Here is a 114,774-nt window from a genome sequence, read left to right on the forward strand (position 1 = left end):
AAAACAAAGGCTCGATCGCGATCGGCTATGATGCCGACATCGCGCTGTGGGATCCGAACAAGACGGCGAAGATCAGCCAAGCCGGCCTGCATCACGGCTCCGACTACACGCCCTATGAAGACATCGAGATCACCGGCTGGCCGGTCGCGACCCTGCAGCGCGGGAAATTCGTGGTGCGCGACGGTCAGCTGGTTGGCGCCAAAGGCGAGGGCCGCTACCTCACGCGCGGCAAGCCGGGTGGTGTGGCATAGGTCAGCCCCCTCCCCGCGAGGGGGAGGGGGCTGACCGTCTTCGCGGCGCGACCTCGAATCCCATCTGGCGCTCCGCAACATCCCGCTCTGCCGCGGTGCATCAACCTCCGGCGGTATCGCGGCGCCATCCGAATCCGGTTCTGGGTGCGTCGAATGGCTGTTACAACTTCGGGGTATATTCTTTCAAGGAAAGGATTGCTTCGATGCCCGCCCTTGCATTTTCAAACAATGACATTGCCGTCGTCGCCTGGACTTTCGATCGCCGGCTCGATGGCTGCCTCGGCTTTGCCGTCTATCAGATCGATGTCGACTCCAACACGGAGACCGCGCTGCCGGCGCTCGCCCGCTTTGCGGGACAGACCGCCGATAAGCTCACCACCGAACAGGCTCCGATTCAGAAATTCTGGTGGAAGGATCTCTATGCGAAACGCGGCGGCACCTACCAATACCGGATCGTGCCGATGGGCGGTACGCCCGGGCAGACGTTGAGCACGCTGGCCGGCGTCGCGCCGCTGCTCAGCAACAAGGTGACGCTCACGCCCAGCCGGCCGCCGTTCCACGCCTATTTCAATCGCGGCCTCACGGCGACCCAGGCGCTCAGTCACGAGCTGAAGGATCACCCCAGCATCAACGCGCTGGCTCCGCATATTCTCGATCCCAACGATCCGATCCGCATCCATTTGATGGGACAGCTGCAGGAGGGCCTCACCTCGCTGCTGAAGCGGGCGGATGATGAAGGTGGCCAGATCCATGCTGCGCTCTATGAGCTCAACGACCCGAACGGGTTGGAGAAGCAGCTGCAGGCCAATCCCAAGAGCCGGATCGTGATCCTGGGCAACGAGCAGGGGCAGGACACCGAGGATGCCGACGCTGACAACCGCGCGGCCCTGAAGCAGGCCGGCGTCGCGGTGATCGACCGCATCCTCGGCAAGGGCGACATCCCGCACAACAAGTTCATGGTGCTGACGCAGAGCGGCGAGCCGACCGCGGTGCTGTCGGGTTCGACCAACTGGACCTCGACCGGCCTATGCACGCAGACCAACAACGCCCTGATCGTGGACTCCGGAGCGCTGGCGCAGCGCTATCTCGACTATTGGAACGCGCTGAAGGCCGATGTCGACGCGGCCGCCGGAAACCAGAGGGCGCTGCAGTCGAAGACGCTGCGCGACTTCGCCCACGCCAACAACGATCAATCGATCGACAGTCCGATCGCGCTCGACAACGGCGTCACCATCGAGCCGATGTTCTCGCCCAACACTCCCGGCAAGCTCGGCAAGAACCCGAAGACGCCGAACGACATGGGACGGGTGTTCGAGCTGATGAACGGAGCCAAGCACGCCGTGCTCTTCCTGGCCTTCGATCCCGGCAACAACTCGATCCTGGATGCCGCCGGCAGGCTGCTCAAGGAGAAGCCCGACCTGTTCGTGCGGGGAGCGCTGACCAGCCCGCAGCGGGCGACGAATTTCTCCGCGGCGCTGCATTCGGGCGGTCACACCGAGCGGCCGGCTGATGGAGGCGATCAGGCGCCGGCCGTCAAGGTGGTCGGCGAGCGCGGCACTCCGAAGCAGCAGGGGGCCAAGGGCGACATCGATTTTCGCGCGGTGCCCGCCGAAGCCGTCAGTCCAACGGACGCGTTCGGCAAATGGGAAGGTGAGCTCGCCAAATACGGCTTTGCCATCATTCACAACAAGATCGTGGTGATCGATCCCTTCAGCGACGATTGCGTTGTCGTGACCGGCTCGCACAATCTCGGCTTCCGCGCCTCCTACAACAACGACGAGAACATGCTGATCATCCGCGGCCATCGCGGCCTCGCGGAGGCTTACGCCTGCCACGTGCTCGATCTCTACGATCACTACGCCTGGCGCTGGCTGCTGAAGCAGCACCCCGAGATCTTCGGCAAGCCGCTGCAGGGTGACGACAGCTGGCAGGACCGCTACATCATGGGGGCCGAGGAGAAGTCGCCGGAACTGCGATTCTGGCTGTCGGCAGCCGAGCGCGTCGCCGGCACGAGCGACAGCGGCGGCGCTGCGGCACCGACGCTGTCAGGGCCTGCGCCGAAAAAGCCGGCGAAGACGTCAGCACCGAAGGGCTCCGCCAAGCCGTCGCAGCCGGCCAAGACGACACCTGCGAAGCCGACGGCCAAAGCCGGCCCCGCCAAGGCGAAAACGTCCAGGAAGCCGGCAAAGAAAGCCTCGAAGAAAGCCGCCGCCGCAGCCAAGGCCTCCGCCGGCCGAAAGAAGACGACGAAGAAGAAGGTCGCCAAGAAGGCCTCAAAGACTGCAAAGGCGAGCAAGGCCGGAGCCAAGAAGGCGAAAGCGAAGACCGCAAAGCAGTCCGCCAAGCGGCACGCGAAGAAGGCTGCCGCGAAACGATCGAAGAGCAAGAGAACTGCGCGGAAATCTCGTTGAGAAAGCCGCTGACGATCATGACAGCTGCTCTGCAGCCGCCTGATTGGCGGGCCAGATCGGATCTGGCCGCCGGCAGGCCACCGCAGCGAAGCGGCTGCTATTTGTGACGCGTCATGGCCGGGCTTGACCCGGCCATCCACGTGTTTCTTCCGAAGGCACTGCGCGTCATAAGGCTTGGCCGCTGCTCGCTAGCGGATCCGGTATGATCCCGATCGCTGTGGCGCCCCTAGGAGACCACGAACTTGTCGCGGGCAGACCTGACGCACGGTTTGCTGCCAACGCAAAGCCGGCCACTCTTTTCCAATTAGTGAACACGCGGCGCGGCTCTTGCGAGGATCTTCTCTAATACTGCTTGTCGAACATACGTCCCGACAAGAATCTCGACCTCATCGCCCTCTTCGGCGCCTAGCAGCGCTTCTGCGACAGGTTTCTTGAAATAGATGATTCCGTTGTTCGGATCCGATCGGTCCGCGCTGATGGTGAATTGTACGACATTCTTGTCGTGTGTTAGATAGCGCAGGCGCACTGTGTCGCCGACAGCAACGGCGCTAGGCCTTACGATCGGCTTCGGCTCTTGCTCCTTCCGAGATTTTACGATGGGCGGCAATGGCTCAGTCGAGCCATTCTTCGAAAGATCAGCCGTCGGCTTGGAGAATTCTGCCTCCCGCGCGCGAAGCTCAATAAACCGCGCTTCAATTACTCCGCGTAGAATTTCGGCCTGCTTTTTGGGATTCTGAAACCAGTCTGTGGACCAAATGCGATGGAATTTCCAACCGAGCCCCTCCAATACCTGCTGACGCAGCCGGTCGCGATCGCGCGCGGATTTTGAAGAATGGAATGTAGCTCCGTCGCATTCTACACCAAGGATAAAACCATGGGCCCACTGCGGATGACGAACGCCGATGTCGATTGAGTAGCCCTTGACGCCAACCTGGGGCACAGGCGTACACCCCATGGCGCGAATTTGATCCATCACAAAGATCTCGAAATCTGAATCTGGCTCCTTCTTGGTCGCTTCACCCGACTCAAGAACGCCCGTTGCTGCATATTCCAACCATCGCTTAAGCATGTAGGCACCCTCGTTTCCCGTCGGCTCGGCCGAGATGTCAGCCGCCGACATCGACGAGAAGGTGACGATCTGTTGCTTCGCGCGTGTAAAGAGTACGTTTAAACGCCGCTTGCCAGCAGTGCCGTTGATTGGTCCAAAACGCTGCATAACTCGAGCGCCCAGTTCCTCTGGACCGTAGACCGTTCCGATAAAGATGACGTCGCGCTCATCGCCCTGAACGTTTTCAAGATTCTTGATGAAAAATTCTTCCAATCCATCATTATGCGTCGACCAATAATCCACGTACTGGGTCGCCGTTGGACTGCTACCAAGCGCGATCTCCATTTCCTCGAAGATCAAATCTCGCTGCTTTTGGTTGAGCGTCACAATGCCCAGAGACCGGTTCGGGTTCTTGGCCATAAACTCGATTGCGGCCTGGACCATTTCTCGCGCCTCGACCGGGTTTATGCCCGCCTTATACAGGCCTGGAACCGCTCGAAATTCGACGCCCATACCAGCGACGCCTTCCGACGCTGACGGGAAAACCACGAGATCGTCACTATAGACAAGACGATTCGAAAATTTTATCAGCCCCGAATGTTTGGAGCGATAATGCCAACGTAAACGTCGTGCCGGTCGGAAAGTCGCGTTCGCTAGCTCCAGAATAGATTCGTCCAGAACCGTATCGTCCTCGCTGTCGTCTCCATCGACATCGACCATTTTTCGAAAAAAGTTGCTCGGTGGAAGCTGATTAGTATCGCCGACAATCATCGCTTGCTTGCTGCGAGACAGGGCACCGATAGCTTCTTCCGGCGGCATTTGAGAGGCTTCGTCGATAACGCAAAGATCAAACCCCACCCCTTGCTTCGGAAGATATTGCGCGACCGCTAAGGGGGACATCATCCAACACGGCTTAAGTTCAAGCAGAGCTGCGCTAGCTCTCCGCGTCAGCTCACGAACTGATAGAAATTTTTGCTTCTTGTCGACCTCGTTCGTAATTAAAGCGAGATCCGTCCACTGCGACTTTCGTCCAACGCCATTGCCGCGCGGTGGCCGGGCCTCGGCTTTTAGTTTTCGCCGCAAGTCTTTTCGCGTTTCCGCTATGATCTCGCGATCGAGTTCAGCCAAACGGTTGCGCATGAAGTCGAGGCGGGCTCCAGGGAACCGGGCCAAGATAGGTCCGCACCGGTCAGACGCGTAGACGCGGCGCGCGAGCCACCGAAACGCCAAAGCTTCGAGCGCGGCGGCCAAACCGGCGTATCCGCCGGTAGCGGTGACATACTCATCGATTATCGCATGTAGATCCGATCGGCATTCTCTCCTCGCGCCGCCAAAGGCTACATGCATTGCTAGACCTTCCGGATCTTCGGCTCCGGCGCGTAGGGCTGCTGCCCTGCTGTCCAAAGGGCCGGTTACCATCGCGGACGTCTCGACAAGCTGTGTTCGCGTTCCGAAATCCGATCCAATTTCAGCGCACATCTCTTGCGCTTCTTTGACGCGCTGGACGCATTGCGCTCCGTGTGCAGCAAGGCCAGATCCGATCGAAACGGCCAACGCCCGCCCGTTCGGCAGTTCAACTATTGTGGAACACAAGTCGAGAACGGCTTTTAGTGGTGCGGTCGTCGTCTTCGCGCCGGCATAAAGGCCGTTGAGCGCTGCGGCGATTTGGGAGCGATTATTGAGCCTTTGTTCTTGAGCGAGGTAGTTTTCAATTTTCGTACGAAGTGCGGCGACCTCGTCAGATGAGGGCCTTTCATCGGGGGTGAACAGACGCGCACGTTCTCTTAGAAGGAGAAGATCATTTTCTTGCGCAATGGCGTCTGTCTCCCACTGAACGACGGCGTCACGCAAACCGCTGAGTGTCAATTTGTCTGAATGCGCCTCCAAAATTGGAACCTCAAACAGCATCTCAACTGAGCCATTTAGCAAGAAGGAGCGGACAGCATTTTGTTCGACACGTGGGAGCCGCTCCCGGACGAGGTCGCAAAATGCTGCCATGCCTTCCATAAAGTCGAAGTCGGTATCGATCCCCTTAAATCGGACCCCGTATAGGACGGGCGCCTGGGAGCTTTTTCGAAAGTCTCTTTCTCTCGCTTTCCAATCAACAAGTTCCTCAAGGTCGCTGATTGCGGTCGCTCGCTTCCATTTACTCCGGCTAAAGCCAATATAGGCAGTTTTCGCTTTGCGGTACGTGGCCGAAAAAAAAGCGAAACCGGCCAGCAGTCTTGATCGCTACGAGCCAGCGGGCAGTTTCATCCACCTCTGGTGTCACATTAAGCGAGAATCTCTGCGATAGACCTTTTCTCGCTTCCTGCAGCCGTCGCCCTTCTATGTTTAGCATTCTCAGGGAGGCGAGAGCATTCGTATCGGAAGCAAGATCTGGTCGGCGAGCATGGAGATGATCCGGGTCCGTACTATCGATAATCGACCGAAGTATCCCAATATCGCTAAACCGCCATTGATCGCTGCCGGGTACAAGCGCCGCGAACCCTTCCATTTGGCTGATTAGCCTTTTGCCAATTGAAATGGCCTCACGCTTCTTCGCAATACTTTGCGCAAGCTCATCTGTGTCTAAGTTATTGACACCGTGCTTGCGGCAGAGTTCGTCGACTTCCATCAGGGCAGCGACAGTTTTCTCATCCGGTCTAGAGCGCAATTTTGAAAGAATATGCGCTTCGAGCGCCTGAAACGATTCACACTCCTCGACGAAGCTCGCGAGATGATCGCAATCAGCTTTGCTCGCAAGGCGCGGAATCAAGCTTAGCTGTGAGCGATCCGACAGCCGCGATGCTGCCTCGAGAAGCTTCGTCATTGAAGCTAACGTAGAAGCATCTTCGCGGCCCGTAATCCCAAATTTATCGGCTTGGCGGAGGCGATCCCGCAACACCTCTAGAGCCGTAGCAAGACCCTTTGCAAGCTCTAGGATAGCGTCCTGGTCGAAAGGCGTCAGATGCGAGGCTCGTATCCCTTGCCAATGCGCGCTGACTTTTGCGAGGCGGCCCGCAGCCTCCTCCAGGATCGTCGCGCTCGACTTGGTGTCTTCGATTGTTGTCTTCGTGACGGCGAAAGTCGTCGGAGCGTCTGCGAGTTGAACTGATTTTGGCAGATTATTCAAACGATCGGACGTTGCGACGCTCTTTCCAAGAATGTCATGAATCGTGAAACCCGTTCCGTCGAAAGGGAGCCTAAGCAGTTCGACATATTCGGCGATCTGTGCTCGCGCTTCCTTAAAGCGCCGAATGTGATCCTTGAGATCTGCGACGGGTCGGCCAGCATCCATCTCTAAGCGCTCGCGTAAGGAGCTGATTACGCGTTCTCGCATGGAGTGCTGCGCTTGCAGCGGCAGCAGGAATTCACCCAGGCCAATAGCATCTAGGCGAGCGCGCACGACTTCGAGCGCAGCTGTCTTTTCAGCGATGAACAGCACTTTCTTGCCTGCCGCAAGGGCAGCAGCGATGGTGTTAACGATCGTCTGCGACTTGCCTGACCCAGGTGGACCTTCGACCGCAAGATTCACGCCGTTCGCGATGTCAACGAGTGTGCTAAACTGGGATGCGTCGGCATCCATGACAAGGTGCGGCACAAGCCGCTCAACATGCTCCTTATCGACGTCGTATTCGTCAGCAAAGGGTGATGCAACGGGAGTGCCGCTGCCCGCCAGGAGCGGCCGGATGATATCGTTGGCCGAAAAATCCGTGTCGCTTGTGTTGAGGTCGTGATACATGGCCATTCGGGCGGACGGAAATACACCAAATGCGACCTGACGACGGACGCGCCATGTTACGCCCTTCGGCGAAAGTTTGGCAATTTCGGCCAAATACTCTTCGATTGAGCCGGTCGTGAACGCAGGCAGCTCAATGCTGAATTCCTGTCTTAGTTTTTCTAGAAGTACCGCGTTCGTTTCTGGCTCTTCACCGAGACCGCTGACCCAGAACTCGGCTCCGTCTCTCGTCTTCTTCTTCTCGATTTTAACCTGGAGTAAAATCAAGGGCGCGAAGGAAGTTTCAGAACTGGTTCTGTCCGACCACTCAAGGAAACCAAACGCTCCATGTAAGACGTTGAGCCCGGTCTCCTGAAGCCACGTGTTACATTTCGAGTTTAGGGCAGAAAGCTTGCGCTCCAAATCGTCCGGTAGAAGCAACGTCTGGATAGCATCGTCCGTGTGCCGACCATCGTCGGGAGACTCTCCCGCTTGAGGCAGGTCGTAAGACGGAAAGATGCCATTGTTCCTGGCGTGCTGGACGAGGTTGAGGTCCTGTTTCGTAGGGCGCGCACTCATCCCAAGCTGCGCTCTTAACCTGTCCTTCAGCGCGCGATCTGCTTTGCGGAGGATGTCATTGTAGCCATCGGCGTCCTTGTCGAGCTTTTCAAGTTGCGCCAAATAGTCTGGATCGCTGCGTCGCGCCGCGGCTAACGCGCGCTTGAATATGTTGGACCGTTCATCGGCCGGGTCTTCGTCAAGTGCCGGCAGCGGCTCCATCTGCATCCGCTGGCCGTTGCAAAGATTGAAGAACAGCACATCAGGCAGTTCGTCCACGACGCGTACATGCGCATTTGATCGAGGGTTGAGCTTCGTGGCGATGAGCGGATTGCGTCGACTAAGGTCGAGCAATTTTGGCCGCATCGTCTCGATCCGCCTATGGACGAGCTCTTTGAGTTCCTCGGCTGCCTGCGTTGCCATTTAAACCTTGATATCTCGGCTAAAGCGCTTTGTTTCAATACTTTAAACCATGTTGCTACCAAAGCGCGAGTGGACACAAAGGGAATTCCACTGCTTACATGGTCGTAGATCTACTCCCACCCAGGAGGGGGCTGACCTCTCAGAAAATTCGCTTTCTTTATGCGCGCGGCTGCTGCGACGGTGGAAGGGCCCTTTAGTACTCCAACCCTGAGATCAGGGGACCCGAGGGACAAGGCCACGACGGACGGATTGCTTGATTTGCGATCTGCTGAGCGACGGCGCCTTGATCGGTGCAAAATTACCGTTATGAAGCGGCCAATTTTGCTAACACTTTCAATGCGACCCACCCTGTCCAGTCCCTTGCGCAAGAATATTGTTATTTCGCTTTTTCAGAATTTATGTTTCTCTTCTCTCGTCTCGCCCCAACGAGGGGATGCTTCGCGGTCGTCACGGACGTCGGGTGCGGGATGCGGTGGGCCTGTCGGGTCGCAGCATGGCGGCATGATCCGGAAAAGCGCGTAGCGGTTTTCCGAACAAGATCATGCCCAAGTCGAGTTCATGCGGACGAACGATCCGGTGCGCACGGTCAAGCCGCGTGGTCCTGGCGCCCCGGTGCTGGCGTCAAGTCCGCGATGATGCGTTTGGCGCATCGTGGATGACAGGGGCAAGAGAGCCGGTCCCTGGGGAGAGCGCGGAGTAAGCCGTCAAACCATCGCGCGGGGAAGGCCGGGTGTTCTCGGCCAGACCTGTGGTGACTGCCGCCTGCTTTTTTTCTGCAGGCGGGCCACGGGCGCGGCCAGCGCCCGGCCTTCCCCATAGGCGTTAAGTTTATGCTTGAGTGTTGGAATCCGCCGTGATTCGAACAGGGGATGGCAGACGAATCGCTCCTGAACGAGGACTGGACGAGAGTGGTTGCGCAGCTGGGCGGGGCTGCGCAGCTCGAGAAAACTGCGCGCCAGACGAAGGCCTTCGCGCGTCGGCGGCAGATTCCAGATGCGGTGACGTTACTTCGGCTGATGCTGGCCTATTGTTTGGGTGAAAGAGGGCTGAGATCGACAGCCGCATGGGCGGCTTCTGTTGGCCTTGCCGACCTCACCAGCGTGGCGTTGTTCTATCGGCTGCGTCAATGTGGTGATTGGTTTGCGGTGCTGGTGGAGGGCTTGCTCGCTGCGGCAGCTCCGAAGGCGAGCCAAGGCCGCCTGATCCGCATCATCGATGCGACGACAGTGCCTCAGGCGGGACCGGCTGCGCGCAAGAACAGTGAGCTTTGGCGCGTTCATAGCGCATTTGATCTGCCCTATGAGCGCTTTGGTCACTTCGAGCTGACAGATCAGCAAGAGGGCGAAACGTTTGACCGGATACCAGTGGTCAAGAACGAGATCCGCATTGCTGACCGCGCTTATCTGCAACCTGACCGCATTGCGGCCGTCCGCGAAGCCGGGGCCGACGTTTTGATCCGAGCGGGCTGGAAGAACGCACGTTGGCTTGACGCCAAAGGCCTTCCGTTCGATCTGATGGCCCAATTGCGTGCCGCGAAGGCGCGCGGACTGGTCGATCGGGAGATTTGGATCAAGCGCAAGGGCGGCGCGCCTCTGGCTATGCGTCTGGTCGCAATCAAGAAGCCCACCGGTGCGGCTGCTGCTTCTCGGCGTAAAGCCCGGCAAGACGCAAAAGATGAAAACCGCATCATCTCCAAAGAAACTTTGGAGGCTGCGGATTGGGTCATTCTGATCACGTCGCTCGCGCGGGACGAGTTCTCCACCAAAGATGTGCTTGCGCTCTATCGATTGCGATGGCGGATCGAGCTTGGGTTCAAGCGACTGAAGAGTCTGATTGGCCTCAAGACGCCGCCAGGAACCGATCCGCGCTCTGCCAAGCCCTACCTGCTGGCCCACCTCCTGATCATCCTGTTGCTCGAGCCGCTTGCCAGCGACTTCGAGGACTCTCCCCACTGGACGCAGGCCGCTTAACGACGCCTGGCGCTTGGCGGGTCCTGCAGCAGCTCGTTGCATCCTTGCTGCAAGCAATCATTCCACAACCAACCATCCGTTGCTTGCGCCGCAGAAAACGCGCGTTGGGGCGCCACCTTCGCGAGCCTCCTCGAAAACGCAAGTATCAATCGATGCTCGCGCTACCTTAACGCCTATGCGGCCTTCCCTGCGCCCTCAATTATGAGAGGGCGGTGAGATTGCCGAATAGCTCGAGCGAGATGCGCCGCGAGATCGCGAAGGTATGGGTCGATGAGCTGATGAGTAGCGTGGCTGACAGTGTGGCGATGTCTATTGCGGTCGTTTCTGGAAGTCGGCTTTGGCTTTTGTTGGGGGGAGGGGAGCGCACTGTCCGAGTGGCAAAACACGGGTCCAGCATCTTCATCCCCACAAACAAAAACCCCGCCATTCGCGGCGGGGTTGAGGTTCGGGATCCGCGCGAGAAGTGCTCGCAGCCAGCCCCGGGAATTGCAGTGAGATCAGGCCGGGATACGCTCGTCCATGTCGTGCGGCTCGCGCAGCACATAGCCGCGGCCCCAGACGGTCTCGATGAAGTTGCGGCCTTCGGAGGCGTTGGCGAGTTTCTTGCGCAGCTTGCAGATGAAGACGTCGATGATCTTCAGTTCCGGCTCGTCCATGCCGCCATAGAGATGGTTCAGGAACATTTCCTTGGTCAGCGTCGTGCCCTTGCGCAGCGAGAGCAGCTCCAGCATCTGATATTCCTTGCCGGTCAGATGCACGCGCTGGCCGCCGACTTCCACCGTCTTGGTGTCGAGATTGACGACGAGGTCGCCGGTCTGGATGACCGATTGGGCGTGACCCTTGGAGCGGCGCACGATCGCATGAATGCGGGCGATCAGCTCGTCCTTGTGGAACGGCTTGGTCATGTAGTCGTCGGCGCCGAAGCCGAGACCCTTGACCTTGTCCTCGATGCCGGCAAGACCGGACAGGATCAGGATCGGCGTCTTGATCTTGGAGACCCGCAGCTGCTTGAGCACGTCGTAACCGGACATGTCGGGCAGATTGAGGTCGAGCAGAATAATGTCGTAATCGTAAAGCTTGCCGAGATCGACGCCTTCTTCGCCAAGGTCAGTCGTGTAGACGTTGAAGCTCTCGGACTTGAGCATCAATTCGATAGACTGCGCGACGGCGCTGTCATCCTCAATCAGCAAAACGCGCATGCCAGTTCCCCATAGTCGCCGCTCCGGGCGTCAGGTCGGCCGCACTTGCGGCACTCAAAACGCCTTTGAACAACTGATTCGGATCCTGACGAGAGATGGTTAACAAAATCTGATTCACCTCCGCAAGCTCCATCCGTGCAATTTTTGTCGAATCGCCCTAAGATATTGCGACGAAGCAGGTTTTCTTAGCCGTCCTCGTTCAAGCTCCATGTTAAGAGACGGGCCTAACCGACTCCTGCGACCCGCTGTTTTTTCGACCAGCAGGTCGGGCCCTCTCAGTCACCCAAGACAGTGACGCAATGATTAATGATGCGGGTAAACACGAAGTTAAGCGGGGCGGACGAAACTGCCCATACTTAAGGTTTCCGCAATGAAGGCGCTGGCCGAGCAAATCAACGACATCGACGGCGTCAATATCTATGGGCGCGTGGTCGGCGTCAAAGGATTGATGGTCGAGATCGCCGGTCCCATTCATGCGATGTCGGTCGGCGCGCGGATCGTGATCGAGACCGGCCAAAATTTCATCCCGGCCGAAGTGATCGGTTTCTCCGGCAAGAACGCGGTGGTGATGCCGTTCGCGGGCCTCGAAGGTGTGCGGCGCGGCTGCCGCGCGGTTATCGCCAATGCGGCCAACCAGGTGCGGCCGTCGCCCGCCTGGCTCGGACGCGTCATCAACGCGATGGGGGAGCCGATCGACGGCAAGGGACCGCTGCCGCTCGGCGCCTCGCCGGTGCCTTATCGCAACACGCCGCCGCCGGCGCATTCGCGCAAGCGCGTCGGCGCTCCGCTCGATCTCGGCGTGCGCGCGCTCAATACGTTTCTGACCTGCTGCCGCGGCCAGCGCCTCGGCATCTTCGCAGGTTCCGGCGTCGGCAAGTCGGTGCTGCTGTCGATGCTGGCGCGCAACGTCGATGCCGACATCTCGATCATCGGCCTGATCGGCGAGCGCGGCCGCGAGGTGCAGGAATTCCTGCAGGACGATCTCGGCGAAGAGGGCCTGGCGCGGTCGGTAGTCGTGGTCGCGACCTCGGACGAGCCGGCGTTGATGCGGCGGCAGGCGGCCTATCTGACGCTCGCGACCGCCGAATATTTTCGCGACGAGGGCAAGGACGTCCTGTGCCTGATGGATTCGGTGACGCGTTTTGCGATGGCGCAGCGCGAGATCGGGCTCTCCGCCGGCGAGCCGCCGACCGCCAAGGGCTACACGCCGACCGTGTTCACCGAATTGCCGAAGCTTCTGGAGCGGGCCGGGCCGGGGACGGGCGACGGCTCCATCACCGGCATCTTCACCGTGCTGGTCGACGGCGACGACCATAATGAGCCGGTGGCGGACGCCGTGCGCGGCATTCTCGACGGCCATGTGGTGATGCAGCGCTCGATCGCCGAACGCGGACGCTATCCGGCGATCAACATCCTCAAATCGGTGTCGCGCACGATGCCGAAATCGGCCGATCCGGTCTTTCTTCCCACCATCATGCGGGCGCGCCAGGTCATGGCAACTTATGCCGACATGGAGGAGTTGATCCGGCTCGGCGCCTATCGGGCCGGTTCCAGCCCCGAAGTCGATGAAGCCATTCGTTTGCATGAGCCGCTGGAGGCCTTCCTGCGCCAGCGCAAGGACGAAGTCTGCAGTCTTGGCGCGGGTTACCGCCAGCTGGAACAAATCCTCGGGCGCTTGGAAACGGAAAGCTAACTTTGTCGGGTAATCATGTTCGCCACTTGATGAGCCAAGTCGGCCGGCCCGCGACGGGCGGCCGGCGCAGTCCCGCGTCCGATCCGGGACTTCTGGGGAGTATGAGTCGATGAAGTCGCGCGACACGCTGATCCGCCTGAAGAAATTTCAGGTCGACGAGAAACGCCGCAGAGTGATGCAGATCGAGGGCATGATCGCTGACTTCCAGCGCATGTCGGCCGAGCTCGATCGCGAGATCATGAGCGAGCAGGAGCGGGCGGGGATCAACGACCCCTCGCATTTTGCCTACCCGACCTACGCCAAGGCTGCGATCCAGCGGCGCGAGAACCTGACCCGGTCGGCCGACGAGTTGCGCGGCCAGCTGGAGGAGGCCAAAGCCGCGCTGTCGGAGGCCTTCGAGGAATTGAAGAAGGTGGAGTTGCTCGACGAGCGCGATCAGGCCCGCGAACGGGCCGAGGAAAGCGCCCGCGAGCAGGCCGATCTCGACAGCATCGGATTGATGCGCGCCCGTCTCGGCGTGATCGCCTGACCGGTCCTGCCTGATTAGCCGCAGGCTGGAGCCCGGGCGCCGCGCCCGGGCTTTTTTATCGCCGTGATGGCGTTTACAGTCCGGGAAAGGTTGGAGGAGCCGATGGAGCAGTGCGATTTCGGGGAAAGCTGAATGCTGACGCCGGCAGAGCTGGTCTGGCTGATTGCCGCGGTCGCCAGGAGGGACGAGGCGGCCTTTGAGCGCCTGTACACGGCGACCAGGGCGAAACTCTATGGCGTCGTGCTCCGTATCTTGCGCAGGCAGGATCTCGCAGAGGAGGTCGTTCAGGAGACTTTCGTCAAAATCTGGCATAGCGCTGCGCAATTCAACCCCGCGATTTCTTCGCCGATCACCTGGATGGCTGCGATCGCGCGCAACCGGGCCATCGATCTCGTCCGCAAACGCGGCGAGCTGTCGCTCGAAGAGGAGCCGGATGCGATGGAGGTGGCGGCGGAAACGCCGGATCCGTTGGCGCGGCGCGAAATGTCGGAGGAGCTCAAGCGGCTGTTGGAGTGCATCGGCCAGCTCGAACCCGACCGTCAGAGGCTCGTGCTGCTCGCCTATTACAACGGTTGGAGTCGCGAGCAGTTGGCGGCAAAGTTCAGGGCGCCGGTAAATACGGTGAAGACCTGGCTCCGTCGGAGCATGATGGATATCCGCGCGTGCCTCGGACTTTGATCTCAGCGAGGCGGCGTGGGCCGATGATCTGGACGTGCGATGGCCTATAGCGAAGATGATATCGCGCTCGCCGCGGAATACGCGCTTGGCACGCTTGATCGTGACGAGCGGGCGCAGGTCGAGACCCTGATCGCCGCCGACGAGGGCTATGCGGCGCTGGTGGCGGCCTGGGAATTTCGCTTGAGCGTTCTCAACCAGATGGTCGGCCTAGTCGAGCCGCGTCCGGTGGTATGGGATCGCATCAAGGGCGCGATCGCCGCATCGCAGGCGCAGGCAGAGCCAGCGGTTGTCCCGCCGCAAATGCCCCCGCAGGACGTTTCTTCGCAGGATCAGGCATTGCAGGATGCGACGGTGACTTCGGCTTCGCCGGTTCAACACAAACCGCCGTCCGCTTTGCCGGAATCTGCGACTGCGATGGGCGAGGCCCTTGCCGATCAAGCGCCCGGCGCTGATGACACCATCGCCGAGCCGACCGCGCAGGCAGTTAACGACAACGCCGATGTGGTCCGGCTGGCCTCCAAGGTCAGGCAGTGGCGCGTGGTTGCCAATGCGATGACCGCGGTGGCGGCCGTGCTGCTCGCGATGATAGCGGTCCAGGTCTATCGGCCGGATCTGCTGCCAGATGGTTTGCGGCCGAAGCGGCGGATGCCGCTCTCGGCGCAATATGTCGCGCTGTTGCAAAAGGACGGATCGTCGCCGGCCTTTATTCTGACGGTCGATGCCGGCAGCAAGAACTTCACCGTGCGCCGGGTCGGCGCCGCGCCCGAGCCCGGCAAGAGCTACGAGCTGTGGCTGGTCTCCGACAAGCTGCAGCGGCCGCGTTCGCTCGGCGTGATCGGCGGCAACGATTTTACGACCAGGCCGGCGCTTAGCGCCTATGATCCCGATACGGTCAACCGCGCCACCTATGCCGTAACCCTCGAGCCGGAAGGCGGGTCGCCGACCGGGGTGGCCACCGGTCCGATCGTGTTTTCCGGCAAGCTGATCGAGACCGTGCCGCCGCCGGCGCGCTGATTGCCGCCGCAAAAAGAAAACGCCCGTGGGGAGCGGGCGTTTTCGGTAGTGGACTTGGGGTTGGGTCTACTACATATCCACGCGGCCACTGGGGGGCTGTAGCACCGCGTGAATTCCTAAAACTCCTTAGCGAACCAGCAGCGCCTCCGAGCTCGTCACGACCACCGGCTTGCCGGCCTTGATGACGCGCGCGGTCTGCGCGTAGTTGTCCGAACTGCTGCGGGCGGAGATGCCGAAACCGGCCACCACGATGCCAGCCACGAGCGCCACCACCACGATCTTCAGGTGGGTCGTCCGATCTGCGCTGTAGATCGAGTGGTTCATCGAGGTCTCCTGCCGCCTTCCGTTCGCTCTGCCTCTGCCGTTCGCCTGCGTGTGATTCGTCGTTTATTCGTCGTCTGCAGCGCGATCGCGGTTCATCGTCTCGCGCTCCAGAAACGTAGGAAATCGCAAATCCGTTCCCAAGTCACCATCACAATGGCGTGATAACTCGTGATCTGCCGCGATTGTGGCGATCTGTATCGTAAAATTGTTTAGTAAAAACAATTATATAAATAGAATTTGACCGTCTCTGACCAAAAATCGCCTTGGTGAAGGAAAATTAAGAATTCGATTGCCTGTGGCGAAAAGACACTCCCGGAAAATGCTACCAAAAACAGCAACGGCCGGCAATTTGCGCCGACCGTTGATAGTATCGCATGATTTTTCTCAACTACAACGCTAAATACTGCCCACCGTCTTCAGCCGCGCTCGCGGGTGAATCTCGGCCTGCGACAACACCGTGGTCTGGGCGCGGAAGCGTTCCACCAGCGAGCGGACGAAGGGCCGGATCGCCGCCGACGTGACCAGCACCGGCGCCTCGCCTTCGCGCGCGGCGCGCTCGAAGGCATCGCGCGTCGCGGTCATGAACTCCGAGAGCTTCGAGGGCTGCATCGCGAGGCTCCGTTCCTCGCCCTGGCCGATCAGCGATTCCGCGAACGCCTGCTCCCATCGCGCCGACAGCGCGATCAGCGGCAGATAGCCCATCGGGGAGGTGTTCTGCGCGCAGATCTGGCGGGCGAGGCGCGCGCGCACATGCTCGACGATGGTTGCGGGATTGCGGGAGAAGGCCAGCGCATCGGCGATGCCTTCGAGAATGGTCGAGAGATCGCGGATCGAGATGCGCTCGGCCAAAAGCAGCTGCAGCACGCGCTGGATGCCGGAGATCGTGATCTGGCTCGGCACGATGTCCTTGATCAGCTCGCCCTGTTCCTTCGGCAGCTCCTTCAAGAGCTTCTGCACCTCGCCGTAGGAGAGCAGGTCGCTCATGTTGGCCTTGAGCAGCTCGGTCAGGTGGGTCGAGAGCACGGTCGCCGCATCGACCACGGTGTAGCCCTTCAGCGAAGCCTCTTCCTTCAGGTTGGCGTCGACCCAGGTGGCGGGCAGGCCGAAGGTCGGCTCGGTGGTGTGGATGCCGGGCACCGCGACCTGGCTGCCGCCGGGATCCATGACCATGAACTGGCTCGGCCAGATCTTGCCGGTGCCGGCGTCCACTTCCTTGATCTTGATGATGTAGGTGTTGGCCTCGAGCTGGACGTTGTCGAGGATGCGCACCGACGGCATCACGAAGCCCATCTCGATCGCCAGCGAGCGCCGCAGCGCCTTGATCTGGTCGGTGAGGCGGTCGGTGCCGTCGGGGCCGTTGACCAGCGGCAGCAGCGCATAGCCAAGCTCGATCTTGAGATCGTCGATCTTCAGCGCGGCGGAGATCGGCTCCTCCGCGGCGGCGGCTGCTGCGGCAGCGGCCGCAGCGGGGGTCGCGGCAGCGGCGGCAGCTTCCGCGGCGGCGACGACGTGCTTCTGCTTGCGCGCCTTCCAGGCGAGCGCGGCCGCGCCCGAGCCGAGCGCGAGGAAGGGCAGCGTGGGGATGCCCGGCAGCGCCGCCAGCACCAGCATGACCGCGGCCGACATGCCGAGCGCCTGCGGATAGCCGGAGAACTGCTTGATCAGCGCCTTGTCGGCGGCGCCGCTGAGGCCGGCCTTCGAGACCAAAAGGCCCGCGGCGGTGGAGACGATCAGCGCCGGCACCTGCGTGACCAGGCCGTCGCCGACGGTCAGGGTGGTGTAGGTGCGGGCGGCTTCGCTGAAGGAGAGGCCCTGTTGCGCGACGCCGATGATGATGCCGCCGAGCACGTTGATGAAGACGACGAGCAGGCCCGCGATCGCATCGCCGCGAACGAATTTGGAGGCGCCGTCCATGGCGCCGAAGAAGCCGCTTTCGTCCTCCAGCGCCTTGCGCCGTTCCTTGGCGACCTTCTCGTCGATCAAGCCGGCGGAGAGGTCGGCGTCGATCGCCATCTGCTTGCCGGGCATCGAATCCAGGTGGAAGCGTGCGGCGACTTCGGCGATGCGGCCCGAACCCTTGGTGATGACGACGAAGTTCACCGTGACCAGGATCGCGAACACGATGAGGCCGATGACGAAATTGCCGCCCATCACGAACGAGCCGAAGGCCTCGATGACGTGGCCGGCGGCGTCGGTGCCTTCATGGCCGTGGGACAGGATCAGCCGGGTCGACGCCAGGTTCAGCGACAGCCGCAGCATGGTCGAGATCAGGAGCACGGCCGGGAAGGAGGAGAATTCCAGCGGCGCCTGGATGAACAGCGCGGTCATCAGGATCAGCATCGACAGCGTGATCGAGATCGCCAGGAACAGGTCGAGCACGATCGAGGGCAGCGGCAGGATCAGCACCACCAGGATGGTGAGGATGCCGAGCGCGAGCGCGATGTCGCCGCGCTTTAAGACATCGACGATGTCGCCGAGCTTGAATCCGCCGGCGGGCAGCCCGGCTCCCTGTCCTGCCGTGACGTCGACCATGGCTTTCGCCTTTCCCCGCGGGCCGCGTTTCTTGGCCCCAACCGATTGCGCGGCGGCCAAAGGGCCGCCGGTTCGAGATTGAGCGACCGCACTGGCGTCCACGGAAAGGGCCTCCCCCGTCATCCGTACCCGACTGCGACGCACTCACTTCAACCCGGCAATTTTTGCCCGGTGTATGGTTAGCATTCGGTTAATGGCGGGTTGGGAAGCGGTCGCTTGCCTGAAAGGGGAGGGCTGGGCAGGGTCCATTGCTGGTAGCGCCGGCATACCGGCGCCGCAGGCCCCGCGAAGCTTGCCCGTTCGGGGCCGCGGCAATTCCTTGGCCGGTGCTGGGAGAGGATTGGGGCCTCATGGTTCGAGACGGCGCATCCGCGCCTCCTCACCATGAGGGTCAAGGATCTCGCCAATCTCGCCGCGAGGATATCGCCACCAGCCCGGTCCTCATCCTGAGGAGCCCACCGGAGGCGGGCGTCTCGAAGGATGGGCCGCGGGAGGGCTGACCAAGCAAAGCTTTGGTCGGAGCCGCTGCTTGCTCCATGAAAACGAGAGCAGGAACTGAACTCGGCCGTTTGCTCATCGCGCATACGTCAACCCTCTCGCCGCGCCTCTGCGCCCGAGTTGTGCGTCAGATCCGCCCTCGAAATTGGTGGAGGGCGCGGGGAAGGCCGGGTGCCGTCCGCACCCATGGCCCGCCTGCAGAAAAAAATGCAGGCGGCAGTCACCACAGGTACGAGCCGGATCATCCCGGCCTTCCCTGCGCGAATGGTTTGACGGCTTATACGTGGTCTCCCTGGTGCGCCGGGCTTTCTGGCCACCATGTCGCGCATGATGCTATCGCATCAGCGCAAGGACACCAGCGTCGGGGTGTCAGGACCACACGATTTCGCCGTGCGCATCGGGCCGTTCGTCGGCGTAGATCAACCACGCTGCGCCCCAATGCGCCCATCGCCTCCCGCTTCCCACGTGCCGTGACGATCGCGATACGCCCCTCCGATGGAGGCGGGATGGATGTAGGAAATCACGATTTCTGAAAAATAGAAATAAAAATATTTTTGCGCGACGGACTGGACAGGACAAATCAGCTTGAAGAGACAGACGAAATTGGCGTTTCGGCGCGAGTGATTTTCGCCTGCCCGACCCGCGCGTCGGCCCTCTCCTTCACCAAATCGCGCAGCCGATTTGCCCGCTGGGCGCGCCTCTTACGCGCCATGCGCAGCATCCTCTCCGCCGTCATGGCCACGCTCGTCGCGGCCATCCACGTCTTCAGCCCGGCTTACCCTGTATGACAGTGCCTTATGCTACAAGAATGATGAGCGCAGGAAGGCACCACATGCGACCCAGCAAGCCCATCATCCTCACGCCGAGCTCGGGGCACGCCGCGCTCGACAACTATCTCCATGCCAAGGTGCGGGCCTCCGTCAAGGACTCGCGCCCCAGCGTTCCGGCGGCAGACGTGTTCAAAGGCCTGCGGGCCCGTCACGCGAGGCCGACGAAAGCCGTCAAACAGCCAGCCAAGTAACGAGCCAAGTAGCCCGCGTGAGCGCCAGCGATACCCGCGGTGAAATTCCCGGATGTCGCGTCGCTCATCCAGGCTACGCAGCTGAGAGGAAATGGATTCGTGAGAATGCTGAACACATACGAGTTGTTTGACTTCCTGGCGCTACTTTGCGCCCTGATGCTTGCTGGACTGATGTTGGCCCTGTCGACCGTCATGCGGAAGATGTGGCGCGAACAGGCGGACGCCGACGCAGCCGCCAGTTTCAAGCATTTCCTAAGATTCGCAGCGTCCAACCGGATCCTGTCGACGATGTCGATCACGCCGGTTATGGCCGCGCTTGTCATGGCTTTCGTGATGAAACCCGCAGACGCACAGGTCGGATACGCTTATGCTGGCGGCAGCATTTTTCTCGTTGGCTTTTTCTTCTGGACAGCATTCTTCAACCTGCCGATCTACAAGGCTGTGGATGGCTGGACTCTAGACGAAACGCCGTCGGATACCCGCAAGCAGATTAGCCGATTCCACCGCTCGAACGCGGTGCGCCTTGTCGCATCTCTGGTGGCCGCCGTGCTTTTCTTTCTCGCCGCGTGAAACGCGGTTGGCGAATGGGCCGAGGACCGGAACACCACGGATCGCGAGCCAGCGTAGCCCGCATGAGCGTCAGCGATACGCGGGGTGAACTTCCCGGATATCGCTTCGCTCATCCGGGCTCCCCTCACTCTTGATTACGCCACCTCATCCGCACATTCTAAGAGATGCGGTTGAGCCTCACGACTGCGCCGGACCCGCAGTTCACAGTGTGACGACGTTTGGCTCACTAAGTCGTCCCGGCGAACCGCGCTTCGTCGGGAGCTGCGGTGATCATGCATTCGCGTGAATGGGGACCGTGAGCCCATCAGGATAGGGTCGGGGGCTCGGCGATGGTGTGGAGGCCTCCCACCGCCTCATGGGGATGTTGAGTCCAATCGAGCCGCATCACGGTAGTTCCGCGAAGAAATACAGGGTCTCAGCTAGAGGAGGATAAATGCATTTCAGGGAGGGATTTAGAGAGTGGAGGCACAGGTATTTAGCCATCGCCACAAGAACAAGTGGCATCGAACGGGTGGTTGGTTATTTCCTGCATGCCTTAACGCTGCTTTCTCCGACGCAATGGCGGCACATAGGTTTCGGGCGCGAAAGAGACAGGTCGGTTGATACTTGGACCGAGTGGTATGTAATCTTAGGGTTGGCGATCTCGATAGTGTTTTTCCGCTTTCCTTCGCAAGCCGCAGCTTGGCTGAGCACCTACTTCTCGGCGGTGACCCTCATCGCTGTTTTAAATATAGTATTTCTGCAGCGGGTTTTCGAAACGATTGTATCGCCGCAGCGGTCGCTGTTGCTGTTCATGTGCAATGTGGCTCAAATCGTGTTGATGTTCGCAACGTGGTATTCCGTGCTCGGCGTGGAAGATCCTTTGCTGAAGTCAGTACTGACGTTCGCGACCATCAGCTATTCCGCGGACACGCCGAGAATCGCGATCGCACAAATTGCCACCGATTTTATACTGCTAGCAGTTTATCTCAGTCACTTAGTGGGCCGGGTTGGAGGACGGTAGGGCAAGAACGTCTCGAAAACAGGGCGCGCGGCCGCAACCTGACGGTGGTTGAACGACAGCCAGCGTAGCGGGTGAAATCCCAGATATCGCTTCGCTAATCGGGGCTTCGCTCGCTAACAGGAGGAGCGTCGTCTTCCAGACCTGTCTATTGCCGTTGGCGACGCTGACCTAAAACCCGTGCAACCTTCTTGTTGAGTCCGGCTTCCAGAGCTTTAGAAATCCCTACTGCGGAGCTGACTGCGATGATGCCAAAGGGAATGGTTAGGACCATGAGTTGAGGCATCGATCCCGCAAGCTCCATACCCGCATAGGTGCCAATTGCGATGCTGGGCGATTTAGACACAAGAGCTTTGAAAATTTCCCAATGCGGCGGAGATTCTTCGACAACGATTTCAGCATTTAGCAGGAGACGAACCTGTTCAGGATTTCGGATCGGCTCAAGGAGGTACTTGGAATAAGTGTAGCGCAAGCTACTCTCGACACCTCTCAAGGAGAGATCCAAGAACTTTTCTACTGTTCTTAAATCGTGCTTAGGCACCATCTGCGGGTCGGGCAACAGCATGGACGACAGGAAGTCATCCAGAACCCGTCCCCCAAAAAAAGCTACGCCTATGCCGGGATTGTCACGGGCAGAGCGCCTTGCGCCGCCGCCTATATGGCTTACGTTGTCGAAGAAAATCTCGGTCCGAATGACCCGCATCCCCGCTCTCCAGTATTGCCTCGCGGTCAACCCCATCTGCTAGCTAAGAGGTGGCTTGCAGAAGCGCTATTAACAATTGACCATAGCATTGGTATTTCGCTGCAGCGGCCCGCGATACGCGGGGTGAACTGCTCAATTAGATTCTCGGACGTTCCGCAAAAATAAACTTGGATTTCCTTAGCGAATCATCTGCGTCTTTGCCCCAAAATTCTACAATATCAAAATTCCGTCGCGCGCGCTCGCCGGTGTACTGACTTAGATCCAGCATGTATGCGTCGTATAAGCGGTTTGCTCTGTCTCGGACGGTCACTCTCGATCGCACGTGGTGAAGAAATTTGAGATCCACGAGGTCTGGAATGCTTTCGACGTCTTCGCCACTATAGTCTTTATCGACCAGGAAGCAATTTGCCTTCGCGTCAGTGAGGCAAAACTCGCTTACTTTTTCAAACAGTTCGAGAAGCTTGCGCTGCTCCTCTTCACCCGCGTCCCTTGAGAAATCTTCTCTCTTAAACTTGTCAAACTCGCCAGCGGCTTTGTTTACATCTTCCGCGCCGATTCGTTCGCCGCGAAAATCGTCTGCTCGTGCTAGACGTTCCTTGGCAACATCGATCGCGCGGCGAAAAATAGTCAGAAAATCTCTGGCGACACCGCCGCTGGCGAGGACGAGCCGGTCTCGAGCTCCGTCTGTAAGGACGTCGTCGAGCTTGAGGCCACTCTCTCGAGCAAATTGTTCTAGGATGCGCAAAAGGAAGCGCTTGGTTAGGTCGTACTTTTCTAGCGTGACGTCGAGATCGATCTCTTCGGCGTCATCTCCGAGCTTCATGCCTGTAGGAGGATCGCCATAGGCGTACCATCGCGACCGGTGGCGGATAGTGCCCACCTTGACCCAAAAGTTGAGACCTTTGGCGATTCGGTGAATATAGTCCAGGACATTGGCCTGATCGTTCTTTCTAATGTGATATAGGTCGTCGAGTAGAACGAAGACTGGTCCTTCGGCGAGATCTATCATCTTCTGGAATAATGACTTGTAGCGCATTATGTTTCGATGAAGGATCTCGACCTTTCTAGATGTGTACTCTTGCTGAGTGCGCAAAGAACGTCCTTCTTTGTCGGATAATTTCGCGCTAGATTCAGTACCGGAAACGGGAGTTTTCAAACTTGCGGTAAGGGCGGTTTGAAGCTCAGTCGACGTCTCGCTTGCATTTGTTGTTTGTATCTTTGTTTCGTCTGCGGCGAATAGAGTCTGATTCAGCTCATGAACCATAGAACCTAATTCAGCCGAGATTCCGGCCGTCTTAGCGCGAGAAAGGCTCTTCTTCGTGGGCACAGAGCCGAACAATCTACGCCAGAACGTGGTGCGGTTGGCCGGATGGATCGCTGCGGTATCCATCCAAAGCTTAAACTCTCCGAGGATTTTTATTAGTACGCTTAGCAAAACATCGGGATAGCTGTGGCCTTTGAACTCTTCGAGATCAACGTACGCAATAGGGCTCCGGCTAAGGGTCAGGTCTGCCGTCACTTTGGCCAAAAGGCTCGACTTTCCTGATCCTCGTCTCCCAAAAATGATGTGGTGACGTTTGTTTTTCGCTCTGGCGAGGGTTCCTGGAGCTGGCTCAATAAAGTATTTGACCCCTTCCTTGGTTGATCGAGTCGATTCCTCGACAATTCTCGCGAGTTTCTCAACCTTGGAATCTTCCAGAATGCTCATCGGCGCCTGCCAAAAAAATAGCGAAATTGGAAAATGGATCGTTCAACTCTCGCACGAGCTGTGGGGCTTTGTCTATTCTCCACAGCTGGCTTTTGCGAGTTGCGAATCGTGGGCATAGTCCCGCTGTCTTTGGCTGCCGCTTGGTGCAGCTCAATGCTAGTCCACCTATAAGGCTAGGCATCCAATAAGTCGGGCTTCAACGACTTTCAGGCTTCGGTTTTCAACGCTTTGGCGATCTTCTCGATGTTGTCGATCGAGACATTTCGTTCGCACCGCTCGACCGAGCTGACATAGGTCCGGTTGATCCCGGCCTCATGCGACAGGGCTTCCTGGCTCATGCTTTGGGCCGCGCGCGACATTCGCATGTTGCGGGCCAGGATCTCCCGCGCCTCGGCGTCTATGGGTGATGGACAAGTCCACTCATCTGTCCCTCCGAGCTAACCCGCACCTCTTCGCGGGGCGGCGATCAGGCGTTCCGGGGTTGTGCGCAGCGCGCTCGCCAAGCGGGCGAGGACGACGATGGTCATGTTCCTCTTCCCCCGCTCGACCTGCGATATGTAGGTCCGATCGAGGCCAGCCTCGAAAGCAAGCTCTTCCTGAGACAAGTTCAGGGCCTTCCGCGCCTTTCGCACGTTCGCGGCGACAGTGCTTACAATCGTCGATTCGTCCACCATGGGAAGCAAATCGACCGATCTGTAGACTTTCGGTCTACGGACTATGAATCCCATCTCCCATTGCGTAGATGTTGACGATAGTCTACATTTTGTCCGGACGACGGACGTCGATTGCAGATTGGAAGCCGCCGCCCAGAATCCGGAGATCAGTCAATGCAACGCCGCAATGACCCCGAAGCTCCCGCGTCCGGCGCGGATGGGGAGGAGACGCAGCCCGGCGAGGAGCGCTCCGCCGAGCAGCGCGTGATGGCGGTCACGGCGATCGACTATCGCGGCCGGGTCCTGACGGTGGTCAGCCGGTCCGATGTTGCGCACCCCGACGCGCAGGCGACGGGCCCGGCGTCCTTCACGACGATCATCCTCTCGGGACCGCTCGGGCAGCTGACTTGGACGGCCGAGACATGGCGGGAGTCCCTGCAGAACCACGAGACCGCCGTCAGCAAGCTCATCCGCTCGATGACGTCGGAGTGCGGCGTCTGAGCGGTGCGGCCGTCGGGCGGCAGAATATCAGCGGGGGCTATCTGAGATGTCTCGTGCGTCCGTCATCGTCCTGCTGCTCACGCTGGGCGCGGCCATCGCGATGGTCTTGCTCGTCAGATCTCCTCGACAAGGCAGGGGGCATTGCATGCCGGGTTCGGCTGCCGCGATCTTCACCGATTGCAACGCGAAGCCTGCCGCCGATCTGGATATCGACAAGTTGCGGTGACGGCGCTGCGACTGCACCGCAGTTCCCCGCCCTACGGTTTCGGGTTGCGGTGAAAGTGCATTCAATTGTCGCGACCGTGAGCCGGTCGGGAGGGGCCGAGGGTTTTGCGATATTTTGTTGCCCACTGCCTGATCGGAATATTAAGTGCAATGTCAGCGTAATTCCTTGCGAGGGGAACGCTCTTGAAGGCGAACATGAGTTCGGTCGACATAGCTCCGCGGTCCCTGCGCACGGAGCGCCTTGTTCTTCGTCCGACATGCAGTTCCGATACTGGCCGGGCCTTCGATATTCAATCGGACTGGGAGGTCGCGCGCATGCTGCGCACGATGTCATTTCCCCCAAGCAGGGATGAAGTCGGCCGGTGGTTCGCCGATCACGTGCATCATTGGGAGGCCGGCGAGGCATACCGATTTGCGGTCGAGCTTGAAGGGCAAATGATCGGGATGGCCTATTTGGACGCGATTGCAGATGGCGAAGCGAATTTGGGCTACTGGCTCGATCGTGCGCATTGGGGGCAAGGGTATGCCTTCGAGGCGGCTCAGGCTCTCATCCGTTTTGCCTTCAACGACACTCATCTTCTTAAGCTCAGAGCGGGACACGCCTACGACAATCCAGCGTCTGGACGAGTTCTCGCCAAGCTCGGCTTCAAGCCCCTCGACATAGTCCAGCGAGATTCTCTCTCGCGAGGCGAGACGATCACGCAGCACCGTTATGTGCTGGAGGCAAATATAGAGTTGCGGTGACAGCGCATTTAATCAACGGGACCGTGAGCCCGTCAGGATCGGCCGAGGGCTAGGCGTGCCTGCGGTCCTCCACCGCCTCATCGGGATATCAAATGCAGTGGCGCCGTTACGAGGCCGAACTGGCTGCTCGGTCATACCTGAGCGAGAACACCATCCGCGATTTTGAAAAAGGCTGGCGGGTCCCGTCGATCAGCAATCTGGCCGTCATTCGCCGGGTGCTGGGAGGCCGCGGGGGTCGACTTCATAGCCCTCGCTTGATTTTCTCGCCGCGAGCTCCCTCCAGAGCGTTGCCAATCAGCCGGATTGGGAGCACGCTGGTTGCAAAGCGCATAGATGCAGGCAGGGAGAGAAAACATGAAGGAGCAGGGTCTCGATGGTCGTCACCGGGACAAGGATGGCGAGATCAGCAGAAAGCACGGCAACACCCTGATCGGCACATTACGCAAGATCTACGGAAAGCCGTTCGCGGCCGGCTATCCCGATACGTCAAAACTCAGCGAGGTCCTGGCTCAGTTGAATGAGACATCGCTGAGCCAGTTGCGCCGCGATCACGGCACGGGGCATCTCGAGCACAAGATCACCCAAGCTTCGAAATGATCGCCGCGGTCCGCAGCCGGAATTTCGGTGGAAATTGAAATTCGTTGACAGTGCATTCAATTAAACGAGACCGTAGAGTCTGCCAGGAGGGCCGAAGGCTCGACGACGCTTGGCTGCTTCCATCACTTCGGGGTATTAAGTGCAGTGTCAGCGTAACTCCCAGGTCAAACGGCCAACAGCGAGCTCGATGGCTTACTCGCCCGCATCCTTTCGCCGTGACGAAATGCGCCTGGCTCGTCGTTAAGGGTCGAGATCGTACAAACTACTTTTTTTGATAACTATCGGCTTATTCTCTTCGAAGAGAGCAGTAAACTGGCCGACGTTACTTTCAAGCTTGATGGTGTAGGCAAGCTGTTGCCAAGTTTTGACGAAGCTGTCAGGGGTCGCGAGATTGAGTTGAATACAAATCAGGATTCGGTCGCCTTCTTTGAAGTCAGACCTCGGTATACTTATTATGCCGTCTTTTTCAGCGGTAATCCAGGTGAACAGTGCCTCAACGCCGGAAGGTATTGCGATAGCTGCCTCGACGACTTTTATTTCGCCTGGATTTAAGACAAACGGCTTCGTGTCAAATGGGATAGAAAAGACGAGTGCATCTTTTCGACTGCAATCTTGTATCTTAGGCGATCTCGAATCTAAGCGTTGGGCTGAGGCACTCAGGCCGGATATCCCAGCGGGTCGGTTGCCAGAGTTTATGAATGTCAGCAGCGGATTTCCGAACACTTTGAACTTATTGGTGGACAAATCTAGACCGACCAACGGGTGTCGATCGATCATCATCCGTACATCGTCTCGCGGGATTAATACATTGATGGAGGTGACTGCGGAAATGATCAACGAACCCAGGGAAATGCCAATGGCTACCCAATCTCGTCGTGGCCTTACGGGTTCCCCCACCAAACCTTCAACCGTCTCGCTCATTCCGCTTCCTGTGGCTTGTTTTAGTAGCGGGGGTTTCTCGTGCCGACGGCGCGCGACCCGCCGCTCTTTCCATATTGGTGAGGCAAGGCGGATGACGCTTCGCTAAATCCGCCTTACGGCGCTCACGCGATCTGTTGGAGGCATAAAGACGTGGATGGCCGGGACGAGCCCGGCCATGACGATGACGGCCGTTCGCGGCAATCCTCACCCGCCATATTGCTGGGTCAGGTACTTCAGATAATTGAAGAGGTGGTGCTGCCAGAAATAATCCAGCTTCTGGCAACCTTTCGTGCCGTCGCTCGGGTTGCCGCCGGGGGTGGCGAACAGCGGCACCAGCGCGCCGACGTCGGCATAATCCAGCGAGAGCTGGAGCTGGTCGAGGATCTGCTGGATCACGCCCGCGACGGTCGCGCCGGTGATCGGTGCGGCGGAGGGCGCGCCGAGATCGGAGGCCTTCAGGTGGATCGGCTCGGACGGCAGCCGTGCGGAGAGTGTGGCGACCCGCTGCTGGAGCCGCCGCTTGTGATCTTCGTAGACGCGACCGACGGTCCCCTCGACGTCGACGGTCAAGCCGCCGAGCGCGAGCAGCGCCTCGGGATCGGGACTGCCCTTGAAGGCGCGCAGCGGATTTGGCGTATTGAGGTCCGACAGCCACTCCAGCGTAAACGGCACCTGCGGCACCCAATCCTGCGTCGAGGTCACGGCCCAAGCGTATCCCTCGACTGCGGCGAGCCGGGCGTAGTCATAGGCGTAATGGTCGTTGCCGGCCTTGGCGGGGGCGAACGTGTAGGTCTTGTAGACCGGCCCCTTGAAATCCACCGTCGAGTGCCGGACCAGCGAAGTCAGCAGCGTCGCGATCGAGGCGCCCTGGCTGTGCCCGGTGATGTAGACGCTCTTGGCCGACTTCGCGAGCAGCAGCAGGGTCAGGAACAGCGGGCTGTCGGTGGTGAACAGCATCAGCAGAAGGCTCAGGGCGAAGCCCGAATGCACGCCGGCCTTGACCGCGCTGTCGCCCTCGTCGCGGGCCAGATAGAACGGCAGCGTGTAGCCATCGACCTTGATGTCGAAGCGCGCGTTGATCAGGGGAAACAGCAGATCGGCCAGCACGCTGGCTGTCGTGTCGACGGTGCCGCGCACCGCGATCGCGTACTGACTCTCGTCGTTCTTGTTCTGCCAGACCTGCCAGTAATTATCGAGCAGCGTGGCGCTCGTCGGGGTGAGATCGCGACGAATAGTCCAATTTGTGCTTGGGGGCGGGACGGGGCCCACGCCGCAGGTTGCCGCCGCTTCGCTCAGCGACGGCGTGCCGGCATAGGCCTGCTGCGCAATCTCGAGCAGAAGCTGCGCTTCCGCGAATTGGAATCCGGGCTTGAGCGTCATCCTGTCCCTCCCCTGCAACGGCTGATGTTCAACCGCTCGTCTTCGGATATCGGCGGCCGATACGTCTCATTCTTTGCAGCAATCACAAGATGTGTCTACGAATAAATACAATATTGAGATGTCTTTCAGAGTCTCATCGGAAGTTCGCGTGCCGCTTCTCCGTCATTCCGGCGCTCATAAACTTTTCTTGAAGTGTGAGATCGCCCACACTCGCATCGCGCGCGCAGTGCTTCGCTTTCGGAGCTCGCATCATATTCCGGTGCTTTCGTTAGCGAACGTCAGAATCCAAGAGCACCGGCCGCTCATTGAACTCGCTGCGGCTTTGAATTCGAAGTTCGGATGCAGAGGGCGCGGACAAGCTGATCGGACATTTCAAGTCCGCCGCGCCAGCGATTCAAATATATGTCAATCGATAGTGGAGCCTATCCGATGGACCAGGCGTCATTTTCGTTGCGGGGCATTCATCCGCCTCGCATCATCTCCCAAGCCACGCCGCAACGCACCGGCATTCTCAAGACCCTTGTGGCGGTGTTGCACCTGTCCCGGCGGCTGCAGGCCGAACACGTCCTGCGACAGCACGCCGACCTGTTCGAGAAGCATGGCGAGCTGCTCGACCTGACGAAACTGCGGGATTTCTGACGACGCCGGGCGGCGTGCGCGACGCCCGTTCAGTTTTTCATCCCGAACGACGACGCTCTTGTCGTGACCGCGATCGGCCTTGGCACCCAGGGCGTTCTGATGCTGTTATGACTAACCCCGGTCGCAGCCGGCGGAGCGCGCCGCCTGCGCTGCGCTCTCATAGGCCTGCCGGAACTCCTGCGAGGCCGGCGCGAAGTGCTGCTTGGACTCGGCCTCCTGCGTCGCCGTGTTCAGCTCGAAGCAGCGCAGGGCATGCGCCCACGGGCTGTCGTCGTTGCTGATGATGACGAAGTCCTGCGGGAAGCTCTCGATATAGCTGACGTTGAATACGTCGCCCTGCTGCGGATAATAGACGCCGTTGGCCGGCGGGTAGACGTTGAAATCCGCATCCGTGAACCGCGCCTCGATGGTGCGCGCGTCCGTGATCCTGATCAGCACGTTGTGGCTGCGGACGCGCTGGTCGTTGTAGAAATCGTTGGTGTCGTAGGAACCGGTGACGGTCGCCTGGCCCTGCGCGCCGAAGCGATGGACGAGGTTGGCGGAGATCTCGGTGCCATAGACGAGGTTGCCGACGCCGAGCACGACCCCGAGCGGGATCGGGAGCATGGCGCGTAACCGCCCCTTTCCGTCGGCGCCTCGCCGGAACGGCGGCAGCGCCTGCGCGGCCAGCGCCAGCAGCACGCAGGCCGGCAGCACCAGAAAGCGCCACTGCACCAGCTTGTAGAGAATGTGGAGGAGCGTGTCGGTCAGCATGGCGAGGCTCGAGCGAAAGAAAGCCTATTTATGCCCGATCGACGACGGCGATTTGACGGCGGCGGCAAGGAGCTCACGATGTCAAGCGCAGGACATGATTCCTCGCCGTCACAAACGACGGACACCCAACGTCCTCGCGGGCCGTTCGGGAGTGGAAGGCGAGGGCGCCCTGAGGCAGACGCGGAACGTGAGACCTGCAACGCCGACGCTGATCCGCCGCGCGCACCGTCGATGCAACCGGAAGGTGTGCGGCCCGGCGGGGCCTCGGCTTTCTCTTGCTTTTTGCCGGGCCGATCGCAACTCCCGCCATTGACATATGCGCGCCATACGCCACGGTTAGGAACCAAGCGAGATGATGGCGAGGAGCAACATGGCCGAGACGGATATTGAAGTTCTCATGAACGCGCGCACGGTGCTGGTCGAGATGCGCCAGAACTGGATCAAGACCATTGCGGCGGGTTACAAGCTGGGTGAGACCGAAGCCGCGATCAAGGGCCTGATCGAAATCCAGCAAGCCATCGATGTGGTCGACGACGCAGCCCAGGAACAAGAGCTCGAGGAAGAACTCGAGGAGCTCAGCGAGGACTGACCGGACGCCCCGCCGGTCCCGGTCTCGGATGTGACGGCGCTGGAGCCTCGTCGGCCGTCGCGCGCATCATGCGCCCGTGGCACAGTATTCGCGCCAGAACTGCCGGTAGCCGGCCTCGACGTGCTGCGTGTAGACGGCGACATTGCCGGCCGCGGAACGCGCGATGCGCGCGGGAAGCTCCGCCCGTAGCTGGGCAAGATGCGCCGGCTGCGATGCGAAGTGCTTTGCGATACTGATGTAGCCGTCGTCATCGCCGGCCACCCAATCGTCGAGGCCGATCGCCGTCAGGATGCCTCCGGCCGCGCGCGAGGCCGCACCGCGGCCGAGCTTGGCCACGACCGGCACCCCCATGTAGAGCGATTCCCAGGTCGAGATGCCGCCGTTCTGCGGGAACGGATCGAGCGAGATGTCGATGGTCTGAAGAGCCCGCAGATGGTCGCTTCGCGGGCTCGAACCGAAGCAGGCGATCCGGTCCTGCGCGATGCCCTGCGCCACGAAACGGTCCACCAGCGCATCGCGCAGGAATGTTTCATCAAGGGCGACATGCTTGATGACGATCTTGGCGCCTTCGACCTCGCGCAGCAGTCTCGCCCACACCGCCAGCGCCTCGTCCGAGATCTTGTCGATCCGGTTGAAGACGCCGAATGTGAGATGACCGTTTGATAGCATCGGCAGCGCGGACGGCGTGGCATCGGTGATCGGGTCGATCGTGATCACCGATGGCAGATCATAGACGGTTTCCGCGAACAGATGCCGGACATCTTGTGGGATCGTCATGGGGTCGGCGAAGAAATAGTCCATGGTCGCAACGCCGGTGCCGGTGCCGCTGCCCCAGGCCGTAACCTGGATCGGCGCCGGCTTGCGCGCAAACACCGCCATGCGATTGCCGGTGGTGTGGCCGGAAAGGTCGACCAGGATGTCGACGCCGTCGGCCTGGATGCGGTCTGCCAGTTCGTCATCCGACAGGTTGTTCGCATTCACCCAGACATCGGCCAGCGACTCGAAGGCAAGGGTGAACTGATCGCGTACATTCGACGACGAGTAGCAGTTGATCTGGACCTTCGTCTTGTCGTGGCATCGCAGCACCGGCAGGAACGCAAACCCCGCCGAATGCCTCCTGAAGTCGGCCGACACATAGCCGACGATGATGCGCCGGTCCGGGTCGAGCGCGCGCGCGCCCAGCTTGCGCCGCGGGAATTTGCTGCCGACCGTATCCCACCAATAACGGCGCGTCGCCTGCTGGGCTGCGAAATCCGCCTGGCTGAGAAAATCCTGATAGAAGATCTTCTTCGTGATCGCTTCGTCGTAATCCGGCCGGATCGCGATGGCGCGGTCGAAATGCGCGATCGCACCGGCCGTGTCGCCCAGCCGTCCGAGACAGGCGCCGAGCAAAGTGAGGCCGACTTCGGAACTATTGTCCTGCTCGAGCACGCGCCTGCAGGCGACGATCGCCTGCGCCACGTTGCCTCTGAGCATGCTGATCTGGGCCTTGCCCTGCCATCCCAGTTTGAGCGTGGGCTCGCGCGCGACCGCGGCATCGAAATCGGCTTCGGCCTGGTCGATTCGACCCGCCAGTATATGCAGCCGGCCGCGATGGGCGCGCACCTCCGCCATGTCGGGCCTGATCTCGATCGCGGTATTGAAGGCCGCTTCCGCCAGCTCGAAATGCCTGAGCTCGAGATGCGCCAGCCCCTTGTTGACCCAGCCTTCGAAATGGCGCGGCGCCAGCGCCAGCGCCCGCTCGGCGCTGACGGCGGCAGCATCCCAGCGCCTGACCATCAGCTCCGCGACGCCGCGGTTGCACCAGGCGTCGGCGTCGTCGGGCTTGAGCTCGATCGCGCGGGTGAAGGCGGCGATTGCCGGCTCCGCCAGTTCCAGGCGCAGCAGGGCGATCGCCAGATTGCGCTGCGCGGTCTGGGAATTTGGCCGCAGCTTCACGGCCTTTTCCAGCAGGGCGCGGGCCTCGTCATAGCGTTTGAGGTTGATCAGCGCAAAACCGAGATTGGAATTGGCATCCGCTGAACCTGGATCGAGTGCGACGACGCGCTCGAGGATCTGCCTGCCTTCCTCGAACTGTCCGCATTCGATGACCGATACGCCGAGCAGATGCATGGCATCGAAGTAGGTGGGCAAATCCTGCAGCAGCTGCCGGCACAGCGACTGCGCCTCGGCATGGCGCCCGGCGCGATAGGCCGTCATCGCTGTCGGCAGCAACGTCTCCGCCTGCTTCTTCAGTTTCTTCTGCAGCCTGGCGTTCTGGAAGGCGCGGGATCCGACATTGCTGGCCAAGGCTCGTTCTCCAGGAATTTCTTTATGATTTTGCGCAGCCGCCAGGCTGGCGGTCACGCTCCGCCGTGTCTGATCGCGCGACACTGCCCACCTTCACCCGGCAAAATTTACCCAGTACATGGTTAGCGGCTGGTTAACGGTGAGGTTCCGTGGATGTGCGAGGCCGCCGCCGGGGTCGTGCGGGGATGCTCACGCAGCTTCTGCATATGCACCCTGCGCGACTGCGGCTTGACCGCAGATTGCCGGACGACACAGTTGCGCATCGTGCCTGCTCAAATGAATCGCCATGAGGAAACGTCCGGCTTCGCCCCTGACTCGCGTCAGGCCTGGGTGCGGCTCGGCCTTGCGCTGCTGATCGGCTCGATCGGCGGGGTCGGCATGTGGTCGGTCGTGGTGGTGCTTCCGGTGGTCCAGGCCGAATTCGGCGCGAGCCGGGCCGCGGTGTCGCTGGCCTATACGCTGACGATGTTCGGCTTCGGGTTCGGCGGTGTCATCGTCGGCCGCATCACCGACCGGTTCGGCATCGTCGCGGCGATGGGCCTCAGCATCGCCTTGACCGGCGCGGCCTACGTGCTGGCGGGCGTGTCGACGACGCTGTGGCAGTTCCAGGCAGTCTATTTCCTGATCGGAATGGGCACCTCGGCGACCTTCGCGCCACTGATGGCGGAAGCCTCGCACTGGTTCGACCGCTATCGCGGCCTCGCCGTAACGGTCGTCGCGGCCGGCAGCTATGTCGCCGGGACGATATGGCCGCCGCTCGTGACGTTCGGCATCCAGCGCGCGGGATGGCGCACCACGCATATCGCGATCGGACTGTTCTGCGCGGGTGCGATGACGCTGCTGCTGTTGGTGCTGCGCGCGCGGATGGGCGGCACCGGCGCGCAAAGCCATGTCCAGGCGCCGCCGCCGCGGCTCGACCTCGGCATTTCCGCCAACACGCTCACGGTTCTGCTCTGCATCGCCGGCGTTGCCTGCTGCGTGGCGATGGCGATGCCGCAGGTCCATATCGTCGCCTATTGCGGCGATCTCGGCTATGGCGTCGCCCGCGGCGCCGAGATGCTGTCGCTGATGATGGGCTTTGGCATCGTCAGCCGTATCGGCTCCGGCTTCCTCGCCGACCGCATCGGCGGCGTGCGCACGCTGCTGATCGGCTCGCTGGCCCAGGGTTTTGCGCTCATGTTCTACCTGTTCTTCGACAGCTTGAACTCGCTCTATTTGATCTCGGCGATGTTCGGCCTGTTCCAAGGTGGCATCGTGCCTGCTTACGCGATCATCATCCGCGACACCATGCCGGCGCGCGAGGCGGCCACGCGGGTCGGCATCGTGGTCTTCGCCACCGTGGCCGGCATGTCGTTCGGCGGCTGGGTCTCTGGCGTGATCTTCGATGCTACCGGCTCCTATGCCGCAGCCTTCGCCAATGGTGTTGCCTGGAATGCCGTCAACGTCTCGATCGTGCTGAGCCTGTTGATCCTGGCACGGCGGCACCGGGCGGTCGCCGCCTGACGGTCCCGACCGCAGTTGCCGCGGCAGCTCTCAGAGACTGTTCACCAGCCGGCGCGCCGCCTTCAACCCGTTCTCGTCGCGCTTATAGAAGGTCCAGCCCTTGGCACGCTTGGCCTTGACCAGGCCGGCCGCGGTCAGGACGCGCATGTGCTCGCTCAAGGTCGGCGCGGAGACGCCGAGCTTGTCGGCGATGAAGATGCCGCAGACGCCGTCCTCGACCAGGTCGCCATCCGCCTGTCGCGGGAAATGCCGGCGCGGCTCCCGCAGCCAGTCGAGGATCTGCAGTCGCCTGTCGTTGGCCAGCGCGCGAAAAATCAACTCCGGCTTCATTTCGTGACTTTGCCAATTAGCTAATCCATGTCAAGGGTGGCGTCGGAAGAACAGTGAGGTGAAGCATGTCCGATGCGCCGAGATCGGTGAACCGCGACGGGATCGCGGCGACCTATGGGCTGATCCGACCTCATGTCCGCCATACGCCGCTGGTCACGGTCGATGCCGCCGAGTTCGGCCTGCCGCCGATGCGATTGCGGCTGAAGCTCGAATTCATGCAGCATGCGGGCTCGTTCAAGGTGCGCGGTGCGTTCGCCAATCTTCTGACCCGCGAGGTTCCGGACGCCGGTGTGGTGGCTGCGTCCGGCGGCAACCATGGCGTCGCGGTCGCGTTGGCGGCGAGCCGGCTGGGCAGGAGGGCGGCGATCTTCGTGCCGACCATCGCGTCGCCATCGAAGATCGAACTGATCAAGCGCTATGGCGCCGAGATCCATGTCGGCGGCGAGCGTTACGCCGATGCGTTGGCCGCGAGCGAAGCGATGGTGACCAGTACCGGAGCGATCCCGATCCGCGCCTTCGATCAGGCCGAGACCATGCTGGGGCAGGGCTCGGTCGGGCTCGAAATCGAGCGCGACGCTGACGATATCGACACGCTGCTGGTCGCTGTGGGCGGCGGCGGGCTGATCGGCGGCATCGCCGCCTGGTACGAGGGCCGGATCAAGGTCGTGGCGGTCGAGCCGGCTGGCGCGCCGACCTTGCGCGATGCGCTCGCGGCCGGTCGGCCCGTCGATGCGCCCGCCGGCGGCATCGCCGCCGACAGCCTCGCGCCCCGGCGGATCGGCGAGCTGATGTTTCCGATCGCCCGTGACTTCGTCGCGCCCGACGTCGTGCTGGTTGATGACGACGCCATCCGCGCCGCGCAACGCGCGTTGTGGGCGAACCTGCGCGTCGTGACCGAGCCGGGCGGCGCGGCCGCCTTCGCGGCCTTGCTATCGGGTGCCTATCGCCCGGCGCCGTCCGAGCGCGTCGCGGTTCTGCTCTGCGGCGCCAACACCACGGCGGTGAATTTCGAGAGCTGATTGGCGCGGTAACCGAGAAGCAATCCAGGACCTCACGCAGGTCTCCGGATTGCTTCCTCGCCAACTCCTCGCAGTGACGGCATTTGCCCGAACGACGCTAATCTTCCGCGACCGCATCGCCCCAGGCATGGAAGATCTCGGTGGCGCCGCTGTTGGTGGCGCCGTCGCGCAGCACGATGCTCGGGCAGGCGAACTTCATCGGTAGCGTCTGCACCGGCGCCTGCTCGACGTCGAACTTCGCCGCGAGCGCCAACTGCACCCCGGCCGGCAGCCGCGTATCCGCACCGACGATGTCGCCCTCGCTGGCATCGATCCGTGGCTGGTGGATGGCCTGATCCAGATCCATGCCGAAATCCATCACGAAGGACAGCAACTGCGTCACAGCCGGGAGGATGCGGCGGCCACCGGAGGCGCCGAGCGCAAGACGACGGCCGTCGGCGGCTTGCGCCACCACGGGCGTGTAGTTGGTGAGGCAGCGCTTCCCGGGCGCAAGCGAATTGGTCGTGCCCGGCGTCGGGTCGAACCACATGATGCCGTTGTTCATCATGATGCCGCTCTGCGGAGTCTGGAATTTCGAGCCGAAGCTCGACAGCAGCGTCTGCGTCACCGCGGCCATATTGCCGTCGCGATCGACCACCGAATAATGCGTCGTACAGGCAGGCGCGAGATATTCGGCGCCGAGCGCGCGGCGTCCTTCGGCATCGCCCATGCCGTTGAGCCGTTCGCGATAGGCCGATTGCAGGGCCTCGACATAAGCGAGATAGGCGGCGGCGTTCGGGGTGCCGCCCGACTGCAGGTTCGCTTGCAGCAGGCGCAGCGTATGCGCCAGCGTGGGACCGGCGGTCAGCTCCGGTGTCGCGAACACGGTGCCGCCGCGGTAGGGAATTTTCAGCGGCTCGCGCACATGCGCCTTGAAGGCCGCGAGGTCTTCGACCGACAAGGCCCCGCCGGCGGCCTGGATGTCGCGGCTGACGGAGCGGGCGAGATCGCCCTCGTAGAAGTCGCGCGCGCCCGCACTGGCGAGATGCGCGAGCGTGGCCTTGAGCTGCTCCTGGGGTAGCCGCACCACCGATTTGATGCCCCATTGCGGGTTCGGCGGCAGGCCGTCTTTCAAGTATGCCGCGGCGCTGGCGCTGTAGCGGCGCAGATCGGCGGCCGCGCTCGAGATCATGACGGTGGTCCACCAGTCCACCAGCAGTCCTTCGCCGGCGAGCGCCACGCTCGGCGTGAGCAGGTCTTTCCAGGGCAGCTTGGCGTAACGCTTGCGTGCTTCCTCCATGCCGGCGACCACGCCGGGCACGGCGATGGAGCCAGGGCCGTGCAGATTGCGGTCGTCCTTGACCCGCGCCCAGGGGAAGATGTCGGCGGCAACGCCGCCATCTTTGCTGAGCGGATAATCCTCGATGCGCAGGCTGTCCGGCGTGCGCATGCCGTAGTCGATCACCTCGACCCGGTTTTCCTTGGCGCGATAGAGCACCATGGCGCCGCCGCCGCCAATGCCGCTCATCCAGGGTTCCAGCACGCCGAGCGCAAAGCCGGTGGCCACCAGCGCATCGACGCAGTCGCCACCGGCGGCCAGCACCTCCGCGCCGATCTCGGCCGCGCGGCGCGATTGTGCGGCGACGATGCCGCCTTTCGAGCTGACTGCTGGCTTTCTGATCTCTTGGCGGTGGGAGAAGTGGTTCGGCATGGCGGCTCCTTGCGACGTCGATGGCGCTGGTCGGCGCCGGAACACGGGCGAATTGACACCGCGCGACGGCGCGAGGCAATCCGCGAAAGCGGCTGGCCGCTGCGACGTCAGCGAATGGTCAGGTCCCCGCGCCGGTGAGGATGTATTTACCTTTAGCCACTATGGTCGTTTGCAGACCAGATCGATCTCGATCAGCGCATCATAAGCGAGCCCGGTCACGCCGACACAGGTGCGGGCAGGCAGCCGGTCTACGGGGAAGAATGAACGATAGGTTTCATTCATTGCCGCGTAATCCTGCTTGAAGCGCGTCAGGTAAATCCTAGCCATCACAATATGTTCGAGGCCAAGGTTGAGACCTTGGAGTATGTACTTCAAGTTCTGCATCACCGCCTTCGTCTGATCGATGATGCCGTCCGGCAGCACGCCCGGTGCTTCTGGTGAGTCCGGCATCTGGCCGGTGACGAACACGAAGCCGTCGGTCTCCACGGCGTGGCTGAATGGCGCGACGGGCCTGGTCGCGCCGGGGATCATGTGGAATTGCATGGTTTGGTCCTTTCCGTGATTGATTCTGTGGGGTGAGCGAAGCGACGCGAGGCGGCGCGTGCCCACCCTCCCAGTGTCGTCGCTCAGCGGTGGGCACGCTTGCTTTGCCCACCCTGCGAGTTGAGTGGAAATCAGCTTCCGTCCCCGAACAGCCGTTTGCTCAGGATCGCGTGCACGCCCCAATTGCCGTCGACCACCTGCGTCACGCCGAAGTCGACGGCGGCTGACATCAAGGCGATCGCCTCGTCCTCGCTGAGACCTTTGCTCTGCATCAGGAACCGGCGCATCTTGCGGAACGCGTCCTTCATTGCGAGGTCGAGCGAGGAGGTCGCGTAGACCTCGCTCTGCCCCTGCGCGCCGAACTCGGCGAGATAGTTCGGGTGACTGAAACCCGTCAGCACCCAATCGGTGGCGGTCTCGATCAACGGATAGCTGAGATCGGCAAACGGCTTGCCGGCGAGCTGGCCCTTCTTGTGCAAAATCACCTGAAAAGTGCCGGTCATCGAGCACTCGATCGCGGTGCCGGAGAGTTCGCCGTCGCCCTGGGTCGCATGGGGATCGCCGACCGAGAGCAACGCGCCGGGGACTGCGACCGGCAGATAGACGGCCGCGCCCTTGCCGAGCCGCCAATTGTCGAGATTGCCGCCGAAATAGGAGGGCGGAATCGAATCGACGAAGTCGACCTCGCGCGGGGCGACGGCGATGACGCCGAAATGTGGCCGCAGCGGAATCCGGATGCCGTCGAGCACGCCGTGGCGGCGCTTGACGCTACCGGGCGCAATGGGGATGCCGGGATAGTCGTAGGTCGCGTGCACGACGCCGAACGGATCGGTCTGTGGCTCCCAACGATAGGAATAGAGGGCGCGTGCATGCGGCTCGGAATCGTCGGCGAAGATCTCGTAGATCGTCACCGCCTCGCGCGGCGTCGGCCCGCCCAAGAACTCATTGTAATGATAGCCCCACCAGGCGGCGACGCTGGAGCCGAACACGCGCCCCGCATAGGCCGGACTGCGGCTCGGTCGCGGCACGATGTCGACGACCCGCACCTCCAGCACGTCGCCCGGCTGTGCGTCCTTGATCGCGACGGGGCCGGTGCAGATATGCACGCCAAAGCCCTCGCCGGCGCCACGGCCGAATACGCTGGCGTCCATCGGGCCGGCGCCGCGGCGATCGACATTCTTCTTCTCTCTCGTCCAGCCGAACACGCTCTCCGCGTCGGCATCGCCCACGATCATCCGCTCGGGATCATCGGAGGCGTGCTGGGTCAGCGTCTCGATCGTGATGGTGTCGCCCGAGGCGATCTCGAGAAGCGGCGGCAAGGAACGGCTGAAATAGCCCCAATGCACGCGGTCGGCGGCGACCGAGAGATGATGGGCATGCGCCTCTTGCCTGTCACGATCGTTGGCCGGCGCCGGCAAGTTCGTTTCGACCCTGGCGCCAAGCGAAGTTTGCGGGGCGCGCGCCTGCGCCAGCGCCGCGAGCGGCCAGCCGCGCTGTCCGCGCGGTGCCGCCGCCGATCCTTGCTCTGCCTTCTGCTGTCGGAATTCACGCGGTGACAGGCCGAAGCGCTGGCGGAAGCTGCGGCTGAAATGCGCGGAATCGGCAAAGCCGTAGCGATAGGCGATCTCGGAGATCGAATGGCTGGCTTCGGCGGGATTGGAGAGATCGGCAAGCGCGCGCTGCAGCCGCCGTTCGCGGACATAATGGCTGAAATTGTCGCCGGCGCCTTCGAACAGCTTCTGCAGGTAACGCTCGGAAATGCCTTCCGCCTGCGCAACGCGTGCCGGCGTCAACTCGGCATCGTCCAGCCGCCGCTCGATGGTCTGGCAGATCCGATGCAAGGTCGCGGCCTGCGCCGCGCTGCTGCAGCCATCATTGATGGGGGCCGCCTGCTGATGGGCCAATGTGAGCAGCAGGTCGATCAGGGATTGCGCGACGGTGCTCCATTCGGCATCGCTCAAGCCTTCGAGCGATCGTGCCGCCGCCTCCAGCGTGCGGCAGAACACATCCGCCAAGCCGTTCGGCTGGATCACTTGGGGTCTGGCGAGCTTGAGCTTGCCGCCGATACGGCCATGCAGGGCTTCTGACGTCACTGACAGGGCAAGCGCGCGCAGGTCGCGCTGAAACGCGATGCTCCATTCGCTCGCACGCGGCAGCAGCACGAGATGCCCGGCGGGTACGATGCGGTGGCCGTCCTTGCTCTTGAGAACGGCCCCATCCTCGATCGGAAGAAGTGCGATCGGCAGATCCTCGTGCGGCTGCGCGAGTGGTGCGACGGCCTGCGGTCCCGCCGCAAGCCGCGTCAGCGCGAGGCCGGGGGCATTGCGAAGCGATGCGGTCGCGTGGCCGTCATAGAAGGAGGCGTTCGACGCGGGCTGCAGCCCGATCGCGTTCAGGACGTCGCGCCACGCTTCAGGACGATCGTCCTGTGCATAGGATTCGCTGGTGAAAGGGCGAAAACTCATGGGACTGCTCGACACCCCCGGGGTCAAGCAACCACCGTGCCAGATGAGCTTCACCATTGGGCACTGGAGCGGCGGCCTATCGACGCGTGTGACGTTCAATCGTCTCTCAATGACTCATTGTGTCCAGTGCGATCGCCGCGGGCGCTCTGTTCCCCCCCCAAGGGGGGAGGGAGCGCACCGCATTCTTTGGCGGCGGATCCGATCCTACTCACACCGGAAGACGTTCTTCCGGATGGTGCCGTGAACGCCCCAATTGGCATCGACCACCTGGGTGACGCCAAAATCGGCACCGACCGACATCAGCGAAATCGCCTCGTCCTCGCTCAGATGATGCACCGTCATCAGGAACCGGCGCAGCTTGCGGAAGGCATCACGCATCGCGCGGTCGAGGCTGGAGTGATTGGCAATGTCGGTTTGCGCGTTGACGCCGAGCTCGGCGAGATAGTTCGGATAGGTAAAGCCGTACACCGACCAGGCCTGATCGGTTTCAAGCAGAGGATGGGTGAGGCCTTCGAGCGCCGTGCCGCCGAGCTCGTTGTTCTTGTGAAGGATGAACTCGAAGTCGCCGGTCAATGATGTCTCGATGGCGGTGCCGCCGAGCTCGCTGTCGCCCTGCGCGGCATGCGGATCGCCGACCGAGAAGAAGGCGCCGGGCACGGCCACCGGGTAATAGATCCGCGCGCCCTTGCCGATGCGCCAGTCGTCGATATTGCCGCCGGTATAGCCGGGCGGAATCGAGGAGACGAAATCGGCTTCCGTCGGCGCAAGCCCCATCGTGCCGAAATGCAGCCGCGCCGGCACCTTGATGCCGGGCAGGATGTTCTCGCGTTTGGCGATCGTGGCGTGATCGACACGCACCCCGGGATAATCGATGGTCGCGTGCACGATGCCGTCGGGGTCGGTCTGCGGCGTCCACACATAGTTATACACCGCCTTGGCATGAGGCTCGCCCGCGGTGTCGAGCTCGAAGATGGTGATCACCTCGCGCGGCTTCGGCTCCTCGATCAGGTCGTGATAGTGGAAGCCCCAGTTCGCCGCGACATTGGAGCCGAAGCATTTTCCGGCGTGGCAGCCGCATTGGCTCGGCCGCGGCCGGATGTCGAGGATGCGCACTTCCAGCACATCGCCGGGCTCGGCGCCTTCGATCGCCACGGGGCCGGTGAGCAGGTGGACGCCGAGGCCTTCGCCGGAGCCACGGACGAACGGACCTTCGGTGGGCCCCGCGCCGCGGCGCGCGACCGCCTTGTGCTCGCGCGTCCAGGCGAACACGCTCTCGGCGCCGGGATCGTCCTTGATCATGCGCTCGTAGTCGTCATTGGCATGATGCGTCAGAGTCTCGATGGTGGCGCGATCGCCGGAGCGCAGCGTCAGGGCCGGGGCAACCACTTTGCTGAAATAGCCCCAATGAACGGTTTTGGACGAAACCGGCAGCAGATGATGTCTCATGCAAGGGCCTCTTTGCGCACAGATCTGGGAAGAGTTCGGATTGGATCTGGTCCTGGCCTCATGGTTCGAGACGGCTCTGCGCGCCTCCTCACCATGAGGGTCTGACGTGTTGCTGCGTAAAAGGTCCTCATCCTGAGGAGCCCGCCGCAGGTGGGCGTCTCCAAGGATGGCCACGCAAAGGATGCCGCTGCGGCGTTTACTGCCAGAGCCGTTCGCCTTGCTGTATGGGATATCATCGCACGGACTCCTTCTGCCGCTCCGCATCCATCACAGAGAGGAAGCGCGCGGTCAGCGGGTGGCGCGGGTTGGACAACACCTCGTGCGCCGGGCCTTCCTCCAGGATCACCCCGCCGGTGAGGAAGGCCACGCGGTCAGCGACCTCGTCAGCAAAGCGAATCTGATGCGTGGAGATGATCATGGTCAGCCCGTCGTCGATCGCGAGCCGGCGGATCACCTCCAGCACCTCGTTGACGAGCTCGGGGTCGAGCGCCGAGGTCGGCTCGTCCAACAACAGCACGCTGGGATTGGGCGCGAGCGCACGGGCGATCGCGACGCGCTGCTGCTGGCCGCCGGACAGATGCCGAGGCAATGCGTTGGCGCGATGGCTGAGGCCGACGCGGTCGAGAAGCTCCGTCGCCCGACGATCGGCTTCGAAACGTCCCATGCCGTGAACCCAGCGCAAGGGACCGGCGATGTTCTCCTTCGCCGTGAGATGGGCGAACAGGTTGAATTGCTGGAACACCATGCCGACGCCGACATTGGCGCGCTCGTTGGCGATCGCGCGCGGTGACAGAGCCCGGCCGTCTTCACCGTGACCGAGGCGCTTGCCGCCGACGCGCACCAAGCCGGAATCCCAGTTCTCCAGATGATTGATGCAGCGGAGCAGGGTGCTCTTGCCCGAGCCGCTGGGGCCGAGCAGCGCGACCACTTCGCCGATGCGCACGGTGAGATCGAGGCCGTCGAGGACGGCGTGGCCGTCATAGCTCTTGCGCAGATCCTTGACCTCGACCGCGATGTTGTTGCGGGCGATGGTGGCGGCGCGCCTGGCGCGGTCCTCGCTGGTGAGCGCGAGCGGCGGCGTCTCCTTCAGCTCGGCCGGTTCGGGCGCCGCGGTGTCGGTCGCGGGGCCGGTTGTCTCGGCCAACGCCAGCTTGGTCGCGAGATCGATGCGGCGCCACGGCAGATAGTCCGCGAGCCGGCGCTGCTTCGTGCTGCGATCGAGATCGAGCAGCCATTCCAATCCGAGCTGGACCACGCTGACCGCGCCGGTCAGCACGAGATAGAGCAGGCCGGAGGCGAAGAAGATCGAAAAGAAATCGAAGGTGGAGGAGGCGAGCTGGGTCGAGCGCAGCGTCAGCTCCTGCACCGCGATCACCGAGGCGAGCGAGGAGTTCTTCAGCGCACTCACCGCTTCGTTGCCGAAGGCGGGGATCATGGTGCGGATCGCCTGCGGGGCGATGATCCGCCGCATCAGGACTGCCGGCGTCATGCCCAGCGCCTGTCCCGCAAGCAGCTGGCCGCGATCGACGCCAAGCACGCCGGCACGCAGCATTTCGGCGATGAAAGGGGCTTCGTTGCAGGCGAGCGCAAGTCCGGCGGCCAGTACCGCCGGCAGCTTGATGCCGATATGCGGGAGCGCGTCGTAGGCGAACACCATCTGCAGGATCAGCGGCGTGCCGCGGAAGATCACGGTGTATCCGCGCGCCAGTGCGGCGAGCGGCCAGAAGCGGCTGAGCTGCATGGCCGCGATGATCACGCCGAGCATCAAGCCGCCGATCAGCCCGAGCGCCGTGACCTGCAGGGTCAGCTCGATGCCCTGGAGCAGGTATGGCAGGCTGAGATAGTGCAGGAACAGGGACATCGGTGAAGAAGGCCTGACGAGTTGCGGCTAGGTTGGTTCGGCGAGCCGTCATTGCGAGCGAAGCGAAGCAATCCAGAACCGAAAAAGGCTGGATTGCTTCGTCGCTTCGCTCCTCGCAATGACGAATTCCCTGTTTCTATGGCCGAGGTTCTTCCCCCTCTCCCAAGGGGAGAAGGGGAATCGGCGGGGGACGCTCATGGGAGCAAATCGTACGAACGCTCAATCCGCCTGGAGGATATCCGGCTCCTTGAAGTTGGCGGGATCGAGCTCCCACTTCTTCAACAGCTCCTGGTGAATGCCGGCCTTCTGCACCTCGATCAGCGCGGCGAGCACAGCATCACGGAATTTCGGCTTGTCCTTTGGCACGGCGATGCCGACCGAATAGGGGATCGTCACCGCGATCGCCTTCTCGAGCTTGTCGGGATAGGCCTTCACGGCCTGGTCCACCGTGTTGACGTCGTTGATGTAGGTATCGGCGCGTCCGGCCAGGATCGCCTGGATACAGTTGGCGTTGTTGTCGTAGAGCTGCAGCGTCGGTTCCGGCTTGCCGGCTGCCTTGCACTTCGGTCCCATGTCCTGCACCAGCGGCACCTCGACGAAGCCGGTATTTTCCGCGGCGGCCGCGCCGCACAAGGTCATGTCGATGCCGTGAATGCCCTTCGGATTGCCCTTGGCGACCAGCACGCCGTCGAACACTTTCGAATAGGTGATGAAGTCGGCGGCCTTGGCCCGCTCCTTGGTGGCGTAGATATCGGAGATCACGATGTCGGCCTGGCCGCTCGCGAGCGTGGTCAAGAGCGCTGCGAAGGTCACCGGCTTGTAGGTCAGCTTGAAGCCGAGGCAGTCGCCGATGGCTTCACCGAGATCGATGTCGAAGCCGACATATTTGCCGGGATCCTTGGGATCGATCGATTCATAACCCGGCGTGTGCGGGTTGATCGCGTTGACCAGCGTCTTGCCTTTCCAGTCCGGAAATTTGTCCTGCAGCGCCGCGCAGCCCGCGGGCGTCGCGGCCTGCACGCCGACAGGCGCCAACAGTCCCGCCGCGATCACGGCGCCGAACGCGGCAAGACACGCGCGCCGCGCCTTGGTGAATAGCCAATTCTGCATGTTGCCAGCTCCTTCGAACGGTGATGGTTGCGTGGTCCGGCGGTGCTGTGATGCCGCCGCCGCGGTCCAAGCTCGAAGGCAAGCTTAGGTGTGCGTGCGCACGGAAAACTTGTCCGTAGGCGCACAATAAGTTGCATCGCTGTAGGTCAGAGATTGAGCAGAGCTTGCCCAAAAACTATCCGCGTCAGTCCGACCCGGACATTGGTCAGCGCTCGTGTCTGAGGTGAAGCGTCGCGGACTTACGCCTACTGATCATTGCCGCGTGCCCGCTGAGGCTATGCAAGTGTGCATCGCGAGACCTTGCGCCGTGGGCTTGGCTGGCGCGTTGCGGCCGACTACTGTGCCGCCATTCGACGTCGAGTGTGTGGGGCGATCTCGTTGGTTAGGTATCTGCAATGATGTTCCGTTTGACGGAACAGCTGTCGTTTGGCCGAGTCCTGATGCGGACTCTGATCGTCCTCGCCTATCTCATCATCTTCGCGCCCGTCGTGATGATCGTGGTCACGAGCTTCTTTGCGCAGGAGCTGATCAGTTTCCCGCCGCCGGCGCTCTCCCTGAAATGGTACGCCAACGCATGGGACAAGCCCGAATTCCTGCGCGGCCTGCTCACGAGTTTCCAGGTCGCCCTCTTGGCGGCGGCGATCGGCGTGCCGATCGGCACGGCTGCCGCGCTCGCCATCGTGCGCGGCGAGTTCCCGGGACGCCAGGCCTTGAGCTCCTTCCTCCTGGCGCCGCTCGCCGTGCCCGGCGTGGTCGCCGGCTCCGGCCTCTATATGCTCTACGTGCTGGCCGAGGATTTTTTTGACCGCGATATCAAGGCGACCACCGAAGGGCTGGTGGTGGCGCACTCGCTGCTCGCAATCCCCTGGACCGTGCGTCTTGTGGTAGCGAGCCTGCAAGGGCTCGACCGCAGAGCTGAAGAGGCGGCCGCCAATCTCGGCGCTGGTCCGTTCACCGTGTTTCGCCGCATCACCTTGCCGATGATGCGGCCGGGCATCGTCGCCGCGGCGATGTTTTCCTTCATCCAGAGCTTCGAGAATCTCGACCTCTCGATGCTGCTCGTCGGCCCCGGTCGGATCACGCTTCCCGTCGCGATGCTGAACTATCTCGAATTCCGGATCGATCCCACCCTGGCTGCGGTGGCGACCGTCCAGATCACTCTGGTTGGCCTGCTGATGCTGGTGACCGACCGCTTCGTCAAACTCTCCCGGGTCGTTTGATGTCGCGGCTGTCTCTTGAAAAATTGAGCAAGCGCTTCGGCACCTCGGTCGCGGTCGACGAACTCGATCTCACGATCCAGCAGGGCGAACTGGTTGCGCTGCTCGGCCCCTCCGGCTGCGGCAAGACCACCACCTTGCGGATGGTCGCGGGCTTCCTGCCGCCAACCGGTGGCCGCGTGCTGTTCGACGCCGAGGATGTCACGAGGTTGCCGGCCCACAAGCGCGGCACCGGCATGGTGTTCCAGTCCTACGCGCTGTTTCCGCACATGACGACGGCCGACAATGTCGGCTTCGGACTCGAAATGCGCGGGCTGAATGCAGCGGAGCGCAAGGCGAGGATCGACGAGGCGCTCAGGCTCGTGCGGCTGTCGCATCTTGCCGATCGCTTGCCGCGTCAGCTCTCCGGCGGCCAGCAGCAACGCGTGGCGTTGGCGCGGGCGCTGGTGATCAACCCGCGCATCTTCCTGCTCGACGAGCCTCTGTCCAATCTCGATGCCAAATTGCGCAGCGAGGTGCGGCTGGAGATCCGCGCGCTGCAGCAGCGCCTGGGCCTGACCACCTTGATGGTCACGCATGATCGCGAGGAGGCGCTGACCATGGCCGATCGCCTCGTCGTCATGGAGGGCGGCCGGGTGCGCCAGATCGGCACGCCGCAACAGCTGTACGACACGCCGAGCGACGCCTTCGTCGCGGACTTCGTCGGGCGCTGCAACATCCTGCTCGGCCGCCGCGAAGACGCCTCTCACTTCCGCACCGAGGGCGGCCTGCTGCTGCCGGTCGACTCGGCTGCGGATGAATGCAAGGATGCGACTGCCTTTGCGCTGCGGCCGGAGCGCATCGTGCTGCAGGTGGATGCGACCGCAGGGCTGCAGGGGCGATTGCAGGCCGTCACCTATATGGGCCCGCAGACCGAATATGTGATCGCAGTAGGCGATGAGACCCTGGTGGTGGTCCGCCAGACACCGAGTGCCGGTGAGCCGCTCGCTGCGCTCAGGCCCGACGACTTCGTGTCCCTGCAATGGGACCACAAGGCTCCGCGCCTTGTCCCGCAAACATCAGCATGAGTGAGAGGTCATCATGATTTCGCGACGCCATTTTCTCTCTGCAACCGCCGGCGCTGCGGCGTTGGCCTCCGCTTTCCCTGCGCGCGCCGAAGGTGGCCAGGTCGTGGTCGGCACCTGGGGCGGCGACTATGGGCAGCTGCTGAGCGATATCATCGACAAGCCGATCCTGGTGCCGAAGGGCTACGAGATCGTACAGGACATTGCCAACAATGATCCGCGCAAGACCAAGCTGCTCGCCGAGCGACAGAGCCGGCGTGGCTCGATGGATGTTGCGTGTCTCTCCGACGGCGACATGTACATCGTTGCGCAATCGGGCACGTTCGATCCGGTCGACGCCAAACAGGTGACGCGGCTCGACAAGGTGTTTCCGGAGCTGAAGAGCGAGATCGCGATCCCGCACATCTATTCCGCGCAGGTCATCCTCTACAACACCAACCTGGTGAAGACACCGCCGCAATCCTTCGCCGACCTGTGGGATCCGAAATGGCGCGGCCGGGTCGGCCTCGCCGACATCCTTTATCCCAACAACACGCTGGCTGCAGCGCTGGCCGGCGGCGGCGGCCCGTCCAATCTCGACCCGGCCGAGAAGAAGCTGATGGAATGGCGCTCGCTCGACGTGAAGATCTATCCGTCGAACGAGGCGTTGGCGGCGGCGCTGAAGTCGGAGGAGGTGTGGCTGACCACGATGTGGCTTGCCCGCGGCTTCCAGTGGAAGAAGGCCGGCATTCCCTTGAACCACGTGGTCGCCAAGGAAGGCGCGCCGGCGATCGTATTCCAGGCCTCGGTGCCGAAGAACGCCAGGAACAAGCCGGGCGGCTTCGCCTACCTCGATGCCATGCTGGACGCCAAGGCCCAGGTCGCGTTCTGCGACAAGATGGGCTACGTGCCCACCGTGTCGGATGCGGTGCTGTCGGAGGATCTCGCCAAGCAGGTCAGCCTCAACGAGGCCGAGCGCGCCCGTCTGTTGAAGCCGGACTATGCCTACGCCGCTGGCCGCACCCAGCGTACGCAGGACTTCTGGAACAAGGACTTCAAGGGCTAGATCTAGGGGCTCGATGATGGCGCTGCTGGTGGTTCCCGCCTGTCTGCTGGTGCTGGCCCTGCTGGTCGGGCCGATGATCCTGATGTTTCGGATCTCGCTCAACCAGTTCAGTCCGACCCAGCTGATGGTGCAGGCCTTCACGCCCGAGAATTATATCAAGGCCGCGACCGACCCGTATTACCAGCAGATCATCGTCTCGACGCTCGGCATCGCGCTGCTTTGCACCCTGCTGACGCTTGTGCTCGCCTTTCCGGCGGCCTACTGGCTCGGCCGCATCGAGAGCCGCTGGAAGAGTTTCGTGGTGATCGCGACGCTGTTTCCGCTGCTGGTCGGCAACGTCGTGCGCTCGGCCGGATGGATGGCGTTGTTCTCGCGTGACGGCCTGCTCAACACCGCGCTGGAAAAAGTCGGCCTGATCTCCGAGCCATTGGAGATCATGTACACGCCGAAGGCGGTCATCCTCGGCATCATCGCGGTGGTGCTTCCTTACATGATCCTGACCATCGCATCCGTGATCGAAAGCATTCCGCACGATCTCGAGGATGCGGCCGCCAATCTCGGCGCCTCCGGAGCGCGCGTGTTCTGGAGGGTCATCTTGCCGCTGTCCGCGCCGGGTGTCGCGGCGGGCTCGATCCTGGTGTTCGTGCTTTGCATGAACACCTATGCAACAGCGGTGCTTCTCGGCGGTCCCAAATTCAAGATGATGGCTCCGGCCGTCTACGACCAGTTCGTGCGTGGCAACAATTGGCCGATGGGAGCCGCGCTCGCCTTCATGCTGCTGGCGGTGACGATGGCATTCACGGTGTTTGGCAGCGTCGCTTTCGCGCGACGGTACAGGACGGCGTAGGGCGATGATAATGATTGCCGTCATTGCGAGGAGCGTCAGCGACGAAGCAATCCAGACCTGCTTTCCGACTCTGGATTGCTTCACTTCGCTCGCTATGACGACAACTGATTGGAATACAAGGAAACGAGAGCATGACTGAACAGGCCGACATCCTTCCGGGCGACGAACTCGCGCATATCAGGAACAAGGGTGAAGTGCCGATCGTGCCGAAGGCGACCTCGCGCGATCGCGGCACGGGTCCGTTCAGGCGGCTGGCGCTGCGCGGGGCCACGGTGATTGACGGCACCGGCGCGCCGCCGATCGGTCCCGTCGACATCGTCGTCGAGAACGGCCGCATCGTCAGCATCAAGAAGGTGGTCGGCTATGGCTACGACGCCGGTTCAGGCCAGCCGGCCGATCATGAGATCGACTGCCGCGGCAAATGGGTGACGCCGGGCTTCGTCGATTGCCACGCCCATGCCGGCGTCGCCTATCATTCGGCGAACGGCTGGGTGCCGCCGGTCGATTATGTCTACAAGCTGTGGCTGGCGCATGGCGTCACCACGGTCCGCGAGATGGGCTCGATGAACGGGCTGTCCTGGATGATCGACCAGCGCGAGCGCGCCCAGGCGAACACGATCGCGGCGCCGCGGCTGTTGGCCTACGCCTATTTCCCGGCCGTCAACGACATGGTCAAGACGATTTATACGCCGGAGCAGGGCCGCGCCTGGCTGCGCGACGTGAAGGCGCGCGGCGCGGACGGCATCAAGTTCTTCGGCGCGCCGCCGGCGATCATGGAGGCGGCGCTCGACGAGTGCAAGAAGCTCGGCCTGCGCGCCGGATGCCATCACGCGCAGATGGCGGTGTCGCGCATGAACGCGTTGACCACCGCGCGCTGGGGCCTGACCAGCGCCGAGCACTATTACGGCCTGCCGGAGGCGCTGTTCGAGGATCGCGTGATCCAGAACTTCCCGCTCGACTACAACTACACCGACGAATATTTCCGCTTCTCGGTGTCGGGCCAGATGTTCCGGCAGGGCGCCGAACCCGGCTCGGCGAAGTGGAATGAGGTGCTGGAGCAGTTCCTGGAGCTCGGCTTCACCTTCGTTCCGACATTCACGATCTATGACGCCAACCGCGATTTGATGCGCGCGCGTCAGGCCTATTGGCACAAGGATTACACCTGGAAGTCGATGTGGGACTACTTCACCCCGCAGCGCGGCGGCCACGGCTCCTACTGGTATCGCTGGTCGACCCAGAACGAGATCGAGTGGAAGGAGAATTACCGGCTCTGGATGGCCTTCATCAATGAATACAAGAACCGAGGTGGCCGGGTCTGCACCGGCTCCGATTCCGGCTTCATCTACCAGATTTTCGGCTTCGGCTATGTGCGCGAACTGGAGCTGCTGCAGGAGGCCGGCTTCCATCCGCTGGAGGTGATCCGCTCGGCGACATCGCAAGGCGCGGCGCTGTGCGGTCTCCAGGACGAGATCGGCACCATCGACATCGGCATGCGCGCCGACATGCTGGTGCACGACCACAACCCTCTGACCGATTTCAAGCTGCTCTACGGCACCGGCGCGATGCGCTTCAATGATGCCTCCAACGCGGTCGAATGGCATCGTGGTCTGAAATACACGATCAAGGACGGCATCATCTACGACACCGAGGAACTGCTGGCCGACGTGCGCGAACTGGTCAAGGCGAGCTGGGAAAGCGACGTCCCGGAGAAGTACGCAGCCAAGGATGCCGCGGCGCCATGAGCGCTGACATCATCGACTTCTTCGTCCTGACCGGCTTTCTCGGCTCGGGCAAGACCTCGCTGCTGCGCGATCTCCTGCTGGGGGCGGCAGCGGCCGACACCGCCGTGATCGTCAACGAGGTCGGCGAGATCGGGCTCGACGGCGTGATCCTGCGCGAGAGCGGGGACGATGTGCCGATGGCCATGCTCTCCAACGGCTGCGTCTGCTGCCAGATCGGCTCCGACCTTGCATTCACGATCGACCGCCTGATCATGGCGCCGCGCCCTGCAGGCGCGGGGCCGTTGCGGCGAATCATCCTGGAGACGTCCGGCCTGTCGATGCCGGGTCCGGTGTTGCGCCAGCTCGCGACCTTGGCCGAGCATCGGATGCGCGTCGCCGTGATCGGCACCTACGATCTCACGCGGGGCGCGGCGGTGGCTGCCTTCGAGGAGGCGGCGGCGCAATGGGCGGCGTCGCACCGCATCGTCGCGACCAAGGCCGACCTGCTCGGATCAGAAGGCTTGGCCAAAGCGCCGGACGCGATCGCCAGCATCAATCCGGTCGCCGAGGTGGTTGTGACCGCCGATCGCGCCTTGGCCGTGAAGATCGCCTTCGCGCCGCTGATGGCGGCGCTGCCGTTGCGCGAACCGGCGCCGATGCTGACATCGGCGCATCCGCGGCTGGCGTTATGTCTGGCGCGGCCGGCGGGCGGACTCGCTTATTCCGATCTCGCTGCCTGGCTCGATAACCTTGCCGGCGCGCTTGGCGAACGCCTGCTCCGCATCAAGGGGCTGGTCGGGGTTCACGAGGCGCCGCGACCGCTCCTGATCGAGAGTGTCGGCACGGTGTTCTCGCCCCCGCGCCAGCTCTCTGCTGAGAATCCGCCGCAGCCCTTCATCGTGGTGATCGCGCGTGATGTCGCGCGGGTTGAGATCGAGCAGGTCGCGCCAGCGGGTCTGTTCACCTACACTTGGCGGCAGCCGGAGACCGCGCTGGATGCGCCCACAATCAAAGCGGAATGGGTGAGCTGAGCAGATGAGTGGGACCGACACGACCGCGTCGGCCTGGCGGGTGCCGCCGGCCGACTATGTGGCGGCGCGGCCAGTCGACTATCGGCTGACTCAGCCGTCCTCTTGCTACGTGACGATGCACGACGGCTGCCGCATCGCCGTCGATGCCTACGTGCCACAGCCGAAGGATGGTGCCGGTCCGGGCCGTTTCCCGACGCTGCTGTTCTTCACCCCCTACTATCGTCGCTTCAAGCTCAGGCCGGGGGGCAGCGGCGAGGTCAATCCCAACACCGGCAAGTTTCGCGACTACTTCGTGCCGCGCGGTTACGCTGTCGTCGTCGTGGATGTACGCGGCACCGGCGCCAGCTTCGGCACGCGCGACAGCTTCCGCTCCCCCAGGGAGCGTGAGGACAGCCGCGAGATCGCCGAGTGGGTCGTTGCGCAGTCCTGGTCGAATGGCGCAATCGGGGCTACCGGCATCTCTTATCTCGGGGCTGCCGCCGATTTCCTCGCCAGCACCGGACATCCTGCGGTGAAGGCGATCGCGCCGTTGTGCTCGGTCTGGGACACCTACGCCGACAATTACTTCCCTGGCGGCATTCAGCTGAAATCGCTGACCAAGGTCTATGACGAACTGATGGTCGGGCTCGATCACGATCGGCGCGACGTTCTCCGTCAGTTTTCCTATTTCGCCAATCCGGACTTCGAAGGGCCCCAACCGGTCGATGAAGACCCAGATGGCGTGCTGCTGAACGCGGCGATCACAGAGCATCTCGGCAATTTCCGCCAGACCGATTTCATGGCCGAGTTCAGGTTTCGCGAGGAGGGGCTGCCTTACGATCCCACCTTCAGCTCGGCCTCGTTCAGTCCCTATGCGGTGTCTGACGGCATCAGGCCGGACGTCGCGATCCTGTCGGTGTCCGGCTGGTTCGACGGCGCCGGTTATGCCAATGGCGCCATCGCGCGGTATCTCACCCTGCAGGACAATCCGCGGCATCTGTTGCTGGGCCCGTGGGATCACGGCGCCCGCATCGATATCTCGCCGTGGCGCACGTCGGTCGAGCCGGGCTTTCCGCTGCTCGGCGAAGTGCTGCGCTTCTTCGACACCTATCTGCTCGGCTATGACACCGGGCTGATCGACGAGGCGCCGATCCATTATTACGCGGTGCATGCGGAGCGCTGGCGCGCCGCGCATCAATGGCCCCCGGTCATGGCGCGACAGCGGTTGTATCTGGCGTCCGATGGAGCGCTTGCCGAGGCCGCGCCGCAAGCGGGCGAAGATCGATATCGGGTCGATTTCAGCCGCGGCACCGGCAACAACACCCGCTATGAGCGCATCGCGGGTATCGACAGCCGGGACTATTACGCGGACTGGCAGGGGCGGACCGAGGCGATGCTGAGCTACACCGGCGCGCCCTTGCCGTCGGCGATGGAGCTCGCCGGGCACGGGCTTGCGGAGCTCTGGCTTGCCTCGGGCGAACCGGATCTCGCACTGTTCGTCTATCTCACCGAGATCGAGGCCGACGGCACCGAGCGCTATGTCACCGAAGGCCTGCTGCGTGCGCTCCATCGCAAAGAGAGTGAAGCGCCGGACAATTATCGCACAGCATGGCCATTCCGCAGCTTTGCTCGGGGCGATGCCATGCCGCTGATCCCGGGACAGTTCGAACGTATCCGCGTGCCGCTGCTTCCCGTTGCTTGGCAATTCGCGAGAGGCAGCCGCATCCGCATCTCCATCGCGGGCCATGACGATGATCATTGCGGCCAGGTGCCGCATGGCCGTCCGCCGCTGATCACGCTGATGCGTGGCGGCGACAACGCGTCCGCGATCGAGCTGCCGTTGGTTGCGGTGTGACGAAGCCGGTCTGTTGCCGCGTTGTCAGTGCGTCACCTCCTCCGCAAGTGGGGGAGGTGACGAGCGTCGCATTCTGGCGAATGATAGACTACCGCTCCGGATAGCTCATCGCATAAGCGTCCATGAGCGCCTGCTCGAGCAGCCGACCCGCGCTGTAGCTTGCAAGTGTCGCTGGGCGCTCCACGCCGGGCAGCAGGCGGTCGCACGGCTCGGGCGCGCCGAGCACGGTGCGCACGGGAATGCGTTCGGCATGGATCGGCAGCGCATAGTCTTCCTCGTCATCGATGATGCCGGCGGAGCGGATCTTCGCCGAGGCCTTCTCGATTTCCATCGCGACAACGGCGGTCGCTTTGAGCTCCTGCTCCGTGGTCGGGCGCAAGGTTGCGGTGCGGCCAGGGAAGAAGCGATCGACCATCATGGTGAGGGCACGTGCTTTCTCGGCCTGGTCCTCGATCAGCTTCGCGTGGCCGAACGCCATCACCGCGCGGTAGTCGGCCGAATGGTGAAAACCGCTGCGCGCCAGCACCAGGCTGTCGAGATGGGTGACCGTGAGGCAGGCTGGCTGCCCCTCCGAAAGATTGCGCAGCATGCGGCTGGCGCTGGAGCCGTGCCAGTACAGCGTGGTCCCTTCGCGCCAATAGAGCGTCGGTGTGCAATAGGGCCGGCCGTCGATGACATAGGCGACATGGCACAGCGCGGCGGAATCGAGCAGGGCGTGGACGGTGGCGTAGTCATAGCGGCCACGGTCGTGGCGGCGCTTGACGCGGTTGGTCTCGTCGACGGGATAGCTGGCCGCGGCCTGCTCGGACATGGGACTTTCTCCTGTTGGATGATCGTCCATGCCATGGCAAAGTGGTTGCCGCGAGTTCCACTTTGATGCCAAACTTAGCAACCACTTCGAAACGCCGGGACGACGTTCTGGCCCTGCCGATCCGGCTCGACCGCGCCTTGCGCAATCAGCCGCAGCAGGTGCACGCGGCGCTGCGCACCGCCATCGTCGACGGGCTGCTGGCGCCGGGCTTGCGCCTGCCGTCGACACGGGCGTTGGCCGAGCAACTCGGCGTGCGCCGTAATGCCATCGTTGCGGCGTATGAACAGTTGCTCTCCGACGGGCTGGCTGAAGCGCGGCACGGCGCCGGCACCTATGTCGCGGCGCAGCTGCCGGCGCCGCCACCGGCGGCTCCAGCGGCAGACTTCGCCGTCCAGACCACGCCGCACCGTCCGTTCGCGCTCGGCTTCACGCTCGTGGACGCTCCGTTGTTGAAGCGGCTTGCCGCTGCGAGCCGCCGCCGCATTGCGCAGGCCTCAAGCGATGAACTCGGCTATGGCGATCCGCGCGGCAGCCTGCATCTTCGTACGCAGATCGCCCATTATCTTGCGGCCAATCGCGGCATCCGCTGTGACCCGAGCTGCATCCTGATCGTGTGCGGCACGCAGCAGGGCTTGCGGCTCTGCGTCGAGGCGCTGCTGAGGCCGGGCGATCCCGTCTGGTTCGAGGACCCCGGCTATTATGCGTCGCGTAACACCTTGCGCGCATCCGGCATGAAGCCGGTGCCGGTGCCGGTCGACGGCGAAGGCATCGTGGTCGCCGCCGGCAAGAAGGCCGATGCAAGGGCGGCTTACGTGACGCCGTCGCATCAGTTCCCGACCGGAGTCGCGATGAGCATGGCGCGACGGGTTGCGCTGCTTAGCTGGGCGCAAGCGACCGATGCGTTCATCTTCGAGGACGATTACGACAGCGAGTACCGCTTTGCCGGCCCGCCACTCACGGCGTTGGCCGGTATCGGCGGCGAACGCGTGATCTATATCGGCACCTTCAGCAAGACCTTGTTCGCGGGTCTCAGGCTCGCTTATCTGGTGCTGCCGCCAGCGGTCGTGCCGCGCGTGGTCGCCGCGCGCGCCTCGCACGATCGCTTTCCGCCGCGCTTCATGCAGGATGCGCTCGCCGACCTGATGGCCGATGGCGAGATCGCAGCGCATATGCGGCGCATGCGCCTGCGCTATCGCCAGGCGCGCGACGCGGTCGCCGAGGCGTTGGAACGCTCGGCCAAAGGCTGCCTGCATCTGTCGGCGCCGGCTCAAGGCCTGCATCTGCTCGCCACGTTGCCGCCTGGCGCGCCCAAGGACGCGGCGCGGCTGATCCGCGAGCGTGCGGGGATCGAGAGCAGGTTGCTGTCGGACGCACGCATCGTGCAGCGCGGCCCGGACGGGTTCATCCTCGGCTACTCCGGCTTTGCAGTCAGCGATCTCATCGCTGCGGCCAGGCGGCTCGGGCGCGCCGCGCACGACGGGCTGCACGAGCGCGATCGCCGGGGCGATCAAAAAAAATAGTCGGCGAAAATTTCGCTTTTTCGGCGCGGAGACGATGGCCGGCAATCTGCCCGCGACCGGACTGGCTGGCCTGCACAAATGCTATCGATACGGATCGCTCTGGATGTTCGGCGCGGTCTGGCGCACGCGGCGCAGCGTGATCGGCGCGCCGTCGGAGACGAATTGCAGTTCATAGGCGCGGCCGGAGCGATCCGTTGCCTGACAGGTCACGCTTGCGACCTGCAGCGCGGCGAAATTGCCGATCTGGCGGCAGACGCCGGCCGAGGTCTCTGCTGCTGGCACCGGGATGCCATCGACCTTCGGCCGGTCCTTGGAGTTCAGCAGCATCCGGTCGACCGGCAGCTCATAGAGTTCCTGCTGGGTCCGCGAGCGGTGGCCATGAAGGCCGGAAAACGCGATGATGTGGCTTTGATCGGCCGGATCGTCGAGCGCGACCGTGAAGTGGGCGCGCCCCTTTTCGCTATGGAAGAAGGCGACTGCCTTGCACGGGTAATCCTGGCCGTCGACCTTGAGCGTACGGCAGGTGCCGGACATCAAAGCGTAGAGGTCGATGTCCGGGGCGACCTCCGGCGCCGTCGAGGCCGGGGTGGGCGTCTGGGCCAGCACAGGCGTGGCGAGAACCAGGACGCCCGCGAGGAGCATCGACCGGCCGGAGAAGCGATCAAGGAACCGATCAATGTACGAAGGCATGAAGGAGCGGGACCACATCGGACGAAGGTTGGGCCAGTCGGCAGAGCTATTGCAAGCAGGGTGACGGCGGAAAGGCGGCGAAAAAACGATAATGATTCATCGAGCTTATACCGCTCGCGAGGGGGTTCGTCACGCCCGCCGAGGACCGTCTCACCACACTATCGATGTGCCGGTCGCATCGATCTGGCTGGCCGACGTGCTCGCGGGCCCGATCACTCGGCCAGCGGGATCGTCGAGATGCTGCCCTGGAACTGGAAGGCCGCAGCCGTCCCCGCCGCTGCCTGATCGGCTCTCTGGATTGCTGCCGCCGAGAGCGGCCAACCTGCGGCCTTTATCGGATGCGTTCTGAAATGGAGATACTGGCGGCCGGTTAATATTGCTGGTTCTATGGTGATGACAAGCGCCGATGATGTATGGGGCTATTCCCGCAATCCTGCGTCGAGCTGATAGAGCAGTGCGTGGAGCTTGCCCTTGCTACGAGGGCGAGGCGGAAATCGCTGAACCAGCTCCCTGACTTCGGGTGATGCATGCGAAATGGCCCAGCGAACCTCGGCATCTCCCTTGTCGGACCCGTCGCTTGCGGAAAGGGCGCTGGCGTGCGCGGCGTAGGCGGCCGGGCTCAAAATGTGACTTGTTTGGTGCGATGTCGCAATCGGATGTGTGTAGGCCGTTGCAGCAGCAGTCGAAGCTGCCCGAGCTGCCGCAGCGGCTGAAGGCTCATCGACCTCTTTCGCGGCTGATTGGGCGGCCCAAGCGAGCTTCCGCAGATTTGCCGTTCGCACGCCGCTTCGCGCAAAAACTTTGGCACCGTCAATGGCATCCCGCGGACGAGCGTCGTTTGGCGCGAGCGCTTCAAAAATCGGAAGCGCGCGTTCCGCGCAATCCGCCGCCCATCCCGCGATGTGACAAAGATCGGTCATCGTCAATTCGATCGCGGGCGGAAGATCGTCCATTGATTGCACTCCACGAGGGCGTCGCAATTCGTACTACTTGCCCATCAAGGCCTGCACCCGCAGCTTCCAGAGGTTCCAGACCCGGTCCATGATCACCATGTTGACGGCGTCGGCCTTGGCGCCTTCCTCCGGACTGAGATAGGTGACCTCGCTGCCGAGTCCGATCGCCTGGGCTTGCAGCTTGGCATTGACGTCGGTGTAATAGGCGCGGAACACCGCGACCTTCACCGCGGAGCCGACCGCGACATCGCCGTGGCCGCGCATCAGCACGATCGATTTGTTGCCGAGTGCAGTCGCCAGCGCGTTGCCGATGGCGTTGTTGCTCACCAGCATGTTGGTGGGGCCGAACTCCTTGCCGATGTCCCAGACCGGCGCGCCCGCGGCCAGGAAGGCGGCGTTGTGGAACAGTGGGCGTAGCGGGGTCTTGCTGACCGAAAACGGAATCACGCCCGGCGAATGGGTGTGCACGACCGCCATCACATCCGGCCGCGCCCGGTAGATGGCGGCGTGAATGAAGCGCTCGAGGAAGACGGTGCGGCCGCGTGCGTCGACCGGCTCGCCATTCTCGTCGAACTCCATGATGTCGTTGGCGGTCACCAGTGCCGGCGCGAGCGAACGCGACATCAGGAAATGCGACGGATTGGCCGGGTTGCGCACGCTGACATGGCCGAAACCGTCGACCACGCCGAGATCGGCAAGGATGCGGCTGCCGACCACGATGTCGTCGAGCAGTTCGTGCGGGACGTTGGGAATAGTCTCCTGCGCCTGTGATGGAGGGGCGGTCAGAAGCAGCAAAGTGATGGCGACGGCAGCAAGGTGGCTGATCTTGTGCATCTGATCGCTCCGACTGTGTGTGCTCGCCGAATTGGCTTCGACCCTCTGAGCATACGCGCCAATGGCTTACGTCACCGGTGCGGGGTTGAACAGGGTGAGGTCGTTATGGATGCCCCAGCGGTCCGACCATGGCTTGGTCCGGCCGGAGGCGACATCGAGGATCAGTTTGAACAGCTCCCAGCCGGTCTCCTCGATCGTCATCTCCCCGGTCGCGATGCGCCCGGCGTCGAAGTCGATCAGGTCCTTCCAGCGCCGCGCCAGCTCGCTGCGGGTCGCGACCTTGATCACCGGCGCGGCGGCGAGACCGTAGGGCGTGCCGCGGCCGGTGGTGAACACCTGCAGGGTGATGCCGGAGGCGAGCTGCAGCGTCCCGCAGATGAAGTCGGAGGCAGGCGTCGCCGCGAACAGCATGCCCTTCTGCCGCGCCTTCTCACCCGGTGCCAGCACGCCCGCGATCGGGCTGGAGCCGGACTTGACGATCGAGCCGAGTGACTTCTCGACGATGTTGGCGAGGCCGCCCTTCTTGTTGCCGGGCGTGGTGTTGGCGCTGCGGTCGGCGCCGCCGCGGGCGAGGTAGGCGTCATACCACGCCATCTCGCGCACCAGCGCGCGGCCGACCTCCTCGTTGATGGCGCGCCGGGTCAAGAGCTGGATCGCGTCGCGGACCTCGGTGACTTCGGAGAACATCACGGTCGCGCCGGCCCGCACCAGGAGGTCGGCGGCAAAGCCCACGGCCGGATTGGCGGTCACGCCCGAGAACGCGTCGCTGCCGCCGCATTGCAGGCCGATCACGAGGTCGGACGCGGGGCAGGTCTCGCGCTTGCGCGTGTTGAGCTGAGCGAGCCGTGCGTCGGCCTGGGTCATGATCGCATCGACGATGGCACCGAAGCCGTTGAAGGCTTCGTCCTGCATGCGCACGATCGCATTATCGACGCCTTCGGGCACCAGCCGCTCCGGCGCGAGCTTCTCGCAGCCGAGGCCGACCACCAGGATCTCGCCGCCAAAGTTCGGGTTTTGCGCGAGGTTCTGCAGGGTGCGGATCGGCACCACGGCATCGGGCGCGGTGATGGCGACACCGCAGCCATAGGCGTGGGTCAGGCCGACGACGTCATCGACGTTGGGATATTTGGGAAGCAGCTCGTTCTTGATCCGCTTGATCGCGAATTCCAGCGTCCCCTTGACGCATTGCACCGAGGTCGAGATGCCCAGCACGTTCTTGGTGCCGACCGAGCCGTCGGCATTGCGATAGCCCTCGAAGGTGTAGCCTTCGAGCGGGGGCAACGGGGCTGGCACGGCGGTTGCGATCTCGAGCTTGTCCAGGGCAGGCGCCTCGGGCATCTCGATGCGGGCCTCGTCGACCCACTCGCCGGCCGCGATCGGCGATTTGGCGGTGCCGATGATTTCGCCGTAGCGGACGATGGGCTGGCCCTGGCCGATATCGACCAGCGCGGTCTTGTGACCCTGCGGCACGAAGCTTTTCAGCTCCAGGCCGTCGGGAAATCTGGTGCCGGCAGGCAGGCCGAAATCATTGACGACGATCGCGACATTGTCGCGCGCGTTGAGCTTGATATAGCGCGGCTCCGCCGCCGCGACTGTCAGATGTTTCATGCCTGCTCCCTTCGGACTAACTCGTAGGGTGGGCAAAGCGAAGCGTGCCCACCGCCTTGTCGGTCAATCCGGCCGGTGGGCACGGCGCTGCGCGCCTTTGCCCACCCTACAGATCTGACTTGAATTTTCGTCATTGCGAGCGAAGCGGCTTGTCCACCCTAGCCCGAAGGGCGACGGCGGAAGCAATCCAGGCTCAAAAAGAAAGTCTGGATTGCTTCGTCGCCTTCGGCTCCTCGCAATGACGAAGCGTGTCAGCGGCTCACGCCGGATAGGTGTAGGCCGTCTTGACCGTGGTGTAGAACTCGCGCGCGTAGGAGCCCTGCTCGCGGGCGCCATAGCTCGAGCCTTTGCGGCCGCCGAACGGCACGTGATAGTCGACGCCGGCGGTCGGCAGATTGACCATCACCATGCCGGCCTCGCTGTTGCGCTTGAAGTGCGACGAGTACTTCAGGCTCGAGGTGCAGATGCCGGCTGCCAAACCGAACGGCGTGTCGTTGGCGATCGCAAGCGCCTCGTCGTAGGTCTTGGCGCGGATCACCGCGGCAACCGGCCCGAAGATCTCCTCCCGCGCGATGCGCATGCTGTTGCTGACTTCGGTGAACAGCGCCGGCTGCATGTAGAAGCCGGGAGTCTCGCGGTTGAGCAGCTCGCCGCCCCAGGTGAGCTTGGCGCCTTCGTCCTGGCCGATCTTGAGGTAGCGCTGATCCTGCTCGAGCTGGTTCTGGTCGACGACCGGGCCGATATGGGTGCCCTGCTTCACGGCGTCGTCGACCACGAGGCCCTTGAGCCGCTCGGTCATCGCCACGACGAACTTGTCATGGATGCCGTCGGTCACGATCAGGCGCGAAGAGGCCGTGCAACGCTGGCCGGTGGAGAAATAGGAGCCATTGACGCAGGCTTCGACCGCGACCTTGAGGTCGGCGTCGTCGAGCACGATCATCGGATTCTTGCCGCCCATCTCGAGCTGGAATTTCTTCAGGGGATCCGAGGTCACGCAGGCCTGCGCGATTCTGCGCCCCGTCGCGACCGAGCCGGTGAAGGAGATCGCGCTGACGTCGGGATGTTCGAGCAGGGTCTGGCCCACCACCGAGCCGGAGCCGACCACCAGATTGAAGACACCGGCAGGGATGCCGGAGCGCGCGATGATCTCGGAGAGTGCGTGTGCCGAGCCGGGCACGAGCTCGGCCGGCTTAAATACGACGGTGTTGCCGTAGCAGAGCGCCGGCGCGATCTTCCAGGCGGGAATCGCGATCGGGAAATTCCAGGGCGTGATCAGGCCGACCACGCCGACCGGCTCGCGGACGATCTCGACCTCGATGCTTGGTCGCACCGACGGACCTTTCTCGCCGGTGAGCCGCAGCGCTTCGCCGGCAAAGAATGCGAAGATCTGTCCGGCACGGGCGACCTCGCCGATGCCTTCGGGCAGCGTCTTGCCCTCTTCGCGCGCCAGCAACCGGCCGAGCTCTTCCTTGCGGGAGAGGATCTCGGCCGAGACCTTGTTGAGCGCGTCGTAGCGCTCCTGCGGGGTCGAGCGCGACCAGGCCGGGAAGGCGGCTTTGGCGGCGGCGATCGCCTTCTCGGTCTGCGCCTTGTCGGCCTTGGCATATTCGCCGACGACATCATTGGTGTTGGAAGGATTGATGTTGCGCGTGGCGCCGCTGCCGTCGACCCATTCGCCGGCAATGAAATTCTTCAAGATCGCGTTCATGTTGTTCTCCGAGAAGTTGCGCGATTGGACGGGCACCTTACCCCATCAAATGCGTTAACGCACGAGACAGGGCCGTTTGTCGTCAAACGTCCAGCCGGGGATGAGGTACTGCATTGCGATCGCGTCATCGCGGGCGCCAAGCCCATGTTGCTTGTAGAGCGCATGGGCCTTTTCGATGGCGGCGCGATCGATCTCGACGCCGAGGCCGGGACGGTCGGGAACGGCGATCTTGCCGTCCTTGATCAACAGCGGTTCCTTGGTCAACGCCTGGCCGTCCTGCCAGATCCAGTGGGTGTCGATCGCTGTCACCTTGCCGGGGGCGGCCGCACCAACATGGGTGAACATCGCCAGCGAAATGTCGAAATGGTTGTTGGAATGCGAGCCCCAGGTCAGCCCGTTGTCCCTGCAGGTCTGCGCCACTCGCACCGAGCCCTGCAGAGTCCAGAAATGGGGATCGGCCAGTGGGATATCGACCGCGCCCAGCCGCAGCGCATGGCCAAGTTGTCGCCAGTCCGTGGCGATCATGTTGGTTGCAGTCGGCAGTCCGGTCGCGCGGCGGAATTCGGCCATGATCTCGCGACCCGAGAAGCCCGCCTCGGCGCCGCAGGGGTCCTCGGCATAGGCGAGGATGCCGTGCATGTCCTTGCACAGCCGGATCGCCTCATCGAGCGACCAGGCGCCGTTGGGATCGAGCGTCACGCGCGCATCGGGGAAGCGCTTGGCAAGCGCGGTGACCGCCTCGATCTCGGCTGCACCCTCGAGCACGCCGCCCTTCAGCTTGAAGTCGGCGAAGCCGTAAGCGTCGCGCGCGGCCTCGGCGAGCTGCACGACGGTGTCCGGCGTCATCGCCTGCTGGTGGCGCAGCCTGAACCAGCCATCCTTTTCGCCTTCGCCGGTGGCGTAGGGAAGATCGGTCCTGGTGCGGTCGCCGATGAAGAAGAGATAGCCGAGCACCTCGACGGTGGCGCGCTGCTGGCCTTCGCCGAGCAGCGCTGCGACCGGCAGCCCGAGATGCTGGCCCAAGAGGTCCAGCAGCGCTGATTCCACGGCCGTCACCGCGTGGATCGTCACGCGCAGATCGAAGGTCTGCTTGCCGCGGCCGCCGGCATCGCGATCGGCAAATTTTTCGCGCATCGCCGCCAGGATGTTGTTGCAGGCGCCGATCGTCTGGCCGACGATCAGGTCGCGCGCATCTTCCAGCGTCTTTCGGATCTTCTCGCCGCCTGGCACCTCACCGACCCCGGTGTGGCCGGCATTGTCGGTGAGGATGACGAGGTTGCGGGTGAACAATGGCGCGTGCGCGCCGCTTAAGTTGAGGAGCATGCTATCGCGGCCGGCGACCGGGATCACCTCCATCGCGGTCACGACCGGCGCGCCGGTGAACCCGGTGCGGACGGTATCCTGGATCATCTGCTCCTCCTTTGGCCGCCTTGTTAGTACCATCGTCATTCCGGGGCAGCCCGTCAGGGCTGAACCCGGAATCTCGAGATTGGCTTGCGTCTTTTCTCTTCCATCAATTCTTTTCCATGAATGTCGAGATTCCGGGTTCAAGGCCTTACGGCCTTGCCCCGGAATGACACTGAAATTACTCAGCCGCCTGCCGCGCCGGCAGCGCGTTCGGCAACTTCGCCACCAGCGCGGTCAACTCCGCCATTTCCGCCTCCGTCAGATCGGTCAGCGGCGGACGCACCGGACCGGAATCGCGGTCGATCACCTTCATGCCGGCCTTGATGATCGAGACCGCGTAGCCCTTCTTGCGATTGCGGATCGCGATCAGCGGCAGGATGAAATCCTTCAGCCCTGCATGGATCGCCTCATGATCGCGTCGGCGCACCGCGGCGTAGAACTGGGTTGCGAATTCCGGCACGAAGTTGAACACCGCCGATGAATATGTCGTGACGCCCATGTCGAGATAGGGCAGGGCGAAGGTCTCGGCCGTCGGCAGGCCGCCGATATAGGTCAGGCGGTCGCCGAGCTTGGAATAGACCCGGGTCATCAGTTCGATGTCGCCGATTCCGTCCTTGTAGCCGACCAGGTTCGGGCAGCGCTCGCACAGCTTTGCCAGCGTGTCCGGCTGCAGAATCGCGTTGTCGCGGTTGTAGACGATGACACCGATCTTCACGGAGGCGCAGATGGCCTCGACATGGGCGGCGAGGCCCTCCTGCTCGGAATGCATCAGATAGGGTGGCAGCAGCAACAGACCGTCGGCGCCGGCCCTCTCGGCACCAAGCGCGATCTCGCGCGCGATCGCGGTGCCATAGCCGGTGCCGGCGAGCACGGGCACGCGGCCCTTGGTTTCCTCGACCGCGACTTTCACGACCTGCGGGACCTCGGCTGCGGTCAGCGAGAAGAACTCGCCGGTGCCGCCGGCGGCGAACAGGCCGGCGACGTCATAGCCGCACAGCCAGTCCATGTTGGAGCGGTAGGTCGCTTCGTCGAAGGAATAGTCCGCCTTGAAGGGCGTCACGGGGAAGGAAAGCAGGCCGCCGCCGATCCGGGTCGCCATCTCCTTTGGGGTCATGTTGCTCATCGCGCCGCTCCTTTGGGAAATCCGTAACGGACGCAGAACTTTCGCACCAGACATCGCGTCCTTCAGGCCTTTCGTTAAGGCCAAGTCCGATGCCGGTCCAAGCCAATCACGGTATCGATCGATATCGGATCGGCATCAATCCTCGCCGTGCTGCAGGGTCGCAAGACTGCCTGCGATGTCGACCAAGGCAGGCAGCAACGGGTTGTCGTGCTCGCGCCGCCAAACCATGAAGAGCTCGACCGGAGCAGCATTGCGCAGCTTCAGCGGGCGCAGTTTCACGTCGGCGATCTTCAGGCTGCTCGCTGCCTGCGGGACGATCGCGACGCCCAGCCCGGCGCGCACCATCGAGAGAATGGAATGGATCTGGCTGAGGTGCTGGACATAGCGCGGCAGCACCTCGGCGCGCATGAATTGCGACACCAGCAGATCGTGGAAATAGCGCGCTTCCGACGGCGAATACATGATGAAGGGCTGGCCGTCGAAATCCTTGATCGAAACACTATCGACGGAGGCGAGCCGGTGCCGCCGTGGCACGGCGGCGAGCAATTGCTCGGCCACCACGCGCTTGGTCGCGAGTTCCGGGCGTGCGATCGGCGGCCGCAGCAGGCCGGCATCGATCTGTCCCGAGGCGAGGGCCTCGATCTGGTCGCCGGAGACCATCTCCTTCAGCGACAGGTCAGCCTCGGGCAATCGCGTCCGGCAGGCGGCCAATAGCTCCGGCATGAAGCCGTAGGCCGCAGCCGCGGTGAAGCCGATCTTGAGCGAGCCGCTCTTGCCTTTGGCAATGCGGCGCGCAACCTGCGCTGCGCTTTCCGCCATTTTCAGGATGCGCCGCGCCTCGGGCAGGAAGCTGCGCCCGGCCGGCGTCAGTTTCACCGAACGGCTGGTGCGCTCGAGCAGCGCTGCGTCGATGATGTGCTCGAGCACCTGGATCTGCCGGGAGAGCGGGGGCTGCGTCATGTTGAGCCTGGCGGCGGCGCGGCCGAAGTGCAACTCCTCGGCCACGGTGACGAAGCAGCGGAGCTGGTTGAGATCGAACATCGATGCCTCCCTGGCATGGATCGAGCTGGTGCGGAACGCGCATTAGCATTGATCACACCGGGTGAAAATGTGGGGAGAAGTGCGCCGATGGCGGTCGGACCCCTCCCCCTTGCGGGGAGGGGTCGGGGGTGGGGGTCCACGAGTCGCGCTCGATACGAGAGAGCGCGCATTCAATCAGTATCCCGATCGATGAGTCATTCGGCTCAGCGACGGCTGCGGTCTTGTTCTCGCGCGTCCGTACCGATGAATTGCAATATCGGAGATACTCACGACGGTCCGCGCGTGGGGACCCCCACCCCCCAACCCTTCCCCGCTGGGGGAGGGGAGCGGACTGCGGTTGCGATACCATTTGATACGATGCACGGCGCGCGTAAAAAAAACGGCGGCCGAGGCCGCCGTTGAAGGTGAGCCACCCACGCGAGGTGCTCAGGAGGTTCGCAATTGGACTCGCTCGATCTTGCCGACGATAAAGAGATAGGCGATCGCCGCGACCAGCGCGTTAAGGCCGACGAAGACCAGGGCGCCGTTGAAGGAGCCGGTGGCGGCCAGGATGTAGCCGATCACGATCGGCGTGGTGATGCTGGAGAGATTGCCGAAGGAATTGAACAGGCCGCCGGAGACGCCGCCGGCTTCCTTCGGCGAGGTGTCGGAGACGACCGCCCAGCCGAGCGCACCGATGCCCTTGCCGAAGAAGGCCAGCGCCATCAGGCCGACCACCAGCGCCTGGCCTTCGGCATAGTTGCAGCCGATGATCGCCATCGACAGCAGCATGCCGCCGACGATCGGGATCTTGCGCGCCAGCGTCAGCGATCCGGTCCTGCGCAGGATGGCATCGGAGATGAAGCCGCCGAGCACGCCACCGATGAAGCCGCACAGCGCCGGCAGCGTGGCGACGAAGCCGGCCTGCAGGATCGACAGCCCGCGCTCCTTGACGAGATAGACCGGGAACCAGGTCAGGAAGAAATAGGTCAGGGTGTTGATGCAGTACTGGCCGATATAGACGCCGAGCATCATCCGGTTGCTGAGCAGCTGGCCGATATGCGACCAGCCAGGTCCACTCGACGCGGACTTGGCTTCCTTGGCGCCATCCAGATCGACCAGCGCGCCGCCCTGGCGGATGTAGTCGAGTTCGGCCTCGTTGACTGCCGGGTGCTCCTTGGGGTCGTACATGGTCTTGATCCAGAGCGCGCCCATCACGAGCCCGAGCGAGCCCATGACAGTGAAGACATGGCGCCAGCCGAACTCATGCGCGATCCAGCCCATGAGCGGGGCGAAGATCACGGTCGCGAAATACTGGCCCGAATTGAAGAAGGCCGAGGCGGTGCCGCGCTCATTGCTGGGAAACCAGGCGGCGACGATGCGGGCATTGGCCGGGAAGGAGGGCGCCTCGGCGAAGCCGACCAGGAAACGCAGGGCAAACAGCATCGTCACGGCCGCGCCGCCGCTCAAGAAGCCGATCCAGCCCTGCAGCATCGTGAATACCGACCAGGTGAGGATGCTGATGGCGTAGACCCAGCGCGAACCGAAGCGGTCGAGCAGCCAGCCGCCCGGCACCTGCGCGATCACATAGGACCAGCCGAAGGCGGAGAACACGTAGCCCATCGCGACCGGATCGAGACGCAGTTCCTTGGAGAGCGCAGAACCCGCGATCGAGAGTGTTGCCCGGTCGGCGTAATTGACGGTCGTGACCAGGAACAGCATGGTCACGATGAACAGCCTGACCCGCGATCGTCGCGCCTCGGCCACCGACACAATTGCGCTCATGCGCAACACCTCCCTGGATTTTTTCCTCTTTGGCCTGTCTAGAGAGGCGCAGGCCGCCGGTCCAAGCCGAAGCCTGTATCGATCGATACAAATTTTGTATCGATCGGTTTGCAGCCGCCTAAAAGTTGGATCACATCATGCGTGTCCAGCGCCGCCGATGAACGTCGTGCGCGAGGTGCGTCGGGGCTGTGAGGCGCGGGCAGAAACGCAAATGGCCGGGCTAAGCCCGGCCATCACGCTTGGCGACGAAGCTGGCGATCGTGTCAGTTCACATAGTCCGGATCGGTCTTCTCCAGCATGCGCTTGAATGCGGCCCATTCGCTGTCCGGCCGGCCTTCCTGCTCCAGCTTGTCGTAGCCCTTGGCATATTGCTCGGCGGTGTGGCGAGCGATGTTGTCCGACACGTGGTTGATCTCGGCGCCGGATGCCTGGATCGCAAGCTGTGCCTTGCAGGAGCGCTCCAGGTTATGCATCAGCTTGAAGGCTTCCGCGACCGAGCGGCCGCAGGTCAGCAGGCCGTGGTTGCGCAGCACCAGCACGTACTTGTCGCCGAGATCGTTGATCAGGCGCGACCGCTCGTCGAGGTCGAGGGCGATGCCTTCGAAGTCGTGATAGGCGACGCGATGAGCGAACTGCAGTGACCATTGATTGAGCGGCAGCAGCCCGCATTTCAGCGACGACACGGCGACGCCGGCAACGGTGTGGGTGTGCAGCACGCAGGCGACGTCGGGGCGAGCCATGTGAATCGCGCTGTGGATGGTGAAGCCCGCCGGATTGATGCCGAGTCCGAGCGGATCGTCGGTCACCTTGCCCACGATGTCGACAGTGACGAGGTTGGAGGCTGTGACCTCCTCGAAGCGCATGCCATAGGGATTGATCAGGAAGCGGTCATGGGTGCCGGGAAGCCGGACCGAGATGTGGGTGTAGATGCTGTCATCCATGCCGAGCCGGTGGATCAGGCGGTAGGCGGCGGCGAGATCGACGCGCGCCTGCCTGTTCGCATCCGTCAGGGTCTCGGGCTTCACATGCGTGGTCATCATCTGGCTTGTCCTTGTGCCGTTTGCCCGAACTTTCGTTCAGGGGCGGCGGACGAGCAAGCTCAAACTGTCGACAGCCGGCGCATAGGAGTTAGTCGCATGCGGCGGAAGCGCGGGCATTGTTCCGCGCGATGGAAGTCTCGTCACGGGAGGCCGCCAAGGATTTGGCGGTCTGCGCTTGTGCTGTCCGTTCGCGCGTGCACAATTCGGCATCTCTCAAACAGGAGTGATGTCAGGTGAAGGCCGTCTACAGCGAGCTGCATCGCAGCCACGATCCGCAATTCTACCTGGTGCGCGGTGTGGTCAAGCGCACCACCGAACAGCCCGAACGTGCGGATCGTCTGCTGGCAGGCCTGAAGGCCGGCAGCCACGAACTGGTCGCGCCGATCAATTTCGGCCAGGGGCCACGTGCGCGCGTGCACAGTCCCGAATATCTGAGGTTTCTGGAGGAGGCGTGGGACGCCTGGGCGGCGCTCGGCGATTCCGGGTCAGAGATGATCCCGAACATGCACCCGGTGCGTAACGCCGGCACCTATCCGACCCATATCGTCGGACGGCTCGGTTGGCACACCACCGACACCTCCGCGCCGATCGGTCCCGGCACCTGGGCCGGCGCCTGCGCGGCGACGGACATTGCGACCACGGCGGCGCAGCTGGTGATGGATGGTGAAGACGCCGTCTATGCGCTGTGTCGTCCGCCGGGCCATCATGCCTATCGCGATATCGCCTCCGGCTTCTGTTTCATGAACAACAGCGCTATTGCCGCCGCGCATCTGCGTCTCACCCATGAGCGCGTCGCGATCCTCGATGTCGACGTGCATCACGGCAACGGCACGCAGGGCATCTTCTACGATCGCGGCGATGTGCTGACGGTATCGATCCACGCCGATCCCACCTATTACTATCCGTTCGTGTGGGGCTATGCGCATGAGCGCGGCGAAGGCGCCGGCTTAGGCGCCAATCTCAACATTCCGCTGCCGCTGAAGACCGGCGATGACGGTTACATGGCGGTGCTGGGAGATGCGGACAAGACCATCCGCGCCTTCGCGCCGGGCGCGCTGGTGGTGGCGCTCGGGCTCGATGCTTCCGAGCACGATCCGCTCGCCGGCCTTACCGTCACCACGCCCGGTTTCAAACGCATTGGGGCTGATATCGCGCGGCTGGGGCTGCCCACGGTGTTCGTGCAGGAGGGCGGCTATCTCTCGGATATTCTCGGCCAGAATCTCACCGCAGTGCTGGCGGGATTCGAGGAGGCAAGGTGAGGGAACCGCTCTCGGTTCGTCGGATCGCAGCCGCGGGCGGCCTATCGAGAATCATTCGCGGTGGTGGGACGTTTGTGCCGAGACGCTTGAGCTTCGGTCCCATCACTCCGCGTTTAGCAACTGCTAGTCTTTGCGGACTACCTTCCGTCTGATTCTGTTCGGAGGGAAAGCATGAAGCGGCAAATGACGGGGCACGATCGGTGTCGTGCCAACGCTGACATCGTAGCAGCCGATCCAAGCGTCGGACTTCCCGAGCAGGAGTTCGGGCTTGCAGCAATGGCGGGACAGCTCTCCCGCCGGCGCCTATTGACGTCGGCAAGCCTGGCCTTTGGCGCAGCCGCGCTGTCCATCCCAGGCGGTCCTGCTGTCGCCCGACCGCAGGCATCAAGCGGCGCCGGCCTCGGCCGTCCGGTCCGTGTGGCCAAGGATCGGCTCGACGCTCTTGCGGCAAAATTCCATGCGGTGTTCAACGAGCACAACATCCTCCCGCCATTCTCCGCTGACAAGCAGGGGGCGCGCGTCGATGTCGAGCTGCGGCGGCTCACCACCTTCACCCGTGTTCCCGAGACGGGCGAGCGCGTCAAGGTCAGCGGCCTGCTCGCGCTGCCCGCCGATCACAAAGGTCCGCTGCCGGTGGTATCATGGCAGCATGGCACCATCCTGTCCTTCGATCAGGTCCCGTCCAATCTCATCAAGCTGGCGGATCCGAACTACGAGCTGCGCGACAACGTCGATTCGATCGAGACCTTGTTCAACATTCAGCGACTGGTCGGGAACGGTTTTGCGCTGATCGCAGCCGATTATCTCGGCAAGGGGCCGTATCGGGACGGCCGCGGCGAAGCTTATGCCGTAAAAGATGCCACGGTGCAGTGCTGCCTGGACGTGCTGAACGCAGGTCTTTTGGCGCTCGACCAGCTCGGCTTTCGCAAGAGAGCGCTGTTCCTCAACGGCTGGTCGCAGGGCGCGTTGAACACGCAGTGGCTGCGGCAGGAGCTGCAGCGGCGACGCGTGAAGGTGGCGGCCAGCGCGGCGCAGAGCCCGTTCAACAATCTTCCGGAGTCGATGCGCTATTGGGTCACGGCCGGCGCCGACCCGTCGGCCGACAGCGCCTATCCGAAGCCGCCGATCTGGATCACGCCCTGCGTCATCATCCTGCTCGGAAGCTATCGCCTGCAGTATCGGCTCACCGATCTGTTCAAGACCGCGATCAAGCCGCAGCACATCGCGCTGGCAGAGAAGTACTGGTCCGACTACAGCATGGATGACGCCTTCAGCCGAGCGGTGCCACAGCCACCGGACCTTTTGGTCGATGGCTTCTTCGACCGCTTCACCCACGAGACCAACAGCCGCTTCCTGCGTCACCTCGCCGCCAACAGCACGACCTATTGGGATTATGACGCGCCGATGCGGTTCTACTATGGCGCGGCTGACGAGGCGCTACCGCCACGGCTGGTGAAGATGTCGCTCGCGGCGAACGGCCACTTCATGCAAGGCGTTTCAGTTGCCGGCGCCAGCCATCGTGGCACGTTCCTGGCGAGCTTGTACGGTGAAGGCGACGTGGTGGGCGGCAACTCGACCGTGCTCGACTGGTTCAAATCGGCGTTGTGACGGATCGGATCGCGGCAGACAAGTCGTGGGCAGACAACAAGCCGAGCCCGCCGCGGTCTTGAAGGAAGCACCGCGACGGGCTTGCAGGGTCATGCCGATCAGCCGATCGGCACCGCCACGAAGTGAGTGTTGTCGGCGGTCTTGACCCGGATCAGCACGTCATGCTTGCCGTCCGACTTCGCCGTGGACAGCGCATTGCGCAGATCGGATACATTGGCGACGCTCTTGCCGCCGACATCGAGGATAACGTCGCCGGATTTCAGCCCGTGTTCGGCGCCCGGGCCGTCCGGATCCACCGCCGTGATCACGACGCCCTTGCTGCCGGCGCCCGCGACCTGATCCGCCGGCGCAACCGACAGGCCGAGATGCGGCAGGCCGGGAACTGATCCGTTCTCATGCTCGCTCGCGTTGGCCTGCTTCTGCTCGCCGGGCATTGTCGCCAGGGTGACGTTGATGCTCTTGGGTTCACCCTTGCGCAGGATGTCGAGCTGACGCTGGTCCCGGGGCTCATGCCGGAGATCTCGCGGGCCAGCGTGCGGGAGTCCTTGATTGCGTTGCCGTTGACCGCGGTGATCACATCGCCTGCCTGGATGCCTGCCTGCGCGGCTGGCGTGTCCGGCTGGGCCTCATCGACCAGGGCGCCCGCGGCGTTCTTCATGCCGATACTCTCTGCGATCCCTGCGGTGACCGGCTGCACCTGCACGCCAAGCCAGGCGCGCGTCACAGTGCCCTTGTCCTTCAGCTGCGCGATCACCTGCTTGGCGGTGGCGGCGGGAATGTCGAAGCCGATGCCGACCGATCCGCCGGACGGCGAGTAGATCGCGGTATTGACGCCGACCACATTGCCGTTGACGTCGAAGGTCGGGCCACCGGAATTGCCCTTGTTGATCGGCGCGTCGATCTGGATGTAGTCGTCATAGGGACCGTTGCCAATGTCGCGCCCTTCGGCGGAGACGATGCCGGCCGTGACCGTACCGCCGAGGCCGTAGGGATTGCCGACCGCGACCACCCAGTCGCCGACACGCGGCATCTGGGTCTCGAAATCGACATGGGCGAAGTTGTGGTTGCCATCGACCTTGATGAGGGCGAGATCGGTCTTGGGATCGGTGCCGATCACCTTGGCGGTGTAGGTCTGACCGTCGTCGGTGGTGACTTCGACCGACTTGGCATGATCGACGACGTGATTGTTGGTGACTGCATAGCCGTCAGCGGAGATGAAGAAGCCTGAGCCGAGGCCGGTGATCAGCTGATGCCCCTGCATCTGCGGACCGTTGCCGTTGCCGTAGCGGCGAAAGAATTTCTCGAACGGGGTCCCGTTCATGAAGGGTTGCAGGTCCGGAAGCTCGTCATTGCGGCTGAGCACGTTGCCGTCGGAGGCTTCATCGATGCGCACCCGCACCGAGATCACGGCGGGCTTCACCTTGCTGACGAGGTCGGCAAAACCACGCGGTCCCTGTTCGGATTGCGCTGTGGGCGTGGCTGCGAATGCGCTCTCGGTGAAGTGTCCGGTGGCGAGCGGGCCGGCCAGCATCACGCCGGCGCCGATAATGGCGACCGAGCCGAGCAGGGCCAGCCGGCGCTTGGCAAACGGCCTGCGGCGGGGTGGCTGATTGGTATCTGTCATGATCGTCTCTCTCCGAAATGCGAAAGCTCAACTGCCCCGCTTCGGAGGTACAACGACGGGATTACGGTGTCCTGTCGGGCGAATTAATTGATCCTGTCCGCGGAATTAATTCGCCGTAATCAGGTTGCCGTCATCAAGTTCTTGCCGCGCGTGACCAGGCGCGGACGTCAGCTCGCCAGCGCCTGTGGAGCGCGGGCGGCCAATTCCCGCTCGGCTTCGCGCACGATCTCCATGGTGCGCAACACGCTGGCGGGATTGACGCTGATGGAGTCGATGCCGAGCTCGGTGAGGAAGCGCGCGATCTCCGGATAGTTCGCCGGCGCCTCGCCGCAGATGCCGACATGGCGGCGGTTGCGCTTGGCGCCTTCGACCGCGAGCGTGAGCATCTTCAGCATGCCGGGATCGCGCTCGTCGAAATCGAAGGCCACGATGTCGGAGTCGCGGTCGACGCCGAGCGTCAGCTGGGTCAGGTCGTTGGAGCCGATCGAAAAGCCGTCGAACAGCTTGGCGAACTGATCGATCAGGATGACGTTGTTCGGAATTTCGCACATCATGAAAATCTCGAGGCCACCTTCGCCGCGCTCGAGGCCGTGTCCGGCCATGGTCTCGATGACTTTGCGTGCTTCGTCCACCCGGCGGCAGAACGGAATCATGATCTTCAGATTGGTCAGCCCCATCACGTCACGCACGCGCCGCAGCGCCGCGCATTCGAGTGCAAAGCCAGCTGCATAGGCGGGGTGCGCATAGCGCGAGGCGCCGCGGAAGCCGAGCATCGGATTCTCTTCTTTAGGCTCGAAATCGCGCCCGGCAATGAGGCTCGCATATTCGTTGGTCTTGAAGTCCGACAGCCGCACGATCACCGGATGCGGGTAGAACGCGGCCGCGATGGTGCCGACGCCTTCGGACAGCCGTTCGACGAAGAAATCCGCCGGTGCCTTGTAGCGCGCGGTGAGGTTCTGGATGGTCTTGCGGTCCTTCGCGGAATTGACCTTGTCGGGTGTGGCGAGCGCCATCGGGTGGATGCCGATGTGCTGGTTGATGATGAATTCCATGCGCGCAAGGCCAACGCCCGCATTTGGCATCATCGCGGTCTTGAATGCGACTTCGGGATTGCCGAGATTGACCATGATCTCCGTGCGCGGTCTCTGCAGCGTGTCGATCGCGACCTTGGTCACTTCGAACGGCAATGCCCCGTCATAGACGTGGCCGACGTCGCCTTCGGCGCAGCAGACGGTCACGGTCGTGCCGGTCTTTGCGTGCTTGCTGAAGTTCTCGGTGCCGACCACGGCAGGGACACCGAGCTCGCGGGCGATGATCGCCGCATGGCAGGTGCGGCCGCCATGATCGGTGACGATCGCGGCGGCCGTCTTCATTACCGGCTCCCAGTCCGGGCTGGTCGAGGTTGCCACCAGCACCTCGCCGGGGCGGAAGGCGCGCAGGTCGCGTTCGCTTTTGACCAGGCGGATCTTGCCCGCGGCGATCTTCTCGCCGACGGCGCGCCCGGTCGCGATCGCCTTGCCGGGCTTTTTCAGCGCGTAGGTTTCCAGCGCATCGGGCGTGCGCCGCGAGGCCACCGTCTCCGGCCGGGCCTGGATGATGTAGAGTGCGCCGTCGTTGCCGTCCTTGGCCCATTCGACATCCATCGGCGTCGGCCGGCCGGCCTTTTGCGAATAGTGATTTTCGACGACGATGGCTGCCTGCGCGAGTTCGAGCACGTCGGCATCGGAGATGCAGAACTGGCTGCGCTCGGATGGCGGCGTCGCGACGTTGCGCGTGGTCGTGCCATGTGTCTTCGTCTTCGCATCGGTCTTGGCATAGACCATGCGCTTTTCCTTGGCGCCGAGCCGGCGCGATAGCACGGCACGGAATCCCGCGTTGAAGGTCGGCTTGTGCACATAGAATTCGTCCGGATCGACCGCGCCTTGCACGACGTTCTCGCCAAGGCCGTAAGCGCCGGTGATGAACGCGACGTCGCGGAAGCCGCTTTCGGTGTCGAGCGTGAAGATGACGCCACTCGCGGCGATGTCGGAACGCACCATCTTCATGATCGCGACCGACAACGCCACCTTGAAGTGATCGAAGCCGTTGTCGATGCGATAGGAGATCGCGCGATCGGTGAACAGCGAGGCGAAGCAGCGCCGGCAGGTCTCGAACAGGTCTTTCGTACCGCGGATGTTCAGGAAGCTGTCATGCTGGCCGGCAAAGCTTGCATTGGGCAGGTCCTCCGCAGTGGCCGAGCTGCGGACCGCGACGGCTGCCGCCCTGCCATATTCCTGCTCGAGCAGGCGATAGGCCTCGTTGACCTGCTTGCGCAAATCGGCACGATCGGTTGCGTCATAGACGATCGCGCGCGCCTTGGCCGCGCGCTTGGCGAGATCGGCGATACGGCGCTTGTCGAGGCCGTCGAGCAGCTTGCGAAGCTCGTCGTCGGCCCCGCTCTCGCGCAAAGCGTCGCGATAGGCCGCGGCCGTGATGGCAAAGCCGTTGGGTACCCGAACACCCTGCGGCGCCAGCGCCGAATAGAGCTCGCCGAGCGAGGCGGTCTTGCCGCCGACCAGGGGCACATCCTCAATGCGGAGGTCCTTGAACCAACGGATATAGTCAGGGGCAGTTTGAATTGCCGTCATTCGCCAGTTCTCCCGCACTGCAGCGTCATCGGAACAGTTTGCCGGGTCGCGGGAGGAGTGCCTTGCGGAGGATCAAGCCGGTGCGAATGATAGGCTCTAACACTATGAGCGCGAAGAGAAAGGGAGTGGGAGGAGAAAGGGCATGTCAACGAAATGACGTTAGCGTATCTTCACCGACCTGCCCGCTCGCGCACGATGCATGCTGAAGAAGGATAATGCGATGACGTCCGCTGTCAGGGTTCATCGCGGCACGGATCGCAACGAGCCATGATGCCCGAAGACATCGAGGAGGACGCCAATCGCGAATGGTCGCGGTTCTGGCTCACCGCCCGGCGCTTCTGGTGCGGGCCGGCGGCTTGGCGCGTGTGGGTCCTATGCGCCGCCCTGGTGGTCGTTGTCGTGCTCCAGCTCTACGTCCAGTTCCGCTTCAATTATTGGAACAGGGATTTCTTCGACGCGCTGGACAGCCGCGATCCGGCGCGCTTGCGTCATCAGGCCTATTTGTTGGTCCCGCTCTGCGCCAGCAGCGTCGTGCTCGCCGTTACTTCAGTGTGGGGCCGCATGACCATGCAACGCAATTGGCGGGAGTGGCTGACGAAGAAGGTGACCAACTATTGGGTCGAGAACGAGCGCTACGCGCGGCTCGCCGCCGTGCAGGGCGACCAGAAGATACCGGAATATCGGATCGCCCAGGATGTCAGGGTCGCGACCGATGCGCCGGTCGATTTCGCGCTCGGCGTGATCTCCTCGCTTCTCACCGCGATCATCTTCATCCAGGTGCTGTGGGAGGTCGGTGGATCGATCTCGTTCAGCCTGTCGGGCCATCGGTTCTGGATCCCCGGCTATCTCGTCGTGAGCGTGGTGGTCTATTCCGGCCTCGTCACCGGGGCGATGATCTTGGTCGGTTCGCCGCTGACGCGTGTGATCCAGACCAAGGATCAGGCCGAGGCCGAGCTGATCACCGCGGCGCATCTGCTCCGTGACATCGGCGAAGGCGTGACGCCGAAGCAATTGGCTCCTGGCGTCATCAGCGGGCTCTGGCAAGCGCTGCACCACGTCATCAAGCAATGGAAGCGGTTGTGCTGGCAGCTTGTGCGCACGACGCTGGTGTCGCACACCAACTCGCTGCTGGCGCCGATCATCGGGCTCGTGCTGTGCGCGCCGAAGTTCCTCAACGGCTCGATCACACTCGGTGAGCTGACACAGGCAGCGGCGGCCTTCACGCTGGTGCAGGGCTCGTTCAATTGGCTGGTCGACAATTACGGCCGCGTCGCCGACTGGATCTCCTCGCTGCAGCGGGTCGGCGGATTGCTGCTGTCGCTCGACCGCCTCAACCATCACGGTGCAGCGGCCGATGCCGGCTGTAGTGATGTCACGCCGCCTGCAACTGTACCTCTCCGGCGAGACGGCTGACGTCAATTGGATCGCACAGCGCCGTGCCGGGATGCAGGAGCGCCGCAGCACCGGCGGCAACGGCCCAGCGGAAGGCCTCGTCGATTGCAGCGCCCGCGGCGAGCTTGGCGACGAGAGCGCCGAGAAAGCTGTCACCGGCGCCGACCGCGCTGACCGGCGTGATCGCAAGCGGCCGGGCGCGCAGCACGAGGTCGCGCGTGACCAGGACCGCACCAAGATGGCCCATGGTGAGCGCCACCGTCCCAACCTTGCCGCTGTGAACCAGCGCACGCGCGGCGGTCTCCCATTGCGCCGCATCGGCGAGCTCGCCCCCGGCGAGTTCGCGCATTTCGCGCAATGACGGCTTGATCAGGTCGACTCCCGCCTCTGCGGCGGCGGCCAGCGCCGGCCCGGACGTATCGAGGATGAACCTCGCCCCGCGCTCACGCGCGAGCTTCGCCACCCGGCCATAGAAGTCGATGGGCACACCATGCGGCAGGCTGCCACTGCCGATGACATAACGGGGAAATGGCTCGAGCGCGGTCAGCAGCGCGAGCCCCGCCTGCCACTCGCGCTCGTCGAGCGTCGGGCCCGGCAGGATGAAGCGGTAGGGCTGCCCGGTCGCAGCTTCCTGTACGAAGAAATCCTCGCGCGTCTCGTCGGCTGTCGGAAATGTCAGGCTGGCCACACCCTCGCGTGCGACCAGCTTGTTGAGCAGGGCACCGGTCGCGCCGCCGACCGGGTAGACCGCGGTGACGTTGCCCCCGAACCGGGTGATGACACGCGCGACATTGATGCCGCCTCCACCGGGGTCGCGCCGCTGCGTGGTGCCGCGCAGCTTCATCACCGGCACGATCTTCTCGACCTCCGTCGAGAGGTCGACCGCGGGGTTCGGCGTGATCGTAACGATGTTGCTCATGGCTTAGCGGACCGTCGCCCCGGCTTTGGCCATAACGGCCGTCTCGAAATAGGACTTCAGGCCGAGGAAGCTGATGTCCGGCCGGGTGACGATATAGGCGGGGATGGCTCGCAAGTACGCATCATAGCGTCCCTTGCTCTCGAACTGGCTGCGGAAGTCCGATCGCGCCAGATAGTCCGGAAAGCGCGGGGCGATGCCGCCCGCGATATAGACCCCGCCGCGTGCGCAGAAGGTCAGCGCGAGGTTGCCGGCGACGGTGCCGAGCCAGCCGCAGAACATGTCGAGGGTGGTGCGGCAGACCGTGCAGCTGCCGTCGAGCGCGCTATGCGTGATGGCTGCAGCATCGCGCTCTGGCACCGTCACGCCATCGAGCGTGGCAATGGCCTGGTAGATGTGTTCGATGCCCATGCCGGACAGCGCGCCGCGCTCGACCGAGACATGACCAAGACGCTCGCGCATCTTGGCGACGACCTTGGCCTCGCGTTCGCTCGTCACCGGCAAAGTGACATGGCCGGCTTCGGTGACGACAACCACGGGGTGACCATCGCCGGGCAGATAACAGGCGGCACCAAAGCCGGTTCCAGGACCGAGCACCAGCATCGGCGCGCCGGCCGCAGCCCGTCCGCCACCGAGCGGAAAGAGGTCGGCCGGTTGCAGCGCCGGCAGCGACCAGCCGACGGCCTCGAAATCGTTCAGGAGCTTTGCCGAGGCGAGCTTGAATTGCCGCGCGAGTTCGGCGCCGTCGATGGTCCAATGGCTGTTGGTGAGGACGCCGCGATTCTGTTCGATCGTCGCCGCAACGTCGAGCACGGCGGCGGTGGGCGAGGCTCCCGCGGCGCATCGCGATAGAAACGATGTGATGGCGTCGGCAATGGAGCGAAAGTCGGCGACCTTCAGATGCTCGATCGGCCCAATTGCGCCATGACTCATCAGCGCGAAGCGCGCATTGGTTCCGCCGATATCGCCCAGAAGAACGTGATCGCTCATCCCTCAGCCGCTTCCACCCGGTTGGTGCGGACAGAGCGACCTTTAGTGGCCCGCTGCGCCGCAATCATGTCCGCATACCACCGCGCAGATGCCTTGGGAATGCGCCGCTGCGTGGCGAAGTCGACATAGATAATGCCGAAGCGCTGTGAATAGCCCGAGCCCCATTCAAAATTATCCAGAAGCGACCAGACGAAATAGCCGCGCACATCGGCGCCAGCCGCCATCGCCTGTGCCATCGCCTCCGTATAGGCCTTCAGGTAGGCGATGCGGCTGTCGTCCTGGACGCCGCCCGCGGCATCAAGCGTGTCGTCAGCGGCGGTACCGTTCTCCGTCACATAGATCGGCAGCTGGAACCGTTTGTGAATGTCGAGCAGGGTATCGCGGAATGCGTCCGGCACGATCGGCCAGCCGATCGCCGTGCGCGGCACGTCATCGGGCGGCGCGCCGAAGCTGGCGCCGATCAGGTTGCTGTCGGCCTTGATGTAGTGCGGCGAATAGTGGTTGAGGCCGAACCAGTCCAGGGGACGGGCGATCTGCGCCATGTCGCCGGGCTGGACGTAGGGGGCAACCGCCTCGGCGAGGGTCGGGGGATAGCAGGCGAAATGTTGCGGCAGCGGGAATGCGTCGTTCCAATATTCGGCGAACCGCAGCGCAGCCGCGGCGTCGGCCGGGCTCTTGGTGCAGGGATAGCAGGGCTGGCGGTTGTGGACGGCGCCGAGCCGTGCCCCGGGCACGCTCGCGCGCAACACGTCGATCGCCTTGCCGTGGCTCAGATTGACATGGTGGATCGCCTTGTGGAGCGCGGCTCTGTCGGCGACCCCGGGCGCGTGCCAGCCGAAGCCATAGCCGAACAGCGTGAACACACATGGTTCGTTGAAGGTGGCGAAGTGTTTGACCCGGTCGCCATAGCGCTTCGCGATCAGCGCGGCGTAATCGGCGAACCAGCCGGCGATATCGCGGTTCTGCCAGCCGCCGAGATCATCGAGCGCCTGCGGCAGATCCCAGTGATAGAGGCAGATCCAGGGTTCGATCCCGGCTGCGAGCTGGGTGTCGATCAGCCGGTCGTAAAAGGCGAGGCCCTTTTCGTTCGGAGCGCCGCGGCCTTGCGGCAGCACGCGCGGCCAGGCGATCGAGAAACGGTAGGCATTCAGGCCAAGCTCCCGCATCAACGCGACATCGTCGGGATAGCGATGATAATGATCGCAGGCGACCTCGCCGCTGTCGTTGTTCTTCACCCGTCCGGGCGGACGCGCATAGACATCCCAGATGCTGTCGGCGCGACCATCGACATGCGCCGCACCTTCGATCTGATAGCTCGACGTCGAGGCGCCCCAGAGAAAGCCGCGCTGTGACGGGGCGGCGGCGCCAGGGTGTCGAGTTCTGTCGATGTTGATGGTCATTTCCAAACTTGCCTGCACGTCATGGCCGATCTCACCGGGTCATGATGCCGGGGCTGCGGAACCACCCATTGACCAGGATCAACACGCCCTGACGTCTGGCCCATAGGCTCAGTTTCAGGAGCCGCGTGTGTTTGCGAGGCGCGGCTATCATGCAAGAGGTTCAAGATTCATGTTGTGTCGCAATCCGCTCCCGCTTCCCGGTCGCCTGGACGAGAAGCTCGAACCCCTGCACGCGCTCTGGCGAGGCTTGAGGCGCGCTGAAAACGGCATGCCCTTTGCCGACGATCTCGCACTTCCGGCGCTGGAAAAGCTGCTGGGCAAGGCCTTCCTGCTGCAGGTGTTCACCGGCCCGGAGCGCTTCCGCTTCGAATTCGCCAGCGCAGGACTGCCGGCGGTGAGCCAAGGTTCGTTCCTCGACGAGATCGCCCCGAACTCAGAACTCAGCTATCTGCGCGCGCAGGCCAGCGCCACGGTGGAGGCGGGCGAGCCGACCCTGCTGCGGCTGACCGAAGCGTCGGGCCGCGAGCTGTCGCGGGTGCTGCTGCCGTTGTGGGGCAACGGCCAGGTCAGCCTTCTGCTCGGCGCGGTCGCAGGCTGATTTCGAGGCGTGTCAATTGAACGCCATGCCGCCGCTCATCGCGATGGTCTGGCCCGTCATATAGGGATTGTCGAGCAGCAGCATCACGGCCTTGGCGACTTCCTCCGGCAGGCCGAAGCGGCCGAGCGGAATGCGCGAAACCAGCGCCTGTTGCTCCTTCATCATGTCGGTCGCGATCAGGGATGGCGCGACCGCGTTGACCGTAATGCCGTCCTTGACCAGTCGGGCGGCGTAGCCGCGCGTCAGCCCCTCCATCCCGGCCTTCGAGGCGTTGTAATGCGGACCGATCGCGCCGGCGCCGCGCGCCGCGCCCGAGGAAATGTTGACGATGCGGCCCCATTGGCGTGCCCGCATCCCCGGCAGCACGGCCTGGGTGCAGAGAAATGCCGATTTCAGATTGACCGCAATCGTGGTGTCGAAATCGGCCTCGGTGAGCTCCTCGACGGCGCGGGTGATCGCAATGCCGGCATTGTTGATGAGGATGTCGGCCGGGCCGAGCTTGGCGTCCACCGCGGCGACCAGATCGGCAACGGCGGCAGCCACCGACACATCGGCCTGAAGGGCCGCGGCAGGGACGCCCTTGTCACTCAGCTCTGCCGCCAGCCGCTCGGCCTCATCGGCGCGGTTCCGGTAGTTGATGGCGACGGACGCGCCGGCCTCGGCCAGGGCGCGGCAGATGGCAGCGCCAATGCCGCGCGAGCCGCCGGTGACCAGAGCGCTGCGCCCGCGAAGGAATTGATCGGCCATGACTGTCTCCAGGACTGTTTCGCGCGTTGATGGGAAGCCGAGCTTTAACGCCGGGGAGTGCCGACTTGGCCGCAAATCTCGGTGAGGGCCGCAAGATGCAGGAGCAGATGATGACCGTCATGGACGACCAGGAGATCAGAACCCGCGCCCATCAGCTCTGGGAGCAGGCCGGCCGCCCGAGCGGCCGCGACGCGGAATTCTGGCTGGAGGCGGAGCGGCAGATCAAGGAGGAGCGGGTCCGCCACGAGCTGAAAACGCCGGATAATCTCTGACCGATCAGCTCCCCGGGCTGACCGGCCATACCTGTTGTGTCAGACGTGTGGTTGGCGCCATGCGCGTTGAGATTGCTTGCATCGGGCCGCGATCCCGTGGATCGTGCCGCCACGATGATGAAGGCTTCGTGACTTCGGATGAGCGTATTCCTGCTGCGACGATTTCTGACCCTGGTTGCGACCCTGGTCGGCGCGTCGCTGATCATTTTCCTGATATTGGACGCTCTTCCGGGCAATGCGGCGCAGATGCTGATGGGGGCCGACGCCTCGCCTGACGCGGTGCGCGCGCTTGCGGTCAAGCTGGGGCTCGACCAGCCGCTCGTGGTTCGCTACGCGCATTGGCTCGGCGGCATGGTGGGGGGTGATCTCGGCAACAGCTATGCCTATGGCACGCCGGTCGCCGGCCTGATCGCGGAACGGCTGGTTCTCACCATCCCGCTTGCGATCATGGCGATGACACTCACCGCGGTGCTGGCGCTGGCGGCCGGCATCTACACCGCGGCCAACCACAACAAGCTCGGCGATGTCGGGGTGATGTCGCTCACCCAGATCGGGATCGCGCTGCCCAATTTCTGGTTCGCGATCCTGTTGATCCTGCTGTTCGCGGTGAAACTGCAATGGCTGTCCGCGGGCGGCTTTGCCGGCTGGGATGACGGGCTGTGGTCCGGCATCAAGTCGCTGCTGTTGCCGGCGATCTCGCTGGCGGTGGTTCAGGCCGCGATCCTCGCGCGCGTGACGCGCTCGGCGGTGCTCGAAGTGCTGCGCGAGGATTTCGTGCGCACGGCGCGCGCCAAGGGACTGACGAGACGCGAAGTGCTCTGGCAACACGTGCTGCGAAATGCGATGATTCCGGTGCTGACCGTGATGGGCCTGCAATTCGCCAATCTGCTCGCCGGCACGATCGTCATCGAGAACGTGTTCTATCTGCCGGGACTCGGCCGGCTGATCTTCCAGTCGATCGCCAATCGCGACCTGATCGTGGTGCGCAACTGCGTCATGCTGCTCGCGGCGATGGTCATCATCGTCAACTTCGTGGTCGATGTGCTCTATGCCGTCATCGATCCGCGCATCAAGGTTCACGAGCTGTGACGTCATTCTCGCCTTTGGCTTCCGGCGCCGTGACGATCAGCCGTCCGACTTCACGGAACGGATTTTGGCGTCGCGCGCTGCGCCACCGGAGCTTCGTCGCCGGCGGCGTGCTGTGCCTGCTCGTGCTTTGTGCTGCGCTGCTCTCGCTGTTGTGGACGCCGTGGTCGGCCTACGATCTCGACATTGCCGCAAAGCTGCAGCCACCCTCTCTGGCGCACTGGCTCGGCACCGACGTGCTCGGGCGTGATATCGTCTCGCTGCTGCTGGTGGGGGCGCGCGCGACCATCCTGGTCGGCATCATTGCCGTCGGCATCGGGCTCAGCTTCGGCGTCTGTCTCGGGCTGACGGCTGCGGCACAGAGGGGCTGGACCGATGAGCTCGTCATGCGCCTCTCCGATTTCACCTTCGCCTTTCCCGCCGTGCTCTCGGCGATCATGCTGGCGGCGGTGGTCGGTCCCGGCATGGTGACGTCGATCATCGCGATCGGCATCTTCCAGATCCCGGTATTCGTCCGTGTCACCCGCGGGTCGGCCGGCGCAATCTGGGTGCGCGAATTCGTGCTCGCGGCCCGCACCTCCGGCAAGGGACGCTTTCGTATCACGATCGAGCACGTGCTGCCGAACATCATGTCGGTGTTGATCGTGCAGGCCACGATCCAGTTCGCGCTCGCCATCCTGGCGGAAGCCGCGCTGTCCTATCTCGGCCTCGGCACCCAGCCGCCGCAACCGTCCTGGGGCCGCATGCTCAACGACGCGCAGAGTCTGCTGTTCCAATCGCCGATGCTTGCGGTCTATCCCGGCATGGCGATCGCAGTCGCGGTGCTCGGTCTCAATCTGCTCGGCGACGGGCTGCGCGATCTGCTCGATCCCAGACTGGCGCGGGAGCGTTGAACCGTGAGCGCAGCAAGCAAGGCACCTCTGCTCGAGGTCGACAATCTCGGCATCAGGCTCAGCACCGCCCGCGGGCCGGCGCAGGCGGTACGCGAGGTCTCATTTGAATTGAAGCGCGGCGAGACTTTGGGACTGGTCGGCGAATCCGGGTCCGGTAAATCGATCACCGCGCTCGCGCTGATGGGCCTGTTGCCGGAGCGCGCTGTTGTCAGCGGCAGTCTTCGGCTCGATGGCCGCGAGCTGCTAGGCCTGCCGGATCGCGATTACTGTGCGCTCCGCGGCAATCGTATCAGCATGATCTTCCAGGAGCCGATGACGGCGCTCAATCCGATGCACACGATCGGGCGCCAGGTGGCCGAGCCGCTGCGCAAGCACACCAGCTGTACCGCTGCGGAGGCGCGCGACCGTACGATCGCACTGCTCGATCGCGTCGGCCTGCCCGATGCGGCCAGGCGCGTCGATGCCTATCCGCACCAGTTCTCAGGCGGCCAGCGCCAGCGCATCACCATCGCGATGGCGCTCGCCTGCGAACCGGATTTGCTGATCGCGGACGAGCCGACCACGGCCCTCGATGTCACGATCCAGCGCCAGATCCTCGATCTGATTGCGGGCCTCGTCGAGGAACGCGGCATGGCGCTGATCCTGATCAGCCACGATCTCGGCGTCATCGCCGAGAACGTCCGGCGCATGATGGTGATGTATGGCGGCACGGTGGTGGAGAGCGGAGCAACAGATGCGATCTTTACGCGCATGGCGCATCCTTATACGCAAGGGCTGTTTCGCGCGCGGCCTCGGCTTGGCGCCAGAAAGGGCGAGCGGCTGAGCACGATCCCCGGCACCGTGCCGGAGCTGGTCGACCTGCCGCCCGGCTGTCCGTTTGCGGATCGCTGCGCGCTCGCCGTCGATGCGTGTCGCGCGGCCTTGCCGCCGTCTGTCGATCTCGGCGCGGGTCACGGGGCGCGATGCATCAGGACCGATGCGGCGATGGCAGGAGCGGGGGCGTGAGCATCACGGAGCAGTCACCACCTTCCGAGCCGCCGCTGCTGGAGGTCAACGACCTTGGGCAACGCTACAAGCTGCCGCGCGAAAATCTGTTCCGCCCGCCGGGCCAGGTGAATGCGCTGAACGGGGTCTCGCTCAGCTTGAACGCCGGCAAGAGCCTGGGCATCGTCGGCGAATCCGGCTCCGGCAAGTCGACTTTCGCGCGGCTGGTGATGGCGCTGGAGCGGCCGTCATCGGGCTCGGTCCGGCTGCTGGGACGCGACCTCAACCGCCTTTCGGCCGAGGAATTGCGCCGGGCGCGGCGCGACGTCCAGATGGTATTTCAGGATCCGTACGGCTCGCTCGATCCGCGGCAGACGGTCTGGCGCATCGTCGCAGAACCGCTGAGCGCGCTTGGCCGGCTGGATCGTGCCGAGACGCGCGAGCGCGTGGCCGCCGTGCTGCGCGAGGTCGGCCTGCGCGAGCCCGACATGGACAAGTACCCGCATGAATTCTCCGGCGGGCAGCGGCAGCGCATCGCGATCGCGCGTGCATTGATCACCCGGCCGAAGCTGATCGTCGCCGACGAGCCGGTCAGCGCGCTCGACGTGTCCGTCCAGGCGCAGGTGCTGAACCTGATGCAGGACCTGCAGGAGCATTTCGGCTTGAGCTTCATCCTGATCAGCCACGATCTTGCAGTGGTCGACTATCTCTGTGATGAGGTCGCGGTGATGTATCTCGGGCAGATCGTCGAGCAGGGATGCCCTGAGGATCTGTTCGCGCGCGCCGCGCATCCCTACACGCGGGCGCTGCTGGATGCCGTGCCGCGCGCGCGGGCCGGAGCCATCAGACCGCGCCGCGAAGCGCCGGTCGTTGGATCGCAGGCGCTCGGCAGGGCCGGTTGTCCCTATGCTCCGCGCTGTGTGCTTGCGGACGGGCATTGCCGCGAACACGCGCCGACGCTGCGCGAAATCGGCGCTCGACATCTTGCGGCATGTCACAAAGCCGAGGCGGTGCTGGCGCAGCCGGCGCCGGTCGAGGCGGGCGAAGCCCTTGTCTCGCATCGGCATTGATGGGTAGTTTTGATCCTCTGGGGAGAGAACCGATGTTGAAGAAACTATCGACCGCCATCATCGCCGCCGCGTTGGCGGCTGCGTCGCTGCCCGCGTTGGCGCAAAGTAAGAAAGACAGTGTCATCATGGGCATGACGCTGGAGCCGACCGGGCTCGATCCGACCAGTGCGGCGGCCGCGGCGATCGCGGAAGTCACACTTTATAACATCTATGAGGCGCTGACCAAGATCAACGAGGACTCGTCGGTCTCGCCGCTGCTGGCCGAGAGCTGGAAGGCCTCGCCCGACCTGAAGAGCTATACGTTCAAGCTGCGCAAGGGCGTCAAATTCCAGAACGGCGAGCCGTTCGATTCCGCTGCGGTGAAGTTCTCCTTCGACCGCGCGGCAGCGCCTGCCAGCACCAACAAGGACAAGGCGCTGTTCCAGGGCTTTGAGTCCGTCACCGCAGCCGATGCGGACACCGTGGTGATCGCGCTGAAGAATGCCGAGCCGAATTTGCCGTTCCTGCTCGGGCAGGCGACGGCCGCGATCGTCGAGCCGAAGAGCGTCGCCACCGACGCGACGCAGCCGGTCGGTACGGGCCCTTACACGCTGGGCACCTGGGCCAAGGGCTCTTCAATCACCTTGAATAAATGGCCGGACTATCGCAATGCGGGCGCAATCAAGCTTTCCAAGGTGACAATCCGCTTCATCAGCGATCCAGCGGCGCAGGTCGCGAGCCTGCTGTCGGGCGATGTCGATGCGTTTCCGCGCGTGTCCGCGGGCCGCAGCCTGGCGCAGTTCAAGGCCGATCCGCGCTTCTCGGTGCTGATCGGTGGCTCCAAGGCGAAAACCATTGTCACCATCAACAACAAGAAGAAGCCGCTCGACGATGTCCGCGTCCGCCGCGCCATTCTTGCCGCGATCGATCGCAAGGCCATGATCGAGGGCGCCGCCGACGGTCTCGGGACGCCGATCGGCAGCTTCTACGTTCCGGGCTCACTGGGTTATGTCGACACCACCGGCATCAATCCCTACGATCCCGAGAAGGCCAAGAAGCTGCTGGCGGAGGCCGGCATCAAGACCCCGCTTGAGCTCAGCCTCAGGCTGCCGCCGCCGCCTTATGCGCGGCAAGGCGGCGAGGTGCTCGCAGCAGAACTCGCCAAGGTCGGCATCGTCGCCAAGATCGAGAACCTGGAATGGGCGGCTTGGCTGGCGCAGGTCTTCAACGGCCCGCACGATTTCGACCTTACCATCGTCTCCCATGTCGAGCCGTTCGATTTGGTGAAGTTCACCGAGAGCAACTACTATTTCGGCTATCACTCCGACGCTTTCGACAAGCTTTATCAGTCGATCGTCGCCACGGCCGACGAGGCCGAGCGCGCCACGCTGCTGGGCGATGCGCAGCGGATGCTGGCCACCGATGCCGCCGCTGGTTTCCTGTACCAGCCGCAATTCATCACGATCGCCAACAAGAAGCTGAAAGGCCTGTGGAAGGACGTTCCGCAGTTCGAGAACGATTTTTCCAGCTGGGCCTGGGAATAACGTTAGGAGGCGAGGGGCGGATGCGGCAGGAGTGCCCGCCGCGCCCGCCTCAGCTTCGAGACGAAGGGGCGGGGATCAGTGCGGCCACTCGATCGGCGTGAACCGCATCTGCCGCCGTCGCATCTCGGCCTGCAGTTCGGTCGCATATTGCTTGGCGCGCTCTCCGATCAAGCGGTAGGGCCCGCCGATCCGGCTATCAGCAGCGACCTGTTTGCGGACACTTTCGTAGTATGCCAACAAACTCTCGTCGGTCGAATTCACAAACCTCATCGACGCCCCTCATCACTTCACAACGTTCATAACATCACACGGACGCGCCCCCCGGGCAGCGTCATAAGTTAAAGTTCCCAACCCCGTAAAAAGTTCCGCACCGGGTGCGAGTTCCCTGTGGATTCCGCCCGTGAAGCGGTTCCGGTCCGAGTGGCAGCGGCTTCCGTCCGGTGCCGTGATCAACACGGCGGCAAGCTGCAAATTCCATTGTCGGCAAGAACTTTTCCCTCTCGAATCTCTTGGGTTTCAGAGACTTTACCGGGGGCGACGTCGAGCGCATCCGGCGTCCTGTGAACCCCATGCGAAGGTCATATGCATACTGAGGTGCTGATCATCGGCGGCGGGCCGGCCGGTCTGATGGCTGCGATCTATCTGGCGCGTTTCCGTCGCAACGTCGCGGTGGTCGACAGCGGTGCCTCGTGCGCCGCCCTGATTCCTCGCAGCCATAATCTGCCCGGATTTCCCGACGGCATTCCCGGGCCGCGAACTGCTCGCACGGATGGAACAGCAGGTGATCGGGCTCGGGGTTCCCATCATTCGCGGCTTCGTCAGTTCGCTGGAACGGCATGGCAGGCCATTGCTGGCCTCTTACGCGAGCGGCGTGATCGAGACGCAGCGGGTCGTCTTGGCGACGGGGATCATGGACAAGCAGACGCGGCTGGCGGAATGGGTGGACGCCGTCAGGCGCGGCGAGTTGCGCTATTGTTCGATTTGTGACGCGTTCGAGGCGATCGGGCGCAAGATCGCGGTGGTCGGGCCGTTCGGCCACGCGATCGGCAAGGCGTTGTTCATGCGGGTGTATAGCGCCGAAGTCATCCTGGTCCCCGCCGACGACGTCCGCGACGAAGCCGGGGTCCAGCAGCTTGCCGATGCCGCTGTGCAGGTTGCCCCCTGCCTCGTTGCCCTCCAAAGAAAAGAGGGGGGGCATCGAGGCGGTGTTGGCCGACGGCACCCGCGAGCGTTTCGACATCGTCTATCCCGCGATGGGGGCCGATGTCCGCTCCGAGCTCGCGGTTCAACTCGGGGTGAGCCATACGTCGGACGGGTTCCTGAAGGTTGACGATAAGCAACGCAGCAATGTCGATCACCTCTACGGCATCGGCGACGTCGTGACCGATCTGCACCAGATCTCGGTCGCCTTCGGGCATGCTGCGGTCGCCGCTTGTCACGCCCACCACTCGCTGCCGATGAGATATGCCTGAGAGCGGGCAGAGGAGCTCGAACGGATCGGCCTCGATCAAATCACGCGCGAGGGCAGCTTAGGTTAATGCCGCGGACAAGGACCGGCCACAGCATGGATGATGGACAGAAGATCGGCATGTTGGGTGGCGGCCACGAGCTGCCGTGAGGAAGCCGAATGCGATCCGTCGCGCCGCGATCTTTGGCTGCAGGCGGCGGAGCGATGGATGTCGCTGGCCGGCGAGACCGTCGTGGCTGCCATCAGCCTTGAAAGGACCGAGGGGGACATGATCGATACAGTCTCGGTGGTCCCAGCAAACAGCACTCTCCTGAGCGGCATGAGCTCCGACGGCCCGGTGCAATTGCACGCAAACGAAGGGCTGATCGTGGCCCGATGTTGAGCGGGGGAAGGGCGGCGACTTGCGGCCTTATTCGGCGAGGCCGAGTGCCGTCAGATGGGCCGCGCCCGCGCGCACATGGTCGTGGTTGCGAAGCTCGAGGATCAAGCGCGGGTTGGAGGTCAGCCGGCCAAGCGCTCGGAAAACCGCAGTCCAAGCGATATTGCCTTCACCCGGCGCCCAATGCCGGTCGGCATAGCCGTCGCTGTCGTGCAGATGCACATGGCTCAGCATGTCGGAGGCCGCCTCGACATAATAATCCACCGGCGGCGCCCCGGTGGAATGATGCGCGTAGTTGGCGTGACCGGTATCGAGCGAGACGCGCACCTTGGCGCTGCCGAGCGCTTTGGCCAGATTGACGCGGTCCCTCGGATCCTTGTCCTCGATGTTTTCAATCACGATCTCGCAGTTCGACTGCTCGGCGCGCGCGACGACGTCGGCGAGCGTGATGCGAACGCGCTCGGCGAGGTCCTGACGGCTCTCGGGCGTCATGTCGAAATTGTTGTGGTCCCAGGTCGTGAACGGCGAGTGGATCACCATCTGGGTCGCACCGAGGAATTCGGCGACTTCGAGCCCTTGCAGCAGGCGCTTGGTCACGGCGCGGCGGATCAGGGGATCGTGGCTGTCGATCTTGAAACCCCAGAACGGGCCATGGATGCCGCGCCGGCCGGTATGGCCATCGAGCATCCGTTTGATCTCGCTGGCGACGGCGCGCCAATCGCCATCGAGCACCTCGGCGCGGGAAAAATCCTGAATCTCGAGATCGCGTTGGCGCTCGAGCAGCCAGTCGCGGTGCGCCGGAATGGATTTGACGGAGAGCGCGGCGCCCAGCAATGGCAGCGGTGCGGACATGTCATTGATCCCTTGACGATCGTCTGAGCGAAGCGCGACCGCTAGCTCGGTTCGATGACGGTCTGGTGAAACGGATGGAGTGGATATCGGGGCGCTTCCTTGCCCGGGTCCGCGCGCATTTGCAACCGAATCGCTCGAGTAGTCAGATCGTCGGCCGCGCTACTTGACGTAGGCGTCAGTTTAGCAACAATGCGGTAATATCGTGTCGAAAAGGGGAGGGCAGCTGTGGGCGCTCGACTTGCGACGTTGCTGTTCGTGATGCTGGCCCTGGTGTATCCCGCCCATGCGCGAGGTCCTTACGGCTCGATTTCGACGGCAGGGTGGTCGGGCGGAGCCTACACCGACGACAAGACCGGTGAATTCACCAGCTGCATCGCGGGGGCGAGTTATGCGAGCGGCATCACCTTCAGCGTCGTGGTGTCGAAGACCTATGAATGGGCGCTTGCCTTCATCCATCCGAGCTGGACGCTTACGCCTGGTCAGAAATTCCCGATCGTGCTGAGCTTCGATGGTCGTAACAGCTTCAACGTCGCTGGCACCGTTCTGTCGACCAACATGGTCGCGGTGCCGATGCCGATCAATTCCGCGCTGGTTAAAAGTTTCCGCGCGGCACGAACCATGTCCGCCTTCGCGCAAGGCAATCTGTTTCAGTTCAGCCTCGACGGCACCGCGGTGTTGCTCCCCTCGCTCGTCAAATGCGCAAAGACGGTCAATGAAGGTGGGCTGGCTGCAGCGACCAACTTCACCGTGAACCTAGGGCAGGCGAATGCAGCGCCACGGCCGGCAGCGCCGCCGACCTCGGCATCGAGCCTGCAGCCGTCCCGACCGCAGGAGGGGTCGGCCGAGTTGCAGTTGGAGGCGATGCAGATCGCCTCCAACTTCATCCTCAAGGCCGCGCTGTCGCACCCTTCGATCCTGAGCCGCGGCGAGGCGCCGGTGTGGCTGACGTCGAGCGGCGTAGCCTGGAAGGCCGACAACGCGACCGGCTTCGTCCGGATCGTGCCGCCGGAGCGCAACGTCGACGGGCTTGAGGTCGCCGCTACGATCGTCGGTAATGACGCCAGGGACTGCAAAGGCAAGTTCATCTCGGCGCGCAACAGCGAGCTGGTCGACAGCCAGGTCGTGTTCCGTGGCATGTCCTCATGCGAGGACAGCGCGAAGTCCGATATCGCCGAATATTTCATCTTCCCGCGCAAGGCCGGCGGCTTCATCCTCTTCTCGGTCGTGACGCCGACCAAGGCGCTCGGCCAGCAGCCGCAAGGGGCGCAGCGCGAGGAGGCCAATGCCGGCTTCCGCAAGGCCGCGTATAGCTCGATCGGTCAGTGAGATTGCGGCGCTTGCCTCCGAACAGGAGACGGTTTGGTTCGCCGCACGCTCTGCCATTCGCGCAAACGTTTCCGAGACGGCAGGCACAGGCGAAATACCGAGTCTGTGCATGGCTAGCCGTTCAATGATCACGTCGCCGCGCGGCTACCGCCTTGGCCGCCGCACCGCGCGCACTTTGCCGCTGCTGCCGCCGCCGCAGTAGAACTGATCCTTTCCATCGGACTCCAGCCCGGAGACAGTGATGCCCTCCGGCATGTCGAGCTGATCGAGAACCTCGCCGCTCTGCGGGTCGATGCGGCGCAACGCGCCGGCTTCGTCTTCCCAGCTGCCGTGCCAGAGTTCGCCATCGACCCAGGTCACGCCGGTGACAAAGCGCGTGCAGGGGATGGTGCGCAAGATCTTGCCCGTGTCCGGATCGATCTGATGGATCTTGCGCTCGCGGTACACGCCGACCCAGAGTGTCCCCTCGGCCCAGGCCATGCCCGAATCGCCGCCGCCACCCGGTGCTGGGATCGTCGCCACGACCTCGCCGCTCGCGGGATCGATCTTCTGGATGCGGCTTTCGGCGATCTGAAACAGATGCCGGCCGTCGAACGCGGTCCCGGCATGCGCGGGCACGTCCAGCGAACGCTGCACCGAACCATCGGCCGGGTCGAATGCCTTCAATGCATCTCCTGCTGCGAACCAGACGTTCCGGCCATCATAGGTGACGCCGCCGACCCGTGCGGCCTCCCCAAACGGGCCGTATTCCCTGACGATCTCCGCCGCTCGTGGCTTCATCTGTCCGCTCCTGTGATCTCAATGCAAGGATGCTATTCCGCCGGCAGCGCGGCGGGGAGTAACAAGGTCGTCGCGAATCCCGGCAGCAGCGGGCTGGTCCAGCGCCGCGCCCGTCCGTGCCCGAAGGCCTGCACTTTGCCGGCGAGCAGCAGTTCGTCCAGCGCGCGCTGCACGGTGCGCTGGCTGGAGCCGAGCGCAAGCGCCAGGCCGGAGCTCGACCAGGCCTCGCCATCGGCGAGACAGGCCAGCACGGCCGCATGCTCGTCTTCGATCGGCTGCGTCAATACGACCACATCCTGCACACGGATCGGTAACAGCGCAAAGCCCACTTTGGTCGCTGCGACCTCGGCCAGAGGCTGCAAGGCCTGCCGCAGCCGTCCGATCTCGACACGCAGCCGCGCGCGATGCGACTCGTCTGCCTCCTTGCCGCGGAACGCCTGTGCAATCAGCGCGGCTCGCGGCGCGTCGTTGGGCCATGCCTCGGCCAGCGCCCGCGCGAGCGCGAACAGAACGGGCCGCCGCGCAAGACTAATAACAACACGGCCGTAACGCACGGCAAGCCGGCAGGCGTCGACGACGAGCGCATCGGAGCGAAGCAGGGCTTCGACTTCGGCCAGCTGCAAGAGCTGGTCCTCGCCGCGCGAGATCAGTCGCGCCGCGGGCGCAGCCAAAGCATGTGAGGCCTGCTCGATCTCCGCGATCAGTTCATGGATGCCGGAGCGTCGTGCGGCATGGTCGGCGCGTTCAAGGGCGGCGCGCGCGGCCTTGGTCTGCAGCCGTCGCATCGCAAGTCCCGCCACGATCAACTCGTAGATCGCGCGCGAGGCCGGCGGCAATGGCGCCGGGTCAAGTTGGGCGAGGCGCTGCTCGGCCTCGTCGAGCTGGCCGATCAGAAGCAGGCGGCGGATTTCCAGGCTGCGCGCATGCGCGGCATTGAGCCGGTCGCCATGCTTGTCGAGCATCACCCGCGCGGCTTCCAGTGCCTTGGTCGGCCAGCGCAGATCGCGCGAGGCGAGCGCAATCTCGGCTTCGGCGACCACACAGCGCGCGCGCGCCACCGCTTCGCTGGGGCCGAACGCGCCGGCCGCGCGTCGCAGCAGCGCCTTCGCTCGCACGAAATCCCCGAGCCGCGCCATGGCGATGCCACGCAACGCCAGCGCCGGCGCATCCTCGCGCAGTGCCACCCGGTTCAGCGCCCCGAGCGCATCCCCCGAGGCCAGCGCCAGCGCCGCGGCCGTGATCAGCGAGTCCATGCAAATCCCGTCACACTTGTAACTCCCACCTGTGCCGGGGCCGATCCTAACGTAACTCGCGATCAACATTCAAAGGATCACGCCATGGCCACACACCTTACGGGAACACGCGAAGACTGGCTGGCAGCACGGCTCGAACTGCTGCAGGCCGAGAAGGAGCTGACAAGGCAGAGCGATGCGCTGGCGCGGCGGCGCCAGGCGCTGCCCTGGGTTCGGGTCGACAAGGATTACCATTTCGACACCGATGATGGCCCGGCCTCGCTGCCCGATCTGTTCCAGGGACGTTCGCAGCTCCTGGTCTATCACTTCATGTTCGGGCCGGATTTTGCGGCCGGCTGTCCATCCTGTTCGATGATCGCCGACGGCTTCAACGGCTTCGCAGTCCACCTCGCGCAGCACGACGTGATGTTGTGGGCGGTCTCGCGTGCACCACTCGCCAAGCTCAAGGCCTACAAGAAGCGGATGGGTTGGTCTTTCCCGTGGGCCTCCTCGGCGAGCAGCGATTTCAATTTCGACTTCAACGTCTCGACCACCGAGGAGCAGCAGCTCAAGGGCGGTACCGAGTACAATTACCAGCCGACTCCGGCCCGCACAGCAGCGGATGTGCCGCCGATGGTCGCGCGGGTGGCGTCCGCCTGCGGAACCGATGGCGCCACCTTCATGCGCGATCGCCCCGGCATGAGCGCGTTCGTTAGCGAAGACGGCGCGGTCTACCACACCTATTCGGCCTACGCGCGCGGTCTCGACGGACTATGGGGCAGCTATCAATGGCTCGATCGCGCGCCGAAGGGACGCAACGAGCAGGGCATGTGGTGGCGCCGCCGTGACGAATACGGCGTGCAATCGTAATACGGGCAGAGGCGGCAGATCGATGGAACAATCGTCAACTGCAACCAGAGCAAAGCCCGGCATGGCCGATTGGCTCAGCCTCGCCGCCGCGCCCACCTTCGCGATCATGGCGCTCGCGACCTGCGTGCCCGGCGCGAGCGCGCCGGACCCGATGTGCCTAGCGTCCCGAGAAGGAGCTATCATGAATCCGATGCTGCTGATGTACGTGCTGATGAGCGTCTTTCACTTGGCGCCGTGGTTCAGGCTTGCTGCTTGGTGGCGTACCGGCCGCCGCTCGATCGCGGCCGCAGCGCAGTATCTGCCATGAAGGGCCGCCGGCCGTGCCTTTCAATTTTGGATAGCGGGCCTGCGTCGCAACCTTCGACGCCTCAATCGGATATCTTCCGCCAGTGTTCATCGAGGACGACGAATTCAGCGGAGGTGCGGACCATGGAACCCGCCTTTGAGAGATGATGGGCGTCCTTCAACTTGGGCAGCGAATTAGATGCGGTCGATTTTGAAGGCCGATGACGTGATTGCGTGTTATGCTCCGCACGTCTCCCGGGGAATACGCGTCGATGTGCACCAGTCGCTTGTCGTCCGCCACGCCGCAGCGAACCGACAATTTCGTTGGTTTTAGGAGGACGCTCAACATCTTAACGCTCTGCCTCGCGGCCGCTTTCACCGGCTGTGGCGAGCAGCAGCCGCCGCCTCAGGCGGCCGCTGCTCCACCTGTCACCGTGGCTCAGCCGGTCAAGCGTACGGTCACCGACTGGGACGAGTTCACCGGCCGCTTCGAAGCGGTGGAAGAGGTGCAGGTGCGCGCCAGGGTCGGTGGCTATATCACCTCGGTCGAGTTCCAGGACGGCGCGATCGTCCATGCCGGCGATCTGCTCTATGTGATCGATGCACGGCCGTTCGAGGCGGTGGCCGAGCAGGCCGAGGGCCAACTCGCGGACGCCAAGGCCAAGACCGAGCTGGCGCGGCGCGAATTTGACCGCGCCGAGACGCTCAACAAGACCCAGGCGGTGTCCGATTCCGTGGTCGACCAGCGCCGTCAGGCGTTGCAATCGGCGCAGGCGGCGGAGACCCAGGTCGAGGGCGTGATGAAGGCAGCCAAGCTGAACGTCGAATTCACCCATGTGCTGGCGCCCATAACGGGCCGGGTCAGCCGGCATCTGGTCAGCGCTGGCAATCTCATCCAGGGTAGCGACACCGGCACCTCGACGCTGCTGACCTCGATCGTCACGCTCGATCCCATCTACATCTATTTCGACATGGACGAGGCGACCTATCAGAAGAACTCCAGGCTCTGGTTCGAGGGCAAGCGTCCGAGCTCACGCGACACGCCGAATCCGGTGCAGGTCACCTTGACGGGCGAGACCAAGCCCTCGCATGACGGTACGGTCAATTTCCTCGACAACCGGCTCGACGTCTCGACCGGCACGCTGCGCAGCCGCGCCGTGATCCAGAACAAGGATCTTTCGATCCTGCCCGGGCAGTTCGGCCGCGTCCGCCTGATCGGCTCCTTGCCTTATGAGGCGCTGTTGATTCCGGACACTGCTGTTGCCACCGACCAGTCGCGCAAGATCGTCTTTGTGGTCAAGGACGACGACACGGTCGAGGCGCGGCCGGTCACGCTCGGTCCGCTCGATGAGGGTCTACGCGTGATCCGCGAAGGCCTGAAGGCGGAGGATCGCGTCATCATCGACGGTATCCAGCGTGCGCGCGTGGGTGCCAAGGTGGCGCCACATCCGGCGTCGAGCGGGACCTGACGGCGACAATCAATAGGCGCAGATCATGAATCTCGGGCGGCTCTCCATCAACCAGCCCATCCTGGCGATGGTGCTGTCGATCGTGCTGCTGATCGTCGGCGCGATCGCCTATCCGACCTTGCCGGTCTCGGAATATCCGCAAGTGGTGCCGCCGACCGTCGTAGTCACCACGCAATATCCCGGCGCTTCCGCGCAGACCGTCTCCGACACGGTAGCCGCGCCGATCGAGCAGGAGATCAACGGCGTCGACGACATGTTGTATCTCTACAGCCAGGCGACCTCGAACGGCCAGTTGAACATCACCGTCACCTTCAAGCTCGGCACCGATCTCGACAAGGCCCAGGTGCTGGTGCAGAACCGCGTCGCCATCGCGCAGCCGCGGCTGCCGGAGGAGGTGCAGCGCAACGGCGTCGTCACGCGCAAGAACAGTCCCGACCTGATGATGGTCGTGTTCATGCTGTCGCCGGACGACACTTTCGACCAGACCTACATTTCGAACTACGCGCTGCTGCAGGTCCGCGACCAGTTGCTTCGGCTCGATGGCGTCGGCGACATCACGATCTTCGGGGCGCGGGACTATTCGATGCGGCTATGGCTCGATCCGGACAAGATTGCCAATCTCGGCATGACGGCTGGCGACGTGGTGGCGGCGGTCCGCGCCCAGAACCTGCAGATCACGGGTGGGCAGATCGCCTCGCCGCCGATCGCCGACCGAGCCTTTCAGCCCAACCTGACATTCACTGGCCGGCTGAAGGAGCCCCAGCAGTTCGAGGACATCGTCGTCAAGGCCGGCGCCGACGGCCGTACCGTGCGGCTGCGCGACGTGGCCAGGATCGAGCTCGGGGCGCTGGATTTCTCCACCAACGGCTTTCTGCTCAGGAAGTCCGCGGTGGCGCTTCTGGTGTTTCAGCGTCCGGGCTCGAATGCCCTCGCCACCGCCAAGCGGATCTCCGATACGATGGTGGGCTTGAAGGCCAATTTCCCCAGGGGCCTCGACTACAATATCGGCTATAACCCGACCGAGTTCATCGCCCAGTCCGTCAGCGAACTGGTGAAGACCATCTATGAGGCGATGGCGCTGGTCGTCATCGTGGTGCTGGTGTTCCTGCAGGGCTGGCGGCCTGCGATCATTCCGATCGTCGCCATCCCGGTATCGCTGGTCGGCACTTTTGCGGTGATGGCGGCCCTCGGCTTCTCGATCAACAATCTCACTTTGTTTGGTCTGGTCCTCGCGGTCGGCATCGTCGTGGACGATGCGATCGTGGTGGTCGAAAATGTCGAACGCCATCTCGAGCATGGCCTGGGCAGGCGGGATGCGGCGCTCAAGACGATGGAGGAGGTCGGCGGCGCGCTGGTCTCGATCGCGCTGGTGCTCTGCGCCGTGTTCGTGCCGACCGCGTTCCTCGGCGGCATTTCGGGTCAGTTCTTCCAGCAATTCGCCGTCACCATCGCGGTCGCGACCGCGATCTCCTGCTTCTGCTCGCTGACGCTGTCGCCGGCGCTGGCGTCGCAGATCCTGCAGCCGCATGGCGAGCGACGCCCGCCGGCGCGCTGGAATCTGATCGCGCGGGGCTGGGACGCCTTTACCAGCCTGTTCAACCGGATCTTCGATCGTCTATCGCACGGCTATGCGCGCGTCGCGGGCTTTGTGATCCGGCATTCGGTCGTGATGCTGCTGGTCTATGCACTGCTGATCGGCAGCGCCGGATGGCTGCTTGCGACGACACCGCAAGGCTTCATTCCGGCGCAGGATCGCGGCTACGTCATCGTGTCCGTGCAATTGCCCGGCGCCGCCTCGCTGGCGCGTACCACCGAAATCGTGCGCAAGATTGAGAACATCGCGTTGGCCACGCCGGGCGTCGTGCGGGTTCCGGCGTTGGCGGGTCTGTCGGGGGCCACACGCACGCAGGCGAGCAATTCCGCTGCGCTGTTTCCCGTGTTCGACGAGCCCGAGGTCCGCGCCAAGAAGGGGCTGACCGCCAATGTGATCACGGCCGAGTTGCGCAAGCGCCTTGCGGGGATCGAGGGTGCGTTCATCATCGTGATTCCGCCGCCCGCCGTGCCGGGCATCGGCACCGGCGGCGGCTTCACGATGCGCATCCAGGACCGGCAGGGACGGGGCAGCGAGCTGCTCGCCGCCGCGACGGACGAGTTGGTGGGGGCGGCGCGCAAGGCACCGGGATTGACCGCCGTGTTCTCGCCCTACAGCGCCAACACCCCGCAGGTGTTCGTCGATATCGATCGGGTCAAGGCCGAGAAGCTCGGCGTGCCGATTGCGAACATCACCGATACGATCGAGACCTATTTCGGCTCGACCTACGTCAACGACTTCAACCTGTTCGGCCGGACCTATCACGTCACGGCGCAAGCCGATTTGCCGTTCCGCAAGGAGACCGCTGATCTGGCGCGGCTGCGCACGCGCAACGCGGCGGGCGACATGGTCATGCTCGGCAGCGTGGTCGATTTCAAGGACGTCGCAGGGCCGGACCGCGTTGCGCGCTACAATCTCTATCCGTCGTCGGAGGTGCAGGGCGATACCTTGCCGGGCGTGAGTTCGGCGACCGCGATCGACATCATGAAGCGGCTGGCCGATGAGACGCTGCCGAGCGGCTTTGCCTATGAGTGGACGGACCTGTCCTTTCAGCAGGTGAACGGTGCCAGCGCCGGTCTTTATGTGTTCCCGATCTGCGTGCTGTTCGTCTATCTGGTGCTGGCGGCACAGTATGGCAGCTGGACCCTGCCGTTTGCCGTGATCCTGATCGTGCCGATGTGCCTGTTGGCCGCGACGATCGGCGTTCGCATCATGGGCCAGGATGTCAACATCCTGACCCAGATCGGATTCGTGGTGCTGGTCGGTCTGGCCGCCAAGAACGCGATCCTGATCGTCGAGTTCGCCCGCGACATCGAGAATGAGGGCCGAGAACGGCTCGATGCCGTGATCGAGGCTTGCCGGCTGCGACTGCGGCCGATTCTCATGACATCGTTCGCGTTCATCCTCGGCGTACTGCCATTGGTGATCTCGACCGGTTCCGGCTCGGAGATGCGCCAGGCCGTCGGCGTCGCCGTGTTCTTCGGCATGCTTGGCGTCACGCTGTTCGGCCTCATGTTCACGCCGATCTTCTACGTGGTCGTGCGCAATCTCGCCGAGGGACGAGGACGCAAGAAGCCGGCGCTGGGATGAGATCAGCAGTTCCTGACCCTTGAGGGTAGGATCGCGCGCCATTGGATGCTATGAGCTTCCCTCCGCGGGACGACCGCAGATTCAGCCGAGGGAGTAGCCGGGATGACCAAGGGCGGAAACATGCTGAAGACGATAGGAGCAGCGCTGGCCCTGGTGATGCTGACAAGCGTCGGCGAGAACGCCATTGCTGCGCAGTGCGGCAACGGGCCGGGCGGCTTCGAAGCCTGGAAGCAGCAGTTCAGCGAGGAGGCGCGCGCCAAGGGCGTCGGACAGACCGCCGTCGGCGCGCTGATGCAGACCAACTACGCCAGCGCCACCATTGCCGCCGATCGCGGCCAGCGCAGCTTCGGCCTCTCGCTCGATCAGTTCCTGGCCAAGCGCGGTGCGGCCGCTATCGTGGCGCGCGGCCGGTCCATGAAGCAGTCGCATGCGGCGCTGTTCGCCTCGATCGAGCAGCGCTATGGCGTGCCGCCCGGACCCTTGATCGCGATCTGGGGCATGGAGACCGGGTTCGGCAGCCAGCGCGGCAATCAGCACATGCTGTCGTCGATCGCGACGCTCGCCTATGACTGCCGGCGGTCGGAATTCTTCACCGACCAGCTCTATGCGGCGCTCAAGCTGATCGACCACGGTCAGCTGTCGCCGTCGCAGCGCGGGTCGATGCATGGCGAGGTCGGGCAGACCCAGTTCATGCCGAAGACCATCCTGAACTATGGCATCGGCAATCTCGACAATGCCGCCAACGCGCTGACCTCGACCGCGAACTTCCTGCACGCCAATGGCTGGCGGGCCGGAGCCGGCTATCAGCCGGGCGAACCGAATTTTGCGGCAATCGAAGCTTGGAACGCGGCGGGCGTCTACCAGAAAGCGATCGCGCTGATGGGCCGCCAGATCGACGGCGGCGGTTCCGCCGCGGCGCGGTGAAGGTTGGATGGGCGTTGTAGTAGGTCGCGCGGAGTACGAGATACAAAGTCGGGTGGGCAAAGGCGCAGAGCGCTGTGCCAGAAAGTGGACACGCGTCCACGTTCACCTGCCCGTCGGCCTTCGGCGGACAGGTCGATTTGCCTACCAGTGCTCGATAGTATCGTCATTGCGAGGCGCGAAGCGACGAGGCAATCTAGGCCTTCGTGGCTCTTGATTGCTTCGCTTCGCTCGCAATGACGACCGAGAAAAAGAGCGGCGCTTCGTTTCCGAAGCGCCGCTCTCGTTATTGCAGTCGATCAGCTTCTGATCGCAGGGCTCATGCCTGCAGCTCGAAGCGGTCGAGGTTCATCACCTTGGTCCAGGCCGCGACGAAGTCCTTCACGAACTTCTCTTTGGCATCCGAGCTCGCATAGACCTCGGCGAGCGCACGCAGCTGCGAGTGCGAGCCGAAGATCAGGTCGGCACGAGTCGCGGTCCACTTGACCTCGCCGGTCTTGCGGTCACGGCCTTCGAAGGCATGCTCGCCCTTGTCCAGAGGCCGCCAGGCCGTGCCCATGTCGAGCAGGTTGACGAAGAAGTCGTTGGAGAGCGTCTCCGCCTGCTTGGTGAACACGCCGTGCTTGGAGCCGTCGGCGTTGGTGCCGAGCATGCGCATGCCGCCGACCAGGGCCGTCATCTCCGGCGCGGTCAGGGTCAGGAGCTGCGCCTTGTCGACCAGCAACTCCTCGCCTGACAGCCACTGCTTGCCGCTGAGATAGTTGCGGAAGCCGTCGGCCTTCGGCTCGAGCACCTCGAAGGACTCGACGTCGGTCTGCTCTTGCGAGGCATCGGCGCGACCGGGCGCAAACGGCACCTTGATCTCGACGCCTGCCTTTTTCGCCGCCGCTTCCACCGCAGCGTCGCCGCCGAGCACGATCAGGTCCGCGATCGAGACCTTCTTGCCGCCGGCTGCCGTTGCGTTGAAGTCCTTTTGGATGCCTTCGAGAGTCTGCAGCACCTTCGCGAGTTGGGCCGGCTGGTTGACCTCCCAGTCCTTCTGCGGAGCGAGGCGAACGCGCGCGCCATTGGCGCCGCCCCGCTTGTCGGAGCCGCGGAAGGTCGATGCCGACGCCCAGGCGGCCGAGACCAGTTGCGAAATCGAAAGCCCGGATGCGAGGATCTTGGCCTTGAGCGCCGCGACGTCGGTCTCGTCGATCAGCGGGTGATCGATCGGCGGCAGCGGGTCCTGCCAGACCAGGTTTTCCTTCGGCACCAGCGGGCCGAGGTAACGCGCCTTCGGGCCCATGTCGCGATGGGTCAGCTTGAACCAGGCGCGGGCGAAAGCGTCGGCGAACTGATCCGGATTCTCGTAGAAGCGACGCGAGATCTTCTCATAGGCCGGGTCGAACCGCAGCGCGAGGTCGGTGGTGAGCATCGACGGCGCGTGGCGCTTCGACGGATCGTGTGCGTCCGGCACCGAGTTGGCACCCGCGCCGTGCTTGGGCTTCCACTGGTGCGCGCCGGCCGGGCTCTTGGTCAGCTCCCATTCATAGCCGAACAGGTTCCAGAAGAAGTTGTTGCTCCATTTGGTGGGCGTAGAGGTCCAGATGACTTCAAGCCCTGACGTGATGGCGTCGCCGGCCTTGCCCGAACCATATTTGCTGGCCCAACCGAGACCCTGCTCGGCCATATCAGCACCTTCCGGCTCCGCACCGACCAACGAGGCATCGCCCGCGCCATGGGTCTTGCCGAAAGTGTGACCGCCCGCGATCAGCGCCACTGTCTCCTCGTCGTTCATCGCCATGCGGGCGAAGGTCTCGCGGATGTCGCGCGCCGCGGCCAGCGGATCGGGATTGCCATTCGGTCCCTCCGGGTTGACGTAGATCAGGCCCATCTGCACGGCGCCGAGATTGCCGGCGAGTTCACGGTCGCCGCTATAGCGTTCGTCGGCGAGCCACTTGCCTTCCGGCCCCCAGAAGATGTCCTCATCTGGTTCCCAGGTATCCGGGCGACCACCGCCAAAGCCGAAGGTCTTGAAGCCCATCGACTCCAGCGCGACGTTGCCGGTGAGGATGAAGAGATCGGCCCACGAAATCTTCTGGCCGTATTTCTGCTTGATCGGCCAGAGCAGCCGGCGCGCCTTGTCGAGGTTGGCGTTGTCAGGCCAGCTGTTGAGGGGGGCAAAGCGCTGCTGCCCGCGGCCGCCACCGCCGCGGCCATCGCCGATCCGGTAGGTGCCGGCGCTGTGCCAGGCCATGCGGATGAACAGCGGTCCGTAGTGGCCGAAATCGGCCGGCCACCACTCCTGCGAATCCGTCATCAAAGCCTTCAGATCCTTGATCACGGCATCGAGGTCGAGGCTCTTGAACGCCTTGGCATAATCGAATGTCTCGCCCAGCGGGTTGGAGAGGCTCGAATGCTGGTGGAGCACCGACAGGTTCAGCTGGTTCGGCCACCACTCCTTGTTCGTGAATCCCTTCAAGCCGCCCGAAAACGGGCACTTGCTGACGTCGTCCATTGTTGCCTCCTGCCGTGCTGTGGATGGTTTCCCCTAGCTTGGGTCGCAACACTCTATGAAACGCCAGCCATCAGGGGAAATCGATATTGATGATCAGAAGGGTAAGAAAATCTGATCATAATCGTGTGACGGTTCGTGCAGCTTCAGCGCGCGATTGTATCGCACCACAGCTTCACCGGAAAGGTTCTGGCGGACCTGCTGGGATGCTCGGTTGCCGCGCTGCGGGATGACCGATGCGAACAAACTCCCGCCTTGCCCGCTACTTGGCCGACATGACACGCTTGGCAATCGCCACGAAGCGTTCGGCGGCCGGCGACAGCCCGAAATCGGCGCGGCTCAATAGCGACACGTGCCGATGAATCGTCGGTTGAGACAATGGAATGGCTGCCAGGGTCGGAAATTGCGCCCTGGGCAGCATGTGCGCGGGCAGGATGCTGATGCCGGCACCTTCCGCGGTCAGCGCCAGCGCCGTCGTGATCAGCGACACTTCCAAAGCCGGTTTCAGCTCGCGTCCGGTTCGTGCCAGCGCCTCGTCGATCTGGCGGCGAATCCGGGTTCCGCGGCGCATCGTGATGAGGTCGGACTTGGCGATGTCGTCCCAGGTCAGCCGCCGGTGCTTCTCGAACCGGCCATCCTTGAGTCCGATCGCCGAGAGCGAGCTTTGCATCAGCGTCTCGATCCTCGCCTCCGATGTGCCATCGTTCTCGAAACTGCCGATGCCGAATTCGGCGCGTCCCGCCATCACGAATGCCAAGAGCTCGTCGGGCGCGACGTCGTGGAGGTCGATCCTCACGTCGGGATGACGGGATCGGTAGGTCGCGAGCACCCGGGGAAGCAGGGCGGAGGCCACGCCGGCCGAGACCGCGACCGCAACCCGGCCGGACTTGATCTCGGCAAGGTCGCGCATCCGCCGCGACAATCCCTGCGCGCCGGCGAGGATGCGTTCCGCGACCGGGATGGCCTCTCTGCAGGCGGCCGTCGGGTGCAATGCGCGCGTCGTCCGGTCGAACAATTTGAGCTGAAAATTCTCCTCGACTTGCCGGATCAGCAGGCTGATCGCCGATTGCGTCACGCGCAGTTCGGCCGCCGCCTTGGTGATGCTGCCGAGCCGATAGACGAGGACCAGTGCCTCGAGTTGCCGCAAGCTCGGACTCATAAGGTAACCTCATGAATTGATCAGAATTTTGTGGCTAATCGAAAGAGTCCAAACGTGCAACATATTTGCGACTCGATGTCATCGCCCCAGGGGTCATCGCCCAACGGCGCGCGCATCGGTCCAGAAACGACAAAAAACAAACGGGGAGGGAGATTTGGCGCAGGGGATCAATATCGGTCGCTATGTCGACGACCGTCCGCTTTCGGCATTCCAGGTCCGTGTCATCTGCTTGTGCGCGTTGGTGGTCGGGCTGGACGGCTTCGACGCCCAGGCGCTCGGCTTCGTCGCGCCGGCGCTCGGCAAGGACCTGCATCTGGCGCCCGGGGCCTTGGGGCCTGTGTTCGGTGCATCCCTGTTCGGTGTCATGGTCGGCTCGCTGCTGTTGGGCGCCTTGGCCGACTATTTCGGTCGCAAGTGGCTGGTCGTTGCCGGCGTCGTCGTCTTTGCGCTGGGGTCGCTGGCCACGAGCCAGGCCGGCAGCGTGTCCGATCTTGTGATCCTTCGATTTGTAACGGGCCTCGGTCTCGGCGGCGTCCTGCCCAACACCATCGCGCTGACCGGCGAATATGCACCGCAGCGCCGCCGGACCCTGCTGATCATGCTGATGTTCATGACGGTGTCGCTGGGGTCGGCGATTGGCGGATCGGTCGCGGCAAAGCTGATCACCGCCTATGGATGGCGGATCATCTTCGTGATCGGCGGTGTCCTTCCGCTCATTCTCTGTCCGGTCCTGATCGCATGGCTGCCGGAATCGTTGTCACTGCTCGCTCTCGACGGCAGAAAAAATGATCGGGTGCGCGCGCTGCTGATGCGCATCGATCCGTCGGCGAGCTTCCCCGCCGATGCGCGCTTCACGATCGTCGAGGAGAGCGGCAAGGGCTTTCTGCTGCCGCAGCTCTTCACCAAGCGTCGGCTCGTCCCGACGTTGCTGCTGTGGGTCATGTTCTTCATGAACATGCTCGACATCTACTTCCTTAACAGCTGGCTGCCGACCCTCGCGCATGGCGTGGGTCTTGACGTCCAGGCGGCGATCGCCGTCGGCGTGGCGTTCCAGCTCGGAGGAATGCTCGGCACGGTCGGGCTCGGATTGCTGATCGAACGGCTCGGCTTCGACCGCGTCCTGTTCCTGACCTATATTGCTGGCTTTGTCTCGATCGTCACGATCGGCTTTGCCGGAGCCGCATTGCCGATCCTCGTGCCAGCGGTCTTCGTCGCCGGGGTTGCGGTGATCGGTGGCCAGATCGGTTGCAATGCCTATGCAGCACGCGTCTACCCGACCTACATCCGGGGCACTGGACTCGGCTGGGCGCTCGGCATCGGCCGCTTCGGCTCCATCCTCGGCGTCACCATCGGCGGACTGATGCTGGCCGCGCAATGGAGCATCCCATCGCTGTTCCAGGCGAGCGCCGTGCCGCAGCTCTGCTCGGCCCTGGTCATGGTTGGCCTCGCACTTCTTGGCATGCGCCGGGGGGCGACAGTTTCCGAAGAGACACAACGTGGTGCGCTTTCGGTGCCCGAGCGGGCCTGAGGGCAAGCGAGAGAAGATGACATGACGAAAATTCAAACCCAGGTTCTCATCGTCGGCGCCGGTCCGGTCGGATTGACCGCGGCGATGGACCTCGCTTCGCGCGGCATCGACGTCGTTGTGGCCGAGATTCGCCGTGCTGGGGAGCCGCCCAACGTGAAGTGCAATCACGTCTCTGCGCGCTCGATGGAAGTGTTCCGCCGGCTCGGCATCGTGCGTGAGGTGCGGGAAGGCGGACTGCCGGCCGATTTCCCCAACGACTGCGCCTATCGCACCGCCGTCGTCGGGCGTGAGCTCACGCGTATCCCGATTCCATGCCGCGCGGACCGCTACACGGCGAGCGGTGGGCCGGACACGGATTGGCCGACGCCCGAGCCGCCGCATCGCATCAACCAGATCTATCTCGAGCCGATCCTGTTCGCCTGTGCCGAGGCGAGACCTGGGATCAGGATCCTCAATCGTGTGCAGATCGAGCACTTCGACCAGGGCGCAGACGGCGTGGTCGCGCGGGCGCGCGATCTCGAGGCGAACCGGGACATCACCATCGCCGCCGACTATCTGATCGGCTGCGACGGCGGCCGCTCCACGGTGCGCAGGTTGATCGGATCGCGCCTCACGGGCACCGATGTCGTGCAGCGCGTGCAGTCCACCTATATCCACGCGCCGGCCCTGAAGGACCTGATCACCCAAAAGCCGGCCTGGATGACCATGTCGCTCAATCCGCGCCGCTGCGGCACCACCGTCTCGATCGACGGCCGCGACAACTGGCTGATCCACAACCACCTCGCGGCGGAAGAGCTCGAATTCGACAGCGTCGATCGCGATTGGGCGCTCCGCACCATCCTCGGCGTCGACGATCGTTTCCAGTACGAGATCATCAGCAAGGAGGATTGGATCGGCCGCCGCCTGGTGGCCGATCGTTTCCGCGAAGGTCGCGCCTTCATTTGCGGCGATGCCGCGCATCTGTGGATTCCCTATGCCGGCTACGGCATGAATGCCGGCATTGCCGATGCCGTTGATCTCTGCTGGATCCTCGCCGGCGTGCTGCAGGGATGGGCGAGCCCCGCGTTGCTCGATGCCTATGAGGCCGAGCGCCAGCCGATCACTGAGCAGGTATCGCATTTCGCGATGAACCACGCCCTTGCCGTGATGAGTCAGAGAAAGGCGGTCCCTGCCGAGGTCGAACTCGACGGTCCGGTCGGTGACGCCGTGCGCAGCAAGGTCGGTCAGGCTGCCTACGATCTCAACGTCCAGCAATATTGCTGCGCCGGCTTGAACTTCGGCTACTACTACGACCGCTCGCCGATCATTGCCTATGATGGTGAGACGCCGCCATCCTACAGCATGGGTTATTTCACGGCCTCGACCGTGCCCGGCGCCCGCGCGCCGCATGTCTGGTTGTCCAGCGGCCGCTCGCTGCTGGATGCGCTTGGCCCCGCCTATACGCTGGTCCGCTTCGATCGTGCGGTCGATGCGTCGCCGCTGGTGGGAGCGGCCGCCCGGTCGGGCGTTCCCCTGACGCTCCTCGATGTCGATCGCGCCGGTGCCGGCTTCGGCTTCCCCGAGAACCTGCTGATCGTCCGCCCGGATTCGCACATCGCCTGGCGCGGCCAGCTCGCACCCGGTGAGCCCGATCGGTTGTTCGAGCGGCTGCGCGGTCTTGCGGCTCAGTCCGGCGCGGCGCGCCGCGACGAAGCCGTCCTGGCCTAGTTCCGACCATCGCAGCCGCCATGGCAAGCTACAGCACTGCGCACTACTTCCTCGAAGCCCTGGTCGATCTTGGCGTCGATTACATCTTTGCCAATCTCGGTACCGACCATGTCTCGCTGATCGAGGAGATCGCGCGCTGGGACAGCGAAGGGCGCCGGCATCCCGAGGTCGTCCTGTGTCCGCACGAGGTGGTCGCGGTCCACATGGCGGCCGGCTATGCGATGGCAACCGGACGCGGTCAGGCCGTGTTCGTCCATGTCGATGCCGGTACGGCCAATGCATGCATGGCGATCCAGAACCTCTTTCGCTATCGGCTGCCGGTCATGCTGTTTGCGGGCCGCGCTCCGTTCACGCTGCATGGTGAGCTGGCGGGTTCGCGCGACACCTATGTTCATTTCATACAGGATAGTTTCGATCCGGCCAGCATCGTACGCCCCTATGTGAAATGGGAATACACGCTGCCGTCCGGCGTGGTGGTGAAGGAGGCGTTGGCGCGCGCTGCGGCCTTCATGCACAGCGATCCGCCGGGACCGGTCTACATGATGCTGCCGCGTGAGACGCTCGCTGAGACCTGGGACGAGCAGGCAATGCCCGCTTATCCGCCGGCGCGCTATGGCAGCGTGAAGTCGGGAGGCATCGAGCCGGCACGTGCAGAGGCGGTGGCGGATGCGCTGATGGCTGCGGACGATCCGATCGCGCTGACGGCTTACCTCGGTCGCAACGCCGAAGCGGTCGCGGTGTTCGAACGGCTGGCGCTCGTCTGTGGGATCCGGGTTGTCGAGTTCAATCCGGTGACGATGAACATCTGTCATGACTCGCCGTGCTTCGCCGGCTCCGATCCGGCTGCGCTCGTGACCAATGCCGACCTCGGCCTCCTCGTCGACACTGACGTGCCCTTCGTTCCGCAGGCGCTGAAAGCGGCGGAGGCACTGCGCTGGATCCAGATCGACATCGATCCGCTGAAGGCCGACATTCCGATGTGGGGATTTGCGACCGACCTGCGCATCCAGGGCGATTCGGCGGTGATCCTTCGGCAGGTGCTGGAGATCGTCCTGGCGCGGGCCGATGAATCCCACTGGACGAAAGTGCGAGACCGGGTCGCGAGTTGGCAGCCCGCGCGCGCGGCCGCGCAGGCGAGGCGGACATCCGCGGCAGCCCGCAAGGGCGAGCCGGGTGCGATCAATCCCGCCTTTCTCTTCGCGCGCCTTCAGGCGCTGTTGTCGGAGGACGACATCGTTCTCAATGAGGCGGTCCGTAATGCGCCGGTGCTTCAGCAGCAGCTGCGCCGAACCAAGCCGCTGACTTATGTCGGTCTTGCCGGTGGCGGCCTTGGCTTCAGCGGCGGCATGGCGCTCGGGCTCCGCCTGGCAAATCCTTCGCGGCGGGTGGTGCAGATCGTGGGCGACGGCGCCTTCCATTTCGCCGCGCCGGATTCCGTCTACGCCGTGTCTCAGCAATACCAGCTGCCGATCTTCACCATTGTCCTCGACAATGGTGGGTGGCAGGCCGTGAAGGCGTCGGTTCAGCGCGTCTATCCGGACGGAACCGCGCAGCGAACTGACTCATTCCTGTCAAGGCTTCGCACCGGGCGTGAGGGGGAGCAGCGGCACTTCGCTGACGTCGCGCGCGCGTTTGGGGCTCATGGCGAGCGGGTCTCCGATCCGGACGAACTTGACGCGGCGATAGCTCGCTGCCTGGTCGCACTGGACGACGGCCGCGCCGCGGTCCTGCATGTCGATATCACCCCGCTCTGAAGCGGGGCGATCCATTTTACCGGTAAGGCGGAACTTGCTCCGCTCGACTGCTTGTCGACGACGGCTTGCTTTCCGCGAATGCTCGGCTGCGAATTAGTAGCATTCCGAGCTGTGAGGCGATGAACCATTTCGTTGTTTCGTAACTGCGCGTGGTGGCAAAAACCGCATGCGGCGCGTCGATCTTTGAACGGCCATTTCATTGACCGGCGTGTAGTTCGCGCCGATATTCAGCCTGCATCGCCGACCAGAGGTCATCGCATGACAGACAGCAGAACAGTGTATCGACATGCGCGCACGCGCAATGCCGGGCGCTGCTTCTCTGCGGCGACCGGTGCCTGTCGCTGATCAATACGATCAGCAAGCTCGATCCCAACACCACAGATCAGACAGGAGCGCCGTGCGGAAGCCGGCGAATGAGCCGCCATGTCCAGCGCCTACATCATCGAAGTCTACAATCGCACTGCCGGTATCGTCACACGGGACGAAGGTGGCTTCAGCTTCTTCTCCTCGGAACGCGCCTTCGACAGTCTCGAAGGCCGGCGCTTTCCCTCGGCACGCGATGCGGAAATCGCGGCCCGTGCATTGGCCAACTCCGGACGCGGACCCGCGCGCCGGCAACCGCTCTGAAATCCCTTCACTTCAACAAGGAACCAAAGGTCATGAGTTTTTACCGAGACTTCAACGACAAGCTGGCAATCGAGGCCTGGACGACAGCGCGGCGTGCACCTTACGAGACGATCCAGGTGCGGCAGCTCAGCCCGACGGTCGGCGCTGAGATCGGCGGTGTCGATCTCTCCAAGGACCTGTCCGACGCGCAATTTGCGGAGATTCGGCGCGCGCTCGACGAAAACCTCGCGATCGTCTTCCGCGACCAGGAGATCTCCAAGGAAGACCATAAGCGGTTCGCGCGGCGCTTCGGCAAGGGACTGCATCGGCACGAACTCGCGGCCACGCGCTTCCGTCACGACGGTCCGTTCGATCCAGAATTCCTGTCCTGGAAGACCGACAGAGATTCGCGCTTTACCGCCGGCGACGGCTGGCATCCGGACGTGTCCTGCGATCCAAGCCCGATTGCAGTCTCGCTGCTCCGCGTGACCAAGACGCCGCCGCTCGGCGGCGACACGGCCTTCGCCAACATGTATCTCGCCTATGAATTCCTGTCGGATCCGATCAAGCAGTTGCTCGATGGCCTGACCGCGATCCACGACGGCTCGCTCGCCTGGACGGCGGGCTATGGCGCCAAGCCGGATCCCGGCAAGACCTATCCGCAATCCGAGCATCCGGTGGTGGTGATGCATCCGCGCACGGGGCGGAAATTCCTGTACGTCAACGCATCCTTCACGTCGCATATCGTGCAACTGACCCGCAAGGAAAGCGACGCGCTGCTGCAGTTCCTGTTCCGCCATGTCGAAGGTCAGCTTGCGTTGCAGGCGCGCGTGCACTGGCAACCGAATTCGTTGCTGGTCTGGGACAATTGGGCAAGCCAGCACCATGCGGTGTGGGACTATTATCCGGAGGAACGCTGGGGCGAGCGCGTCTCGGTCGTCACCGGCGAGATACCTCAGGCGCGACTTGGACTCAGCGAGGCTGCGGAGTAGGCGGCGATTGAGAGGCGCGGAACCGGATCTGCGCCTCTCGATGCCGCTTGAATCGAGGCATGTCGATGCCTCAAGCCCCGGTGATGCGGGCAACCAGGAGGCGTGGAGCCGTCTCCGCAAATTCGTCGGCCATGTCGTAATAGCTGGCAGCCTCCGCCATCGTTGCGGCACGGATCTGCAATTGGCCGCCCGCGCCTAGACGCTTCGCTCGGCAATAATCGTCCAACGCTTGCAGCAGCCGTTCCGAACGCGCGAGCCGGCGCGCTCCGTCGTGGTCCGCGGCCTCGAAGGCAAATGCCGGCCGTCCGGCGATGTCGAGCACGAAGACCTGTGTGCGATGTAGGCACATGCGACCGCGACGTGGAATGTCAAAGCCGCCACACTAGGGATGTTGCCGCGGGCGTCAATGAAATGATCGCAACGAACTAAGCGAGGCCGCGCAACGATTATGCTGTCGATGCCTCCAGGCGTGGAAGCGATCCGTTCGGCAATTTCGCCAGAGATCGAAGAGACGGAGCAAAGGTCCGGCGCATGATTGACGCACGGTGCGCGGCGTCGTCGTCGGAGCAGAACGACTCTGTGTGACAACAGGACCTTGGCGCAAGGATTTGCTCCGTCCACCGCATCCGAGAGCAAAGCCATTGCTATTTTGAACGTCCACTTGTCGCCGCGCGCTTTGCGGACCAACATTCATGCAAGTGCTTTAAAGTGACGGAGATGACCATGACCGTGCTGGAAAGAAGGATCGAATCGCTACCGTTCGTAACGGCTGAGCTGAATTACCTTGCGCCCGTCGCCGGCAAGCCGCGGACCTATGCCTTCGATCCGCCGCCGGGTGAGCCGAAGTCGACGGCGCTGGCTGAGCCGCATCAGCTGCCCGTGTTCGACGCGCGCTCGGTCGCGCAAGGGTTCTCGCTCGACCGCGAAGGATTTGCGCTTGTACGGCATCCGACGGTGGTGCGGGATTTCTACAACGACAAGGAGGTGCGCAGCGTCTATTATCCGGCGGCCGAGGCGTTCCTCCGCGCGACGCTACGGGCGGATCGCGTCGTCATCTTCGACCACACCGTGCGTAAGCGGGTTGAAGGCGCTCCGGACGTTCGCGATGGCGGGCCGCGTCAGCCGTCGACGCGGGTCCATGTCGACCAGACCGAACATTCCGGCGTCAATCGGGTCCGCGAGCATCTCGGTGCCGAGGCGGAGGATCTGCTGAAGGGGCGGGTGCAGGTGATCAATCTGTGGCGTCCGATTCGTGGGCCGCTGCGCGACATGCCGCTAGCGATGTGTGATGCGACTACGGTCGCGCCGGATGATCTCGTCGCTTCCGACCTGATCTATCCGAACCGGAATGGCGAGACCTACGCGGTCAAATACAACCCTGCGCATCGTTGGTTCTATTTCCCGGAGATGACCACGGACGAAGTGCTGCTGCTGAAGTGCTATGATTCGGCGACCGATGGCCGCACGCGGTTCGGTCCGCACACCGCCTTCGTCGATCCGGTCACGCCGGCCGATGCGGCGCCGCGCGAGAGCATCGAACTGCGAACCTTGGTCTTCCATCGGCAATAGTCGTTCGCATCGGAGGCGACTGGCAGGCGATTTTTCCTCCGATGGCGCTCTGCATTCGACTCAAAACCGCATCGGGCCGTGTACGAGGAGGAAGAATTTTCTCCACCGCGGCAGGGGCGAGGAAGCTTCGCCCACCGTGCTGCCAATATCTGAAATTGCCACCAGGACCCGGCCGGGCCATGTTCGGCCCGTCTGGTTGCGCTGCAGCACATCGAACTGCAGCCTATCGAAAAGGGTCCTCCGATGAATGCCCATCCATCTCTGGCGGTCGCAGAGCCGATCCAGGCCTCCGAGCCGATCGTGCCTGCTATGGCCGTGGCGGAGCCGATGGTCCGGTTCGAGCGTCTGTCGAAAGCCTATCCGGCCTATCGCGATAAGCCGAGCGTCCAGGCTCTGCAGGACATCGATTTCGCCATTGCGCGCGGCTCGATCACGGGCGTGATTGGCCGCTCGGGTGCCGGCAAGTCGAGTCTGGTGCGGCTGATCAATGGCCTTGAGAAGCCGACTGCGGGTCGCGTGATCGTCGACGGTCGCGACATCTCATCCTTGAGTGGCAGGCCGCTGCGGCTTGCACAGCGCTCGATCGGCATGATCTTCCAGCACTTCAATCTGCTGTCGTCTCGCACCGCCGCCGACAACATCGCGCTGCCGCTCGAGATCGCCGGCTGGTCGAAGGCCGACATCAAGGCCAGGGTGGCGGAGCTTCTTCAACTGGTCGACATCGCCGACAAGCATGACCGCTATCCGTCGGAGCTGTCGGGGGGGCAGAAGCAACGTATCGGCATCGCTCGGGCGCTGGCAACGCGGCCCAACGTATTGCTGTCGGACGAGGCGACCTCGGCGCTGGATCCGCAGACGACCCGCGCGATCCTCGATTTGCTGGCCAACATCAACCGCGAACTCGGCGTCACGATCATCCTGATCACGCACGAGATGTCGGTGGTAAGGCAGCTCGCCAAGGAGGTCGTGGTGATCGACGGCGGCCGGATCGTCGAGCGTGGCCACGTCGCCGACATCTTCACGCATCCCAGACATCCGACCACGCAGACCTTCCTGTCCGAAGTGCTCGGCGATTCCGTGCCGGTGTCGCTGGCAAGCCGGCTCGAGCCGCAGCCCGTTCCGGCGGGCAAGGCCGTCATTCGCGTGCAGGTGCGCGGCAGCGACGCTGGCGACACGGTCGTGGCGCGGCTCGCGCGGGAGCTGTCGGTGGACATCGCGCTGCTGTCGGCACGCATCGATGAGATCGGCGGCCAGCATGTCGGCTCACTGATCCTCGGCGTCCCCGGCGGCGAGGCGGCGTCGCGGCGGGCGCTGTCCTATCTGGCTCAACACGATTTCGCAGCGGAGCGTCTCGGCTATGTCGCCTGAACTCATCAACCTGATCATCCAGGCGACCGGCGAGAGTCTGTTCATGGTCGCCACGGCCGCGCTGGTCGCAACCACGCTGGGGCTGCCGCTCGGCATCTTTCTCGCCACCAGCCGCAAGGGCGAGTTGTTTGCCGCTCCCTCGGCCAACGCGATCCTCGGCGTGATCGTCAATGCGGCGCGCTCGACGCCATTCATCATCCTGGTCGTCGCCATCATCCCGTTCACGAGGCTGATCGCCGGCACTTCGATCGGATCGGCGGCAGCGATCGTTCCATTGACGGTCGCGGCAACGCCCTTCATTGCGCGACTGGTGGAGGCTGCGATCCGCGAAGTGGACGGCGGCCTGATCGAGACCGCGTCGTCGTTCGGCGCGAGCCCCTTGCAGATCGTCTTCAAGGTGCTGATTCCCGAGGCGCTGCCCGGGCTCGTGATGGCGCTGACGCTCGCGGTGGTCAGCCTCTTGGGCTACTCCGCGATGGTCGGCGCGGTGGGCGGCGGCGGGCTGGGTGATCTCGGCATCCGCTACGGCTATCAGCGCTTCATGCCCGACATGATGCTGGCGGTGGTCGTGGTGCTGATCGCGCTGGTGCAGACGGTGCAGACGGTTGGCGACCATCTGGCGCGCCGCCTCAACCGCCGGCTGCGGTATCGCTGATCGCAGGAGGCAAAGGAGTTCGTCCTGAGCATGTCCAGGGACGTCATGCTCCGATGCCGAGATCGGGCGCCTGCTGCCGGGGCGAAGCCATTCCGGCAGTCTCAGCAGATCAAGGGGCGAGCGGCGAGCCATGTGTCGCATCGAAAGAGGTCAGCGGATCTCGTTCGAATAATGATGGTGTGCGGTCGTCGCGCGATGCCGGCTGCGGATCGCCAATGCGCCGGTCTGGTCGTAGGCCTCCTCATCGATGACCAGCACGGCGCTCGGCGAGGTGAGATGGAGCAGGCGGCAGTCCTCCTCGGTGGCGAGTTCAGCGGTGACCTTCTCGCGCACGGCGGCGATGCGCATGCCGTAGGCTTCGAGCAGATGCCGATAGATCAAAGCGGGCACCTTGGCGGGCTCGTGCGGAAAGCCCGGAATGCGCTCGGCGACGAGCGAAATGCGCGAGTGCAGGATCGGTGCGCCCGTGACGCGACGGACCCGGTGCAGGCGTAGCAATGGCGCGCGTGCGGGCAGGGCGAACAGCGCGACCTCGGCGTCAGTGGCATCCTCAGTCGTGACCGACAGCACTTCGGCGTCGGACTGCAGCAGGCTGCCGTCCTCGCCCTGCAGGCGGAAATATTGGAAGAAGAAGCGCAAGCCGTGCCGTGACGCGCGCCCGGTGACCACCGTTCCTGTCTTGCGCCGGCGCATCAGCATGCCCCCGGATGTCAGGTCGGCCAGCGCGCGGCGGATGGTGCCGACGGCGACGCCATACTGCGCAGCGAGCGCGACCTCGCCGGGAAGCACGGTGCCCGGCGGCAGCTCGCCGATCAGGATCGCCTCGGCGATCTGCCGTTTG

99 protein-coding genes and 1 pseudogene (2 of these 100 running past the window's edge) are annotated in these 114,774 nt (G+C 63.4%); 54 read left to right on the plus strand and 46 right to left on the minus strand.

Annotation, left to right across the window (positions count from 1 at the left end; genetic code table 11):
• Together hydA and QX071_RS08630 are read left to right on the plus strand one after the other, a co-directional pair.
• A protein-coding gene (gene hydA / locus QX071_RS08625; RefSeq protein WP_315701248.1) for a dihydropyrimidinase crosses the window boundary here: on the plus strand, window positions 1–251 show its end. The gene continues 1,153 nt to the left of window position 1, outside the view; the window shows 251 of its 1,404 coding nt (coding positions 1,154–1,404); its start codon lies beyond the left edge, outside the window; it ends in the stop codon at window positions 249–251.
• 203 nt (window positions 252–454) lie between these two features.
• Window positions 455–2,662: a phospholipase D-like domain-containing protein gene (locus QX071_RS08630; protein WP_315701246.1), complete on the plus strand. Its 2,208-nt coding sequence runs from the start codon at window positions 455–457 to the stop codon at window positions 2,660–2,662.
• Window positions 2,663–2,966: 304 nt separating this feature from the next.
• Here QX071_RS08630 and QX071_RS08635 read toward each other — a convergent pair whose 3' ends face one another.
• On the minus strand, window positions 2,967–5,717 hold the full coding sequence (locus QX071_RS08635; RefSeq protein ID WP_315701245.1) for an AAA domain-containing protein: 2,751 nt from the start codon (window positions 5,715–5,717) through the stop codon (window positions 2,967–2,969).
• 148 nt (window positions 5,718–5,865) lie between these two features.
• A complete protein-coding gene (locus tag QX071_RS08640; protein WP_315701244.1) occupies window positions 5,866–8,391 on the minus strand; it encodes a DUF4011 domain-containing protein in 2,526 nt (841 codons plus the stop codon).
• A gap of 869 nt (window positions 8,392–9,260) precedes the next feature.
• Between QX071_RS08640 and QX071_RS08645 the strand changes: the two genes are divergently transcribed.
• Entirely contained in the window at window positions 9,261–10,361 is a 1,101-nt protein-coding gene (locus QX071_RS08645) for an IS4 family transposase (RefSeq protein WP_315701243.1), read from the plus strand.
• A 497-nt stretch (window positions 10,362–10,858) separates the two neighbouring features.
• On the opposite strand, the gene ctrA is transcribed toward QX071_RS08645, so the two are convergent.
• Both ctrA and QX071_RS08655 read right to left on the minus strand, forming a co-directional pair.
• Entirely contained in the window at window positions 10,859–11,560 is a 702-nt protein-coding gene (gene ctrA / locus QX071_RS08650) for a response regulator transcription factor CtrA (RefSeq protein ID WP_012046382.1), read from the minus strand.
• Window positions 11,541–11,678 (minus strand): hypothetical protein, encoded by a 138-nt coding sequence (locus QX071_RS08655; protein ID WP_315701242.1) that lies wholly within the window; start codon window positions 11,676–11,678, stop codon window positions 11,541–11,543. The genes ctrA and QX071_RS08655 overlap by 20 nt, the downstream gene beginning before the upstream one ends.
• A 252-nt stretch (window positions 11,679–11,930) precedes the next feature.
• Between QX071_RS08655 and fliI the strand changes: the two genes are divergently transcribed.
• The 4 genes from fliI (at window position 11,931) to QX071_RS08675 (ending at window position 15,474) form a co-directional block, all read left to right on the plus strand.
• Complete coding sequence (gene fliI, locus QX071_RS08660; RefSeq protein ID WP_315701241.1) at window positions 11,931–13,253, plus strand: flagellar protein export ATPase FliI; 1,323 nt, start codon at window positions 11,931–11,933, stop codon at window positions 13,251–13,253.
• Between the two features lie 109 nt (window positions 13,254–13,362).
• A complete protein-coding gene (gene fliJ, locus QX071_RS08665) occupies window positions 13,363–13,782 on the plus strand; it encodes a flagellar export protein FliJ (protein WP_315701240.1) in 420 nt (139 codons plus the stop codon).
• 132 nt (window positions 13,783–13,914) lie between these two features.
• Entirely contained in the window at window positions 13,915–14,460 is a 546-nt protein-coding gene (locus QX071_RS08670; protein WP_315701239.1) for a sigma-70 family RNA polymerase sigma factor, read from the plus strand.
• Window positions 14,461–14,499: 39 nt separating this feature from the next.
• Complete coding sequence (locus tag QX071_RS08675) at window positions 14,500–15,474, plus strand: anti-sigma factor domain-containing protein (protein ID WP_315701238.1); 975 nt, start codon at window positions 14,500–14,502, stop codon at window positions 15,472–15,474.
• 126 nt (window positions 15,475–15,600) lie between these two features.
• On the opposite strand, the gene QX071_RS08680 is transcribed toward QX071_RS08675, so the two are convergent.
• Both QX071_RS08680 and flhA read right to left on the minus strand, forming a co-directional pair.
• Window positions 15,601–15,798 carry a hypothetical protein gene (locus QX071_RS08680; RefSeq protein ID WP_315701237.1) on the minus strand — a complete coding sequence of 66 codons (198 nt, stop codon included), beginning with the start codon at window positions 15,796–15,798 and terminating at the stop codon, window positions 15,601–15,603.
• Between the two features lie 396 nt (window positions 15,799–16,194).
• Window positions 16,195–18,330: a flagellar biosynthesis protein FlhA gene (gene flhA, locus QX071_RS08685; protein WP_315701236.1), complete on the minus strand. Its 2,136-nt coding sequence runs from the start codon at window positions 18,328–18,330 to the stop codon at window positions 16,195–16,197.
• Window positions 18,331–19,382: 1,052 nt separating this feature from the next.
• Here flhA and QX071_RS08690 point away from each other — a divergent pair.
• From QX071_RS08690 to QX071_RS08705, 4 genes are all read left to right on the plus strand, one after another.
• Entirely contained in the window at window positions 19,383–19,616 is a 234-nt protein-coding gene (locus QX071_RS08690) for a hypothetical protein (protein ID WP_315701235.1), read from the plus strand.
• Window positions 19,617–19,660: 44 nt separating this feature from the next.
• Complete coding sequence (locus tag QX071_RS08695) at window positions 19,661–19,849, plus strand: hypothetical protein (protein ID WP_315701234.1); 189 nt, start codon at window positions 19,661–19,663, stop codon at window positions 19,847–19,849.
• Between the two features lie 105 nt (window positions 19,850–19,954).
• Window positions 19,955–20,419, plus strand: a complete 465-nt coding sequence (locus tag QX071_RS08700; protein ID WP_315701233.1) for a DUF1772 domain-containing protein — start codon at window positions 19,955–19,957, stop codon at window positions 20,417–20,419.
• Window positions 20,420–20,852: 433 nt separating this feature from the next.
• The gene (locus tag QX071_RS08705; protein ID WP_315701232.1) at window positions 20,853–21,422 is read left to right on the plus strand and encodes a hypothetical protein; all 570 of its coding nucleotides are present in this window, start codon (window positions 20,853–20,855) and stop codon (window positions 21,420–21,422) included.
• Between the two features lie 145 nt (window positions 21,423–21,567).
• Here QX071_RS08705 and QX071_RS08710 read toward each other — a convergent pair whose 3' ends face one another.
• The 4 genes from QX071_RS08710 to QX071_RS08725 form a co-directional block, all read right to left on the minus strand.
• Window positions 21,568–22,122 carry a hypothetical protein gene (locus tag QX071_RS08710; protein WP_315701231.1) on the minus strand — a complete coding sequence of 185 codons (555 nt, stop codon included), beginning with the start codon at window positions 22,120–22,122 and terminating at the stop codon, window positions 21,568–21,570.
• Between the two features lie 136 nt (window positions 22,123–22,258).
• Window positions 22,259–23,830, minus strand: a complete 1,572-nt coding sequence (locus QX071_RS08715) for a P-loop NTPase fold protein (protein WP_315701230.1) — start codon at window positions 23,828–23,830, stop codon at window positions 22,259–22,261.
• Between the two features lie 206 nt (window positions 23,831–24,036).
• On the minus strand, window positions 24,037–24,168 hold the full coding sequence (locus tag QX071_RS08720; RefSeq protein ID WP_315701229.1) for a helix-turn-helix transcriptional regulator: 132 nt from the start codon (window positions 24,166–24,168) through the stop codon (window positions 24,037–24,039).
• Between the two features lie 99 nt (window positions 24,169–24,267).
• Entirely contained in the window at window positions 24,268–24,504 is a 237-nt protein-coding gene (locus tag QX071_RS08725; RefSeq protein WP_315701228.1) for a helix-turn-helix transcriptional regulator, read from the minus strand.
• Between the two features lie 153 nt (window positions 24,505–24,657).
• Between QX071_RS08725 and QX071_RS08730 the strand changes: the two genes are divergently transcribed.
• The 4 genes from QX071_RS08730 (at window position 24,658) to QX071_RS08745 (ending at window position 26,550) form a co-directional block, all read left to right on the plus strand.
• Window positions 24,658–24,984 (plus strand): hypothetical protein, encoded by a 327-nt coding sequence (locus QX071_RS08730; protein WP_315701227.1) that lies wholly within the window; start codon window positions 24,658–24,660, stop codon window positions 24,982–24,984.
• 46 nt (window positions 24,985–25,030) lie between these two features.
• Window positions 25,031–25,210, plus strand: a complete 180-nt coding sequence (locus QX071_RS08735; RefSeq protein WP_315701226.1) for a hypothetical protein — start codon at window positions 25,031–25,033, stop codon at window positions 25,208–25,210.
• A gap of 194 nt (window positions 25,211–25,404) precedes the next feature.
• The gene (locus QX071_RS08740) at window positions 25,405–25,953 is read left to right on the plus strand and encodes a GNAT family N-acetyltransferase (protein ID WP_315701225.1); all 549 of its coding nucleotides are present in this window, start codon (window positions 25,405–25,407) and stop codon (window positions 25,951–25,953) included.
• Window positions 25,954–26,307: 354 nt separating this feature from the next.
• The gene (locus tag QX071_RS08745) at window positions 26,308–26,550 is read left to right on the plus strand and encodes a hypothetical protein (RefSeq protein ID WP_315701224.1); all 243 of its coding nucleotides are present in this window, start codon (window positions 26,308–26,310) and stop codon (window positions 26,548–26,550) included.
• A 240-nt stretch (window positions 26,551–26,790) separates the two neighbouring features.
• Here the strand turns inward: QX071_RS08745 and QX071_RS08750 are convergent, their stop codons facing one another.
• Window positions 26,791–27,471 (minus strand): hypothetical protein, encoded by a 681-nt coding sequence (locus QX071_RS08750; RefSeq protein ID WP_315701223.1) that lies wholly within the window; start codon window positions 27,469–27,471, stop codon window positions 26,791–26,793.
• Between the two features lie 204 nt (window positions 27,472–27,675).
• Window positions 27,676–28,851, minus strand: a complete 1,176-nt coding sequence (locus QX071_RS08755) for a lipase family protein (RefSeq protein ID WP_315701222.1) — start codon at window positions 28,849–28,851, stop codon at window positions 27,676–27,678.
• Window positions 28,852–29,253: 402 nt separating this feature from the next.
• Here QX071_RS08755 and QX071_RS08760 point away from each other — a divergent pair, with 402 nt between their 5' ends.
• Window positions 29,254–29,490, plus strand: a complete 237-nt coding sequence (locus QX071_RS08760) for a hypothetical protein (RefSeq protein WP_315701221.1) — start codon at window positions 29,254–29,256, stop codon at window positions 29,488–29,490.
• Window positions 29,491–29,601: 111 nt separating this feature from the next.
• Here the strand turns inward: QX071_RS08760 and QX071_RS08765 are convergent, their stop codons facing one another.
• Window positions 29,602–30,243 (minus strand): hypothetical protein, encoded by a 642-nt coding sequence (locus QX071_RS08765; RefSeq protein WP_315701220.1) that lies wholly within the window; start codon window positions 30,241–30,243, stop codon window positions 29,602–29,604.
• 370 nt (window positions 30,244–30,613) lie between these two features.
• Here QX071_RS08765 and QX071_RS08770 point away from each other — a divergent pair, with 370 nt between their 5' ends.
• Window positions 30,614–30,832, plus strand: a complete 219-nt coding sequence (locus tag QX071_RS08770) for a hypothetical protein (protein ID WP_315701219.1) — start codon at window positions 30,614–30,616, stop codon at window positions 30,830–30,832.
• 66 nt (window positions 30,833–30,898) lie between these two features.
• Here QX071_RS08770 and QX071_RS08775 read toward each other — a convergent pair whose 3' ends face one another.
• Window positions 30,899–33,121: a tetratricopeptide repeat protein gene (locus QX071_RS08775; protein ID WP_315701218.1), complete on the minus strand. Its 2,223-nt coding sequence runs from the start codon at window positions 33,119–33,121 to the stop codon at window positions 30,899–30,901.
• A 276-nt stretch (window positions 33,122–33,397) separates the two neighbouring features.
• On the opposite strand from QX071_RS08775, the gene QX071_RS08780 reads away from it, so the two are divergent.
• On the plus strand, window positions 33,398–34,624 hold the full coding sequence (locus QX071_RS08780) for an MFS transporter (protein WP_315701217.1): 1,227 nt from the start codon (window positions 33,398–33,400) through the stop codon (window positions 34,622–34,624).
• A gap of 30 nt (window positions 34,625–34,654) precedes the next feature.
• Here the strand turns inward: QX071_RS08780 and QX071_RS08785 are convergent, their stop codons facing one another.
• Window positions 34,655–34,954, minus strand: coding sequence for an ArsR/SmtB family transcription factor (locus QX071_RS08785; protein ID WP_315701216.1), 300 nt, complete (start codon window positions 34,952–34,954; stop codon window positions 34,655–34,657).
• A gap of 65 nt (window positions 34,955–35,019) precedes the next feature.
• On the opposite strand from QX071_RS08785, the gene QX071_RS08790 reads away from it, so the two are divergent.
• Window positions 35,020–35,973, plus strand: a complete 954-nt coding sequence (locus QX071_RS08790; protein WP_316171596.1) for a threonine/serine dehydratase — start codon at window positions 35,020–35,022, stop codon at window positions 35,971–35,973.
• 97 nt (window positions 35,974–36,070) lie between these two features.
• Here the strand turns inward: QX071_RS08790 and QX071_RS08795 are convergent, their stop codons facing one another.
• The 6 genes from QX071_RS08795 to QX071_RS08820 form a co-directional block, all read right to left on the minus strand.
• Window positions 36,071–37,663 (minus strand): gamma-glutamyltransferase family protein, encoded by a 1,593-nt coding sequence (locus QX071_RS08795; protein WP_315701214.1) that lies wholly within the window; start codon window positions 37,661–37,663, stop codon window positions 36,071–36,073.
• A 159-nt stretch (window positions 37,664–37,822) separates the two neighbouring features.
• Window positions 37,823–38,206, minus strand: coding sequence for a RidA family protein (locus QX071_RS08800; protein ID WP_315701213.1), 384 nt, complete (start codon window positions 38,204–38,206; stop codon window positions 37,823–37,825).
• A 131-nt stretch (window positions 38,207–38,337) separates the two neighbouring features.
• Window positions 38,338–40,671, minus strand: coding sequence for an acetamidase/formamidase family protein (locus QX071_RS08805; RefSeq protein WP_315701212.1), 2,334 nt, complete (start codon window positions 40,669–40,671; stop codon window positions 38,338–38,340).
• 204 nt (window positions 40,672–40,875) lie between these two features.
• Window positions 40,876–42,117, minus strand: coding sequence for an acetamidase/formamidase family protein (locus tag QX071_RS08810; RefSeq protein ID WP_315701210.1), 1,242 nt, complete (start codon window positions 42,115–42,117; stop codon window positions 40,876–40,878).
• Between the two features lie 232 nt (window positions 42,118–42,349).
• Window positions 42,350–43,978: an amino acid ABC transporter permease/ATP-binding protein gene (locus QX071_RS08815; RefSeq protein ID WP_315701209.1), complete on the minus strand. Its 1,629-nt coding sequence runs from the start codon at window positions 43,976–43,978 to the stop codon at window positions 42,350–42,352.
• A gap of 219 nt (window positions 43,979–44,197) precedes the next feature.
• The gene (locus tag QX071_RS08820; protein WP_315701208.1) at window positions 44,198–45,088 is read right to left on the minus strand and encodes an ABC transporter substrate-binding protein; all 891 of its coding nucleotides are present in this window, start codon (window positions 45,086–45,088) and stop codon (window positions 44,198–44,200) included.
• 395 nt (window positions 45,089–45,483) lie between these two features.
• Here QX071_RS08820 and QX071_RS08825 point away from each other — a divergent pair, with 395 nt between their 5' ends.
• The 7 genes from QX071_RS08825 (at window position 45,484) to QX071_RS08855 (ending at window position 53,847) form a co-directional block, all read left to right on the plus strand.
• Window positions 45,484–46,308, plus strand: coding sequence for an ABC transporter permease (locus QX071_RS08825; protein ID WP_315701207.1), 825 nt, complete (start codon window positions 45,484–45,486; stop codon window positions 46,306–46,308).
• Window positions 46,308–47,372 (plus strand): ABC transporter ATP-binding protein, encoded by a 1,065-nt coding sequence (locus tag QX071_RS08830; RefSeq protein ID WP_315701206.1) that lies wholly within the window; start codon window positions 46,308–46,310, stop codon window positions 47,370–47,372. Before QX071_RS08825 ends, QX071_RS08830 begins: the two co-directional genes overlap by 1 nt.
• Before the next feature lie 13 nt (window positions 47,373–47,385).
• Window positions 47,386–48,414: an extracellular solute-binding protein gene (locus tag QX071_RS08835; protein ID WP_315701205.1), complete on the plus strand. Its 1,029-nt coding sequence runs from the start codon at window positions 47,386–47,388 to the stop codon at window positions 48,412–48,414.
• 16 nt (window positions 48,415–48,430) lie between these two features.
• The gene (locus tag QX071_RS08840) at window positions 48,431–49,261 is read left to right on the plus strand and encodes an ABC transporter permease (RefSeq protein WP_315701204.1); all 831 of its coding nucleotides are present in this window, start codon (window positions 48,431–48,433) and stop codon (window positions 49,259–49,261) included.
• A gap of 131 nt (window positions 49,262–49,392) precedes the next feature.
• On the plus strand, window positions 49,393–51,003 hold the full coding sequence (locus QX071_RS08845; RefSeq protein ID WP_315701203.1) for an amidohydrolase family protein: 1,611 nt from the start codon (window positions 49,393–49,395) through the stop codon (window positions 51,001–51,003).
• Complete coding sequence (locus QX071_RS08850) at window positions 51,000–52,013, plus strand: CobW family GTP-binding protein (protein WP_315701202.1); 1,014 nt, start codon at window positions 51,000–51,002, stop codon at window positions 52,011–52,013. The genes QX071_RS08845 and QX071_RS08850 overlap by 4 nt, the downstream gene beginning before the upstream one ends.
• Before the next feature lie 4 nt (window positions 52,014–52,017).
• Window positions 52,018–53,847, plus strand: coding sequence for a CocE/NonD family hydrolase (locus QX071_RS08855; RefSeq protein WP_315701201.1), 1,830 nt, complete (start codon window positions 52,018–52,020; stop codon window positions 53,845–53,847).
• 88 nt (window positions 53,848–53,935) lie between these two features.
• Here the strand turns inward: QX071_RS08855 and QX071_RS08860 are convergent, their stop codons facing one another.
• Entirely contained in the window at window positions 53,936–54,658 is a 723-nt protein-coding gene (locus QX071_RS08860) for a pyridoxamine 5'-phosphate oxidase family protein (protein ID WP_315701199.1), read from the minus strand.
• Between the two features lie 65 nt (window positions 54,659–54,723).
• Here QX071_RS08860 and QX071_RS08865 point away from each other — a divergent pair, with 65 nt between their 5' ends.
• Window positions 54,724–56,178 (plus strand): PLP-dependent aminotransferase family protein, encoded by a 1,455-nt coding sequence (locus QX071_RS08865; protein WP_315701198.1) that lies wholly within the window; start codon window positions 54,724–54,726, stop codon window positions 56,176–56,178.
• Between the two features lie 81 nt (window positions 56,179–56,259).
• Here QX071_RS08865 and QX071_RS08870 read toward each other — a convergent pair whose 3' ends face one another.
• The 10 genes from QX071_RS08870 to QX071_RS08915 all read right to left on the minus strand — a co-directional run bounded on the left by QX071_RS08870 (window position 56,260) and on the right by QX071_RS08915 (window position 68,346).
• Window positions 56,260–56,820, minus strand: a complete 561-nt coding sequence (locus QX071_RS08870) for a hypothetical protein (protein WP_315701197.1) — start codon at window positions 56,818–56,820, stop codon at window positions 56,260–56,262.
• Window positions 56,821–57,287: 467 nt separating this feature from the next.
• Complete coding sequence (locus QX071_RS08875; protein ID WP_315701196.1) at window positions 57,288–57,821, minus strand: putative immunity protein; 534 nt, start codon at window positions 57,819–57,821, stop codon at window positions 57,288–57,290.
• 33 nt (window positions 57,822–57,854) lie between these two features.
• On the minus strand, window positions 57,855–58,655 hold the full coding sequence (locus tag QX071_RS08880; RefSeq protein ID WP_315701195.1) for a class II aldolase/adducin family protein: 801 nt from the start codon (window positions 58,653–58,655) through the stop codon (window positions 57,855–57,857).
• Between the two features lie 66 nt (window positions 58,656–58,721).
• A complete protein-coding gene (garD, locus tag QX071_RS08885) occupies window positions 58,722–60,263 on the minus strand; it encodes a galactarate dehydratase (protein WP_315701194.1) in 1,542 nt (513 codons plus the stop codon).
• A 259-nt stretch (window positions 60,264–60,522) separates the two neighbouring features.
• Window positions 60,523–61,971 carry an aldehyde dehydrogenase family protein gene (locus QX071_RS08890; RefSeq protein WP_315701193.1) on the minus strand — a complete coding sequence of 483 codons (1,449 nt, stop codon included), beginning with the start codon at window positions 61,969–61,971 and terminating at the stop codon, window positions 60,523–60,525.
• Window positions 61,972–62,025: 54 nt separating this feature from the next.
• On the minus strand, window positions 62,026–63,381 hold the full coding sequence (gudD, locus tag QX071_RS08895) for a glucarate dehydratase (protein WP_315701192.1): 1,356 nt from the start codon (window positions 63,379–63,381) through the stop codon (window positions 62,026–62,028).
• Window positions 63,382–63,556: 175 nt separating this feature from the next.
• Window positions 63,557–64,501 (minus strand): 5-dehydro-4-deoxyglucarate dehydratase, encoded by a 945-nt coding sequence (gene kdgD, locus QX071_RS08900; protein WP_315701191.1) that lies wholly within the window; start codon window positions 64,499–64,501, stop codon window positions 63,557–63,559.
• A 135-nt stretch (window positions 64,502–64,636) separates the two neighbouring features.
• Window positions 64,637–65,542: a LysR substrate-binding domain-containing protein gene (locus QX071_RS08905; RefSeq protein ID WP_315701190.1), complete on the minus strand. Its 906-nt coding sequence runs from the start codon at window positions 65,540–65,542 to the stop codon at window positions 64,637–64,639.
• 426 nt (window positions 65,543–65,968) lie between these two features.
• A complete protein-coding gene (locus QX071_RS08910) occupies window positions 65,969–67,306 on the minus strand; it encodes an MFS transporter (protein ID WP_315701189.1) in 1,338 nt (445 codons plus the stop codon).
• A gap of 263 nt (window positions 67,307–67,569) precedes the next feature.
• Window positions 67,570–68,346: a class II aldolase/adducin family protein gene (locus QX071_RS08915; RefSeq protein WP_315701188.1), complete on the minus strand. Its 777-nt coding sequence runs from the start codon at window positions 68,344–68,346 to the stop codon at window positions 67,570–67,572.
• A 233-nt stretch (window positions 68,347–68,579) separates the two neighbouring features.
• Between QX071_RS08915 and QX071_RS08920 the strand changes: the two genes are divergently transcribed.
• Entirely contained in the window at window positions 68,580–69,605 is a 1,026-nt protein-coding gene (locus tag QX071_RS08920) for a histone deacetylase family protein (RefSeq protein WP_315701187.1), read from the plus strand.
• 171 nt (window positions 69,606–69,776) lie between these two features.
• On the plus strand, window positions 69,777–71,213 hold the full coding sequence (locus QX071_RS08925) for a lysophospholipase (protein WP_315701186.1): 1,437 nt from the start codon (window positions 69,777–69,779) through the stop codon (window positions 71,211–71,213).
• Window positions 71,214–71,311: 98 nt separating this feature from the next.
• Here the strand turns inward: QX071_RS08925 and QX071_RS08930 are convergent.
• Window positions 71,312–72,837 (minus strand): annotated as a pseudogene (locus tag QX071_RS08930) (Do family serine endopeptidase).
• 167 nt (window positions 72,838–73,004) lie between these two features.
• A complete protein-coding gene (gene ppsA / locus QX071_RS08935) occupies window positions 73,005–75,464 on the minus strand; it encodes a phosphoenolpyruvate synthase (RefSeq protein ID WP_315701185.1) in 2,460 nt (819 codons plus the stop codon).
• Between the two features lie 270 nt (window positions 75,465–75,734).
• Here ppsA and QX071_RS08940 point away from each other — a divergent pair, with 270 nt between their 5' ends.
• Entirely contained in the window at window positions 75,735–76,877 is a 1,143-nt protein-coding gene (locus tag QX071_RS08940; protein WP_315701184.1) for an SbmA/BacA-like family transporter, read from the plus strand.
• Here QX071_RS08940 and QX071_RS08945 read toward each other — a convergent pair.
• The 3 genes from QX071_RS08945 to QX071_RS08955 are packed head-to-tail and all read right to left on the minus strand — an operon-like array spanning window position 76,837 to window position 80,162.
• Window positions 76,837–77,775: a 1-phosphofructokinase family hexose kinase gene (locus QX071_RS08945; protein ID WP_315701183.1), complete on the minus strand. Its 939-nt coding sequence runs from the start codon at window positions 77,773–77,775 to the stop codon at window positions 76,837–76,839. The two genes, QX071_RS08940 and QX071_RS08945, sit on opposite strands and share 41 nt — an antisense overlap.
• A 3-nt stretch (window positions 77,776–77,778) precedes the next feature.
• Window positions 77,779–78,762 (minus strand): glucokinase, encoded by a 984-nt coding sequence (glk, locus tag QX071_RS08950; protein ID WP_315701182.1) that lies wholly within the window; start codon window positions 78,760–78,762, stop codon window positions 77,779–77,781.
• Window positions 78,759–80,162 carry a GH1 family beta-glucosidase gene (locus QX071_RS08955; RefSeq protein ID WP_315701181.1) on the minus strand — a complete coding sequence of 468 codons (1,404 nt, stop codon included), beginning with the start codon at window positions 80,160–80,162 and terminating at the stop codon, window positions 78,759–78,761. The genes glk and QX071_RS08955 overlap by 4 nt, the downstream gene beginning before the upstream one ends.
• Window positions 80,163–80,430: 268 nt before the next feature.
• On the opposite strand from QX071_RS08955, the gene QX071_RS08960 reads away from it, so the two are divergent.
• A complete protein-coding gene (locus tag QX071_RS08960; protein WP_315701180.1) occupies window positions 80,431–80,760 on the plus strand; it encodes a hypothetical protein in 330 nt (109 codons plus the stop codon).
• 12 nt (window positions 80,761–80,772) lie between these two features.
• On the opposite strand, the gene QX071_RS08965 is transcribed toward QX071_RS08960, so the two are convergent.
• Window positions 80,773–81,507: an SDR family NAD(P)-dependent oxidoreductase gene (locus QX071_RS08965; RefSeq protein ID WP_315701179.1), complete on the minus strand. Its 735-nt coding sequence runs from the start codon at window positions 81,505–81,507 to the stop codon at window positions 80,773–80,775.
• A gap of 65 nt (window positions 81,508–81,572) precedes the next feature.
• Here QX071_RS08965 and QX071_RS08970 point away from each other — a divergent pair, with 65 nt between their 5' ends.
• The 6 genes from QX071_RS08970 to QX071_RS08995 all read left to right on the plus strand — a co-directional run bounded on the left by QX071_RS08970 (window position 81,573) and on the right by QX071_RS08995 (window position 87,335).
• Window positions 81,573–81,779 carry a DUF2934 domain-containing protein gene (locus QX071_RS08970; protein ID WP_315701178.1) on the plus strand — a complete coding sequence of 69 codons (207 nt, stop codon included), beginning with the start codon at window positions 81,573–81,575 and terminating at the stop codon, window positions 81,777–81,779.
• A 138-nt stretch (window positions 81,780–81,917) separates the two neighbouring features.
• Complete coding sequence (locus QX071_RS08975) at window positions 81,918–82,868, plus strand: ABC transporter permease (protein ID WP_315701177.1); 951 nt, start codon at window positions 81,918–81,920, stop codon at window positions 82,866–82,868.
• A 29-nt stretch (window positions 82,869–82,897) separates the two neighbouring features.
• Window positions 82,898–83,758 carry an ABC transporter permease gene (locus QX071_RS08980; RefSeq protein ID WP_315701176.1) on the plus strand — a complete coding sequence of 287 codons (861 nt, stop codon included), beginning with the start codon at window positions 82,898–82,900 and terminating at the stop codon, window positions 83,756–83,758.
• Between the two features lie 3 nt (window positions 83,759–83,761).
• Entirely contained in the window at window positions 83,762–84,763 is a 1,002-nt protein-coding gene (locus tag QX071_RS08985) for an ABC transporter ATP-binding protein (RefSeq protein WP_315701175.1), read from the plus strand.
• A gap of 2 nt (window positions 84,764–84,765) precedes the next feature.
• Window positions 84,766–85,812 (plus strand): ABC transporter ATP-binding protein, encoded by a 1,047-nt coding sequence (locus QX071_RS08990; RefSeq protein WP_409997787.1) that lies wholly within the window; start codon window positions 84,766–84,768, stop codon window positions 85,810–85,812.
• Window positions 85,813–85,844: 32 nt separating this feature from the next.
• Window positions 85,845–87,335, plus strand: coding sequence for an ABC transporter substrate-binding protein (locus QX071_RS08995; RefSeq protein WP_315701173.1), 1,491 nt, complete (start codon window positions 85,845–85,847; stop codon window positions 87,333–87,335).
• A 75-nt stretch (window positions 87,336–87,410) separates the two neighbouring features.
• On the opposite strand, the gene QX071_RS09000 is transcribed toward QX071_RS08995, so the two are convergent.
• Window positions 87,411–87,605: a hypothetical protein gene (locus QX071_RS09000; protein ID WP_315701172.1), complete on the minus strand. Its 195-nt coding sequence runs from the start codon at window positions 87,603–87,605 to the stop codon at window positions 87,411–87,413.
• 357 nt (window positions 87,606–87,962) lie between these two features.
• Here QX071_RS09000 and QX071_RS34045 point away from each other — a divergent pair, with 357 nt between their 5' ends.
• The 3 genes from QX071_RS34045 (at window position 87,963) to QX071_RS09010 (ending at window position 89,185) form a co-directional block, all read left to right on the plus strand.
• Window positions 87,963–88,322 carry a hypothetical protein gene (locus tag QX071_RS34045; RefSeq protein WP_409997788.1) on the plus strand — a complete coding sequence of 120 codons (360 nt, stop codon included), beginning with the start codon at window positions 87,963–87,965 and terminating at the stop codon, window positions 88,320–88,322.
• Between the two features lie 221 nt (window positions 88,323–88,543).
• The gene (locus QX071_RS34050; protein WP_409997784.1) at window positions 88,544–88,807 is read left to right on the plus strand and encodes an FAD-dependent oxidoreductase; all 264 of its coding nucleotides are present in this window, start codon (window positions 88,544–88,546) and stop codon (window positions 88,805–88,807) included.
• Window positions 88,808–89,011: 204 nt separating this feature from the next.
• Window positions 89,012–89,185 carry a hypothetical protein gene (locus QX071_RS09010; RefSeq protein ID WP_315701171.1) on the plus strand — a complete coding sequence of 58 codons (174 nt, stop codon included), beginning with the start codon at window positions 89,012–89,014 and terminating at the stop codon, window positions 89,183–89,185.
• Between the two features lie 27 nt (window positions 89,186–89,212).
• Here the strand turns inward: QX071_RS09010 and QX071_RS09015 are convergent, their stop codons facing one another.
• Window positions 89,213–90,034 carry a sugar phosphate isomerase/epimerase family protein gene (locus QX071_RS09015; protein ID WP_315701170.1) on the minus strand — a complete coding sequence of 274 codons (822 nt, stop codon included), beginning with the start codon at window positions 90,032–90,034 and terminating at the stop codon, window positions 89,213–89,215.
• Between the two features lie 225 nt (window positions 90,035–90,259).
• On the opposite strand from QX071_RS09015, the gene QX071_RS09020 reads away from it, so the two are divergent.
• Complete coding sequence (locus QX071_RS09020) at window positions 90,260–91,360, plus strand: hypothetical protein (protein WP_315701169.1); 1,101 nt, start codon at window positions 90,260–90,262, stop codon at window positions 91,358–91,360.
• A 144-nt stretch (window positions 91,361–91,504) separates the two neighbouring features.
• Here QX071_RS09020 and QX071_RS09025 read toward each other — a convergent pair whose 3' ends face one another.
• Both QX071_RS09025 and QX071_RS09030 read right to left on the minus strand, forming a co-directional pair.
• Entirely contained in the window at window positions 91,505–92,140 is a 636-nt protein-coding gene (locus tag QX071_RS09025) for a PQQ-binding-like beta-propeller repeat protein (RefSeq protein ID WP_315701168.1), read from the minus strand.
• 32 nt (window positions 92,141–92,172) lie between these two features.
• Window positions 92,173–93,393 (minus strand): helix-turn-helix domain-containing protein, encoded by a 1,221-nt coding sequence (locus tag QX071_RS09030; RefSeq protein WP_315701167.1) that lies wholly within the window; start codon window positions 93,391–93,393, stop codon window positions 92,173–92,175.
• Window positions 93,394–93,477: 84 nt separating this feature from the next.
• On the opposite strand from QX071_RS09030, the gene QX071_RS09035 reads away from it, so the two are divergent.
• From QX071_RS09035 to QX071_RS09055, 5 genes are all read left to right on the plus strand, one after another.
• Window positions 93,478–94,242, plus strand: a complete 765-nt coding sequence (locus QX071_RS09035; protein ID WP_315701166.1) for a DUF899 domain-containing protein — start codon at window positions 93,478–93,480, stop codon at window positions 94,240–94,242.
• A gap of 61 nt (window positions 94,243–94,303) precedes the next feature.
• Complete coding sequence (locus QX071_RS09040) at window positions 94,304–94,549, plus strand: hypothetical protein (protein WP_315701165.1); 246 nt, start codon at window positions 94,304–94,306, stop codon at window positions 94,547–94,549.
• A 250-nt stretch (window positions 94,550–94,799) separates the two neighbouring features.
• Window positions 94,800–95,996 (plus strand): efflux RND transporter periplasmic adaptor subunit, encoded by a 1,197-nt coding sequence (locus tag QX071_RS09045; RefSeq protein ID WP_315701164.1) that lies wholly within the window; start codon window positions 94,800–94,802, stop codon window positions 95,994–95,996.
• Window positions 95,997–96,021: 25 nt separating this feature from the next.
• Window positions 96,022–99,177 carry a multidrug efflux RND transporter permease subunit gene (locus QX071_RS09050; RefSeq protein ID WP_315701163.1) on the plus strand — a complete coding sequence of 1,052 codons (3,156 nt, stop codon included), beginning with the start codon at window positions 96,022–96,024 and terminating at the stop codon, window positions 99,175–99,177.
• Window positions 99,178–99,279: 102 nt separating this feature from the next.
• Window positions 99,280–100,101 carry a lytic murein transglycosylase gene (locus tag QX071_RS09055; RefSeq protein ID WP_315701162.1) on the plus strand — a complete coding sequence of 274 codons (822 nt, stop codon included), beginning with the start codon at window positions 99,280–99,282 and terminating at the stop codon, window positions 100,099–100,101.
• A 316-nt stretch (window positions 100,102–100,417) separates the two neighbouring features.
• Here the strand turns inward: QX071_RS09055 and katG are convergent, their stop codons facing one another.
• Complete coding sequence (gene katG / locus QX071_RS09060) at window positions 100,418–102,598, minus strand: catalase/peroxidase HPI (RefSeq protein WP_315701161.1); 2,181 nt, start codon at window positions 102,596–102,598, stop codon at window positions 100,418–100,420.
• Between the two features lie 259 nt (window positions 102,599–102,857).
• Complete coding sequence (locus QX071_RS09065) at window positions 102,858–103,754, minus strand: LysR family transcriptional regulator (protein WP_315701160.1); 897 nt, start codon at window positions 103,752–103,754, stop codon at window positions 102,858–102,860.
• 154 nt (window positions 103,755–103,908) lie between these two features.
• Here QX071_RS09065 and QX071_RS09070 point away from each other — a divergent pair, with 154 nt between their 5' ends.
• The 5 genes from QX071_RS09070 to QX071_RS09090 all read left to right on the plus strand — a co-directional run bounded on the left by QX071_RS09070 (window position 103,909) and on the right by QX071_RS09090 (window position 110,341).
• Window positions 103,909–105,282, plus strand: coding sequence for an MFS transporter (locus QX071_RS09070; protein ID WP_315701159.1), 1,374 nt, complete (start codon window positions 103,909–103,911; stop codon window positions 105,280–105,282).
• A gap of 21 nt (window positions 105,283–105,303) precedes the next feature.
• Entirely contained in the window at window positions 105,304–106,989 is a 1,686-nt protein-coding gene (locus QX071_RS09075) for an FAD-dependent oxidoreductase (protein ID WP_315701158.1), read from the plus strand.
• A 20-nt stretch (window positions 106,990–107,009) separates the two neighbouring features.
• Window positions 107,010–108,743 carry a thiamine pyrophosphate-requiring protein gene (locus QX071_RS09080; RefSeq protein ID WP_315701157.1) on the plus strand — a complete coding sequence of 578 codons (1,734 nt, stop codon included), beginning with the start codon at window positions 107,010–107,012 and terminating at the stop codon, window positions 108,741–108,743.
• A gap of 423 nt (window positions 108,744–109,166) precedes the next feature.
• Entirely contained in the window at window positions 109,167–109,370 is a 204-nt protein-coding gene (locus tag QX071_RS09085) for a hypothetical protein (protein WP_315701156.1), read from the plus strand.
• A 32-nt stretch (window positions 109,371–109,402) separates the two neighbouring features.
• Window positions 109,403–110,341 carry a TauD/TfdA family dioxygenase gene (locus tag QX071_RS09090; protein WP_315701155.1) on the plus strand — a complete coding sequence of 313 codons (939 nt, stop codon included), beginning with the start codon at window positions 109,403–109,405 and terminating at the stop codon, window positions 110,339–110,341.
• A 70-nt stretch (window positions 110,342–110,411) separates the two neighbouring features.
• Here QX071_RS09090 and QX071_RS09095 read toward each other — a convergent pair whose 3' ends face one another.
• Window positions 110,412–110,690 carry a hypothetical protein gene (locus tag QX071_RS09095; RefSeq protein WP_315701154.1) on the minus strand — a complete coding sequence of 93 codons (279 nt, stop codon included), beginning with the start codon at window positions 110,688–110,690 and terminating at the stop codon, window positions 110,412–110,414.
• 374 nt (window positions 110,691–111,064) lie between these two features.
• Between QX071_RS09095 and QX071_RS09100 the strand changes: the two genes are divergently transcribed.
• The 3 genes from QX071_RS09100 (at window position 111,065) to QX071_RS09110 (ending at window position 113,933) form a co-directional block, all read left to right on the plus strand.
• Window positions 111,065–111,910, plus strand: a complete 846-nt coding sequence (locus QX071_RS09100; RefSeq protein ID WP_315701153.1) for a CmcJ/NvfI family oxidoreductase — start codon at window positions 111,065–111,067, stop codon at window positions 111,908–111,910.
• A 243-nt stretch (window positions 111,911–112,153) separates the two neighbouring features.
• On the plus strand, window positions 112,154–113,278 hold the full coding sequence (locus QX071_RS09105) for a methionine ABC transporter ATP-binding protein (RefSeq protein ID WP_315701152.1): 1,125 nt from the start codon (window positions 112,154–112,156) through the stop codon (window positions 113,276–113,278).
• On the plus strand, window positions 113,268–113,933 hold the full coding sequence (locus QX071_RS09110) for a methionine ABC transporter permease (protein WP_315701151.1): 666 nt from the start codon (window positions 113,268–113,270) through the stop codon (window positions 113,931–113,933). Before QX071_RS09105 ends, QX071_RS09110 begins: the two co-directional genes overlap by 11 nt.
• A 150-nt stretch (window positions 113,934–114,083) precedes the next feature.
• On the opposite strand, the gene QX071_RS09115 is transcribed toward QX071_RS09110, so the two are convergent.
• Window positions 114,084–114,774: the 3' portion of a GntR family transcriptional regulator gene (locus tag QX071_RS09115; protein ID WP_315701150.1), read on the minus strand. The gene runs 71 nt beyond the window's last position; the window shows 691 of its 762 coding nt (coding positions 72–762); its start codon lies off the right edge, out of view; it ends in the stop codon at window positions 114,084–114,086.

The organism is Bradyrhizobium sp. SZCCHNS1022 (genome assembly GCF_032484835.1).
Classification (GTDB): domain Bacteria; phylum Pseudomonadota; class Alphaproteobacteria; order Rhizobiales; family Xanthobacteraceae; genus Bradyrhizobium.

What these genes read in the sequence shown, in the direction of transcription:
- QX071_RS08790 (WP_316171596.1), top strand. Translation starts at nt 35,020, where the DNA reads ATGTCCGATGCGCCGAGATCGGTGAACCGCGACGGGATCGCGGCGACC.
- QX071_RS08780 (WP_315701217.1), top strand. Translation starts at nt 33,398, where the DNA reads ATGAATCGCCATGAGGAAACGTCCGGCTTCGCCCCTGACTCGCGTCAG.
- QX071_RS08770 (WP_315701219.1), top strand. Translation starts at nt 30,614, where the DNA reads ATGGCCGAGACGGATATTGAAGTTCTCATGAACGCGCGCACGGTGCTG.
- QX071_RS08910 (WP_315701189.1), bottom strand. Translation starts at nt 67,306, where the DNA reads ATGAGCGCAATTGTGTCGGTGGCCGAGGCGCGACGATCGCGGGTCAGG.
- QX071_RS08820 (WP_315701208.1), bottom strand. Translation starts at nt 45,088, where the DNA reads ATGCAGAATTGGCTATTCACCAAGGCGCGGCGCGCGTGTCTTGCCGCG.
- QX071_RS08680 (WP_315701237.1), bottom strand. Translation starts at nt 15,798, where the DNA reads ATGAACCACTCGATCTACAGCGCAGATCGGACGACCCACCTGAAGATC.
- QX071_RS09075 (WP_315701158.1), top strand. Translation starts at nt 105,304, where the DNA reads ATGACGAAAATTCAAACCCAGGTTCTCATCGTCGGCGCCGGTCCGGTC.
- QX071_RS09110 (WP_315701151.1), top strand. Translation starts at nt 113,268, where the DNA reads ATGTCGCCTGAACTCATCAACCTGATCATCCAGGCGACCGGCGAGAGT.
- QX071_RS08795 (WP_315701214.1), bottom strand. Translation starts at nt 37,663, where the DNA reads ATGCCGAACCACTTCTCCCACCGCCAAGAGATCAGAAAGCCAGCAGTC.
- QX071_RS08925 (WP_315701186.1), top strand. Translation starts at nt 69,777, where the DNA reads ATGAAGCGGCAAATGACGGGGCACGATCGGTGTCGTGCCAACGCTGAC.
- QX071_RS08630 (WP_315701246.1), top strand. Translation starts at nt 455, where the DNA reads ATGCCCGCCCTTGCATTTTCAAACAATGACATTGCCGTCGTCGCCTGG.
- QX071_RS08875 (WP_315701196.1), bottom strand. Translation starts at nt 57,821, where the DNA reads ATGGACGATCTTCCGCCCGCGATCGAATTGACGATGACCGATCTTTGT.
- QX071_RS09105 (WP_315701152.1), top strand. Translation starts at nt 112,154, where the DNA reads ATGAATGCCCATCCATCTCTGGCGGTCGCAGAGCCGATCCAGGCCTCC.
- katG (WP_315701161.1), bottom strand. Translation starts at nt 102,598, where the DNA reads ATGGACGACGTCAGCAAGTGCCCGTTTTCGGGCGGCTTGAAGGGATTC.
- QX071_RS08845 (WP_315701203.1), top strand. Translation starts at nt 49,393, where the DNA reads ATGACTGAACAGGCCGACATCCTTCCGGGCGACGAACTCGCGCATATC.
- QX071_RS08675 (WP_315701238.1), top strand. Translation starts at nt 14,500, where the DNA reads ATGGCCTATAGCGAAGATGATATCGCGCTCGCCGCGGAATACGCGCTT.
- QX071_RS08715 (WP_315701230.1), bottom strand. Translation starts at nt 23,830, where the DNA reads ATGAGCATTCTGGAAGATTCCAAGGTTGAGAAACTCGCGAGAATTGTC.
- glk (WP_315701182.1), bottom strand. Translation starts at nt 78,762, where the DNA reads ATGAGCGATCACGTTCTTCTGGGCGATATCGGCGGAACCAATGCGCGC.
- QX071_RS08800 (WP_315701213.1), bottom strand. Translation starts at nt 38,206, where the DNA reads ATGCAATTCCACATGATCCCCGGCGCGACCAGGCCCGTCGCGCCATTC.
- QX071_RS08965 (WP_315701179.1), bottom strand. Translation starts at nt 81,507, where the DNA reads ATGGCCGATCAATTCCTTCGCGGGCGCAGCGCTCTGGTCACCGGCGGC.
- QX071_RS08755 (WP_315701222.1), bottom strand. Translation starts at nt 28,851, where the DNA reads ATGACGCTCAAGCCCGGATTCCAATTCGCGGAAGCGCAGCTTCTGCTC.
- QX071_RS08740 (WP_315701225.1), top strand. Translation starts at nt 25,405, where the DNA reads ATGAGTTCGGTCGACATAGCTCCGCGGTCCCTGCGCACGGAGCGCCTT.
- QX071_RS08735 (WP_315701226.1), top strand. Translation starts at nt 25,031, where the DNA reads ATGTCTCGTGCGTCCGTCATCGTCCTGCTGCTCACGCTGGGCGCGGCC.
- gudD (WP_315701192.1), bottom strand. Translation starts at nt 63,381, where the DNA reads ATGATCCAGGATACCGTCCGCACCGGGTTCACCGGCGCGCCGGTCGTG.
- QX071_RS09040 (WP_315701165.1), top strand. Translation starts at nt 94,304, where the DNA reads ATGGCCGATTGGCTCAGCCTCGCCGCCGCGCCCACCTTCGCGATCATG.
- QX071_RS09010 (WP_315701171.1), top strand. Translation starts at nt 89,012, where the DNA reads ATGTCGCTGGCCGGCGAGACCGTCGTGGCTGCCATCAGCCTTGAAAGG.
- QX071_RS08860 (WP_315701199.1), bottom strand. Translation starts at nt 54,658, where the DNA reads ATGTCCGAGCAGGCCGCGGCCAGCTATCCCGTCGACGAGACCAACCGC.
- QX071_RS08995 (WP_315701173.1), top strand. Translation starts at nt 85,845, where the DNA reads ATGTTGAAGAAACTATCGACCGCCATCATCGCCGCCGCGTTGGCGGCT.
- QX071_RS08810 (WP_315701210.1), bottom strand. Translation starts at nt 42,117, where the DNA reads ATGAGACATCATCTGCTGCCGGTTTCGTCCAAAACCGTTCATTGGGGC.
- QX071_RS09035 (WP_315701166.1), top strand. Translation starts at nt 93,478, where the DNA reads ATGGCCACACACCTTACGGGAACACGCGAAGACTGGCTGGCAGCACGG.
- QX071_RS08725 (WP_315701228.1), bottom strand. Translation starts at nt 24,504, where the DNA reads ATGGTGGACGAATCGACGATTGTAAGCACTGTCGCCGCGAACGTGCGA.
- QX071_RS08960 (WP_315701180.1), top strand. Translation starts at nt 80,431, where the DNA reads ATGCCCTTTGCCGACGATCTCGCACTTCCGGCGCTGGAAAAGCTGCTG.
- QX071_RS09000 (WP_315701172.1), bottom strand. Translation starts at nt 87,605, where the DNA reads ATGAGGTTTGTGAATTCGACCGACGAGAGTTTGTTGGCATACTACGAA.
- QX071_RS08640 (WP_315701244.1), bottom strand. Translation starts at nt 8,391, where the DNA reads ATGGCAACGCAGGCAGCCGAGGAACTCAAAGAGCTCGTCCATAGGCGG.
- ppsA (WP_315701185.1), bottom strand. Translation starts at nt 75,464, where the DNA reads ATGACGGCAATTCAAACTGCCCCTGACTATATCCGTTGGTTCAAGGAC.
- QX071_RS08720 (WP_315701229.1), bottom strand. Translation starts at nt 24,168, where the DNA reads ATGAGCCAGGAAGCCCTGTCGCATGAGGCCGGGATCAACCGGACCTAT.
- QX071_RS08915 (WP_315701188.1), bottom strand. Translation starts at nt 68,346, where the DNA reads ATGATGACCACGCATGTGAAGCCCGAGACCCTGACGGATGCGAACAGG.
- garD (WP_315701194.1), bottom strand. Translation starts at nt 60,263, where the DNA reads ATGAAACATCTGACAGTCGCGGCGGCGGAGCCGCGCTATATCAAGCTC.
- QX071_RS08730 (WP_315701227.1), top strand. Translation starts at nt 24,658, where the DNA reads ATGCAACGCCGCAATGACCCCGAAGCTCCCGCGTCCGGCGCGGATGGG.
- QX071_RS08945 (WP_315701183.1), bottom strand. Translation starts at nt 77,775, where the DNA reads ATGAGCAACATCGTTACGATCACGCCGAACCCCGCGGTCGACCTCTCG.
- QX071_RS08700 (WP_315701233.1), top strand. Translation starts at nt 19,955, where the DNA reads ATGCTGAACACATACGAGTTGTTTGACTTCCTGGCGCTACTTTGCGCC.
- QX071_RS09030 (WP_315701167.1), bottom strand. Translation starts at nt 93,393, where the DNA reads ATGGACTCGCTGATCACGGCCGCGGCGCTGGCGCTGGCCTCGGGGGAT.
- QX071_RS08805 (WP_315701212.1), bottom strand. Translation starts at nt 40,671, where the DNA reads ATGAGTTTTCGCCCTTTCACCAGCGAATCCTATGCACAGGACGATCGT.
- QX071_RS08825 (WP_315701207.1), top strand. Translation starts at nt 45,484, where the DNA reads ATGATGTTCCGTTTGACGGAACAGCTGTCGTTTGGCCGAGTCCTGATG.
- QX071_RS08815 (WP_315701209.1), bottom strand. Translation starts at nt 43,978, where the DNA reads ATGTCCCTGTTCCTGCACTATCTCAGCCTGCCATACCTGCTCCAGGGC.
- QX071_RS09015 (WP_315701170.1), bottom strand. Translation starts at nt 90,034, where the DNA reads ATGTCCGCACCGCTGCCATTGCTGGGCGCCGCGCTCTCCGTCAAATCC.
- QX071_RS09090 (WP_315701155.1), top strand. Translation starts at nt 109,403, where the DNA reads ATGAGTTTTTACCGAGACTTCAACGACAAGCTGGCAATCGAGGCCTGG.
- QX071_RS08940 (WP_315701184.1), top strand. Translation starts at nt 75,735, where the DNA reads ATGCCCGAAGACATCGAGGAGGACGCCAATCGCGAATGGTCGCGGTTC.
- QX071_RS08830 (WP_315701206.1), top strand. Translation starts at nt 46,308, where the DNA reads ATGTCGCGGCTGTCTCTTGAAAAATTGAGCAAGCGCTTCGGCACCTCG.
- QX071_RS08760 (WP_315701221.1), top strand. Translation starts at nt 29,254, where the DNA reads ATGTCAATCGATAGTGGAGCCTATCCGATGGACCAGGCGTCATTTTCG.
- QX071_RS08850 (WP_315701202.1), top strand. Translation starts at nt 51,000, where the DNA reads ATGAGCGCTGACATCATCGACTTCTTCGTCCTGACCGGCTTTCTCGGC.
- QX071_RS09080 (WP_315701157.1), top strand. Translation starts at nt 107,010, where the DNA reads ATGGCAAGCTACAGCACTGCGCACTACTTCCTCGAAGCCCTGGTCGAT.
- QX071_RS08745 (WP_315701224.1), top strand. Translation starts at nt 26,308, where the DNA reads ATGAAGGAGCAGGGTCTCGATGGTCGTCACCGGGACAAGGATGGCGAG.
- QX071_RS08840 (WP_315701204.1), top strand. Translation starts at nt 48,431, where the DNA reads ATGGCGCTGCTGGTGGTTCCCGCCTGTCTGCTGGTGCTGGCCCTGCTG.
- fliJ (WP_315701240.1), top strand. Translation starts at nt 13,363, where the DNA reads ATGAAGTCGCGCGACACGCTGATCCGCCTGAAGAAATTTCAGGTCGAC.
- QX071_RS08645 (WP_315701243.1), top strand. Translation starts at nt 9,261, where the DNA reads ATGGCAGACGAATCGCTCCTGAACGAGGACTGGACGAGAGTGGTTGCG.
- QX071_RS09085 (WP_315701156.1), top strand. Translation starts at nt 109,167, where the DNA reads ATGTCCAGCGCCTACATCATCGAAGTCTACAATCGCACTGCCGGTATC.
- QX071_RS09100 (WP_315701153.1), top strand. Translation starts at nt 111,065, where the DNA reads ATGACCGTGCTGGAAAGAAGGATCGAATCGCTACCGTTCGTAACGGCT.
- QX071_RS08905 (WP_315701190.1), bottom strand. Translation starts at nt 65,542, where the DNA reads ATGTTCGATCTCAACCAGCTCCGCTGCTTCGTCACCGTGGCCGAGGAG.
- fliI (WP_315701241.1), top strand. Translation starts at nt 11,931, where the DNA reads ATGAAGGCGCTGGCCGAGCAAATCAACGACATCGACGGCGTCAATATC.
- QX071_RS09065 (WP_315701160.1), bottom strand. Translation starts at nt 103,754, where the DNA reads ATGAGTCCGAGCTTGCGGCAACTCGAGGCACTGGTCCTCGTCTATCGG.
- QX071_RS08695 (WP_315701234.1), top strand. Translation starts at nt 19,661, where the DNA reads ATGCGACCCAGCAAGCCCATCATCCTCACGCCGAGCTCGGGGCACGCC.
- QX071_RS08785 (WP_315701216.1), bottom strand. Translation starts at nt 34,954, where the DNA reads ATGAAGCCGGAGTTGATTTTTCGCGCGCTGGCCAACGACAGGCGACTG.
- QX071_RS08705 (WP_315701232.1), top strand. Translation starts at nt 20,853, where the DNA reads ATGCATTTCAGGGAGGGATTTAGAGAGTGGAGGCACAGGTATTTAGCC.
- QX071_RS08890 (WP_315701193.1), bottom strand. Translation starts at nt 61,971, where the DNA reads ATGAACGCGATCTTGAAGAATTTCATTGCCGGCGAATGGGTCGACGGC.
- QX071_RS09095 (WP_315701154.1), bottom strand. Translation starts at nt 110,690, where the DNA reads ATGTGCCTACATCGCACACAGGTCTTCGTGCTCGACATCGCCGGACGG.
- QX071_RS08955 (WP_315701181.1), bottom strand. Translation starts at nt 80,162, where the DNA reads ATGACCATCAACATCGACAGAACTCGACACCCTGGCGCCGCCGCCCCG.
- QX071_RS09045 (WP_315701164.1), top strand. Translation starts at nt 94,800, where the DNA reads ATGTGCACCAGTCGCTTGTCGTCCGCCACGCCGCAGCGAACCGACAAT.
- QX071_RS09055 (WP_315701162.1), top strand. Translation starts at nt 99,280, where the DNA reads ATGACCAAGGGCGGAAACATGCTGAAGACGATAGGAGCAGCGCTGGCC.
- QX071_RS08710 (WP_315701231.1), bottom strand. Translation starts at nt 22,122, where the DNA reads ATGCGGGTCATTCGGACCGAGATTTTCTTCGACAACGTAAGCCATATA.
- QX071_RS08835 (WP_315701205.1), top strand. Translation starts at nt 47,386, where the DNA reads ATGATTTCGCGACGCCATTTTCTCTCTGCAACCGCCGGCGCTGCGGCG.
- QX071_RS09050 (WP_315701163.1), top strand. Translation starts at nt 96,022, where the DNA reads ATGAATCTCGGGCGGCTCTCCATCAACCAGCCCATCCTGGCGATGGTG.
- QX071_RS08670 (WP_315701239.1), top strand. Translation starts at nt 13,915, where the DNA reads ATGCTGACGCCGGCAGAGCTGGTCTGGCTGATTGCCGCGGTCGCCAGG.
- QX071_RS08635 (WP_315701245.1), bottom strand. Translation starts at nt 5,717, where the DNA reads ATGGAAGGCATGGCAGCATTTTGCGACCTCGTCCGGGAGCGGCTCCCA.
- QX071_RS08765 (WP_315701220.1), bottom strand. Translation starts at nt 30,243, where the DNA reads ATGCTGACCGACACGCTCCTCCACATTCTCTACAAGCTGGTGCAGTGG.
- QX071_RS08975 (WP_315701177.1), top strand. Translation starts at nt 81,918, where the DNA reads ATGAGCGTATTCCTGCTGCGACGATTTCTGACCCTGGTTGCGACCCTG.
- QX071_RS08855 (WP_315701201.1), top strand. Translation starts at nt 52,018, where the DNA reads ATGAGTGGGACCGACACGACCGCGTCGGCCTGGCGGGTGCCGCCGGCC.
- QX071_RS09025 (WP_315701168.1), bottom strand. Translation starts at nt 92,140, where the DNA reads ATGAAGCCACGAGCGGCGGAGATCGTCAGGGAATACGGCCCGTTTGGG.
- QX071_RS08870 (WP_315701197.1), bottom strand. Translation starts at nt 56,820, where the DNA reads ATGCTCCTCGCGGGCGTCCTGGTTCTCGCCACGCCTGTGCTGGCCCAG.
- QX071_RS08880 (WP_315701195.1), bottom strand. Translation starts at nt 58,655, where the DNA reads ATGCACAAGATCAGCCACCTTGCTGCCGTCGCCATCACTTTGCTGCTT.
- flhA (WP_315701236.1), bottom strand. Translation starts at nt 18,330, where the DNA reads ATGGTCGACGTCACGGCAGGACAGGGAGCCGGGCTGCCCGCCGGCGGA.
- kdgD (WP_315701191.1), bottom strand. Translation starts at nt 64,501, where the DNA reads ATGAGCAACATGACCCCAAAGGAGATGGCGACCCGGATCGGCGGCGGC.
- ctrA (WP_012046382.1), bottom strand. Translation starts at nt 11,560, where the DNA reads ATGCGCGTTTTGCTGATTGAGGATGACAGCGCCGTCGCGCAGTCTATC.
- QX071_RS08865 (WP_315701198.1), top strand. Translation starts at nt 54,724, where the DNA reads ATGCCAAACTTAGCAACCACTTCGAAACGCCGGGACGACGTTCTGGCC.
- QX071_RS34045 (WP_409997788.1), top strand. Translation starts at nt 87,963, where the DNA reads ATGGCTGCGATCTATCTGGCGCGTTTCCGTCGCAACGTCGCGGTGGTC.
- QX071_RS08750 (WP_315701223.1), bottom strand. Translation starts at nt 27,471, where the DNA reads ATGAGCGAGACGGTTGAAGGTTTGGTGGGGGAACCCGTAAGGCCACGA.